Annotated in this window: 87 protein-coding genes and 1 pseudogene (1 of these 88 running past the window's edge); 59 read left to right on the top strand and 29 right to left on the bottom strand. The window is 38.6% G+C overall.

The window, feature by feature from the left end:
• On the bottom strand, nt 1–2,156 hold a 2,156-nt coding region (locus ACSQ6I_RS25645; RefSeq protein WP_438893056.1), incomplete at its 3' end, for an amino acid permease.
• Between the two features lie 53 nt (nt 2,157–2,209).
• On the opposite strand from ACSQ6I_RS25645, the gene tmk reads away from it, so the two are divergent.
• The 10 genes from tmk (at nt 2,210) to ACSQ6I_RS25695 (ending at nt 12,098) form a co-directional block, all read left to right on the top strand.
• Complete coding sequence (tmk, locus tag ACSQ6I_RS25650; protein WP_438893057.1) at nt 2,210–2,842, top strand: dTMP kinase; 633 nt, start codon at nt 2,210–2,212, stop codon at nt 2,840–2,842.
• Nucleotides 2,842–3,795, top strand: a complete 954-nt coding sequence (holB, locus tag ACSQ6I_RS25655) for a DNA polymerase III subunit delta' (RefSeq protein ID WP_438893058.1) — start codon at nt 2,842–2,844, stop codon at nt 3,793–3,795. The genes tmk and holB overlap by 1 nt, the downstream gene beginning before the upstream one ends.
• Before the next feature lie 67 nt (nt 3,796–3,862).
• Nucleotides 3,863–4,264, top strand: a complete 402-nt coding sequence (locus tag ACSQ6I_RS25660; protein ID WP_438893059.1) for an MAPEG family protein — start codon at nt 3,863–3,865, stop codon at nt 4,262–4,264.
• A gap of 916 nt (nt 4,265–5,180) precedes the next feature.
• A complete protein-coding gene (locus ACSQ6I_RS25665; protein ID WP_438893060.1) occupies nt 5,181–5,681 on the top strand; it encodes a DUF2231 domain-containing protein in 501 nt (166 codons plus the stop codon).
• Nucleotides 5,678–6,286 (top strand): DUF2231 domain-containing protein, encoded by a 609-nt coding sequence (locus ACSQ6I_RS25670; RefSeq protein WP_438893061.1) that lies wholly within the window; start codon nt 5,678–5,680, stop codon nt 6,284–6,286. The genes ACSQ6I_RS25665 and ACSQ6I_RS25670 overlap by 4 nt, the downstream gene beginning before the upstream one ends.
• Nucleotides 6,287–6,365: 79 nt before the next feature.
• Entirely contained in the window at nt 6,366–7,292 is a 927-nt protein-coding gene (locus ACSQ6I_RS25675; protein WP_438893062.1) for a cytochrome c oxidase subunit II, read from the top strand.
• 53 nt (nt 7,293–7,345) lie between these two features.
• Complete coding sequence (ctaD, locus tag ACSQ6I_RS25680) at nt 7,346–9,022, top strand: cytochrome c oxidase subunit I (RefSeq protein WP_438893063.1); 1,677 nt, start codon at nt 7,346–7,348, stop codon at nt 9,020–9,022.
• Between the two features lie 170 nt (nt 9,023–9,192).
• On the top strand, nt 9,193–9,789 hold the full coding sequence (locus ACSQ6I_RS25685; protein WP_438893064.1) for a cytochrome c oxidase subunit 3: 597 nt from the start codon (nt 9,193–9,195) through the stop codon (nt 9,787–9,789).
• Nucleotides 9,790–9,870: 81 nt separating this feature from the next.
• Entirely contained in the window at nt 9,871–11,244 is a 1,374-nt protein-coding gene (locus tag ACSQ6I_RS25690; protein ID WP_438893065.1) for a DNA cytosine methyltransferase, read from the top strand.
• Between the two features lie 14 nt (nt 11,245–11,258).
• Complete coding sequence (locus tag ACSQ6I_RS25695) at nt 11,259–12,098, top strand: TdeIII family type II restriction endonuclease (protein WP_438893066.1); 840 nt, start codon at nt 11,259–11,261, stop codon at nt 12,096–12,098.
• An 82-nt stretch (nt 12,099–12,180) separates the two neighbouring features.
• Here ACSQ6I_RS25695 and ACSQ6I_RS25700 read toward each other — a convergent pair whose 3' ends face one another.
• Nucleotides 12,181–14,166, bottom strand: coding sequence for a hypothetical protein (locus ACSQ6I_RS25700; RefSeq protein ID WP_438893067.1), 1,986 nt, complete (start codon nt 14,164–14,166; stop codon nt 12,181–12,183).
• 487 nt (nt 14,167–14,653) lie between these two features.
• On the opposite strand from ACSQ6I_RS25700, the gene ACSQ6I_RS25705 reads away from it, so the two are divergent.
• Together ACSQ6I_RS25705 and ACSQ6I_RS25710 are read left to right on the top strand one after the other, a co-directional pair.
• A complete protein-coding gene (locus ACSQ6I_RS25705; RefSeq protein WP_438893068.1) occupies nt 14,654–15,874 on the top strand; it encodes an ATP-grasp domain-containing protein in 1,221 nt (406 codons plus the stop codon).
• Nucleotides 15,875–16,064: 190 nt separating this feature from the next.
• Nucleotides 16,065–16,952, top strand: a complete 888-nt coding sequence (locus ACSQ6I_RS25710; RefSeq protein ID WP_438893069.1) for a succinate--CoA ligase subunit alpha — start codon at nt 16,065–16,067, stop codon at nt 16,950–16,952.
• Nucleotides 16,953–17,191: 239 nt separating this feature from the next.
• Here ACSQ6I_RS25710 and ACSQ6I_RS25715 read toward each other — a convergent pair whose 3' ends face one another.
• The gene (locus ACSQ6I_RS25715) at nt 17,192–19,033 is read right to left on the bottom strand and encodes a tetratricopeptide repeat protein (RefSeq protein WP_438893070.1); all 1,842 of its coding nucleotides are present in this window, start codon (nt 19,031–19,033) and stop codon (nt 17,192–17,194) included.
• Nucleotides 19,034–19,139: 106 nt separating this feature from the next.
• A complete protein-coding gene (locus tag ACSQ6I_RS25720; protein WP_438893071.1) occupies nt 19,140–19,631 on the bottom strand; it encodes a hypothetical protein in 492 nt (163 codons plus the stop codon).
• 93 nt (nt 19,632–19,724) lie between these two features.
• Between ACSQ6I_RS25720 and ACSQ6I_RS25725 the strand changes: the two genes are divergently transcribed.
• The gene (locus ACSQ6I_RS25725; protein ID WP_438893072.1) at nt 19,725–20,735 is read left to right on the top strand and encodes a metallophosphoesterase family protein; all 1,011 of its coding nucleotides are present in this window, start codon (nt 19,725–19,727) and stop codon (nt 20,733–20,735) included.
• A gap of 32 nt (nt 20,736–20,767) precedes the next feature.
• On the top strand, nt 20,768–21,805 hold the full coding sequence (locus ACSQ6I_RS25730; RefSeq protein WP_438893073.1) for an ATP-binding protein: 1,038 nt from the start codon (nt 20,768–20,770) through the stop codon (nt 21,803–21,805).
• 32 nt (nt 21,806–21,837) lie between these two features.
• Here ACSQ6I_RS25730 and ACSQ6I_RS25735 read toward each other — a convergent pair whose 3' ends face one another.
• Nucleotides 21,838–23,274, bottom strand: coding sequence for a protein kinase domain-containing protein (locus ACSQ6I_RS25735; protein WP_438893074.1), 1,437 nt, complete (start codon nt 23,272–23,274; stop codon nt 21,838–21,840).
• Nucleotides 23,275–23,748: 474 nt separating this feature from the next.
• On the opposite strand from ACSQ6I_RS25735, the gene ACSQ6I_RS25740 reads away from it, so the two are divergent.
• Nucleotides 23,749–25,335, top strand: a complete 1,587-nt coding sequence (locus tag ACSQ6I_RS25740) for an ammonium transporter (protein WP_438893075.1) — start codon at nt 23,749–23,751, stop codon at nt 25,333–25,335.
• Between the two features lie 150 nt (nt 25,336–25,485).
• On the opposite strand, the gene ACSQ6I_RS25745 is transcribed toward ACSQ6I_RS25740, so the two are convergent.
• The 7 genes from ACSQ6I_RS25745 to ACSQ6I_RS25775 all read right to left on the bottom strand — a co-directional run bounded on the left by ACSQ6I_RS25745 (nt 25,486) and on the right by ACSQ6I_RS25775 (nt 32,130).
• Nucleotides 25,486–26,412, bottom strand: a complete 927-nt coding sequence (locus tag ACSQ6I_RS25745; RefSeq protein ID WP_438893076.1) for a phosphodiester glycosidase family protein — start codon at nt 26,410–26,412, stop codon at nt 25,486–25,488.
• A 305-nt stretch (nt 26,413–26,717) separates the two neighbouring features.
• Nucleotides 26,718–27,143: a hypothetical protein gene (locus tag ACSQ6I_RS25750; protein WP_438893077.1), complete on the bottom strand. Its 426-nt coding sequence runs from the start codon at nt 27,141–27,143 to the stop codon at nt 26,718–26,720.
• 265 nt (nt 27,144–27,408) lie between these two features.
• Nucleotides 27,409–27,540, bottom strand: a complete 132-nt coding sequence (locus ACSQ6I_RS25755) for a hypothetical protein (RefSeq protein ID WP_438893078.1) — start codon at nt 27,538–27,540, stop codon at nt 27,409–27,411.
• A 113-nt stretch (nt 27,541–27,653) separates the two neighbouring features.
• Complete coding sequence (locus ACSQ6I_RS25760) at nt 27,654–28,907, bottom strand: DUF4912 domain-containing protein (RefSeq protein ID WP_438893079.1); 1,254 nt, start codon at nt 28,905–28,907, stop codon at nt 27,654–27,656.
• A gap of 750 nt (nt 28,908–29,657) precedes the next feature.
• Entirely contained in the window at nt 29,658–30,662 is a 1,005-nt protein-coding gene (locus tag ACSQ6I_RS25765; RefSeq protein WP_438893080.1) for a glycosyltransferase, read from the bottom strand.
• Between the two features lie 135 nt (nt 30,663–30,797).
• The gene (locus ACSQ6I_RS25770; RefSeq protein WP_438893081.1) at nt 30,798–31,445 is read right to left on the bottom strand and encodes a DUF6391 domain-containing protein; all 648 of its coding nucleotides are present in this window, start codon (nt 31,443–31,445) and stop codon (nt 30,798–30,800) included.
• Nucleotides 31,446–31,854: 409 nt separating this feature from the next.
• Entirely contained in the window at nt 31,855–32,130 is a 276-nt protein-coding gene (locus tag ACSQ6I_RS25775; RefSeq protein WP_438893082.1) for a helix-turn-helix domain-containing protein, read from the bottom strand.
• Between the two features lie 351 nt (nt 32,131–32,481).
• On the opposite strand from ACSQ6I_RS25775, the gene ACSQ6I_RS25780 reads away from it, so the two are divergent.
• Both ACSQ6I_RS25780 and ACSQ6I_RS25785 read left to right on the top strand, forming a co-directional pair.
• Nucleotides 32,482–33,462 (top strand): carbohydrate kinase family protein, encoded by a 981-nt coding sequence (locus tag ACSQ6I_RS25780; RefSeq protein ID WP_438893083.1) that lies wholly within the window; start codon nt 32,482–32,484, stop codon nt 33,460–33,462.
• A gap of 92 nt (nt 33,463–33,554) precedes the next feature.
• A complete protein-coding gene (locus ACSQ6I_RS25785; RefSeq protein ID WP_438893084.1) occupies nt 33,555–35,030 on the top strand; it encodes a catalase in 1,476 nt (491 codons plus the stop codon).
• A 367-nt stretch (nt 35,031–35,397) separates the two neighbouring features.
• Here the strand turns inward: ACSQ6I_RS25785 and sfsA are convergent, their stop codons facing one another.
• The gene (sfsA, locus tag ACSQ6I_RS25790; RefSeq protein WP_438893085.1) at nt 35,398–36,123 is read right to left on the bottom strand and encodes a DNA/RNA nuclease SfsA; all 726 of its coding nucleotides are present in this window, start codon (nt 36,121–36,123) and stop codon (nt 35,398–35,400) included.
• A 142-nt stretch (nt 36,124–36,265) separates the two neighbouring features.
• Here sfsA and ACSQ6I_RS25795 point away from each other — a divergent pair, with 142 nt between their 5' ends.
• Nucleotides 36,266–37,384, top strand: a complete 1,119-nt coding sequence (locus ACSQ6I_RS25795; RefSeq protein WP_438893086.1) for a sensor domain-containing diguanylate cyclase — start codon at nt 36,266–36,268, stop codon at nt 37,382–37,384.
• Between the two features lie 179 nt (nt 37,385–37,563).
• Nucleotides 37,564–38,232, top strand: a complete 669-nt coding sequence (locus tag ACSQ6I_RS25800) for a 2OG-Fe dioxygenase family protein (protein ID WP_438893087.1) — start codon at nt 37,564–37,566, stop codon at nt 38,230–38,232.
• Between the two features lie 35 nt (nt 38,233–38,267).
• Here the strand turns inward: ACSQ6I_RS25800 and ACSQ6I_RS25805 are convergent, their stop codons facing one another.
• Complete coding sequence (locus ACSQ6I_RS25805) at nt 38,268–38,741, bottom strand: TspO/MBR family protein (RefSeq protein ID WP_438893088.1); 474 nt, start codon at nt 38,739–38,741, stop codon at nt 38,268–38,270.
• Between the two features lie 225 nt (nt 38,742–38,966).
• Between ACSQ6I_RS25805 and ACSQ6I_RS25810 the strand changes: the two genes are divergently transcribed.
• Complete coding sequence (locus ACSQ6I_RS25810) at nt 38,967–39,593, top strand: DUF3611 family protein (protein WP_438893180.1); 627 nt, start codon at nt 38,967–38,969, stop codon at nt 39,591–39,593.
• An 83-nt stretch (nt 39,594–39,676) separates the two neighbouring features.
• Here ACSQ6I_RS25810 and era read toward each other — a convergent pair whose 3' ends face one another.
• Both era and ACSQ6I_RS25820 read right to left on the bottom strand, forming a co-directional pair.
• Nucleotides 39,677–40,651, bottom strand: a complete 975-nt coding sequence (gene era, locus ACSQ6I_RS25815; protein WP_438893089.1) for a GTPase Era — start codon at nt 40,649–40,651, stop codon at nt 39,677–39,679.
• 659 nt (nt 40,652–41,310) lie between these two features.
• Nucleotides 41,311–41,949, bottom strand: a complete 639-nt coding sequence (locus ACSQ6I_RS25820; RefSeq protein ID WP_438893090.1) for a histidine phosphatase family protein — start codon at nt 41,947–41,949, stop codon at nt 41,311–41,313.
• Between the two features lie 137 nt (nt 41,950–42,086).
• Between ACSQ6I_RS25820 and ACSQ6I_RS25825 the strand changes: the two genes are divergently transcribed.
• Nucleotides 42,087–43,478, top strand: a complete 1,392-nt coding sequence (locus tag ACSQ6I_RS25825; RefSeq protein ID WP_438893091.1) for a carotenoid oxygenase family protein — start codon at nt 42,087–42,089, stop codon at nt 43,476–43,478.
• 253 nt (nt 43,479–43,731) lie between these two features.
• On the top strand, nt 43,732–44,790 hold the full coding sequence (locus ACSQ6I_RS25830; RefSeq protein WP_438893092.1) for a J domain-containing protein: 1,059 nt from the start codon (nt 43,732–43,734) through the stop codon (nt 44,788–44,790).
• A gap of 41 nt (nt 44,791–44,831) precedes the next feature.
• Here the strand turns inward: ACSQ6I_RS25830 and ACSQ6I_RS25835 are convergent, their stop codons facing one another.
• Nucleotides 44,832–45,653: an alpha/beta hydrolase gene (locus tag ACSQ6I_RS25835; RefSeq protein WP_438893093.1), complete on the bottom strand. Its 822-nt coding sequence runs from the start codon at nt 45,651–45,653 to the stop codon at nt 44,832–44,834.
• Nucleotides 45,654–45,850: 197 nt separating this feature from the next.
• Here ACSQ6I_RS25835 and hpsE (ACSQ6I_RS25840) point away from each other — a divergent pair, with 197 nt between their 5' ends.
• From hpsE (ACSQ6I_RS25840) to ACSQ6I_RS25920, 17 genes are all read left to right on the top strand, one after another.
• Complete coding sequence (gene hpsE, locus ACSQ6I_RS25840) at nt 45,851–46,819, top strand: hormogonium polysaccharide biosynthesis glycosyltransferase HpsE (RefSeq protein WP_438893094.1); 969 nt, start codon at nt 45,851–45,853, stop codon at nt 46,817–46,819.
• Between the two features lie 8 nt (nt 46,820–46,827).
• Nucleotides 46,828–47,814 carry a glycosyltransferase gene (locus ACSQ6I_RS25845; protein WP_438893095.1) on the top strand — a complete coding sequence of 329 codons (987 nt, stop codon included), beginning with the start codon at nt 46,828–46,830 and terminating at the stop codon, nt 47,812–47,814.
• A 33-nt stretch (nt 47,815–47,847) separates the two neighbouring features.
• On the top strand, nt 47,848–48,786 hold the full coding sequence (locus ACSQ6I_RS25850; RefSeq protein WP_438893096.1) for a glycosyltransferase: 939 nt from the start codon (nt 47,848–47,850) through the stop codon (nt 48,784–48,786).
• Between the two features lie 403 nt (nt 48,787–49,189).
• Nucleotides 49,190–49,426 carry a 50S ribosomal protein L28 gene (gene rpmB / locus ACSQ6I_RS25855; protein ID WP_438893097.1) on the top strand — a complete coding sequence of 79 codons (237 nt, stop codon included), beginning with the start codon at nt 49,190–49,192 and terminating at the stop codon, nt 49,424–49,426.
• 874 nt (nt 49,427–50,300) lie between these two features.
• Nucleotides 50,301–54,815, top strand: coding sequence for a hormogonium polysaccharide biosynthesis protein HpsA (gene hpsA, locus ACSQ6I_RS25860; RefSeq protein WP_438893098.1), 4,515 nt, complete (start codon nt 50,301–50,303; stop codon nt 54,813–54,815).
• 20 nt (nt 54,816–54,835) lie between these two features.
• Nucleotides 54,836–55,522 carry a hormogonium polysaccharide secretion pseudopilin HpsB gene (gene hpsB, locus ACSQ6I_RS25865; protein ID WP_438893099.1) on the top strand — a complete coding sequence of 229 codons (687 nt, stop codon included), beginning with the start codon at nt 54,836–54,838 and terminating at the stop codon, nt 55,520–55,522.
• Between the two features lie 117 nt (nt 55,523–55,639).
• A complete protein-coding gene (hpsC, locus tag ACSQ6I_RS25870) occupies nt 55,640–56,623 on the top strand; it encodes a hormogonium polysaccharide secretion pseudopilin HpsC (protein ID WP_438893100.1) in 984 nt (327 codons plus the stop codon).
• A 29-nt stretch (nt 56,624–56,652) separates the two neighbouring features.
• Nucleotides 56,653–57,324, top strand: a complete 672-nt coding sequence (locus tag ACSQ6I_RS25875; protein WP_438893101.1) for a pilus assembly FimT family protein — start codon at nt 56,653–56,655, stop codon at nt 57,322–57,324.
• Nucleotides 57,325–57,469: 145 nt separating this feature from the next.
• On the top strand, nt 57,470–58,423 hold the full coding sequence (gene hpsE, locus ACSQ6I_RS25880; protein ID WP_438893102.1) for a hormogonium polysaccharide biosynthesis glycosyltransferase HpsE: 954 nt from the start codon (nt 57,470–57,472) through the stop codon (nt 58,421–58,423).
• 358 nt (nt 58,424–58,781) lie between these two features.
• On the top strand, nt 58,782–59,321 hold the full coding sequence (locus ACSQ6I_RS25885; RefSeq protein ID WP_438893103.1) for a pilus assembly FimT family protein: 540 nt from the start codon (nt 58,782–58,784) through the stop codon (nt 59,319–59,321).
• Nucleotides 59,322–59,349: 28 nt separating this feature from the next.
• Complete coding sequence (locus tag ACSQ6I_RS25890; RefSeq protein WP_438893104.1) at nt 59,350–59,997, top strand: TIGR04282 family arsenosugar biosynthesis glycosyltransferase; 648 nt, start codon at nt 59,350–59,352, stop codon at nt 59,995–59,997.
• Nucleotides 59,998–60,304: 307 nt separating this feature from the next.
• Nucleotides 60,305–61,138 (top strand): hormogonium polysaccharide biosynthesis protein HpsJ, encoded by an 834-nt coding sequence (gene hpsJ-B, locus ACSQ6I_RS25895; RefSeq protein WP_438893105.1) that lies wholly within the window; start codon nt 60,305–60,307, stop codon nt 61,136–61,138.
• Between the two features lie 183 nt (nt 61,139–61,321).
• On the top strand, nt 61,322–62,152 hold the full coding sequence (locus ACSQ6I_RS25900) for a glycosyltransferase family 2 protein (protein ID WP_438893106.1): 831 nt from the start codon (nt 61,322–61,324) through the stop codon (nt 62,150–62,152).
• 413 nt (nt 62,153–62,565) lie between these two features.
• The gene (locus tag ACSQ6I_RS25905; RefSeq protein ID WP_438893107.1) at nt 62,566–63,327 is read left to right on the top strand and encodes a DUF502 domain-containing protein; all 762 of its coding nucleotides are present in this window, start codon (nt 62,566–62,568) and stop codon (nt 63,325–63,327) included.
• 376 nt (nt 63,328–63,703) lie between these two features.
• A complete protein-coding gene (gene nusB / locus ACSQ6I_RS25910) occupies nt 63,704–64,345 on the top strand; it encodes a transcription antitermination factor NusB (protein ID WP_438893108.1) in 642 nt (213 codons plus the stop codon).
• 128 nt (nt 64,346–64,473) lie between these two features.
• The gene (ftsY, locus tag ACSQ6I_RS25915) at nt 64,474–66,096 is read left to right on the top strand and encodes a signal recognition particle-docking protein FtsY (protein WP_438893109.1); all 1,623 of its coding nucleotides are present in this window, start codon (nt 64,474–64,476) and stop codon (nt 66,094–66,096) included.
• Nucleotides 66,097–67,148: 1,052 nt separating this feature from the next.
• Nucleotides 67,149–68,537, top strand: coding sequence for a PP2C family protein-serine/threonine phosphatase (locus tag ACSQ6I_RS25920; RefSeq protein WP_438893110.1), 1,389 nt, complete (start codon nt 67,149–67,151; stop codon nt 68,535–68,537).
• 4 nt (nt 68,538–68,541) lie between these two features.
• On the opposite strand, the gene ACSQ6I_RS25925 is transcribed toward ACSQ6I_RS25920, so the two are convergent.
• Entirely contained in the window at nt 68,542–68,796 is a 255-nt protein-coding gene (locus ACSQ6I_RS25925; RefSeq protein ID WP_438893111.1) for a DUF29 domain-containing protein, read from the bottom strand.
• A pseudogene (locus ACSQ6I_RS25930) lies at nt 68,717–68,991 on the bottom strand (DUF29 domain-containing protein). Before ACSQ6I_RS25930 ends, ACSQ6I_RS25925 begins: the two are co-directional and overlap by 80 nt.
• 354 nt (nt 68,992–69,345) lie before the next feature.
• On the opposite strand from ACSQ6I_RS25930, the gene ACSQ6I_RS25935 reads away from it, so the two are divergent.
• The 10 genes from ACSQ6I_RS25935 (at nt 69,346) to ACSQ6I_RS25980 (ending at nt 80,604) form a co-directional block, all read left to right on the top strand.
• Nucleotides 69,346–69,894 carry a restriction endonuclease gene (locus ACSQ6I_RS25935; RefSeq protein WP_438893112.1) on the top strand — a complete coding sequence of 183 codons (549 nt, stop codon included), beginning with the start codon at nt 69,346–69,348 and terminating at the stop codon, nt 69,892–69,894.
• The gene (locus ACSQ6I_RS25940) at nt 69,891–70,442 is read left to right on the top strand and encodes a hypothetical protein (protein WP_438893113.1); all 552 of its coding nucleotides are present in this window, start codon (nt 69,891–69,893) and stop codon (nt 70,440–70,442) included. The genes ACSQ6I_RS25935 and ACSQ6I_RS25940 overlap by 4 nt, the downstream gene beginning before the upstream one ends.
• A 434-nt stretch (nt 70,443–70,876) precedes the next feature.
• Nucleotides 70,877–71,551 carry an S-layer homology domain-containing protein gene (locus tag ACSQ6I_RS25945; RefSeq protein WP_438893114.1) on the top strand — a complete coding sequence of 225 codons (675 nt, stop codon included), beginning with the start codon at nt 70,877–70,879 and terminating at the stop codon, nt 71,549–71,551.
• A gap of 256 nt (nt 71,552–71,807) precedes the next feature.
• Nucleotides 71,808–73,715, top strand: coding sequence for a 1-deoxy-D-xylulose-5-phosphate synthase (gene dxs, locus ACSQ6I_RS25950; RefSeq protein WP_438893115.1), 1,908 nt, complete (start codon nt 71,808–71,810; stop codon nt 73,713–73,715).
• Nucleotides 73,716–73,854: 139 nt separating this feature from the next.
• The gene (locus tag ACSQ6I_RS25955) at nt 73,855–75,054 is read left to right on the top strand and encodes a formylglycine-generating enzyme family protein (protein WP_438893116.1); all 1,200 of its coding nucleotides are present in this window, start codon (nt 73,855–73,857) and stop codon (nt 75,052–75,054) included.
• 168 nt (nt 75,055–75,222) lie between these two features.
• Complete coding sequence (locus ACSQ6I_RS25960; RefSeq protein WP_438893117.1) at nt 75,223–75,438, top strand: Sir2 family NAD-dependent protein deacetylase; 216 nt, start codon at nt 75,223–75,225, stop codon at nt 75,436–75,438.
• Between the two features lie 374 nt (nt 75,439–75,812).
• Nucleotides 75,813–77,834 (top strand): cation:proton antiporter domain-containing protein, encoded by a 2,022-nt coding sequence (locus ACSQ6I_RS25965; protein WP_438893118.1) that lies wholly within the window; start codon nt 75,813–75,815, stop codon nt 77,832–77,834.
• An 89-nt stretch (nt 77,835–77,923) separates the two neighbouring features.
• The gene (gene mtnA / locus ACSQ6I_RS25970; protein WP_438893119.1) at nt 77,924–78,964 is read left to right on the top strand and encodes an S-methyl-5-thioribose-1-phosphate isomerase; all 1,041 of its coding nucleotides are present in this window, start codon (nt 77,924–77,926) and stop codon (nt 78,962–78,964) included.
• Between the two features lie 82 nt (nt 78,965–79,046).
• Nucleotides 79,047–79,490, top strand: a complete 444-nt coding sequence (locus ACSQ6I_RS25975; RefSeq protein ID WP_438893120.1) for a GNAT family N-acetyltransferase — start codon at nt 79,047–79,049, stop codon at nt 79,488–79,490.
• Between the two features lie 271 nt (nt 79,491–79,761).
• Nucleotides 79,762–80,604 (top strand): hypothetical protein, encoded by an 843-nt coding sequence (locus tag ACSQ6I_RS25980; RefSeq protein WP_438893121.1) that lies wholly within the window; start codon nt 79,762–79,764, stop codon nt 80,602–80,604.
• Between the two features lie 649 nt (nt 80,605–81,253).
• On the opposite strand, the gene ACSQ6I_RS25985 is transcribed toward ACSQ6I_RS25980, so the two are convergent.
• From ACSQ6I_RS25985 to ACSQ6I_RS26025, 9 genes are all read right to left on the bottom strand, one after another.
• Nucleotides 81,254–83,338 carry a TonB-dependent receptor plug domain-containing protein gene (locus ACSQ6I_RS25985; RefSeq protein WP_438893122.1) on the bottom strand — a complete coding sequence of 695 codons (2,085 nt, stop codon included), beginning with the start codon at nt 83,336–83,338 and terminating at the stop codon, nt 81,254–81,256.
• Nucleotides 83,339–83,496: 158 nt separating this feature from the next.
• Nucleotides 83,497–84,414 (bottom strand): tetratricopeptide repeat protein, encoded by a 918-nt coding sequence (locus tag ACSQ6I_RS25990; RefSeq protein WP_438893181.1) that lies wholly within the window; start codon nt 84,412–84,414, stop codon nt 83,497–83,499.
• A 90-nt stretch (nt 84,415–84,504) separates the two neighbouring features.
• Nucleotides 84,505–84,843 carry a cytochrome c6 PetJ gene (petJ, locus tag ACSQ6I_RS25995; protein WP_438893123.1) on the bottom strand — a complete coding sequence of 113 codons (339 nt, stop codon included), beginning with the start codon at nt 84,841–84,843 and terminating at the stop codon, nt 84,505–84,507.
• Between the two features lie 484 nt (nt 84,844–85,327).
• A complete protein-coding gene (gene petJ / locus ACSQ6I_RS26000) occupies nt 85,328–85,660 on the bottom strand; it encodes a cytochrome c6 PetJ (RefSeq protein WP_438893124.1) in 333 nt (110 codons plus the stop codon).
• Nucleotides 85,661–85,842: 182 nt separating this feature from the next.
• Entirely contained in the window at nt 85,843–91,233 is a 5,391-nt protein-coding gene (locus tag ACSQ6I_RS26005; protein WP_438893125.1) for an ATP-binding sensor histidine kinase, read from the bottom strand.
• A 1,131-nt stretch (nt 91,234–92,364) separates the two neighbouring features.
• On the bottom strand, nt 92,365–94,668 hold the full coding sequence (locus ACSQ6I_RS26010) for an NAD(P)-binding protein (RefSeq protein ID WP_438893126.1): 2,304 nt from the start codon (nt 94,666–94,668) through the stop codon (nt 92,365–92,367).
• Between the two features lie 210 nt (nt 94,669–94,878).
• Nucleotides 94,879–96,129 carry a hypothetical protein gene (locus ACSQ6I_RS26015; RefSeq protein ID WP_438893127.1) on the bottom strand — a complete coding sequence of 417 codons (1,251 nt, stop codon included), beginning with the start codon at nt 96,127–96,129 and terminating at the stop codon, nt 94,879–94,881.
• 142 nt (nt 96,130–96,271) lie between these two features.
• On the bottom strand, nt 96,272–96,766 hold the full coding sequence (locus tag ACSQ6I_RS26020; protein WP_438893128.1) for a GNAT family N-acetyltransferase: 495 nt from the start codon (nt 96,764–96,766) through the stop codon (nt 96,272–96,274).
• Between the two features lie 222 nt (nt 96,767–96,988).
• Complete coding sequence (locus tag ACSQ6I_RS26025; protein WP_438893129.1) at nt 96,989–98,122, bottom strand: RpoD/SigA family RNA polymerase sigma factor; 1,134 nt, start codon at nt 98,120–98,122, stop codon at nt 96,989–96,991.
• Nucleotides 98,123–98,904: 782 nt separating this feature from the next.
• Between ACSQ6I_RS26025 and priA the strand changes: the two genes are divergently transcribed.
• The 10 genes from priA (at nt 98,905) to ACSQ6I_RS26075 (ending at nt 114,817) form a co-directional block, all read left to right on the top strand.
• On the top strand, nt 98,905–101,502 hold the full coding sequence (gene priA / locus ACSQ6I_RS26030) for a primosomal protein N' (protein ID WP_438893182.1): 2,598 nt from the start codon (nt 98,905–98,907) through the stop codon (nt 101,500–101,502).
• A gap of 12 nt (nt 101,503–101,514) precedes the next feature.
• Entirely contained in the window at nt 101,515–102,840 is a 1,326-nt protein-coding gene (locus ACSQ6I_RS26035) for an FAD-dependent oxidoreductase (RefSeq protein WP_438893130.1), read from the top strand.
• Between the two features lie 847 nt (nt 102,841–103,687).
• Nucleotides 103,688–105,373 (top strand): potassium-transporting ATPase subunit KdpA, encoded by a 1,686-nt coding sequence (kdpA, locus tag ACSQ6I_RS26040; RefSeq protein WP_438893131.1) that lies wholly within the window; start codon nt 103,688–103,690, stop codon nt 105,371–105,373.
• A 328-nt stretch (nt 105,374–105,701) separates the two neighbouring features.
• Nucleotides 105,702–106,817 carry an RRXRR domain-containing protein gene (locus tag ACSQ6I_RS26045; protein WP_438893132.1) on the top strand — a complete coding sequence of 372 codons (1,116 nt, stop codon included), beginning with the start codon at nt 105,702–105,704 and terminating at the stop codon, nt 106,815–106,817.
• Nucleotides 106,818–106,845: 28 nt separating this feature from the next.
• Nucleotides 106,846–108,975: a potassium-transporting ATPase subunit KdpB gene (gene kdpB / locus ACSQ6I_RS26050; RefSeq protein WP_438893133.1), complete on the top strand. Its 2,130-nt coding sequence runs from the start codon at nt 106,846–106,848 to the stop codon at nt 108,973–108,975.
• A gap of 84 nt (nt 108,976–109,059) precedes the next feature.
• Nucleotides 109,060–109,659, top strand: a complete 600-nt coding sequence (gene kdpC, locus ACSQ6I_RS26055; RefSeq protein WP_438893134.1) for a K(+)-transporting ATPase subunit C — start codon at nt 109,060–109,062, stop codon at nt 109,657–109,659.
• Between the two features lie 249 nt (nt 109,660–109,908).
• Nucleotides 109,909–111,027 (top strand): universal stress protein, encoded by a 1,119-nt coding sequence (locus tag ACSQ6I_RS26060; protein WP_438893135.1) that lies wholly within the window; start codon nt 109,909–109,911, stop codon nt 111,025–111,027.
• A gap of 77 nt (nt 111,028–111,104) precedes the next feature.
• Nucleotides 111,105–112,280, top strand: coding sequence for an anhydro-N-acetylmuramic acid kinase (locus ACSQ6I_RS26065; RefSeq protein ID WP_438893136.1), 1,176 nt, complete (start codon nt 111,105–111,107; stop codon nt 112,278–112,280).
• A gap of 68 nt (nt 112,281–112,348) precedes the next feature.
• Nucleotides 112,349–112,795, top strand: a complete 447-nt coding sequence (locus ACSQ6I_RS26070) for a hypothetical protein (protein WP_438893137.1) — start codon at nt 112,349–112,351, stop codon at nt 112,793–112,795.
• A 417-nt stretch (nt 112,796–113,212) separates the two neighbouring features.
• Nucleotides 113,213–114,817 carry a serine/threonine-protein kinase gene (locus ACSQ6I_RS26075; RefSeq protein ID WP_438893138.1) on the top strand — a complete coding sequence of 535 codons (1,605 nt, stop codon included), beginning with the start codon at nt 113,213–113,215 and terminating at the stop codon, nt 114,815–114,817.
• Between the two features lie 463 nt (nt 114,818–115,280).
• On the opposite strand, the gene ACSQ6I_RS26080 is transcribed toward ACSQ6I_RS26075, so the two are convergent.
• Nucleotides 115,281–115,343, bottom strand: partial view of an NblA/ycf18 family protein gene (locus tag ACSQ6I_RS26080; protein ID WP_015212684.1) — the 3' portion only. Its footprint extends 135 nt past the window's final position; the window shows 63 of its 198 coding nt (coding positions 136–198); its start codon lies off the right edge, out of view; the stop codon is at nt 115,281–115,283.

Below are 115,343 nucleotides of genomic sequence, written 5' to 3' on the forward strand. Positions count from 1 at the left end.
TTTTGTATTTCTGGGTTGGGATGGGGATAATGCTGCTGATAAAGTTGGATGAGTTTAATTAAATCTTGGATATATTGATTAGCGGGGCTAAGATTGCCATAAATAAAGCTAACTGGGTTATTAATTTCGTGTGCTACACCTGCTACCAATTGACCCAAACTAGACATTTTTTCACTTTGTACTAATTGAGTTGCTAATAGTTGTGCTTCTTCTTTTAATTGGGCTTCAGATTGTCGTAATATTTCCTCTGCTTGTTTGCGCTGGGTGATGTCGTGAACAATGACTACATATTCTTGAAAATCTTGATGAAGTCGGTCTGAGATGGAAACTTCTAGAGTTCTGATTTTATGATGATGATGCAGGGTATGTTCCCCTCGATTTTGCCATTCTTCTGGATATTCAGTTAATTGGGGGAGAAATTTTTGGAGGTGATATCCCAATAATTGGGATGGGTTGAAACCAAAAAAATCTTCTGTTGCGGGGTTTGCTTGACGAATAATACCCTGTTCATCTACGACTAAAATAGCATCTTGGGCAATGGTAAATAGGTGTTCGGCTGATTCCCGTGCTTCTGCTAAGGCTATTACTTCGGGTAAACTTGTCCAACAAGCGATCGCAACTCCTACAAATGCTACTGTAATCAACAAGATGACAATCAGATTCTTTGTAGTAGTGTTGGGAGGTGCATTCAACAGCCAAACAAATACACAACCTGCTAAAACTGCACCGCATAACAGAAACATCAACATCCCCACTTGTATCAATAGGGAATCTTTGACTGGTGTGCGTCGTTGTGATTTATACAGCCTTATCCACCAATAGGAACGGAAAACCGGGAGGGGAAGATAACGGACAAAAGCATCAATCGCTAATACAACAAATGGCGCTAACAACCCGGCTAGAAAATCTTGCCAACCCCACGCATAGGCAGTTACTAACAGAATTACAGCTTCTAAGATATAAACAACTAAAGATAGTTTTGGCCACAATACGTCAGCTTGATTTCGTTTTCTCCATAACCCCAAGTGCATAAGCATGAATGCTACAAACCAGGCTACATTCCCCACGATGACAATTTGAGATATGTCTCCCCACAGAAAGTAAATTATACATATACATAAACTCAAAACCAGTGCTGAACCAAAGACTCCACGAGAGGAAACTAGAGAAAATACCGATGCTAAATGCTTATCTCTAGCTAACTGGTAAATAATTCGGGGGGAATTAGAAACAGCGGTTGCTGAACCGAGTAAACAACATCCAGCGAGTAAAAAAGTGATGGTGATAGGGGCAAAGTCTCCCCAAAATTGGGTAGCAGCGGCAACAAGGTTAAGATAAGCATCATCCCCTAAATCTGGCAGGGTAGATAAACGAATTATTACCCAAGAACCACCAATAAAAATGGGTGGCATTAACCAAGTTGCAATATCTAGAAATTTTAAGGTTTGTTGGGGATGACGACTATCAGCGATAAAAGAGGAAACAGTTTCACAACTATAGGCTGTATAGCTGATAAAAAAGAACCATTTAGCCCAATTTATAAAACTTAATGATGACCAATGTTCAGGAAAAAAGCTGGGACTATGAGGAGAAAAAGCTAAAAAACCGAGTCCTTGCAGACAAAATGATAAGAGTACAAGTAAAGCCGGCAGTGAAAATAATAAATGTAAAATACTTAAGGCACGACTGCCACTAAAGGCAAGAACAAAAGGTAGTATGGTAAAACCGAGTTTGAAAATTAGTTCTGGACAGGTAATACCCAATACATCCAGATTAGATTTAATCATCTCTGTGATGATGACGGCATTGAGTGGGACAACGGAAAGCCAGGAGATGAGATATCCAATTGCAGCATAACGAGCAATAATGGGGTGGCCATTCCATAACCGGGCTATGTAGTTAGGAGTACCACCAGATACATCTAATAAATTTCTACCTAGATGCTTAACTTGATAGTTGATTAACATTCCCACGATGATTGCCGGAACCCAAACAAATATAGCTGCCGTTCCCAAGTCCGCATGAACGGTTGCGACTAGTGTAGGCCAACTGAGATGGTTGGTGATACCGAAAGTCCAGGTTTCCAAAGTAGTCATGCTTCTTGGTAAACTTTGGAATGCAAACTGATGGGAGACTGGACTATAGGAACGTAACATAAGTCTTTTTTTGTCTGAGGTTAAAAAAATTGGTGGGGGAAAAGTTTTAAAACATGAGTGGTAAATTAATTGTATTTGAAGGTGTGGAAGGTTGTGGTAAAACTACCCAGATGCAACTGTGTTATCAGTGGTTACAGAGTTTAAGTATATCCGTAGTGTTGACTCGTGAACCGGGGGGAACGGAGTTAGGTTCACATTTACGAAGGTTATTACTGGAAAAGTCGGAAGATAAGCCAGTGGGGGAAGTAACAGAATTATTGTTGTATGCTGCGGATAGAGCGCAACACATTGCAGAGGAACTGAAACCTAATTTAGCAGCGGGAAAATATATTTTGTGCGATCGCTATACTGACTCTACCATTGCCTATCAAGGTTATGGCAGGGGTTTGAGTATGAGTATCATTAATCAGCTTAATAACATTGCGACTGGTGGGTTAGAAAGCGATTTGACTATTTGGCTAGATGTTGATGTGGAAGTGGGACTAGCGCGGAAACGTGGCAGTGAAGCAGCACTAGATAGAATAGAGCAAGAAGCGATCGCATTTCATCATCGTGTCCAACAAGGCTATACAGAATTAGCCGCAACTTACCCGTCACGAATTTTCCGAATAGATGGAAGTTTAAGTAAAGAATTTGTGCAACAGACTATCAAAGAAATTTTGAGCGATAGATTTTTTAATTCGTAATGTTTTCCCCATTAATAGGACAAAAACAAGCAATAGAATTATTAACCCAAGCTGTTAAACAAAACCGCATTGCCCCAGCTTATATGTTTGTTGGTGCTGAAGGTGTGGGACGAAGTTTAGCAGCTAAATGTTTTATTGAATTGCTGTTTTCTATTTCCGTAGAACCACAGCAAATACCCACCTTACACAATCGTATTCGTCAAGGAAATCACCCTTCCTTATTTTGGGTACAACCAACTTATCAATATCAAGGACAAAGACTCACCGCAGCCGAAGCAGCAGAAAAAGGAGTGAAACGTAAAGCACCTCCTGTAATTCGCTTAGAACAAATTCGAGAAATTACCCAGTTTCTTTCCCGTCCACCTTTAGAAGCACCGAGAAACATAGTAGTTTTAGAACAAGCCGAAACAATGGCCGAAGCAGCTGCAAATGCTTTACTCAAAACCTTAGAAGAACCGGGAAAAGCGACATTAATTTTAATTGCACCTTCTGCTGAGTCTGTTTTACCGACCTTAGTTTCCCGTTGTCAGAAGATTCCTTTTTATCGACTAGATACAGCCTCTGTGGCTCAAGTGCTGACACAGACAGGGAATGAAGAGATTTTACAGCATCCAGAAGTATTGAGTTTAGCAGCGGGTAGTCCTGGAAGTGCGATCGCATCTTATCAACAATTACAAACAATTCCCAATGAACTACTCCAACAGCTAACAAAAACGCCTAAATCTTACCGCAATGCTTTAGAATTAGCCCAGAGAATTGATAAAGAATTAGATACAGAAGCGCAATTATGGTTAATTGATTATCTACAACAATCTTACTGGCAACAAATACATCAACCCAAAATTATTGAACAATTAGAAAAAACTCGCAAAAATTTATTATCTTATGCTCAACCGCGCCTAGTTTGGGAATGTACATTTTTATCCTTATTGCAAATATCGCAATTGCGTTGATTTTGAGCCAAAATTATGATCATTATGCACTATAATTTATTTAGTAATTTTCAATTTTTAATTATCTATGTCTCCTTGGACTAGCCTTGTTACAGTGCTGGCACTTATTGTTTACTTTGTAGTCACAATTAATGTTGGTAGAGCCAGATTTAAATATAAAATTAGTCCTCCTCAAACAGTAGGAAACCCTGATTTTGAAAGAGTGCTGCGCGTTCAACAAAATACCTTAGAACAACTGATTTTATTTTTACCTGCTTTATGGTTGTTCTCAATTTATATCAGTCCAATTTGGGCTTCTGCTTTAGGTACAGCTTGGATAATAGGACGCATTGCTTATGCATGGGGATATTATCAAGCAGCAGAAAAGCGAGGTATAGGCTTTGCTATTAGTTCTTTAAGCAGTATAGGACTAATTTTAGGTTCACTAATTGGGATTATTTTATATTTGGTAAAACTGCCAGGTATCTAGTAGCATTTAGAAAATTTCAACTGTCTGAATCAGGATTTACAGGATTAAAGGATTTACAGGATCAAAAATATCAAGACAATGTATGATTAATCCTGCTAATCATTTAATCTTAGAAATCCTGTATCCCTGACAGGAGATTAAGCCATATTAGATATTTAAATATTTTCAGCATGAAGAAGACAATGTATGATTAATCCTGATAATCCTTTAATCCTGTAAATCCTGATTCAGACATTTACTTAAGAAATTTATAAACAAGCGGTACGTTTCTCTCATCCAGCCTACAGCAAATAATTTACAATAATTCTTAACTAGATAAAAATGAGCAAATAGACAATTTTTATCAGTACCAGAAATAATCTAAATTTCTGTTATTTAGATGACAAAGTAATAATTCTTATATGTACAGCACTAGACATCAAAATATATGCCTTTTATTTCATAATAATTTAAAGAAAGCAAAGGTAGCTAGATTAGCATATTTTCTTTCTTACTCCCTCTTATTCTAAAAGTTCAGCTTTTAGTTTTTTGACAATTTATAAAAATTTACGTAACCTAAAAAATAGGTCTAGTAAATCAAAACCCCAACAGCGATTTAGTTTAGCTATACTCAAAACGGTTCAAAAGTGTCATTCTGAACGAAGTGAAGAATCTCCGAGATACTTCGCTGCACTACGTTACGCTCAGTATGACATAAGTCCAGATTTCACCCGTTTGCAGTATACATCGAGAATTGCTGTTACAGACTGTCGTTATGAGCATAAGACTTGACCCAAAATCATTCGCTATACATTTGGGTATTGGAAGTAGAAAATTTTCTAATGATTAACGTGTGATTTTTGATAGTGACAATAATTGATATCTATCAATTATTTAAATGTGGCAGAGGAGTAGTAAATAAATCCAGGAGAATTCCATGTTCGAGTCCTTAACGTCGCTAAACGAGCATAATTTACCCTATCCAGATCCACTGCATCCCATCGTAGTTCACTTCGTAATTGCGATGATATTGTTTGCATTTTTCTGTGATTTAGTTGGCTTTTTAACTGGAAAAACTGGCTTCTTTGAAGTAGGTTGGTGGAACTTATTTGTAGCTACAGTATCCATTTTCATTGCCATTATCTTTGGTCAATTTGAAGCAGGGTTAGCCAAACCTTACAACCTAGTCAAATCAGTATTAAATTACCACACCTTAATCGGTTGGTCACTGTCAGGAATTCTCGCTGCAATTACAGCTTGGCGTTATGTACTCCGCACTCGTGACCCACAAAGATTACCAATTCATTATTTAGCAGTTGGGTTACTTTTAACCATACTTGTTAGTTTTCAAGTATATCTCGGTGATGAATTAGTGTGGGTTTACGGACTGCACACAGTTCCAGTTGTGGAAGCCGTAAAGGATGGAATCTTACCATGAACTCAGAATTAATTGATCAAGTCAGCGCCCAAATGGGAGCAAATGGATTACCTTACACAATTCCTATTCATCCTAATTTAGTTCATTTAACTTTGGGATTATTCATCATTGGCATTATCTTTGATATAGCTGGTGTCCTTTTTCCCTTAGAAAACTGGCTGTTTAAATATTTGGGTTTAGCTGTTGAACGCGCCCAATTATTTGAAGTTGGTTGGTACAACATGGTAGGTGCAGCTGTGATTACATTTTTCACAGTTGCGGCTGGTTTTTATGAAATGTTGTTAGCAACTCCACCAACAGACTTAAAAAGTGCTTGGGGTTTGCAAGCAATGGAAACCATGATGTGGCATGGTGTAGGCGGAGTTTTCTTATTAGCTTTGATGATTGCCATGACATTTTGGAGAGGATGGCAACGTTATATTTCCTGTAAAGATTCAGATCAACAAGTGCGCTGGACTTATTTATTAGCAGGAATTTCCATCATGTTTGTCATGTATTTACATGGCACATTAGGAGCGCAATTAGCAGGTGAATTTGGTGTCCATAACACTGCTGATAACTTATTGAGAATGGGACAAGACATCAATCAGGTATTGGGTAATTAATTCGTAATTCGTAATTAAGAACCTTTTGTTGCTTATTCCTAATTACCACTGACAACTGACCAATGACTAATGACTAATTATGAACATTCGGCTGATTTTAAATCTTTTGACCTTGATGACTGGGGGGCTGATTGTCACGATTACCAGTATCTTCATTGGTAAACAGGCTTATTCTTGGCTTCCCCCCCAAGGCGCGGCTGAATCTCATCTTGTTGATGATTTATTTAGCTTTTTAGTGACATTAGGTGCTTTCATCTTTTTGGCTGTTATCAGTACCGTTTTGTATTCTGTCACCTTCCACCGCGCCAAAAGCTACGATTTGAATGATGGACCACACATTGAAGGTAACGTCACCCTAGAAGTAGTGTGGACAGTAATACCGATCATGTTGGTATTGTGGATTGGCAGCTACAGTTACCAAGTTTACGAAGAAATGGCCATTCAAGGGCCAACCCAACTGGTACACCTGCATAATCCAATGGGCATACAAACTGCCTATGCAGAAGAAAAAGAAGCAGAAATTGAAATTGCGGGTGAACCATTAGAAAAAATTGACGTACTAGCCAAACAGTGGTCTTGGGTGTTTCATTATCCTGAAAAAGATATTACTAGTACAGAATTGCATTTACCGAGCGATCGCAGAATTCGTTTAGCCCTACAATCAGAAGACGTACTCCACGGCTTTTACATTCCCGCTTTTCGCCTCAAACAAGACATCATTCCCGGCAAAACCATCGACTTTGAATTCACACCCATTCGCCCCGGCAAATATAGCCTCACCGATTCCCAATACAGCGGCACATACTTTGCAACCATGCAAGCCAACGTGATTGTCGAAACTCCAGAAGAGTATCACGAGTGGTTAGAAAAAGCTGCAAACCACATCCCCACACCCGCGAAAAATCAAGCAGCCAGCGAATACGCCCAAACCAGCAACCAAAGCATAAAAACCGGTTGGGAAAGTGTCAAACCTGCTGCACCTCCAGTAGTTAATTTTTCGCGTTAACTAACTCTTCCTTTGCGCCTTTGCGTGAGCCTTCCAAATTTGGAAACCAACCAATGACAAACATACCTATTTACATTGCTGGTGAAACACATCACCACGAACCGCCCAACGACTGGAAAACATATTTTACCTTCAGCACAGATCACAAAGTAATAGGTATTCAATACCTAGTTACCTCCTTTATCTTCTTCCTTGTCGGCGGTATCTTCGCCATGATTTTGCGGGGAGAACTTATCACTCCCGAATCTGATTTAATAGACCGTACCGTTTATAACGGAATGTTCACAATGCACGGAACCGTCATGCTGTTCCTGTGGACATTTCCCTCCCTCGTTGGTCTAGCTAACTACCTCGTACCCATCATGATTGGGGCGCGAGACATGGCATTTCCTCGCCTGAATGCTGTTGCCTTTTGGATGGTTCCAGTAGTGGGAATCCTCCTCATGTCCAGCTTTTTTGTACCTGGTGGTCCCGCCCAAGCAGGTTGGTGGGCTTATCCCCCCGTCAGTTTACAAAACCCCACAGGTCACTTAATTAACGGTCAAGTTCTGTGGTTATTAGCGGTAGCGATTTCCGGCGTTTCCTCCATCATGGGTGCGGTCAACTTTATCACCACCATTGTGAAAATGCGTGCGCCAGGAATGGGTTTCTTCAGAATGCCTTTATTTGTATGGGCAGTATTTAGCGCCCAAATCATCCAATTATTTGGACTTCCTGCGTTAACTGCGGGTGCAGTCATGCTACTGCTAGATTTAACAGTTGGTACTGCCTTTTTTGACCCCAGCAAAGGCGGGAACCCAGTGATGTTCCAGCATTATTTCTGGTTTTACTCCCACCCAGCAGTTTATGTAATCATTCTGCCTGTGTTTGGGATTTTCTCAGAAATATTCCCCGTTTACTCGCGCAAACCGTTATTTGGTTATAAGGTAGTTGCAGTTTCATCCATGTTAATCGCCATAGTTAGTGCGATCGTCTGGGTACACCATATGTATGTCAGTGGTACTCCGGGCTGGATGCGGTTGATTTTCATGATGACAACAATGTTTGTCTCCATCCCTACAGGGATTAAAGTATTTGCTTGGGTAGCAACAATTTGGGGTGGAAAAATTAGATTAACTACACCAATGATGTTTGCTTTGGGTGCTTTAGTAATGTTTGTATTCGCTGGTATTACAGGAATTATGCTTTCTTCTGTACCAGTAGACGTTCACGTTAACAACACCTATTTTGTAGTTGGTCACTTCCATTATGTTCTTTACGGAACAGTGACAATGGGTTTGTATGCAGCCATCTATCACTGGTTCCCCAAAATGACAGGGCGGATGTTTAATGAAGGTTGGGGACAAATTCACTTTTGGTTAGCATTCATTGGTACTAACCTCAACTTTTTACCCATGCACCCATTAGGTTTGCAAGGGATGTTACGCCGAGTCGCTTCCTACGCACCAGAATATACTTTCTGGAATGTTATCGCTAGTCTTGGTGCATTCTTATTAGGAATGTCCACCTTACCCTTCATTTTCAATATGTTAGTTTCTTGGACACAAGGTGAAAAAGCACCTAATAATCCTTGGAGAGCAATTGGTTTAGAATGGATGATTTCTTCTCCTCCTCCTGTAGAAAACTTTGAAGAAATTCCCATCATTATTAGCGGACCTTACGGCTACGGAAAATCAGATCCATTAACAGCCAACCTGGAACGCCAAACAACATTACAAAACGCAGAATAATGCAGAGAAAAAGAAGGACGCAGAAAACCTCTGCGTACCCTCTGCCTTGAAAAGTTTCCTACGCCGGGAAACCCGGCTTTCCTGCGGAACGCTTACGCGAACGATGAACTTTTCGCTGCGTTTCCCTCCGCGTTCCTTTGCGTTTAAAACTAAAAAGGAGAAATTACCCAATGGATAGTTCTATTCATCCTGAAGAATTGCATCATGCCAGCCATGAACACGATGAAGAAGGCAATAAAATGTTTGGTTTTATTGTCTTTCTCTTATCTGAAAGTGTCATTTTCTTAAGTTTCTTCGCTGGCTATATTGTCTACAAAACCACAACTGTAAACTGGCTACCTGCTGGTGTTTCAGGACTGGAAATTACAGCACCAACAATCAACACAGTAATTCTGGTTTCTAGTAGCTTTGTAATTTACTTTGCTGAAAGATGCCTACAACGTGACAATTTACAAGGATTTCGCCTGTTTTTGTTGGCTACAATCGTCATGGGTAGCTACTTTTTATATGGACAAGCTGTGGAATGGAGTGAATTAGAATTTGGGTTTACTTCCGGTACTTTTGGGGGGATGTTTTACCTGTTAACCGGTTTTCACGGTTTGCACGTTTTCACTGGTATTTTGTTGCAGTCCATTATTTTGATTCGTTCTTTCATTCCCGGTAATTACGATACCGGTCACTTTGGAGTTAATTCAACTTCATTGTTTTGGCACTTTGTTGATGTTATCTGGATTATTTTGTTTCTGCTTATCTACGTTTGGCAGTAGATATTTTTCATTTTCGGTTATAATGTTTAGGGTGGGTTTTACCCACCTGATTATTTTTTTGGTAAATTCTGTTTATTTTCAATGAAATCTCTTATTAAGGCTCAACAATTAGAATTATTCCAATTATTTCAACCAATAACAAGCATAAAAACCACAACCAAATTTACCTTTGTTGACCTATTCTCCGGCATCGGTGGCTTTAGAATACCTCTGGAAGAATTAGGAGGAATTTGTTTAGGTTATTCGGAAATTGACAAAGAAGCAATCAAGGTTTATCAAAATAACTTTATTCGTGATACCAACGCTGACGAGCCATATTTAGGAGATGTAACTAATTTAAACCAGCTACCTTTTGAAATAGATGTTATTGTCGGTGGTGTTCCTTGTCAACCTTGGTCTATAGCAGGTAAATTAAAAGGTTTAGAAGATCCCAGAGGTAAATTATGGATTGATGTTTTTAGAGTAGTAAAAGCTAATCAACCAAAAGCATTTATATTGGAAAATGTTAAAGGTTTAACTGAGCCGAGAAACAGATCAAGTTTAGAATACATACTTGATAATTTATCATTATCCGGCTATGTGGTTAAATATCAAGTTCTTAATTCCTACGATTTTGGGTTACCTCAAGATAGAGACAGAATATTTATTGTTGGTATTAGAAACGATATAAGTAATTGTTGGGGTTTTACCTTTCCTCAAGCTGTAAATAAACATTTGAAATTATATGATGTCATACCTGATATTCAACGCGATAATTTTTCTAAAAAGAAATTTATTTCAGAACTTTTATTTACAGATGGTAAAATTCCTGCTTCTAGAGGTAGATTTCAAAAAATAGACGAATTAAATGATTTCTTTTTATTCTCAGATGTCAGAAATGGGCATACTACCATTCATTCTTGGGACTTAATAGAAACAACTGAGAGAGAAAAGCTAATTTGTCAAACCATTTTAAGAAACCGCAGAAAGAAAATTTACGGAGATAAAGATGGGAATCCTTTAAATTTTGAGGTTTTACAATCTTTAATTGCTGGGTTACAAATTGAAAAAATCAATCTTTTGGTAAACAAAGAAATTCTGCGTTTTGTAGAAGACAAAGGATATGAATTTGTTAACTCTAAAATTTCATCAGGAATTAATGGAATTTCTAAAATATATTTACCTCATGCTGATGCTATTGGCACTTTAACCGCGACGGGAACACGAGATTATGTAGCAACTATATCTATAGAATGTGATGAACCAGAAGCATATAAGCAAAAGTTCATTCAAGAAATTTATCTCAAAAATCACTACAAACCTTTAACTGCCAAAGATTACGCAAGATTACAAGGATTTCCAGAAAGTTTCCAAATAGCAGATAATGAAACTAAAGCTAAACATCAATTTGGTAATGCTGTTTCTGTTCCTGTAGTCTACCATCTGGCTAAATCTTTACTCAACATTATTATTTAAACATTGGTTAACAAATGATAGCTATTAATAGTATAACTCGCGCAGCAATAAAAGGATATCTAGAAGGGTTTATTGATGGACTTGTAGATGAATATAAAGGACGTAAAATTTTAAAACCAGAGAATGCAGCCGAGTATTTATCCAGATATTCATCTAATGGGGAATTAAAGCCATTTCAAGCTGCACTTATCCCACCAGAATTAATACGCATTAATCAATTTGAAAGAGGTTTGAGTACAAAGTTAGGTAATTCTTTTGAAGAATGCACTCGTTTAATTGCGCTAGAACATCATCAAGATGTGCGTCGAGGTTATGATATTAAAGCTGAGGTAAGTGTTGCTGCTTTTGCGGAAGCTGAACGTCAAAAAGAAAAATATGAATCTGCTGTAACAAATAAGCAAGGTAAGCCATCTTTAGAGCAGATGATAACAGCAGTTTTGAATGCTAGACGCGGTGATGATTTAGAACTTAAAACTGTTCGCACTGACTTATATATTTTAACTAAAGATGGAACAGAATTATTTTTTGAAATTAAAGCACCAAAACCAAATAAAGGACAATGTTTAGAGGTGACACAAAGATTATTGAGATTTCACTTACTCCGGGGCAAAAATCGGCCTCAAGTTAAAGCTTATTATGCTATGCCTTATAATCCTTATGGAGTAACAAAAGCTGATTACAAGTGGTCATACGCCTTAAATTATATGCCTTTTAATGAGGCTGTTGTTATTGGTAATGATTTTTGGAAAATCATAGGTGGAGAAACTGCTTATGAAGAATTACTAGAAATTTATTTAGAAGTTGGACGCGAGAAAGGTAAATATATGCTTGATGCTTTAGCTTTTGGATTTTAGCTTTTATACAAAATTCTACTTTTATTGTGAAACTATTTGAAGAACAAAAGCTTCTGAGCCGAAGCTAGAAGCCTTGTTTCTTCTATTGCGGCTGCTTCATATATCTTTCCTGTCCTTGGGAATTATAGAGAACTAGACGCAGGTTAGCATTGTCACTAATTACTCCTAGTGCTTCTCGCAAGGTTTGGAAGTGACTTTGTAAATCAGGATTATCACTTTGTAGTGTTTGGTCATATTCTGGGGTTAAGCGGACGCTAATACCTTGATTCTCTATGGTAAAAGTGCAGAAGCGCATTCCATTGACACAGGTGCTGCTCAGATCAGCACGAGTTTGGGTTAAATTACCATAGAGTTGCTGTTTTTGTTGTGCCTCTGCTAGAGCCGTCGAATAGGCTTGAATTAGAGATTGTGCTTGATTGTAGTTGAAGCTATCTTGGCTAATTTGTCGAGCTGTCTGCCCTGCTTGTTGCCAAGATGCTACTGCTGCTTGCCATTGACTTTTTTGCTCAAAGACTTTGGCTTGATTAGCCAGGTTGACAGCTTGTTGATAGAGTGTAGCTGCACGCATTTCTTTTCTAGAGCGATCGCGTGCCAAGATAAATTTGGGTTGATAATCCATTAACAGGTTTTGTGCTTCCTGATATCCTGTACTCGTTGAAGGGATACTTTTCAAGGCATTAATAGCCCCTTGCCAAGCCGATTCTACCCTTTGCCAGTCATTACCAGATTTAGCCTTTGTTTCGCGCTGGGTGGCTGAATCAGCTATGGTTTTAGCTGTGTCTAGTTTTTTCAGCCATGTTTCTTCCTGGAGTAACTGCTGATTTAATGTTTGTAAGTTGCGTTGATAATTTGGCAACTTTGCCTTTACCAGCCCATAGAGTTGATTCTCTGGTTTGATCGGCTCTAATGGTGCGATCGCTTGCCGCCATAAACTTTGTCTGGTGCGTAGTTCTTCTAGGCTATTAGCTGGAGTTTTAGTTTTTTGCTCTGCCACAGATCCTGCCTGTAAAGCTTTTACCACCAGGTTAATTTTTGTTGACTGCTCAGAAAAACTTACACTCAGTTCCTGCGCTTGCTGGTGACGAGGTGACCATTGAGGAATTATTTTTAGATCAGAAATTACTGTATCTAATTGCTGTTGCACCGCTAATAATTCCTGCTCAGATTTAGCACGACGTATCAACTGCTCAGACTCACTTTTAAATTTCTCGGCAGTTTGTAACTCTTGACACTGGCCAATCACGCAAGAACGAGTCAAAAAGAAAGCACCACCACCAAAAACCACTGTCATCCCCAATACCGCACCTAAAAGGACGGGTAAAGATGGAAGAGATAGGTTTCTCTTCTTAGATAAATTTTGTCCATCTGCGAAGGGATCAAACTTTTCTTCGTCTAATGACTCATTCTCACTATCATCCAGAAATGATGTATCTGAGCTAAACGCTGTATCTGAGCTAAATGATGTATCTGAACTAAACGATGTATCTGAGCTAAACGATGTATCTGAGCTAAACGATGTATCTGAACTAAACGATGTATCTAATTTGTAGTTGTCAGCTTCTAAAATATCATCATCCGTTGTAGAAGAGCTAAGTAATGTTTCTGATATATAATCATCCGTTGTAGAAGAGCCAAGTAATGTTTCTGATATATAGTCGTCTTGTACACTAGATGCAGAGTCAGGAAGATTAAGTGGTGGAAAAATTAGATAGCTGCTACCATTCATTTCTTCCTGGCTAAAAGTTTCCTGGTCTTCCAGTCTATCCTTTGCCTTTACCGTTATGGAATGTTTGGCGTAAGGGAGCTTTTCTCCTGAAACTCTGATATAGAATTGTACTCTTTGTGAATCATATTGAGATTGCCAGCGGAGTGCTTCTTCAAGTATCGCCAATACTTTATCTGTATCAACTACTACACTTAAAGGATGTTGAGTTAAAATCATCAGTTCATCATTTTGGACAGCACATTTGACCTGGAAGACTTGGCCAGATGTAAGTTCCAGCAGTAATTGTTCTTGCAAAATACTGGCTAGAAGTTGTAAATCTTCTTTTTGGAATGCTACTTTCATAGGGCGTTATGGCTAATTTTCTATATAGTTTTATAGTTTTTATTATCTTTGAGCGTATGAAATAAAGTACTTGCGTTGGTTACAGATAGATACATAGTTTTACTAACCGATAAAAATTTTACAGACAAAGTTAAATCTGTAACCAGAAACGGCAGAATAGCGATCCTACATTTTTATACGTCTAGATGATCAATAAGCTAATCCAAATGCGAGTATAAATTATCTAAGGAAAAATATACAATAATATTTCAGTAATTTTAGAGATTGGCAAGTTTACCAAGGGGGTGAATCAGCTCTCATCAACCAAATAGCAGCGGTTAGGCTTCTAGAAATGAATGTACCACTCTTGCTGAATTAGATAAAATTAATTCGTGCCAAATAAATTTTTTTAGTCAACCAAAGCTTGCTTATGCAATCAAGGTGCTGTAAAACCTATAAGACAGCACTGCAAACCTGCTTTGGAATTATTAATACAAGGTGTGTGTCAATGGATTTATTGGAATACCAAGTTAAAGAATGGTTTGGAAAGATGGGCATTCCCGTATTACCATCCCAGAGAATTGACCATCCTACAGATTTAAAACGCTTAAAAATTCGCTATCCTATTGTACTAAAATCGCAAGTACACGCAGATGAAAGAGCCAAAGCTGGTGGAGTGAGAATTGTGGAAACCACCATTGATGCGATCGCAGCTGCTCAAAATATCTTTAATTTACCAATTTGGGGAGAACTGCCCGAAGTCTTACTGGCAGAATCCAAGTATGATGCCAAAGAAGAATTGTATCTTGCCGTTGTTTTAGATACAGCCCTGTGTCGTCCAGTGCTTTTAGGTTGCAAAGAACCGGATATTGATTGGGAATCCCCAGGGGACAAAATGCAATATGTGGTTGTAGAACAAGAATTTTCACCATTTTATGCCAGACGACTAGGCTTGAAAATGGGCTTACAGGGTGCGCTGATGCAATCGGTAAGCGATATTGTAGAAAAAATGTACCAGTTATTTGTGCAGAAAGACCTGGATTTAATAGAGATAAATCCTCTAGCAGTCAGCGCTTCTGGGCAAGTTATGGCTCTCAATGGCAAAATCAGAGTCAACGAAAGGGCAATTAAACGTCATCCAGAAATAGTCCAAATGGCAGCAAAAATGGTTGCCCATCATCGAGGTAGCAAGATTAACAGCATCGTCGGTGATTGGGATGGGTTAGAAATACACGGGAAAATCGGTATATTAGGCAATGGTACTGGTTCAGTGTTGACAACCTTAGATGCAGTTGCTAATGCAGGTGGTAAACCTGGTATTTCTTTAAACTTAAGACATTCTTTCCTCACTGATACCTCACTAACTACTTTTTGCGATCGCTTAGAAACAGGTCTGAAAATCTTAGCTGCTGACAACAGCATTAAAGTGATTCTCATTAACTTTTTGGGTACTATTCCCCAAGTGTCCCAAATGGCAGAAATCATTGCCAACTTTATACAATTAGACCCAAAAGAACTCCAATCCCTTCTGTCTAATGGCAGTAAAATTAAGTCCAGAACCTTACCAAGATTAGTTGTACGCCTTGCTGGTTCTGATTTTGAGAATGCCAGACAATATTTAGCTACGCTCAAACCCGAAACCCAAATGCTGATAGTCGTAGAAAATTTAGATGAGGCCGTCTTACAAGCAGTTCGTCTGGCTAAGTTACCTGCACATAAAAAGCAGTAATAGGAGGCAGCCCTTCGACTTCGCTCAGGGGGCAGGGAGCAGGAGGCAGGAGGCAGAAGAAAGAAGAAAGAAGAAAGAAGAAAGAAGAAAGAAGAAAGAATTAATTTTTCTTCTCATCTTCCCAATGACTAATAACTAATGACCAATGACCAATGACTAATAACTAATAACTAATAACTAATAACTAAATATGAACTTAACACCAGACAGTAAAGTTTTAATTCAGGGTTTTTGTGAATTTATATCAGCAACTCATATTGCTCAAATGAAAGCTTATGGCACTAATTTAGTGGCTAGTGTCAATCCGGGATGTGGTGGACAGCAAATGTACGACCTGCCAGTGTTTGACTTAGTAGAAGAGGTGACAGCAAAATTTGGGTCAATTGACACGTCGATTATTTGTGTACACCCTTACCAAGTATTAGATGCTGCATTGGAAGCGATCGCATCTAATATTCGACAGATCATTATTATCTCCGCTGGTGTGCCACCTTTGGATATGGTGACATTACTCCGCAAAACAGAGACTCGTGAAATTTTGATAGTTGGACCCAACAGCCCCGGAATTATTGTTCCTGGCAAAATTCTCTTAGGAACTCAACCTAGCGAATTTTACACCCCTGGATCAGTGGGGATTGTGAGCCGTAGCAGCACTCTTACCTATGAAGTAGCCTGGGAATTAACCAAGGCTGGTTTAGGTCAGTCCATTAGTGTCAGCATCGGTAGTGATGCGATCGTGGGTTCATCGTTCCTGCAATGGTTGCAAATTCTTGATGAGGATGAAACTACAGAAGCGATCGTTTTAGTCGGTCAACCAGGAGGTGGAAGTGAAGAAGCAGCCGCAAGATACATAGCTGAAGCTATTGATAAACCAGTAATTGCCTACATTGCCGGTAGACACGCGCCATTAACTAAACATTGGCGGCCAACAGGAACTTTAGCAACCGTTGTTGGACGTGATTCCACTTTTGGCACAACACAAAATAAATTAGCAGCTTTCCAATCAGCAGACATTCCTATAGCTGAACGTCCTTCTCAAATTCCCGAACTATTGAAAAAGGTAATGGGTAATTCGTAATTCGTAATTCGTAATTGGGGAATGCCCACCAACATTAGACATCTGGTGAAAAGAAAGTAGAAATGTAGAGACGTGACAGGAACTGTCTCTACAAAGGTTTTGAATAACGTATATTTATAGTGACTTGATGTTTATGAAATAGTTCTTCCTTATCAAGGATAATCGTATCAGATTTTAAAGCTGAAGTCAACACCCTCACCTCATATTTATGGCAAACGACGACTGGGTTTAATTACAAATTACGAATCTTGATATCTGGTTAGTAATTGGGGAATATAATCATACCCATCTACACCGATAACAGAAATTATTTTGGGGCGATTTTGTTGAAGTAAAACTTGGAATTGATCTGCCCCAACTTGTCCTTTTATTATGGTCAATAAACCTGCGGCTTGTCGCCACTCATGGGAAGAAATTTGCTCTAGCAGATACATTCCCAAACCACCAGTATAAACAGCCTTTTCAAAATTAAGGAGATGATAATAAGCTTCGGCTAAATAAGCTAAATTACGACCTTGGAGATACAAATCACCAGAAACTTGTGCAGTTTTAAAACCTACCTCTAAATATTTAATTGCTGCTTCGTGTTGTGCTATTACTAAATAGGCAATACCTAAACTGCTAAAACATAAAGCTTGACTTTGAACATCGCCTAATTTTTCTGCTAACTTTAAACCTTGTTCAAGATAATTAATTGCCGATTCATAAACTTCTGGTTCGATATTTTCTAACTGCTGGGCTTGCATAACTTCGCTATAACCTAAATTTACCAGCGCGTTAGTTTCTCCAGTTTTATCACCGGCTTGTCTACTTAAAATTAATGCCCTTTGACTGTAGTTAATCGCTTCGGCATAATTTTTTTCTTGGACATAGGTACGACTGAGATGATTAAGATTAGCAATTTCACAATAGCTATCCTTAGCATTTCTCGCTATTTCTAAAGCTTGCTGATGAAAATTAATTGAGCGCGGATATTTGCCTAAAGCACGTTGAGAATATCCTAAAAGTGTCAAAATTCTGGCTTTTTCTTGAGTTCTCTCCACCGAACGCAGAGGTTCATCTAAATAATCTAAGGCATCCCGCAAAGAACTACCAGAAAACGAAGCAAAAATCCCACCGTAGAGGGGGAAATAAGGACGCTGGGCAAAAGTTCTTAAAATCTGGAGCATAATTTGTGAAGCTCCATTGCTGTAAACTATTCCTTGGGTTTGAAAAGCATTTGCTAATTGACTCCAAATTACTGCAAAGGTCAAAAATGTAGAAATTGATAATTTGGGGCCAGCTTGGATATCATAAGCTTGTTGGTCAAACCAACTAACTAAACCCCGTTGTAAAAATTGTAAAATTATTGCTAATTCTACCCAATCACTGAGGGTAATATTTTGTTGTTTTTGAACAAATTCAATTGCAGATTGTTCAAGTGCTAAGGTGCGGAAAAATGCTGCGGGGAATTCGCTTTTGACTAACTTTGCCCAACTTGCCCAAGGACCACTTTCTCCGGGTACACCACCAAATCCTAGAGAACCTTTTTGTTCATACATCCAACTCAGTAGATTTTCTTGGATACGTTGCCAAGAAGCGACACCACGAGTAATTCCTGTTGATATTTGCGCTAAATCGGAATTAGCTTCACCAAATTGCTGTAAGGATTTGGCTAATTGCTGTAATTGGGATAAATTTAATTGATATTTTAAATTAGGGTCAGTTAAACGCAAGAATACAGCTAAACGCTCATCATTACTGGCAATGGTAATTTCTCGGACTGCGAGAATTATAGCTTCCGTGGCTTTGTTTTGCTCTTGCCAGCGTTGCCATTGTGTTTGAATGGTTTTAATTGCTCTTAAACCACGCGTGGCTTTAGACTTTTTTAGTTCGTCTTTTTCACTATCTACTTGGGTTTGCAGGGTTGTCAAGCGATCGCTCAAAGCTAACTCAAACACTTCTCCTGTGCCGGAAGTAATACCTTTGAGTAGCATTTGATATACCTGCTCTACAGAGCTAATCTTACCCTTGAGAGTAGTTTCAACAATTTCATCAATTAAGGCGAGATAATGCTCGCGCAGAGGTAGGGATTCTGACACTTTAGCTAATAGAGTACATCACAACAATTCTCATTCTATAGCAATCAACAAGATCCCTTACTTGTTTAAGAAGTCGGGGATTTGAGCCTTTTGTATCACTCTGTTGTTATTTTCCGATATGAGGTGCGATCGCTCCCAAAAGGATGAGAAAAAAAATTTCTAGTAGATAGCTAATAAAAACACTAGGATTGAGTAGACCATCCCAGAGATAGCCCCGACGTTTGGGTTTAGTAGTGCGCTTTAAAGAATGAGTCCAACCACCATATATTTGAGGACTACGTAGACCACAATCAGTTGTTAAGATAGACTCTATTTCCACGATACGGGGATAGAAACCGCGCTGAAAGTGTTTCCATTGGCTTTCTAGAATCCAAAAAAACAGGGGAATTGAACAACCAATGAGAGCGATCGCACCTAATTTTTGTTGTAATGTTAAAGCTATCACCGCCCCAGTACCACTGATACCTAGTGCTTTGATAATCCAGATTTGCTTGTTGTAATCTTCAATAGTGGTTTGCAAAAAAAAGTATTCTTTTTCCAGCAAGTTTAGCTCAAATTCGCTCAAGGTTTGGGCTTGATGCTTTGATTGTAATTCCATATACAGTTATTTTTTAGGGAAGCTTACCTAAATACAATGTATAGTATCATGTAATCAAAACTCTAACATTCATATTAACGCTTACTCCAGGGAATGTATATTCTTCACTTGTCTGATCTGCATTTTGGTACTCCCGATGATGCTAGAACTTGGTATAGCCAGTTAGCAGAGGATGTGCCTGGACTAAACTGCTCTCGTCTCGATGCCTTAATCCTTTCAGGTGATATTGCCAACAGATCCACCCCTGAAGAATACGATGCTGCTAAAAAGTTTTTAGACAATCTCTGTGACGCATTTTCGATTAAGCGACAGAATATAGTTCTTGTTCCTGGCAATCATGACCTGAACTGGGAATTGTCGAAAAAAGCTTACATACTGACTGACCGTGAAGACTATCCAGGTGAACTCAAACCTGGTTACTACATAGAAGTAAATCAAGATGTAGTGAGAGTGAGAGATGAGGATAAATACAGAAAGCGATTTAGCCACTTCAGTAAGTTCTATGATGATGTCAAAGGAGAACCTTATCCTGAAAGGGAGGATCAACAAGGCATTCTGTACCCGCTTAAAGACCACAAAATCCTTCTTTTGGGGTTAAATTCTGCGTGGAATCTTGATCATTACTACAAAGAACGTGCCAGCATCAATCCAAATGCCCTCAGTAATGCTCTGAATAGGATTAATCAAAATCAAGAATACAGCAACTGGCGGAAAATAGCCGTTTGGCATCATCCTCTCAACAGCGACTCAGAAGATCGGATTAAAGATCATGGTTTTATGGAACGGTTAGCAAAAGCTGGTTTCTGTCTTGCTTTACATGGTCACATCCATCAAGCTGACAATAGCCTCTATCGTTATGATCGCAGCATTGGAGGTAGGAAAATTGAGTTGATTTCTGCTGGTACATTTGGTGCATCTACCAGAGAGTTGGTAACAGGTAATCCTTGGCAATACCAGCTATTAGAGTTAGAAGATAATAAATTAAAGGTTCGCACTCGCAAACGCGAACAAGCCAACGGTGCGTGGAAGCCTGATGCCCGCTGGATGCAAGATGAAGAAACAGCCTCGTCTTCTTATGAAATTCTGTTACCCCCAAACCCTTAGACGGCTCATCGCCAGATAATAGCACCAACACGGTGAGCCAAAATCAGGTGCGAAAATTTGATTTAGGAGATTTGGAAACAACATCTCCATTTTATGGACGCGAAAAAGAACTTGAGGATCTGCAACAATCCATTTCTAGTGGCTGTCGATTAATAGCATTGCTAGGAATGGAGGGTATTGGTAAGACTTCTTTAGCTGTGAAGTTGGCAAATAATATTCAGGGTGAGTTTGATTATGTGATTGGGCGATCGTTAAAAGATGCCCCACCGCTTACAGAACTTCTAGAATCTTTGCTTCTTCAATTACTCTCAAATCAGGCAAAAATAAATACATCAAATAGCATCGATATCGGAATAGCAAGACTCAAAGATCGTTTAAATAATAATCGTTGCTTATTATTATTAGATGATGCTGAAGCAATCTTGCAAAATAGGGAATTAGTAGGAAAATATAGAAAAGGATATGAAGACTATGATAAGCTATTAAACGCTTTTGCATATGCTCCTCATCTAAGTTGTTTGTTGATAATCAGTAGTGAGAAACCTAAATTTATAGAACTCCTGAAACAAAAAACAAAAAGGGTTCAAAGTTTTAAATTACTGAATCTAGATGATGCAGCAGCTAAAAAACTTTTTAAAGAAAAAGGCTTTTCGGATTCAGAAGAATTGACTACATTAATTAATCTTTATCAAGGTAATCCATTATATTTGAAACTCGTATTAACCATAATTCAGGAAGTTTTTGGGGGTAATGTTTCTGATTTTCTATTTCAAGAAGCAACATTAGATTTTGATAATATCTATGATATTTTAGAGAATCAATTTCAACGTTTATCAGATTTAGAAAAACAGATAATGTACTTTCTAGGCTCTAAGGATCATCCAGTTTCGTTTCATGAATTGCGAAATAATAGCTGTTTTATAGGAAAAAAATTTACAGATGCTATTAAATCTTTAGATGGGCGTGGGCTAATTAAAAATATCGAAAGTAAAGCAAGCTATACTCTCCAGAGTATGGTGGTAATAAAATACATTAAAAGAAAATTAAGGAATTATAATAAATTAATTTAAGGTTATAAAAATTTATTCCACTATTCATTGTGTTATTGGGGTTTTACAACTTCAATATTACCAACATAATCAAAATTATTTTTTATTAGTTGCTTAATCTTATTTTTCATGTCGTCATCAAGTTCATTATTATTCTTTAATGTTAATACAATAATTACATCACAGTTTGTCTGTCGAACATCACGTAAATTCACTTGTTGAATTTTTGAATCTTGTGTGGCTGCAAGAATTACCAGTAAAAAACTTTTTATATCCTTGGCTAGATTGTTATCATCCTTTACTGTTTCTCCCTGAGAAAATTTACAGCGTGAATCTGATGTAGGAGTTGGTGTAGGATTGATCTGTGTATTACCTAGATCAGGTCTTGGTGGAACAATACCTTTATAGACAACAAACAAAACTATTAACATCACTATCAAACCAAAAATATTCTTAAAAGTTAGCCACTGTTTTAACTGATTAAAAGTTAAAAATTGCTTGACTTGTTTTTGGACTTTTAAAATTTGCTTTATTTCGTCTAAACGTTGCACAATTTCTTGTGCATTTCTAGGTCTGTCATCTGGAGACCAAGCTACCAATTTATCAATAAAGCTTGCAAAAGGTCCGAATACTTGTAGTTTTTTAGCATATTGTTTCCAATTTAATTTCCCAGCGGACTTTTTTGGCAAGTCTTTAGGATGCTTACCTGTTAAAAGATGTACAAATGTATGACCTAATGCATAAAAATCCGATTGTGGTACAGCTTTGCCATCTTCTTGTTCTGGTGCTTGGTAGCCAGGAGTACCGATCCGTGTTACATCTATTCCTTTTTGAGATGCCTCTGTGATTGCTTTGACCGTATCTAAATCGATCAAAACCAATTCATTAAGGTTATTGCGAAGCATTATATTTGATGGTTTTATATCCCGATGATAAAAATCTTCTTTATGGAGTTTGGATAAAATTTTCGCCAGTTGTTGCAGCCAATCAATTGCTTTCTCCTCATCAATAGGAGAATGATTCCGACTTACCAGCCATTGTTGTAAGTTCATTCCTTCTATTTTCTCCATTACCAAGCAATATGCTGGAATTGGATTATGGGGAAATTCAATTGGGAAGTAGCCACCTTTATCTACTTTAGGAATCCCTTCAAACCAATGTTTCATCAAAACATCTGCGCTTAGGTCAAACCGAATGATTGCTTCTTCATTGTCTGTATATAAAACTTTTATAACTTTCGATTTTTTATTATCAGTAATATCAATAGCATCATAAAGTCGAGAGTTTCCTATTTGATGTTTTTCTCTTGGAATTAGTACATCAATTACCCGATACCGATTCTTCAATATCAAATTAGAGCCACAAGCTTGGCAAAATGCTTCACTGTTAGGTCTTTTGGGCTGAGTGCAGTTTGGGTTGATGCAAAGGCAATATTGTATACTGTTACATTCTTCTGGTTCTGGGTGTCCTAGCGCGTATAAGTTGACCATTGTTCTAGTAGGGAATTAGTAGGAATGAATGATAAAAGTACTCTGCAAATAGCTCGTTAAAGATGATTCCCTGACAAATTTCATAGTTGTGACTAAAATCTGCCGAGAAGTTCAAAAAATTTATAACCAACTTAAAAGCCCAGATTCAGTTAAAAATGCCTGAAAATCCTGTCTCGATTCAATTGCGAGAAAATATAGCTGCTGATTAGTTAATATGGGCTGACCAGTGCTAAAACAAGCTGGTAGTGAATTTGTAATGTTTTATTAGTGCGCTAAGAGTAGTATATTAGGAAATGTACATACAGTTTTATATTAATAAACACATCAAATCTTTACTATTCCGTAATATTAACTGGAACAATCTCCGTTAAATCGAAAAATACTGTTAAATATTTTACTTGTAAGTTTATCTCAAAACTAGTATAAATTATACATAAATCTGTATTTTTTTGCATCCCAATATTGGAATTATCTATGTTTAAGTCAAAAAACTGGAAAAACAGTAAATTTTTAATGTACGCCTGCTTACCTATAGTAATTCTCATTATACTGGGCTGTATCTCTAATGCTACTGCTGCTGACCTGCCTTCGCTAGATAGTCTACAAGTTGCTCAAAATACTCAGTGGGTACTATTAACGGGGTGCTTAGTGTTCTTTATGAATGCGGGCTTTGCTATGTTAGAGTCTGGCTTCTGTCGCAGCGCCAATGCCATCACCGTCTTAGCCAAAAACCTAATTGTGTTTGCCATTGCTACTTTAGCCTTCTGGACTTTAGGCTTTGGCTTCATGTTTGGCAATGGGAGTGATTTTATAGGCAGTAGTGGTTTTTTTAGCGCCTTGATAGGAAATGACAGGGAAGTTTTCGATTCATTAAACTGGATAGCTATCCCACTTCCTGCTAAGTTTTTCTTCCAGTTAACCTTTGCAGGAACTGCTGCAACCATTGTTTCTGGAGGTGTTGCTGAACGGATCAAGTTCGGTGCATTTATAGCTTTCAGTTTTTTCTTAGTATTGAGTTATTCCATCACAGGTCACTGGATTTGGGGCGATGGTTTTCTCTCGAAAGGTTTTATCTCTCAAGTTGGTTTTAGAGATTTTGCCGGTTCAACGGTGGTTCACTCCGTTGGTGGCTGGGCTGCTTTAATGGGGACTTTAATATTACAGCCACGCTTGGGAAAATATAGAAAATTCAACCCACATGAAAAACGCTCTCCCAGAGAAACTAGTTTTTACGGTAAAAAAATTGTTTCTATGCCAGCCCATAACCTAAGTACTGGGACTCTTGGTTGTTTTATTCTATGGCTTGGTTGGTATGGCTTTAATGCCGGTTCCACACTGACTGCCAATTCCGAAGCCATAGCTCATATTCTTTTGGTAACTCTCATGGCAGGTGCAATGGGTGGAATTGGTGCCACCTTTTGGGCTTGGCAGTTTTACGAAAAACCCAGCCTATCATTCATGATTAATGGCATCCTTGCTGGTTGTGTTAGTATCACTGCTGCTTGTGCTTTCGTTAATATTCCTAGTGCAGTTTTTATCGGTTTTGTTGGTGGGGCGTTGGTTGTTTGGGCAACAATTTTCTTAGACAAGTGTCAGATTGACGATCCTGTGGGTGCTGTTCCTGTTCACCTTGTTTGTGGAATCTGGGGAACACTCGCAGTAGGGCTGTTTAGCCAAAACCCTAATAGTTATGCTTGGTCTGAGGACTTTTTTAAGCTTGAACAAGGTGGGTTGTTTTTTGGCGGTGGATCAAATCTTTTATTTGCTCAACTCATAGGAATTCTGCTAGTTGGTGCATTCACAGTTGTATTTAGCCTTATTGCCTGGATTGGCATTAGCTATTTCATGTATATTATTTCTGATACTTATCGCTCTGAATTTAAGGTTTTCAAATATCTCAGAGTCTCACCTCAAGAAGAAGTTATCGGTCTTGATAGTTTATTCGCTGATAATGATAATGAAGTTGGGCAGCTAAAACGAGATTACACCAAACGTCAGAGAGAAAAACGTTCTTGGCAGCAAAAATCCAAGCGCCGCAAATTAGGTCAGTACCGTAGATAATGAAATTTTCATTTTTGGAAACAGAAGGTTGGCAAGATGTCTATTATGCCAAGGGATTGCCTTTCTGTAGTTTATGGAGTGCAGTTTTATAGAGTTCGTGAAGTGCAATCTTACCTAGATATAGTGTGGCTTCTAAAAACTAGCACACTATCATTTATTATAAATCAAAAACACCGAACCAATTGGACCAAAGTTTTCCAAATAGATTTTATTGTTATAAAACAATCCAGGAGACATTCCCCCATCAAATAACATTCCTTCTTGAATTATTCCTAAACAATTATTTTTAGCAATTCCTTCTAAAACATCATCAAACTGACTTGGTAGCAACTCTTGATTAATTGCAGAAGTTTGAATACTAGAATTAGCTTTCACATCATTAACTAACAAAATCACATAACCTTTACCAGTAACTGCTACCATAGAGCGATTAGTTGCACCTTTACAAGCAAATTCTCCCAAGGCTTGACAAATATCTTTAAACTTACCTTGACGGTAGAATCTACCATTACCTCCCACTAAATTGTAATTAAGAATATTCGCTCCTCTTCTGCCAGTATCAATAGTAGCTCTACGTTCCCCGGAATTTCCCCCTGATATCCCAAATGAAGATCGTTTATTTTTAAATGCACCAGAATACTCTATCCCACGAGAAATATTTAAACCTTGGGGTTTATTCACAGTATCTATATAGTCAGCATTAATGGCTGCAATTGGTGATTTACCATTTAATTTAGAATTCCCATCTGATATTAATTGACTAAAATATTTGGGTATATATTCTTTACGAAAGTTTCCTCTGCCATCTTTAGCATATATTTTATGAGCTAAACCAACATTAACTTTAAAATCTAGTTCTGCTGATTTAGGATTAAAAATAATCACATGATTGATACCTCTAGAATATCTTTCACCTTTATTATTAGTCTTAAAAAATTCAATACTAAACTGAGAATTATTACCAGGACAATTAGTAGATAGTTTTGGCGCTGAATTAGCTACCATATCCTGACAACCTAATAATAAACCGGCGCTAATTATGGGAATAGATATCAAAAATAATTTATTTGCGTTCATCTGTGTTTATCTGCGGTTATGATCACATAAAAAAACCGCTACAGAATTACTATAGCGGGGATTATTACTGGATCTAACAAATTAATCATTTAATTTCTTGCCTTATCATCCTCTGTAATATTTTACTTGCTAAGTACCTGGACAGAATTAATTACACAATGTCATTGCGAATGGAACGAAGTGGAATGACGCAATCGCAGGGGCTGGGATTGCTTCGCTTCGCTCGCAATGACTGTAAATATTTTTGTCCAATTACTTAACTGTCCGATACCAAAAAATGACAGTAAATGAATTCACCGTCTTCTTTAATCTTTTTGCCTCAGCAATTGCTCTAAAATCCTCTCCAGCCTCTCTATAGCAGCATTTGTTGATTGTTGGCTATCTCGTAATTCGAGAACTACATTATTTACTACAGCATTACGCGCTTTGGTTGTATCCACAAAATCGTCAATTTTGTGGCTTAAGCGGTCAAACTGCTCATCTACTTTGACAATAAAGTTGTCAACTTTTTCGCCCATGACTTGAACTGTTACGGATAAACCGTCAAGCTGTCTTTGGGTGATATCTTGTCTTTCTGATAGCCTGTCAATGCGATTATTGGCTGATTCAGCATAGGAAGCGGCTGATATCAAAAGCTGTTTGACAGTCTCAAACTCATCATCTAACTGCTGTAGGTGTGAGTCGATGTTGGTTAGACGGGTGTTGGTGTCTACTGGCTGTGGGTTGGTCATGCCGATTTTTGCTGGCTGTGGGTGCGGCTAACTTGCTTGCTGGTCTTGCGGTTTGTAGCTCTTAACTGCTCGTGTAATCATCCGTTCTACAAGATTGGATAATGTACGATCTTCAACATTTGCAATACTTTCTAACTCTTCCCGTAGTTCATGTGAGCAAGTAAATGTAATTTTTGCCTTTTTAGTTTGACCCATAACTTCAGAAACTATAGATAACTTAAGGTTACATTCTCGCTCAGTCAAAAACCAAATATTTTAGAAGCTATTAGAATTTACAGATAACTTCAGAAGCTATAGATAATATAACAACAGATAAGCCAATCAGACAAGTATCTGTCAGCGATCGCTTACTAATCCCCTCATAACCATTGGTATCAACAGCTGTTGCGGCTCGCAAAGCAGGTTTTTAAGTACATATGATAAAAAAATCCGCTACAGGATGACTATAGCGGGGATGATTAAAAATTGCAGTTATGGCGTAATGTAAAATTCAATGGGTAAATTCAAAATTTACGCAAGCCATTCGAGAACGGCTTCTTCTTTAGTGTTGGTATTGCGAGATGGTGTTTCCCGCTCAAACTTCATGTGAATAGAACGGCTTTGTTCACCATCAGCAGCAACAGCCAAAATTGGGTAATCAATTACACCATCTTGGAAGGACATTTGGAAACGGAATGTACCATCTGAATTGAGTTGAATAGGACGACCACCAATAGTTACAGTTGCATCTGGTTCAGTTGCACCGTAGACAATCAATTCAGCGTCAGCAATTAACCAGAACTGACGAGGACGTACAGGTACTGCGGAAGCGGAGAAGCCAACGCCAGACATACCCACACCAGACATGGTTAAACCAGATACGGTAGGAATTGCCCACATACCTACTCCAGATGGGAAGACGTAGGAACTGATAGTTTGTTCTGGACGTGCAGAACCGGGTACTTGTTGCATGGAACCAAATAGAGAACCTGCAACTCGTTGAGCTTCAACAGATTCTGCTAAACCAAAGATTTGGTCATAAATGGGGTTGCCATTTGCAGTTCCAGCAGCAGCTGTGGTGGTAATTTTCTTAGCTGGGGGAACTAGTTCGTACTTAGTCGTACCGCGCAATTCTTCTTCAAAATCTACGGTGATGAAGACATCTTCAATCCAGTCGGAAGGATAAACGGGAGGAATGTGGACTCTTGCAGAACGAGCTAGTACTAACCAACGACCATCTGCGGTACGATAACCGATATCAATGACGTAATCGCGATCGCTTACCGGAATTGGTAAATACCATTCTCTTGCTAGTTCATCAGCAGGATATTCTTGGATACTGTGGGGGCTTTGATGTTCAATATTAATGTCAGTAACATCATAAATCCGCAACGCTAGTTGCTGTCCACCTTGACGGCGTAGTTCTTCTTTGTGATCATTGGGAATATCCCAGTATGTATAAGCCCATTGGGGATCACGGGGTAACAAAACAATACGGCTATCACCGTAACCCGCTGGTAAATCGGCAAGTGCCTCATCCACATCAGCGAGAGAACCACCAGTACGATCTTCCTGACCTAACTCAAACTTTGCTGCTTCCACGGTCTCCTGTGCCTCCAGTGAACGAGATGGACTAAGCGAAACTTTGTTGCGCTGGACTTCTTGAATCGATGCCAGCAGTTGAGATTTACGCATTCGGCTATAGCGAGAAATGCTGTATTCACTAGCAACTTTACGAAGCTGCCGTAATGTCATCTCCTCTAGCGGGGGGCGTTCTTTTGCCATTTATTTGGCCTCCAGTAGTGGTAAAGGTAAATGATATCCCCGGGTTATAGAATGGTTATTAAAAAGTCATCTATCCCAGATGAATTTCTTATTCCTGACTCCTGGTTTTGCCCAGTTTATAAGTGTTTTAGTTTGTTTTTAAATGGAGATACACAACTTGCTTAATTCCTAGTCTTGCCATCATTAGCATTTCTTCGGGATCAGCAGCGTGCTTTCGTTAAATAGATATTAACCGGTAATCATGCCTAGTGAGCAAGGGGTCTGAAGACGGTTTTTCGTATGTTTGACGTATTTATCAGCCCTTTGGGGATCATTATGTCAGGAAACAATGACATAGATGATTTTTGGGGAGAGTTATATCAAGATTCCATGACATTGATATCCACAAGCTCAAATACCCGACTAATTTGAGAAATCGGGGATCTGCTTACTCAAACAAAATTTAGTGGAAAAGCCTTGCGCTGTCAGGGTTTTACCGACAAATACTGCTGTAATTTTGCCCCTGTGTCAGGCATAAACACCCCACTCCCAGTCAAAATCAGCAAATTATTTGCTCAGTAGTAAATGACGAACGATATAAATTTGATATTTTGTAAGAATTCAGGAGTCAGGAGTCAGGAGTCAGAATGCTTATGAAATGAAGATATAGAGAGAAGCAAGATTTTACCAAAATCATTAAATTTGACTCGAAAAGTCTTTATTCTCCTGACTTGGAGTATTCTCTATCCTGAATACTTACGATATTTTGAATTATGAATATTTACGAAAATACTTCTGTTTTATTTTACCATATACTCTTTTTATAAATAGTTTTGTCAAACGCAATTTTGTTAAATCTTGAATTTTTAAAGAAGAATGAATTTTGTAATCAAAAAATTCATTGATCTCAGTTAAAATCAATGTAAATCTCTTAATGATATTCTCACTCCGGTATTCTGATAAAATTTCTGGTGATAAAGTTAAATAAACTGGATATTCTAGAGATTTAAGAATACGTTGCACATCATATTCTAGAGAATATCCAGCAATTTTATAACAATTAAATCCAGGATCTAAGTAATCAGAAAGTCCGCCATTAATACTAGAAAAAACCTGACATCCACAAGCGAGGGCTTCCATTGGTTGTAAGCCAAAACCTTCACTAACGCCTTGTTGCGCCCAGTATTCGGCAGAATCGTAAAGATAAATTTTAGCTCGGTTGAATAAACCTGGTAAATCTTCGATATAAGAATCTACGACAAAGACATTACATTTTTTCTGCAATGCGGGAATTAATTCTTTGATTAAATATTCAGAAGATTTTCTGGTTTGAACTAAAATATCAATATCTCGCTCAAGATGTAAATTTGTAAATTCATCAGCGATTTGATTAGGTAAATAATAAATTAACGAATTGGGTGATTTTTGTCCCCAATATCCCATCGTATTGCGGCTGACTGTAATAATGGGAATATCTGAAGGTAGATTGAATTTATAACCAGCAGTATGAGCATGATAAACCACATTATATTTTTGCAGTTTGGGCGCTAGTTTAGCGATATCAAATCCCCAGCTAATGACAAAAATAACATCATTTAAATTGTTTTGTTTGAGTAGATCATCAAGAAATAGTTTATCTTTTTCGCGTTGACGATAAGTGACAACATCAGCATGACAAACCTGTTGAGCTAAACTAACTGTTTTCAACTCTGCCCAAAGACCACCACAAGAAAATTTTTTATCTGTACCAGGAACTAAAAAATAAAGTTTTCTCATAATAAAATTAATATAAGCAGTATTCACTTGAAGAAGATACGAAATTTACGGTAAAAACCACACAGAAAAAGACTTTTATTCCTGAATCCTAACTCCTAACTCCTGACTCCTGACTCCTGACTTCTGCCATAGTATTTATTCACACCATTTTACTTTAATAAAATGCGCTTCACGTCCCCAGGAGTCGCGGGTACGGGTAATATTTTCAGTCTCTAGGTTAAATGGGATAGCTGTTGTTAGATAACGTTGGGCTATAAAACCTAAATCGGGTGCAAGTTCAGATGCTGTTGTGGCCGCTAAACCTAAGCCTATCAGTTGTTCAACTGGTCGAAATGGTAACAATAAATGTACACCTATAGCCAGTCCAGCCGTTAAAAGCATTGCTACAGATAAATTTGTACCGCAACGGGGATGCACGGCTAAATCCCATTCTCCGCTGGTGAGACGATGTTGGGCTAGTGTTACCGCACGTCGCAAATGACTTATATTCACATCACCATATAGATAAAATCCATGTTCTGTGGACAAACCGCCCAATAGTTCGTTATCCAATTGCACATTAGTGGGCTTTCCTGGAGGGGAATAAGCGCTTTTAGTTTCACTGAGAATCCAAACAGTAGCGTGTTCTAGGGCGTGAACCTGACGCAGCATAAGAATTTCTTGTAACCCAGGCAGAAAAGATAGCTGTTTGAGTAATTCAGAATCTTGTTGGGAATGTGGTGCTGTAAAGTCCAAAAAATTAAAGGGAGATGAGCCATCTGGAAAATAAGTAGGAGTATTCATTTTCCCCAAGCTGATAAAGCAACATAGATTTCTTTCCAATGTAGCGCTTGCATCGCTGTCTTATTGCTAATTTTTGTGGATAATTTTTTGAAAAAATGAAGGTGTGGGGAAAAGAGTAAATAAAAACTATACCCTTTTCCCCTTACGCCTTCTTTGACTTCTGAAGAAAGTCTATTGATTCCTTGAGCCTTTCCTCAGTTATCTGTTTTGCTGAATTCTAAGAGGAATTCTGATATACAAGTTCCGATAGTGAAAAGAAAGTTGATTCCTTAGCGTCAACTCCCGCTTAAGTGAAAGTTGCGGAACTTGTGGTAGAGGTTCACACTGAAAAATAGGAGTGAGGAGGAGAACAATCAGTAAACCTCAAAATTGACTTTTCAGCATACCAGATGGGAGTTATAGCAATCGACTAACCAATGGTTTCATCGTTATGGGTGGGGAGAATACAGCAATTGACATCGTTTAAACAAACTTTCCCCCACTGTAAAGCCCAGCGAACCAAAGCGACTCGGTTGTCTGTCTTGGTTTTGGTGAGGATGTTGCTGATATGGTTATCTACTGTACGTTTGCTAATCTCCAGTTTTCCTGCAATTTCTTGGTTAGTTAAGCCTGCGGCCACTAAGTCGATAATTTGCAGTTCTCTGTCTGACAGACTAACAGGGGTCTGAGACTCATTAGCAGCCATGACTTATTTATTTCTCCCTTGGTATATGTACTCAATCGCTCTTTCTAATTCTAAAAGATTCTCTCAGAGGTAGGCATTACAAATGTTCCGAGTAATACCAAAGTCCATATTTTCTTTGGATTTGATTTGAAGGTTAATCTAGTCCGTTAAATAGCTTGTATTAAATGGTACATTTTTGCATAAAAATCCCCTAGTCTACTGAGGTAATAAATTTAGGAATTTAAAAGCAGATACACTCTGTTTAGTCATAAAAATTGCTATTGTATTCTATGAATAACAGGAGACAAATGAGTAAAGTTTGTTGTAGATTTTATACATAATTCTAATCCCAAGTCGTAAATCAAAAATGAGATGAGTAATCCCCGTGTTTTGTGCCTTGGCGAAGTTTTGTTTGATTGTTTAGCTGATCAATTGGGGCTAAAGCTGGAAGAAGTGCAGTCTTGGACTCCCTACCCAGGGGGAGCGCCTGCTAATGTGGCCTGTGCTTTAGTGAAGTTGGGAACGCCAGCAGGGTTTATTGGCGCTGTAGGAGAGGATGAGCCAGGTAATATTCTGGTGAAGCTATTACAAGATGTGGGTGTCGATACGACGGGTGTGCAACGTCATCTTACAGCACCAACACGACAAGTTTATGTTATTAGGGATTTGGCGGGCGATCGCACTTTTGCCGGTTTTGGTGAATATGAGACGGCAGAATTTGCCGATACCCGTCTTCAAGCCAAACAACTGCCACATTCGCTGTTTGATGAAGCCGACTTTTTGGTAGTAGGAACTTTAGAACTGGCCTATCCTGAAAGTGAGCAAGCTGTTTTGCGAGCCTTGGAGTTAGCAGAACAATATGACCTGAAAATTATTCTGGATGTAAATTGGCGACCAGTATTTTGGCAAGATGAAAATACAGCCAAGTCCAAAATTCAGGCATTATTAAAGAGATTTGATTTTCTCAAATTGACTAAAGAAGAAGCTCAATGGTTATTTGATACTACCGACCCAGGAGCGATTACTTATCGCTTGAATACATTAGAAGGGGTTTTGGTGACAGATGGTGAAAATGGTTGCGCTTATTGTTTAGGTGAAACCGAGGGCAAATTACCTGCATTTTCTATACCTGTTGTTGATACTACGGGTGCGGGAGATAGCTTTTTGGCTGGGTTTATCCATCAATTACATCAATCTGGAATTCAAAATTTGAGGGATGGAGAAACCGCAAAACGAGTTGTAACCTATGCTAGTGCTGTGGGGGCGCTGACTACTCTTAAACCAGGTGCGATCGCATCCCAACCTACTCCTGCTGAAGTCGAAGCTTTTCTAGCTTCCCATCAACTCGCCTAAATTCCTAAAGCCTTGATAATCTTATCTACGGTCATCACATAATAGAGTCCATTAAATCAATAGTTAGTGAATTAATCAAGAAATAATACACTATGACTGACAAAAAAGCTTTAACAACTGCCGAGGGAATCCCAGTTGCAGATAACCAAAATTCGCTGACTGCTGGCTCTCGTGGCCCTGTACTGATGCAAGACTTTTTCTTAATGGAAAAATTGGCTCACTTCAATCGAGAGCGCATTCCTGAGCGAGTAGTCCACGCTAAAGGAGCAGCAGCTTTTGGTACATTCACCGTCACCCAAGATATTACTCGTTACAGCAAGGCTAAAGTTTTTGCGGAAGTTGGTAAACAAACCCAAGTTCTCGTGCGTTTTTCCACCGTAGGAGGTGAAAAAGGTTCTGCTGATGCCGAACGTGACCCCAGAGGTTTTGCCATCAAGTTTTATACAGAAGAAGGTAATTGGGATTTAGCAGGTAACAATACACCTGTTTTTTTCATTCGTGATCCCCTGAAGTTCCCTGACTTTGTTCACACACAAAAGCGCAATCCGCAAACAAACTGCAAAGATGCTAACGCTGTTTGGGATTACTGGTCATTAAATCCAGAAGCTTTACATCAGGTAACAATTCTCTTTTCAGATCGGGGAGTTCCTAAAAGCTATCGTCATATGCACGGTTTTGGTAGTCATACCTTCAGCTTAATTAATGAGCAAGGACAAAGAGTTTGGTGCAAGTTCCACCTGAAAACCAAACAAGGTATTCAAAATCTGACCTCAGAAGAAGCAGTCAAGGTGAAAGGAGAAGACCCAGATCATGCTACCCGCGATTTGTTTGCAGCCATAGAACAAAAAGATTATCCGCAGTGGGATGTGAGTATTCAGGTAATGACTGAGGAACAAGCAGCCCAACACCCAGATAATCCCTTTGATTTAACCAAGGTTTGGAAATTTTCCGAATATCCCTTAATTGAAGTTGGGATTCTAGAACTCAATCGCAATCCTGAAAACTATTTTGCTGAGGTTGAACAGTCAGCGTTTTCTCCATCTAATGTAGTTACAGGCATCGGCTTTTCTCCCGACAAGGTTTTACAAGCTCGCATCATGTCTTATCCAGATGCTCAACGCTATCGGATTGGTGCTAACTATCAGCAATTGCCAGTTAACCAACCAAAATGCCCAGTAGCGCATCACCAAAGAGATGGGGCGATGGCATTGGGGAATAATGGTGGCAATGCACCCAACTATGAACCGAATAGCCATGAGGGTAGTCCTCAGCAAAATCCAGCTTATGCAGAGCCAGCTTTGGATTTAGGCAATGTGAAATGCGATCGCTACAATCATCGTGAGGGGAATGATGATTACACCCAAGCCGGGGATCTTTACCGGATTATGACACCTGATCAACAAGAGCAACTGATTCAAAATATTTTGGGGAGTTTGAGTCAAGCAGGGACTGATATTCAAAAGCGCCAAATCTGCCATTTCTTTAGGGCAGATGTGAATTATGGTCGTCGTGTGGCTGAAGGATTGGGTATTGTGATTGATCCTGCAATGATACCAATTTCGGTTTAATCAATGAAGGTTTAAATCAATATCTGTGTGGTTTTATGGGGAAGGAAAAAGTTAAAAGTTTTTCCCAAACTATATTTAGATCGAGATCGAGAGAGAGGGCGGGGAAATCCCGCCCCTACAGGCTTTACGATTAAAAACTATATTTCCAAAAGTGTTGATATGCTGTCACGAAGAGGAAAAGGGGCAGGGGGCAGGGGGCAAGGGGGAAGACCGGGACGAAGCTTGGACTCTGCCCCGTATAAGCGTCCTAGAAGGACGGGGCTTGTTCCCATGTTCCGCTCCGCTCCACCCAGAGGGAAAGGGCTTGTTCCCCCCGCTCCCTGCTCCCTTTCCCCCTGCTTCTTCCTGTCAAGTTAAAAAATATGTCTTAAATTTTTAGTTTTGCTAAACCTAAATAACGAATACCTTCTGGGGAAATATCAAAACGACAAGGTAAAACTTCTAAACCGAGAGTTAGGGCTTGTCGTAACAACTGACCATAGATAGGATCTGTGCTATCACCAGGTGCAAATTCTGGACAATCACCCCGATTAATGAAATACAGCATTACTGCACGATTTTGGGGTAAAACTTCCATTAATTCTCGTAAATGCTTTTGTCCTCTTGTGGTTTCTGTATCGGGAAATAATGCTAAATTTCCTTGTGTCCAAGTAGTATTTTTAACTTCTAAATAAATCGGACGTTGTTGATCGCTTCCGGTTAAGTAAAAATCTACACGGCTTTTTTTATCTTTTCCATAAACCACTTCACCCTTAACTTGTGTATATTCACTTAATTCTGGAAAAAGATATTTTTCTAAAGCTAGTTTTATTACTCTATTAGGTAAAGCTGTATTCACACCTACCCAAGTCGGTTCAGGCTCTTGTACTTGAATTAACTCTAAGGTGTAGGCTAATTTGCGGTTAGGATTATCGCTTTTAGAAATTTGTACTGGACTACCAACAGTAGACACTCCAGTCATTGGCCCTGTATTAGGACAGTGGGCTGTCACCATTTCCCCAGAAGTAAGTTGAACATCAGCAAAAAAACGCTTGTAGCGTTTGAGCAAAACACCAGAGTAGAGTACTGGATAGTGATAAAGCCAATTTGTCATTGCCAGAGGTTTATTATTAATTTAAATTATTAGTAAATATACGATTAAACGCGAAACAAATATAATCATATTTTGTGAATATATTTTGATATGCTGACTGACACTAGGTAACTCTAAAAAATACTCGTTTAAAAAAAATGTTATGACCAATGAATATGATTCTGCACTTGCTACTACTGAGTACTATTTACGTTCAATGGAGCATTTACTGGCAGTAGTTCAAGAACTTTGTTCAGCGCATACCTTAGAGGAGATTACAAAAATTGTACTAGTAGCAGTACGAAAACTGACAAGTTCTGATGGAGCTACTTTTGTGCTATCAGATAATGGCTTTTCCTACTACGTTGATGAAGATGCTATTAGTCCGATGTGGAAAGGTCAGCGATTTCCGATGGATACAACCATTAGTGGCTGGGTGATCAGGAACTGTCAGCCAGGGATTATCGCAGATGTATCTGTTGATCCAAGGAGTTCCCATTATTTTTATGAAAACACATTTATTAAAAGTATGGCTATGGTTGCCATTTGTACTAAAGGAGGTATTGCTGCTATTGGTGCTATTGGTACTTATTGGGGACAACACCATCAACCGACTCATGAAGAGGTTAAGTTGCTGCAATTACTTGCAGATAGTACGGCGATCGCTATGGATAATATTGCAATATATGCAGAACTCAACAGACAATTGAGCGATCGCACGACAGCCTTAGAAATCGCTCAAATCACTTTACTACAAGAAACCCAAGAACGCAAAGCTATTGAAGCTGAGATTCGCCGCATCTCTCACACTGATGAACTGACTGGACTGCATAATCGGCGCGGCTTTTACCTGATGGCTGAACAGCAGCTACGATTAGCCAAGCGATCGCAAATCTACACTAGTGTCATGTTTATTGAACTGAGTACACTTGAATACATTAATGAAATTTTTGGTCATGAATTCGCTGAAGACGCTATTGTTATAACTGCAAATTTACTCAAACGGAGTTTACGCAATTCTGATACGCTAGGACGGATAGAAGAAGATCAATTTGTTGTCCTAGTACAGGGATACCAGCTTGCCTGTGAAGTCATAGAACAGCGAATGGAAGCTAATATCCACCAATTCAATCAGACTCAACAGTTACCATTTCCGCTATCTGTAAATATTGGTGTCTATCCCTATGATTCCAGTCAGACTATTTCACTAGATGACCTGGTTGCATTAGCTCATCTTAATATCCATCAAAGAAAATCAGCCAAATCCGAAAACCCTCAATGAATCAACGATAATTGCTTAGGTACAGCTAAGTAGGTGGACTTGATAGCAATATTTCGGTAATTTAACAATTTTTGTAGTCAAATTTACGACAGTTAAATAATAGTTGCATATAATAGATATTACAGACCTTCCGCGTTAAAAAATCGGGAAGGATTTTAAAATGCAAGGAAAAAAGTCCTATGCAAAAAGTCTCATATGCTACGGAATTAGAATATGCTTTTCTGTTTACCCTAAGAAAAGTAAATTCGATTAATACTGAAGGTTTTCAACCATTTTTTCAGAACTTACCTGTTGATCCTTATATTAAAGGTAAATATCGCGCAAGAAGGTTATCACGGGTCATGGTTTCTGAAAATAATTTAATTAAACTTCCACATGGATACCTATTTCAAAGCCGAGATTATAATTCCTTATTGGGTGATATAAAAAGAGAGTTTGCAGAACTAGAAGATGCACTTGTAGAACTAGATATTTTTAAGAACCTGGTTTTAGCTTTTAGCGATGCTTGCAAACTGCACCCAGAAGCCGAAATTGGTATTCATCAAATCAGAACCGCTTGTTCACCAGGTCATTTAGGGAATCCTGCACCTGAAGGTATCCATCAAGATGGAAGTGATTTTATTGGGATCTTTTCTGTTGCTAGAGAAAACATTCAAGGTGGAGAAACACATTTATATACTGCTAAAAAAGAGAAGCCAGTTTTTAACAAGATATTGCAACCAGGAGAACTAGTTGTAGTCAATGACCATGATTTTTTCCACTTTACAACTCCTATTAAATCTCACAATCCAGCACCAGGAACTAGGGATGTGTTCGTACTTACTTCTCCCAGTTTAATCTCTGAATAGTTAGTACATTTTTCATGCTTTTATAACGACAATTTTTACGCATCTTGTTGATTGAGGTGAATCATTTCCCAAGTTGTATATGTACCAATGGGACTCCACAGTAAATAAGGAATTAGTAATAATGCAGCCCAAACAGAAACAGGTAATACTGCTATGGTTACTAAAAGACAGATCATAAAACCTGTACCCCCAAGAATTGTACCCACCGTTAAACTGCGAAACCGAAACATTACAGGTGTGTAAGCAATTGTAAATATTTCCAGAAGTAGGTATAAAATCATCATTAACCAAGTTACACCAGTACCTGGGCTGTGTTCCCAGATAATATAAGCTGACCAAGCACCACAAATAAATATTACTGTCCAGATTAATGGAATTGCGGCCTCAAAAGTAAGCCATTTGGGTCTTTGTAAGTGCCTGAACCACTGGCGATCGCTAGGTGTAATCTGGTTAGCCCCTAAGGCAACTAAAAAAGCCACACCCCCGATTACCATCCAAGATTTAATCATAGCTTCCGATCCTTGGCGCTGATTTTCAAGAGGACTGATACAGTAATATTATCAGTCAATGATGTGGTTAATTGTACATATTGGCGAAGATGAAGGAATATTTATATTCTTCCTACCTTCTGCTTTAATATTTGGCGGTAATTATGTCTGGAGATGGGGGTAGAGAGTTAGCTAATGGAACTAACCTTTACAAATAGAAGATATCCCGTGCAACCAGTAATGAATATGCACACTGATGAAACTGAAGTGCGATCGCACGAAATAGAACCCGAAAAGCGATCGCACAGTCAGCACCAAGCATCGCTTGCACTAAAACCAAAACTAGAAGATATTGCCAAAACTATTCGTCTCACCGGTTGGATTACTTTCTGGATTCAATTGGCTCTGTCGATGGTTTGTGGTTTGGCTTTGTTATTTACTATTACTGGTCGTGATTTTGCTCAACAACCAAATACTGGTATAGGAGTTGGGATATTTTGGTGTGTTTGGGGAATTTTAGTACTACTTTTCAGTATTTTTTGGAATTATCGTTATACACGCTTCGGTAAACGCCTAGCAAATCCTAATCCCACCTTGCATCCTAGTAAGGCACAAACAGTTAGAGCTATCCGACTGGGAATCATAGTAGGTTTGCTAGGGATGTTATTAAGCATCTTTGGTGCAGGAGCTACAGTGAGTGTGCTGGTAGCCAAATCTGTATCCCAACCCCCAGGAGTAGCAATTACCGACCCTTACAGAATTATTCGCGCTATGGATGTGTTTGTCGCAGTGGCAAATGTCAATGCTATTGCGGCTCATTTTGTGGGGACGGTGGGTTCTATCTTCTTGCTAGAGCGAGTACATCAGCATTAATTCGTAATTCGTAATTCGTAATTCGTAATAATAAATTATTCTCCCCCTGCTCCCTGCTCCCTGCCTCCCCAGTCCCCAATCTCTTACTCTTCCACGCGATACCCCAATTCTGCCAACCTGATTCTTGACTGTCGCCATTTTGGTTGGACTTTGACAAATAATTCTAGATAAACTTTGCCAGTAATTAGCTTTTGAATTTGTTGACGAGCTTCACTACCGATCGCTTTAAGCATTGTGCCACCTTTACCAATCAGGATTCCTTTTTGGGAATCTCTTTCAACATTGATGGTAGCGAGTACACGGGTAATAGCTGGGGTTTCTTCAACTAAATCAATTGCGATCGCAACTGAATGAGGTACTTCTTCACGGGTCAACAGCAAAATCTGTTCCCTGATTAATTCCCCCATAATAAACCGTTCGGGTTGGTCTGTAACCAAATCAGGTGGATAGTAGAACGGACCTGTTTCTAAATTACCAATTAATAATTCTTGCAATTCTAGTAATCCTACCCCAGTCTTGGCAGAAAATTTGACCATTTGCCATTGATGTTCAGCAGCTAACTGGGTGTAACTATCATCTAGCTTTTGGAAATCTGATGGTTGTTCGTCGATTTTATTTATACCCAAAATCACAGGGGTTTGACTACGACTGAGTAATTCAGCAATATAGCGATCGCCTCCACCACAAGCCACTGTACCATCAACGACAAACAGCACCACATCAACTGACTCAATTGCCAGCTTGGCATTTTTTACCAATACTTCCCCTAATTGATGATGGGGTTTATGAATTCCTGGAGTATCTACAAAAATTAACTGTGCTGCTTCCGTAGTTAAAATGCCGCGTAACCGATTCCGTGTAGTTTGGGATATTGGTGATGTAATCGCAATTTTTTGACCGACTAAATGATTCATTAAAGTAGATTTACCGACATTAGGACGACCAATAATGCCGATAAAACCTGATTTAAATTCAGGAGGAGCTTGGGGAATTGTGGCTTCTCCTGCAAAAGAGAATGTATAATTATCAATACTACTCACCTTAGAGTCCACCTTCATATTTTACTTTTTAGATAAATGGGTTTCTTGCTGTAATCGAAAATAAACATAAAATCACCTGGCACTTCCAGATATTTTCTTATCTTAAATTTACGCTACTACTTAAATAATATACTTTTGTTTTGCGGCGTTTTTAATAAAAAGCTAGAGAAACAGCTAAAAATATTTCCCTAGCATGAAATTAATTTAGAGAATTGAAAACCTCTATAAGTACTCAGACAGAATTAATTATGCAGATTGTTTTCTTGTTCCCCGTTCAAAGTCTCCAGCAATGAATTTAATTTTGTTGTAAGGATTCAGGATACAGAATGTTTGATATAGCAGGGAACTCCTAACAGAAGAGAAAAATATTCTTCTTTCTCCTGACTCCTGACTCCTGACTCCTGACTCCTGAATTCTTACATTTTGTTCAACTACTGAACTTTTAAGTTTTATCTCGTTATCTCGTTCCCAGTCTTTGACTGGGAATGCTATCACAGAGGCTCTGCCTCTACTTTCATGAAGGCAGAGCCTTCTAAAATTCATTCCCATACAGAGTAGGGGAACAAGAAGACAAAAGGAATGACACCCAGTTTTTACAAGGCTTTTACGTGAAGTTGACACCAATGGGTTTCCCAACCCCCGATTGTATTGCATTCAAGCAAGAATGACTATAACTGTTAAGTTCCTGGTAAATTCCGCAATCTATCATCTAAATGAGTCCGGTCAGCCAAAGCCTGTAACATTGGCCCATGATCTGTAAACTGGACAATACTTAAAGACCCAACTGGACACCCCCAACGATAACGAAAGCGTCCCACATCAATTCCTAATAAACTACAAAGAATGATTCTGATAGTTGCCTTATGAGCAACAACTAAAACATTACCATCGTCGTAAAGATGCTTAATTTCTTCAATTACTTGCATAGCGCGAGAAGCAATTGTTACCGCTAATTCTCCACCAGTGGGAGCATACCAAGCAGGGTCGGCCGACCAACGGATATAATCATCATGATATTCACGGCTGATGATTTCTGGGGTTTTACCTTCCCATTGACCATAGTTAATTTCCTTCAAACCATCTCGCAGTTCAGGTTGCATTCCTATGGCTGTACATAGAGGTTTCGCTGTCGCTATAGTTCGTCGCATAGGACTAGAAAAAACTGCCTTCCAGTGGGTAGAACTGTAAGCAGCTGCAAAAGCATTTGCCATTTCTATACCGTCAGAGGTGAGTTCTGAGTCTATTGCACCGCAATAGGCATTCATACGACTAGATTCTGTTTGTCCATGACGGAGTAGATAGAGAGTTAGGCTCACGGTATGTTCTCACTGAGTTTGAATTTAGCAGTCTCAATATTCAGAGAATAACCGTATTACTGTCCAGGAAAAAGAGCCAACGCTCACTTTGCTCAATTATATTAAAGAAAGTGCCGTAATAAAACTCAATATTAACAATGCTCACCACCGCAGTAAATCCGTATCTTGATGGCAATTTTGCCGCAGTTCGTCAAGAAATCACCACAGACAGCCTAAAAGTTATCGGTGAATTACCCTCCGATCTTTCCGGGATGTTTGTCCGTAATGGCCCTAACCCCCAACATACACCTATAGGACAGTATCACTGGTTTGACGGTGATGGAATGTTACATGGCGTGCAAATCAGCAACGGTAAAGCCACCTATCGCAATCGCTACGTCCGCACGAGAGGATGGAATGTTGAACATGAAGCGGGTAAAGCTGTCTGGAGTGGAATGTTAGAACCACCTCAAATGGATAACCCCCACGGACCGGGGAAAAATACAGCTAATACTGCGTTAGTATGGCACGCCGGACAATTTTTAGCAGTGTGGGAAGGAGGTGCGCCGCATAATATCCAACTTCCTCAATTAGAAACCATTAGTGAATATACTTACAATAATCAACTCGTTTCTCCTTTTACTGCTCACCCCAAAGTAGACCCAGTGACAGGAGAAATGATGTTCTTTGGCTACTCATTTGCCCCACCATACCTGCAATATAGCGTAGTTTCAGCCCAAGGAGAGTTATTGCGAACCGTCCCCATTGACATACCAATGGGAGTAATGATGCATGATTTTGCCATAACTGAAAATTACACGATCTTCATGGATTTACCTTTGACATTCAGCCCAGAACGAATGCAAAAGGGAGAACCGATGATGATGTTTGAGAGCGATCGCCCCAGTCGTTTTGGCATTGTCCCACGTCACGGAGATAACAGCAACATCCGCTGGTTTGAAACTCCCTCCTGCTTTATCTTTCACATCCTCAACGCCTACGAAAACCAAGACGAAGTAGTACTTATCGCTTGTCGCATGAGTTCCACAAACGTCTTAATGAGTCAATCAACAGATCCCACAGCAGACATACCCCTACTACACCGTTGGCGCTTTAACCTCAGCACAGGTGTAGTCAAAGAAGAAATGCTAGACGATGTACCAGCCGAATTTCCTCGCATTAACGAAAATGCTTTAGGAAGAAAAACCCAATATGGCTACGCTGGAAAAATGGCCAACAGTCCTGTACCTTTATTTGAAGGGGTAATTAAGTACAATTTCAGTAATGGCAAATCCCAAACCCATGAATTTGGACAAGGACGCTATGGCGGTGAAGCAGTATTTGCACCCCGTCTTCATGCCACTACAGAAGATGATGGCTGGCTTATAACCTTTGTTTATGATCAAAATTCAGAAACTTCCGAATTAATAGTAATAAATGCTCAAGATGTCACCAGCGAACCTGTCGCACGAGTCATCATTCCTCAACGAGTACCCTATGGTTTCCACGGTGCTTGGATATCAGAATCACAGTTGAGAAATTCTATCTAATTCGTAAGAATTCTCCTATACCCCACATTCTCGTTCCCATACTCTGTATGGGAATGAATTCTAGAAGGCTCTGCCTTCCTTTGCTAAAATAGTAGCTCAGGAGATGAAATAGTCCATTAGATAGATTAAATTTCATTCACACAATTACCCATTCAAAAAATAGTAAAGTAAAAATATCAATTCACTAAATAATTATAATTTCTCCTGTCCACTCACAGCAATCTTGTAAACCTTAAACTTACTGACATTTCTCATGGCTAGAAAAACCAAGTCTGCATCTCCTACCAACCAAGTACCTCTACTTGCACTTTCTGAACTACATATCCATTTAGAAGGATTAGAAAAAGAACACCAATCACTACTCAAACAGATTAAGAGAAAGCGAACAGAACTAAATAACTTTGTAGAACAAATGCGTTCTTTAGCCACAGAGGTATTTCATCAAGCCACCCCCTGCTTCAAAAAAATGGCAGACCTCGATCAGGAAATTCATGCACTTTTCAAGGAAATTTTTACTACTAGAAAATTTGGTAAACAAACCCAGAAACATATAGAAGGACTTTATTTAAATCTCCAAATGTCCGGGATAATCAGCCCCAAATCTGCCAAACAAGAAGACGACGATACAGAACTAGATCAACTGTTTGAAAACCCAGAAGAAAATGACGAAAATAAAAATAATCAAGGTCGTCATCACTATTGGGAATCACAACATGAAGCAGAGTCTACTTCCGCAAGCAGAACAGAAGAATCCAGAAAAATTCGGCAGACATTTTTGAAGTTAGCAGAAATCTTTCACCCAGATAAAGTACAAGACAGTGAAACTCATAAGTCTCATACAGAAATCATGAAAGAAATCAATAAAGCCTACCAAGAAGGAGACTTAGCAAGACTTTTAGAAATTGAACGTCAGCATCAATTAGGAGAATCTATTGATAGCAATAGTGAAGATGATTTAACTCGTAGATGTAACAATCTAGAACAACAGAATGAAATTCTTAAAACTCAATATGAGAAATTAAAACAAGAACTACGTCTAGCTAAAAATACCCCTGAAGGAACAATGGTTTCTGATTCTCGCAAAGCCGCAAAACAAGGAATTAATTCTGTTGATTTAATGTTAGAAACTTTAGAATCTCAGATTAATATCATTGTTGATATTCGTGATTTTATCAAAGATTTTAGAGAACAGAAAATTACTATTAAAGAATTTCTTGCAGGTCCCCCAAGTTTGCGCTCATCGAGAGAGGATATGATAGAAGAACTGCTAGAAGAGATGATGCAAGAATTAGGGGGAGTAATTATTTTTTAAAATAAGATTTTTTAGCTTTAGTCTGTAATTGGAAATAAAGTCTAATGTTTCAAAAGTAAATCATTAAACTCGCGCAAAATCTTTCCATAATTATCTCCTGCAACCAAAAATAAATCATTATGATTTGCTGTTTCTACCCACAAATAAAGTTTAGGTGAATTGACAGCAGCAAATAATTTTTTACCATGAGCAAAAGGAATAATTTCATCTGATTTACCATGTATCACCAACACAGGAGATTTTACTTTTTTGATTTTATCCAAATTGGTAAACTTATCAAAAGGTAAAATTGGGAAAGGTACAACAACCCGAAAAGCTGAAGTAAAAGCACTTTCAAGAATTAAACCCGCTACAGGTTTTCGTACCGCTAAATCTACTGCTGAACCACCCCCAACTGAACGCCCAAAAACAATAATTTTCTCTGGTTTAATCTTTAAATCTTCAATTAAATAATTGTAAGCAGTTTCAATATCTTGATAAGCATGATTTTCTGTAGGTGTTCCTTCACTCGTACCATAGCCGCGATAGTCATAAGCAAAGACACTAAAACCTAAATCGCGTAATTTTTTTAATATTTCTTTGATATCTCCCAAATCTTCCGCATTCCCGTGGACATAAAGAATTGTGTATTTAGCTTGATTGTTTGGTAAATATACTGCTGAAATTTGCTGTTTTCCCCTCGTCTTCAGCTTGATAATGTCTTTTGTATCTTCATAGCTAGACGGTTGAGGCAGAAAGATCATACTATCTGCCCGAAAATATACATAGACGGCAAACAAAGTGTAGATGAAAATTAAAGATTTGAGCATCCGTTTCCAGGTAAAATCACCAATTAGCAGTTTTTTTAGTCGCTGTTTATCCATGTCTAAGTGTAAAATTGATGTATATTGTAATGATTATAAGTATGATATGCTGGTGTACATCTACTAATTTGCCAGAGCGTGAATATTCTAGCTTGTATGTACTTATGTACAAGTAAATTATTACCCTTCCGTTGGCGCACGTCTCCTAAAAGGGTCAATTAAGCAAAAGATACAAATTTTAAAAATTACCTATTACCATGTCTATAGATTTTACTGTGGTTATTCCCACATACAACGGAGCAATTCGTTTACCCGAAGTTCTGGAAAAATTGCGAAATCAAAGAGAAGTAGAAAATATTAGCTGGGAAATTGTAGTTGTCAATAATAACAGCACAGATGCTACAGAAAAAGTAATTCAAGAATATCAAGCGAACTGGAATCATCCTGTACCCTTGCGCTACTGTTTTGAAACTCAACAAGGATGTTCTTTCGCCCGACAAAAAGGTGTAGAAGAAGCTAAAGGAGAACTAATTAGCTTTTTAGATGATGATAATCTACCAGCGCTAAACTGGGTAAAATCTGCATACACATTTGCACAAGAACATCCAAAAGCAGGTGCATTCGGTAGCAGAATTTATGGTGCATTTGAAACCAAGCCACCAGCAGAAATTCAATCAATCATTTTTTATTTGGCTCTTGTCGATAGAGGCTCAGAACCTCTGATATATGAACCACGCAAAACAGGACTTCCTCCTGGTGCTGGATTAGTTGTTCGTCGGGACGTTTGGAATCAATGTGTTCCTTCTCAGCTAGTTTTACTTGGTAGAGCGGGAACATCTTGGATGGCAACTGGTCAAGATTCAGAAGCATTATTGTATATTCATAATGGCGGCTGGGAAATTTGGTATAACCCAGCAATGGAGATTGAACACGTCATCCCATCATCACGATTAGAGAAAACTTATCTGATGCGGTTGATGAAAATTATTGGTTTAGGCAGATTTTATTTAAGGATGTTATCACTATCATGGTGGCAAAGACCTTTTGCTTTTTTAATTTATTTAGTAAGTGATTTATGCAAGGTAATATTACATTATTTTCGTTATCGAGAAGTTTTAAATAGCCATGTTGCTGCTGCTTATCAGATGGAACGTCTAAAGGCAACTCTAATTAGTCCTTTCTATTTATTTCGTTTAAAAATTAGCAATTACCTAAAATTACTGTGAGATAATTTATGTCCAATATAATATCTGTAATAATTCCTGTTTTTAATGGACAAACTACAATAAAAGAGACAATTCATAGTATTTTAGAACAAACTTTTACTGATTTTGAGTTAATCATTATTAATGGTGATTCAAGTGATTCAACACTAGAAATTGTTTCTCATATCCAAGACCCCCGAATCAAAATATTTTCTTACCCAAGAGCTAATGTTGCAGTTAATCGTAATCGGGGTTTTCATCATTCCTGTGGTGAATTTATTACTTTTTTAGATGCAGATGACCTATGGACTCGTGATAAACTGGAATCACAATACACTGCATTTCAAGAAAATCCTCAAGCTGGAGTTGTTTATAGTTGGAGTCATCGTATAGATGAGAATGGAAAATTTTTACGCAAATGTTCCTCTGTCTATTGGATGGGTGATGTTTATGAGAAGCTATTGTTAGATGATTTTATTGGTAGTGGGTCCAATGTCATGATTCGCAGAGATATCTTTACTTTAGTAGGTGGTTTTGATGAATCTTTAACAAATGCTCAAGATACTGATATGTGGTTACGCTTATCAGCAATCACAGATTTTATTTGCGTACCAAAAGCTCAAATTTTATATCGTATGGTGCCAAATTCTATGTCCTCTAACATTTTAGGACTGGAGAAATCAAACCTACAGGTTATTCACCGTGCTTTCACTCATCAGAAAGCTGAATCTTATCAAAATCTCAAACCACAAGCAATAGCTAATCTCTACAAATATCTCTGTTACAAGGCTTTAGATGCATCTCCTGGAAAACAAAATACCTTAGTTACAACCAGGTTTATATTGATAGCTGTCATTACAGATCCTAGCCTTTTAATAAAACCTATAATTTGGAAAGCAACTTTGAAACTTTTGGTAATGACTTTACTTCCTCCTATTTGGGTAAATGTATTGTTTACTAAATTTCCTCGTTTCTCAAATACCAGTACTTTCTTAGGATATGAAAAAACTGTTTAGTTAAATTGCTAAGTAAATTAGCAAAATATAATCATGATCTCTGTAGTTATTCCCGTTTATAATGGTGAGAAAACAATTAGAGAAACTATTGAATCAGTCCTCACCCAGAACTTTAAAGATATAGAAATTATAGTAATAAATGATGGTTCAAATGATTCAACACTAGAAATTATTAAAAGTATTGCGGATTCACGAATACAGATATTTACATACACTAATGCAGGTTTAGCCGCTAGTCGGAATCGGGGAATTTACCACGCTAGTGGCGAATATATTTCCTTTATTGATGCAGATGATTTATGGACACCTGATAAATTAGAGTCTCAATGGCAAGTTTTACGAGAAAACCCTGCTTCTGCTGTAGCTTATAGCTGGACTGATTATATAAATGAATCAGGAAAAATATGCAAATCAGGTCGTAGAATAATAGCTAATGGAGAAGTTTTTGAGCAGCTTTTACTATTTAATTTTTTAGAGAATGGTTCTAATCCTTTAATTCGTACTCAGGTTTTCAAAGAGATTGGTGATTTTGATGAATCACTTTTAGCTTCAGAAGATAGAGATATGTGGTTGCGTTTAGCAGTTAACTATGAATTTGCTTGCGTCGAGAAAGTACAAATATTATATCGAATATCTCCAAATTCAATGTCTGCTAACTTGAAAAAACAAGAAGTAGAAACATTGAAAGTTATTGAAAGATTTTTTGCTCACCCAAAGGCTGCATCTTTACAACACCTAAAAAAATATAGTCTTTCTTATCTATATAAATACCTTTTATTTAAAGCTCTAGAAACACCAGTGGAACTACAGCAAAGTTGGAAAGCTACACAATTCTGGTGGAAATGTGTTAAGAACGACCCATCTGTACTCAAACAGAGACGAGTCATGTTGATAGCACTAGTAAAAATTGCTTTTCCTGAAATAATTAACGTAGTCAAAAAAATAGCAGCTACTTCTAGAGAAAGAAACTGAGAAACAATCGCTTCGAGGAATTAGAGGATGTCTGAGAAGTGTGAGATGTCATGCTGTAGCTTGCTTCCTGTCAGATATGCAGTACCAATGAAGTGTACGGATAATGCCAACACAGAGCCTGCTAGAGGCTATAGCATCTCACAAATTAACGGACAATAGAGGAGATTCGTTGCTTTCCTTCGGAACCTCTGCTCCACTCAGAATGACAAAATATACCTTTTTCTTACTTTTTCAAACATCCTCTTAGACTGTTGGTTGAGTGTTCACGCCTTAGCACAACTACAAATCAGGCTGAGTTTTACAAAGAAGGAGAGGATCTAGCAAATCACAAACCCTAATTTTTGCTGTAAAGCGCCTAAAATAAAAAGGTTGTACTCAAATAATAATCTGGAGATATTTTGTTATGTCCCGTCGTTGTGAACTCACTGGTAAAAAAGCTAATAATGCAATGGCAGTTTCCCACTCCCATCGTCGCACAAAGCGTCTGCAACAGGCCAACCTGCAAAATAAGCGGGTATGGTGGGCAGGTGGCAATCGTTGGGTGAAACTGAAATTGTCTACCAAAGCTATCAAAACCCTGGATACAAAAGGTTTAGAAGCTATGGCAAAAGAAGCCGGTATCAACCTCAACCAACACTAAAATATTAGCCCTATCGTAGGGTGGGTTAGGTACAGCCGTAACCCACCATTAACAACCAACAATATAACTAAACCGCGTCTAATTTGAAACCCATAGTTTTTTCTTAATCGGGTTTTATTCCTAAATCCTATACTGTTCACTAGTCTTCAATATAAGTTTTGGCGTTATTATACTGCAAACTGGTAAAATCTGGACTTATGTCATACTGAGCGTAGCGTGACGACGCAGGAGTCATACGCCACGCTGCGCTATCAGAATGACACTTGTGAACTGTTTTTAGTATAATAGAAATTAATTTGCTTAACTGAAACGTCAAACTTTTCAAATGCAGACTTAACTGAAGCATTGCATCTATCTAAAATAGAAATCTCCGAAAAAAATGTAGAGAAGTTCCATAGAAAGTCTCTGCAAGGGTTTTGGATGACGTAATATTTTAATTTTAAAATTCAGTATATAGAAACTGTGTATACGCTTTTACTGTACCAATTATGATGTATCACAATAAAAATTTCTACAGTGATATCTTTTCTTGACAATCTGGGTATTCTATACTTGTCATGTTAATAATAACTTTATGAACCTAACTTAAATTCTTTTTTTTACGTGAAATTACCGGGAAGATGCTACAATTTGATAGATATGAATTTCAAAATTCAGTATTTCCCAGATGAATGCCAAGATTTCAACAATGTTATAACTTAAACTAGTGTTCTCAGTGACTCTCTACTAGACTCGCAAGTCAGCACATAACAAACACAGTTGGCATAAAAATAAACCTGAATTGTGTCTGTAAGACAATGTTAATAGACACAACTATCAATATCGAAAAAGCTAAAAATACGCGCCCAATAATTACTTGACAGGGGAAGCAGCTATGTCTCGAAAACGTCAGCCAGTCAAGGCTATCACTAGAATATCTAAAAGATTTATTCGTAAATTCTTATACAAAGCTAAAAAACAAATTATTTGGCTACTCAGAGCTATTTTTAGCTTCAACAGAAAACGAGAATCTGCCAATGCTGGTTTCGTGTTGCCAACAGTAGCAATGGTATCTATAGTAGTGGTGCTACTGACTACTGCTATTATGTTCCGGTCATTTGAACGAGCAAAAAACGCCAGCAATGTCCGTGTCAATGAAGCAGTCGTGAGCGCTTCATCACCTGCACTAGATAGAGCCAGAGCCAAAATTAGTAAGCTATTTGCAGATAAATCTTTACCAAGAGCTACACCGGCTGACGATGCACTTTATAACACTCTAATAGATAAGATTCCACAATTTACTTTTGGTGATGAAACAAAACTAAAGTTGACTTATGGTACGGAGACATTAGAAACTGCATGGAAATTTCCTGTTGATACAGATAATAATGGGAAATTTGACAGCTATACACTTTATGGGATCTACTTTAAAAATCCCCCTGTAGATGGTGGTCAATACAGCCGTGCCAGGACTCCTTTAGAAGCCAGAACCCCACCAATGGTAGAAGGAACTTTGGATGATGCCTGTGGTGTTAATACAAGTGCAAATTTGATTGGCAATACAGGTTGGGTTAAACAAAATGGTCGGTTGAAAAAATCGCTTTTTGTTTATACTGCCACTGTTCCGATTACCAGTTCACAGACAGGCGATTTCGAGAAAAATAAAGGTAATAAAGGCTTTTCTGCCTTAGAGTATCAACAAGATCGGGTGCAAGATACGCCTAATAATAAAGCAGTTGTTTATGAAGATGACCTAGAAATAACTCCTGGTGACAGCTTTAATCTTAATGGCAGTATCTTCACTAACAGTAATTTAATTACTGGTTATAGTTCAGGTGGGATCAGATTATTTCAAATCAGCAGTCCAGCTTCCTGCTTTTACGAAGCTAAAAACGCTAAAATTACTGTTGGTGGGAACTTAGGTGATAACAGATTTATAAATGATGGTGCAACTAAGGACACAAAAGTTGATTTATTTAATGGCAAGGGAACGAACCCCATAGAGAATACAACTATTTCATCAAAATCAGTAAATGAAACGGATAATGCTAAATTGTTTTACAACAATTTAGCTTATGAACAACGGATTAATAAATTAGTAACTACCCAAATGGGTAATGGTAAAACTGACCCAGAAGAAGTTATTAATGGAATTGCAAAAGAAAAGTTGAAGCAGGGTTATGTTGACACCGACTTCGATATAGTTAGACAAAAACAACTGAGACTCTATTTTAAAAAACGTACCCGTCGAGTACCTTATAAGGAAGTTAAATTTGGCAGCGAGAATGCTGATATTACTGCTGCTCCCACTCCACTGCTAGAAAATATTGGTACTGATAATCTACGCCCCAATGATAAATGGATTTATCCCACTGACCCTGCTGATGGCATAACTGTTGGTAGTAATTACACTAAATTACCATTAAAGACTACTGGTACATCACTTGAACCAAAGGCAACAGAACCAAAAAAAGTCAAAGAGGATGGTGGGAAAGAGGGAAATTTAGGTGACAGGATTCTTGTTGGTAATAACTTACCAGAACTCTGGTGGGATGACAATAAAAAGACTTTTGTAGGCCCTGGTGTGGAAGAAACTCAGGACATTAAAGGTATTAAATGGAATGCAGGAGATACCACTAAAACTCGGACTCGGCACACCTATGTAGAGACATTGGTTGATGTTGGCTCTACAGAACGTGATGGAGAGTGGGAATCCGCAGCAGCGCAGATACCTAAAGATGTGACTGAACCATTAGGTGGGTTGCGAGTTGTAACTGGTGCAGGTATTTATTTGAACAAGGGTGGTACTCCTAGCAGCTTCACTTCAACTGATAAAGAAATTTGGCCGGATACAAAGCCAGTACCGCAAGCGCCAGAACCCACGAATAAGACGATCAAACCTTACTGGATGTATGACTATCTCTCTACAGATGCTTCTCAATACGCTAGTGTCACGTTCACTTGGCCAGGCCTTGCTACCGCCGATGACAAAAAGCCGTACTTGCAGATGCGGGCTACAGCTGTTTATCACTATAAGCAAACTGGTTACAGTCCAACCAATCCAAAACCTATAGCTTGTGTTAGTAGCTTTTATGTTCCTACTAACAGCACTACAGCAAAAAATCAACCTACATACAACAGTAAGACATTATCTTGGAATTCTGCTACTGATGGTTTATCCAATAACGGTATAGTTTATGGAGCGCCAAGCAAGGCTTCAAGTGATTATACAAGCGTACTAACATACCAGTCTCAGTTAAAATATCCCAATGGACGTTTGATAGATGATGGCATACTAGCCACAGCTATAAAAAAATCAAAAGATAGTAAGCCTTTAAAGCTGTCAGAACAATCTGCACTGGATGCTCAGATTTGCGCTCTCCAGATTTTAGACGGTAGTATTGGTGATCCTACAGAAACTGTGATTCCTCACGGTGCAATTAGAGAAATTGCCTTTTTAGATGCAAGACAGATTAAGCAAATTAGTTTAGATACAACAACCACAAATTATGATCTGCCAATCAAAGACAGACAACCTTTAGAAATTAGATCAACTGTATTAGACCTGGATCTATTAAGAGGTAAAAAGATTGGTACGGCTACACCAGCGCAGGAATACTTACTACCCAATAGTGGTATTATATATGCTACTCGTGATGATGCTCTGCCAGATGCAAGTGCAGGTGATCCATCATTAAGTCCTGTAGACTACAAGCTTGATACTACACGCCGTCCGAATGGGATTATGCTCGTTAATGGTTCTAAACTTGGGCGTGAATCAAATTACCGGGATGCAGAAAAGGGTTTAATTTTAGCTACCAATTTGCCTGCATATATTAAGGGTGACTTTAATAAACATCAAAACCCTAGTGGTGTTGTCCAAGAAGAGTTTACAGATATAATAAATGACAAGTCTTGGACAACTACTACTTTTTACACCAATCGAACTAAAGCGAAACTCAATTCCAACTTTGCCTGTCGTGAAAAAGATCCTCGTTTGAAGGACTGCACTGTGGGTGATGAATGGCGACCTGCTACTGTGTTATCAGATGCTATTACCTTACTATCTGGCAATTTTAAAGAAGGTTTCCGTGATGAAGGAGACTATGACTGGAACGATAGCTATACTGCACCAGTAACACTACCTACTGGTTTATCAAAAACTAATAGCTACGTACCACTTGCTAAATGGCCTGATAGTACGGGTAAACCGAGGTACTTTAGTTCCTATCTGAACAACTTTGTTACACCAATTGTTCTCAGGACTGTACCCGGTTCATATTTGACGGAAGTTTGCACTGCAATAAATAAAGCAGATTGTAGCGATCCTACAAAAGTAAAAGATGTATGGACAGTCCAAACAGCTTGTGGTGGAGGTGGAGGAAATACTTATTGGAATGGTAAAATTTTAGGTAAGAATGGAGGACTTAAATTAGTTGATGGAGTTGTAACGAAGGTTGCTAATTCTCGAATCAAAACAGGATATGTGTTTGAAAATCCGTCAGAATTTGGGGTAGAAAATAAGAAAGATAGCCCAAAATGTTTTGCTGATGATGCTCCTCGCCGATTAGCTTTAGTGAGAAATCAAACTGATGGCAAACTGGTATCACCACTTAAGGTTTTAGGTGTTAATAAAAGTGGCGATGTGCAAATATTTAATTTTCCCAATCCTGGTAGTGATATTATGCCACCATTTGGAGATATATCCATACCTTGGTTAAACCCGACTACTTTCAAAGCAAACGGTGAAATTGACAAACTAGAACCCATCTTACAGCTTAGACAGCCGATGGCTGTTGATCCTCTAGACGCGACTAATAACGATAATTTATCGCCCAGTAACGGAAACAAAAACTGGTTGCAAGTACCTGCGGCAGACACCACGTTTAATTTAATAGTAGTAACTGGAGATAACCCAGATCGCTATGATGAAGATAAAAACTTAAGAGAGAGCAATGGTGGCTTGCATAATCTAGTTCGCTTTTTAGAAAACTGGAATCCTAGTGGAACGTCTTTCAAGGTAAATATTAGTGGTTCTTTCATGCAGGTGAAAAAGAGTGCCTATGCTACTGGCACCTTCTCTACAGCTTTATCCACAAGTGATAGTAATTTACTGTATAACAACAATATTAGTGATGGGACAGGTACTGGTTATAATCCTCCTGCAAGACAATGGGGTTATGATGTAGCGTTGCTGTCTCAGTCTCCTGACCTCTTTGCCCAAAAATTGGTGTTAACACCACCAGATTTACCAGATGAGTATTACCGCGAAGTTGGTCGAGATGATAAGTGGGTGCAAACCTTGTTATGTGCCAAATCCAAAGATGACAAAGGAACAGCAGATACCAGTGATGATGTTTTTGTCAATGCTGTTGACTCAGATCAACTTCCCTCTGGTTGTGCATCTTAGACTCTGGTAATGAGGTAATTATGAAAAGCAAAAAACAGAAAATTAGTTTGCCTAAAGACAATTCTGGTTTTACGATTATTGAGTCTTTGATGGGAATAGTGGTTGTCTCTATTCTCATGGCAGCTATAGCTCCTGTTCTGGTCATGTCCACAGCTACCCGTGTACAGTCTAAACGGGTAGAACTGGCAGTTAACGCAGCAAAAACTTTCGTTGATGGTGTCAGAACAGGCTCAATTTCAGCACCAACAAAAGCAATTTCTCTTGATCCTTTAGATGACACTAAAACATTAAGACCTCTCAGCGAGAATCTAGTTACTGCTCTAACTATGCCAGTTCCTACAGCTAGTTCTACAGATTTATACTGCTTTAAGGAAGGTAACATCGCTGCGACTACTACAACAGCTTGTAAAGAAAATCCTTATCGGCAGTTTTACATCCAAGCTGCTCAGATTAAGGTCAAAGATGCTGATGCGGATAATGGTTATCGTTTAGCGATTCGGGTTTATAGAACCGACATTAATTTTAGCAAAACCGTAAAAGCTAGCAATAATGCGACAAAAAGCACGGCTTCAACTGTAACTGCTTCGATGGGCGATGCACAAGTGCCACTAGTAGAAATGACTACGGACATTGCCAATAGAAATACATCATTTAAGGCTTTGTGCGATCGCCTGGGTCCTGCATCTGGTACAACCTGTAGTGAATAACAGTTACTCAGTCCATTGTTATTGTTGAACACAAAAGACGTGTGTATCTCTATAGGAATCCTATTTGAATTTTGAAAAACTCTTTCTAATATGCAGTCAAGGAGAGTCTAAATAATAATGCTGAAAACTTTAAAATTCTTACTCAAAAATCAACTTAAAATCTCTAGTATCCCTACAACCAATGATGGGTTTACCATGATTGAATTGTTAGTAGCGATGGTGATAGCCTTTTTGATTCTCACACCATTGCTGGGTTTCATGGTTAATATCTTGAATACAGACAGACAAGAGCAAGTAAAGGCAAATTCTGAGCAAGAAATTCAATCAGCACTCAACTATATTGCTCGTGACTTACAACAGGCAATATATATTTATGATGCAGAAGGCATTAAGACCATTAAAAGCCAGTTGCGTTATCCCAGTGATGCAGATAAAGTTCCATTGTTGGTTTTTTGGAAAAGAGAAGCTGTGAACCAAGCTGTAGAAGCTAAAGATGGGACTAAAGATGATACTTTTGTATATTCCTTGGTGTCATACTACTTAATTAAAGATAATAGCTCTACATGGTCAAAAGCTGCCCGCATCGCTAGATGGCAAATTAAAAATGGTGTAATAACTGCTGATGGTGTTGCCTGTACAGGCTATACTGCCAAATATTTCAGTGCTGAAACCTGTCCCAGTGCAGGTTTTGCCTCATTTCAGTTTGCTGAAGGTGAAAAAATAGATTCAGGGATGACAAATTGGAAAAAAGCTACAGGTGTAAATTATACAGCTAATGCTGATGCACTGATTGACTATATTGATTCAAGCGCAGATACAGCACCAACGGCAAATTGTCCCCCTGACTCAGTAACGCCTAGTATTACATGGTCGAAAATCACACCAGCTACTTTAGAAGCAACAGGAAATATTGCCAAAATGACTGGCTTTTATGCTTGTGTTGATAAAGTTAATACCACCGCTCAGGTATTTATTCGAGGCAATGCACTGGCTCGGCTTGATGATAACAACACAAACAATCTGAATTATAGTAACAGTAAAAAGACTTACTTCCCTACAGCAAATATTAGAGTTGCCGGAAGAGGGTATCTGTATCGCTAAATACTAACCGTAACTGGAGAGGATTAATAATGACTACTAATTATCTAAGAACAAGGTCTAAATATACTCCTCAGCAAGATACAGGTTTTACCCTGATAGAAATGCTTGTAGTGGTAGTTATGATAGGTATTCTTTCCGCAATTGTAGCTCCTAGCTGGTTGGGATTTGTCAATCGGCAACGTTTAAATAAAGCTCATGAAGAGGTAGTAACAGCGATAAAACAGGTGCAGGAAGAAGCGAAAAAGAAAAAAGTTAGCTACAGCATCAGCTTGCGAAAAAATACTACCACACAGGCTTTTGAGTTTGCTATTTATCCTACTAAAAAGTCTAATGGTACGGTTTTACCTACTTCAGAAATAACGACTTGGCAAAAATTGGGGGCAGATACAGGACTTAATGCCAAGCAATTTTTGTTGGGTTCAAATATTACCGACGCTGCAAAAGAAAACACTGCTGCTTCTACTTCTCTATCCTACAGTTTGACTGCACCAGCAAAAATAACATTTGATTACATGGGGAATTTACCAAATGCCAACTTTGGAACAGTACCAACAGGCTCTACAGAAGCACCAGGCTTAAAAGTTGTGGTGGCTTTACCTAGTCCTAGTAATTCTGCATTACCTAGTAGTATGAAGCGATGTGTGATTATCAAAACTCTTCTTGGTTCTATGATCACCCAGAAGGATGACAAGTGTAGTTAGATGGTTTTGTAATAGAAATTTATAAAATTACAGTATAATTACGGTATATAACAAGTTACCATAAGTAGGATGATGAAGCTAATAGTGGTAGTTTTTGTGTAAATTTTAAAAAAACTGCGCTACTTCAATTTATTGTTTGAAAACAATGAATAATTGTGTTGATTTTACTGTGGCGATTCCCACCTACAACGGTGAAAAGCGGTTGTCGGAACTGCTAGACAGGTTAAGAAGTCAAATTAATACTGAGAATATATCTTGGGAAATTGTTGTTATTGATAATAATAGTACAGATAACACGGCTAAACTTGTTCATACTTATCAAAAAAATTGGCAATGTCCCTATCCTTTAAAGTATTGCTTTGAAGCCAAGCAAGGGGCAGCTTACGCTAGGAAAAAGGCAGTTGTAGAAGCTAAAAGCGAGTTAATAGGATTTCTAGATGATGATAATTACCCCAATGCTGATTGGGTGGCAAAAGCTTATAGTTTTGCTCAAAAGTATCCCCAAGCTGGGGCATATGGTAGCCAAATTCATGCTGATTGGGAAGTAGACCCACCTGAGAATTTTCAAAGAATTTCTCCATTTTTAGCAATTACCGAGCGAGGTAATTTACCTCTGCTGTATGAATCTAGAAAAAAGATATTACCACCTTCTGCGGGGTTAGTTGTTCGTAAACAAGCGTGGCTAGAAAGTGTACCAGAACAACCTATTTTAACTGGTAGAGTTGATGGTAAAATGCTGACAAGTGAAGATTTAGAAATGTTGGCTTATATCCAAAAATCTGGTTGGGAAGTTTGGTATAACCCGGAAATGGAAATTTATCATAAAATACCTAGTTTTCGTTTAAAAAGAGAATATTTAATTCCATTTTTCAGGGGTATTGGACTAAGCCGTTATGTGACTCGGATGGTGAATGTACAACCTTGGAAGAAACCAATTTTTTCATTAGTCTATATGCTTAATGATTTGCGTAAAGTCTGTTTACACTTAATTAAATATGGGACTAGATTAGAAAGTGATTTAGTTGCATCTTGTGAAATGCAACTATTTTTAAGTAGTTTGGTGAGTCCTTTATATCTTTGGAAGCATGGTTATTTGTAGTGATTAGGACTGGCATTTTAACGATTTTGCAAAACATTCACTCAATTTGATTATGCAAAGTATATGGCGGTTCTCTGTTGGATACAATGCAATCGAGCAATCGAGGGCGGGGAGACCCCGCCCCTACAGCCCTTTCAAGGTGACTAACGGAAATACATTGTTTCGGCGCTATCATCTTGAATCCTCCGCTCATATTTTGGTTTTTTGAAGGTTGAAACAACCAAGACATAGTTGTAAATTTTTTCAACCACCTACTTAATCTGTTGTTGAGACTAATGCTTTCTTTATGAAGATTTCATATTTAAATTAACTTAAGCAAGTGAATATATTAGGTATGAAAAATATATAGCTATGACGAATGAATACAAGGTGCAAATACTCTTTTGACAAATCTATTAGCGGATTTACTTTGCTAGAAAATTTAGTTGTTGTGTTTGTAATTGGCATATTATCAGCGATCGCAGCTCCTAGTTGGTTAGGTTTTGTGAATATTCGGCGTTTGAACGTTGCACAAGGTCAAGTTTACCAAGCAATGCGCGAAGCTCAAAACCAAGCTAAAAAGGAGAAATTGACATGGCAAGCTAGTTTTAGGGAACAAAATAGTATTGTCCAATGGGCTATTCATCCTGCAACAGTTAGCCCCAGTAATGCTGTATGGAATAGTTTAGATTCTAGTGTCCGCTTAGATAATGAAACAAATTTGGATCTTGTCAATAATGTTCGGCAGATTCAATTTGATTATATGGGTAGTGTAAAACTTCAACAATTAGGGAGAGTGACTTTATTTAGTCAGTCTGGTGGAACAGCAAAGCGTTGTGTGATAGCTTCTACTATTTTAGGGGCAATGCGAACGGCCAAAGATCGTCCTACTGCTCAAGATGGTAAATTTTGTTATTAAAATAATATCTAAATAAACTCAGTATATTGTGTTGAAATCACCAACTAACGATAAACAGCACCTGATTATTTTTACCCGCTATCCAGAACCAGGGAAGACAAAAACCCGGATGATACCTGCTTTGGGTGATGTTGGTGCGGCTAATCTGCAAAGACAGATGACAGAATATACTATCAAGCAGGTAAAAGAATTACAAAAAACATCGGCTGTAACTGTGGAAGTGCGGTTTGCGGGTGGTAACTTGCAACTGATGCAAGATTGGTTGGGGTTAGATTTGATTTACAATTCTCAAGGAGAGGGTGATTTAGGTGAACGAATGGCGCGATCGCTTGCCGATGCTTTTGACAAGCGTGCAGAATATGTCATTATCATTGGGACAGACTGTCCTGGAGTGAATTCACAGATTTTAGCCACAGCTTTTGAGCAACTCAAGTCTTTTGAACTTGTACTTGGCCCTGCAATTGATGGTGGTTATTATTTAATAGGGTTGCAGCAACCAATCCCAGAGCTATTTTTTCAAATCGAGTGGGGAACGGCTCAAGTATGCCAACAAACTATAGAAATTGCCGAGAAACTTAATTTATATTCTGTATACTTACCTACACTGGCTGATGTAGACCGTCCAGAAGATTTACCCGTTTGGGAACAAACCCTGATGGGAAATGTCGAAAGATGAGACTCAGTATTTTTTAGCGACAACACCCATAACAGCTACTATTGTGGTATAGTTTGAAACCGAATATCGCAGTAGATAAAGTGAAAAATTCATGCACCAACAGGGTTTTACTGCTTTACGGGCTGATAACAATAAGCCCATTTTGACTACTGCGGTATAATCTTTCTTAGCTTTTTATAGTTGGATACTCACATAGAAAGGATGGTGAAGCCCACAGTGAGGCAGATAAGTCTGCTCGGTTTTATGCTCCAAGAGTTGTAACTTTATATATAGCCAACAATTTTATTCACAACAAATTTACAAAAATATGGTTAACCGCGCTGCTGCCTCAAATACTTCACTCACACTCAAAGTTGTGGGAATAATCTGCATTTTGTCTTTTTTCGTTGATTTTCTGATCCTGTTGTTAGGCTTCAGTCCCACTAATAAGCAATCACAAATTGGCTTGGCAACAGCCCTAGTTGACCGAGGAATTGTGCCGCTAGTTGGATTAGGAATGCTATTTGCTGCATATTGGTTTGATGGGGCTGAAGATCGCCCACGAGGTATAGATTTAAGACTTCCATCCTTAATACTCTCAAGCATCTTAGGATTGATGTTTTTGCTGATTTTTCCTCTGCACCTTAATAACGTGCGGCAAGCCAGCACACAAACTGTAAAAGACATCTCCCAACAAGCCCAACAAGCTGAAAACCAACTTAACAGCCAGTTATCCCAATTTGAAGCCCAACTCAACAACGATCAGGCCAAAGCTCAATTAGAGCAAGCGAGAATCCAAGCTAAAGCTAGGTTTGGTGAACTAATTAAAGATGAGCAGAGATATAAGCAAGCACTTGAAAACCCCCAACTTCCCGCAGAACAAAAAGAATTACTCAAGAAATTTAAAGCCAATCCCCAAGAGCTTGATAAATTTATTGCTCAACAAACAGATCCTAAAGAAGTTGCTAATCAAAGACTGAGCGAAATTCGCCAACGCAAAGAAACAGCAGAAAAAGAAGCTAAAGATAATGCTTGGAAATCTGGACTGCGGATTGGTTTGAGCAGTTTGTTGTTGTCTATTGGTTATATCATCATTGGTTGGACAGGATTAAAAGGTATGGGTACTTTACAAGGTAGTAAACGTAAGGTTCCAGTGCGTTAATCTATGGCGCATTCAGCAGTATATTAGCGGTTGTCTGTTGGATGTAATACAATTGAGGGCGGGGAAACCCCGCCCCTACAGGTTTGGTGATGACAAACTGTACCTCACTGATATGAAAACTGCTATAAGAATCATTGCTACAAGCTAATTAATAGGTTTAGTAAAATCTCTATAAAATCAGAAATGTTCTCAATTTACATACTTACATATAACGAAGAGTTAGATATTGCTGCTTGTATAGAATCAGCTATGTTATCTGATGACATCATAGTTGTAGATTCTTGTAGTAGCGATCGCACTATAGAAATTGCCAGTGGTTATCCTATTCGAGTCATTCAACACCCTTTTGAAAGTCACGGGAAACAACGCACCTGGATGCTAGAGTCAGTTCTTCCCAAACATGAATGGGTGTACATTCTCGAAGCCGATGAGCGCATGACACCAGAACTTTTTGCTGAATGTGTCGCCGCAACTCAAAACCCAGATTACATCGCTTACTACGTTGCGGAAAGAGTGATGTTTATGAATCGTTGGATTCGTTATAGCACCCAATATCCTCGCTATCAATTGCGTCTTTTCCGTCATGGTAAAGTTTGGTTTACAGACTACGGTCATACGGAACGGGAAGTTTGTGATGGTGCAACCAGCTTTTTAAAAGAAACCTATCCCCATTACACTTCTAGCAAAGGTTTGAGCCGCTGGCTGGATAAGCATAACCGTTATTCTACAGATGAAGCTACAGAAACTTTGTATCAATTAGAAAATGGGGATGTGAAATGGCGAGATTTGTTTTTTGGCAAATCGGAAGTAGAAAGACGACGCGCCCTTAAAGATTTATCATTGCGTGTACCAGCTAGACCAGTGATACGCTTCTTGTATATGTATTTTTTCCTGGGTGGCTGCTTAGACGGACACCCTGGGTTAGCTTGGTGTACTTTGCAAGCATTCTATGAATACTTGATTTTGCTGAAAGTTTGGGAAATGAAATATAACAGGAGTCAGGCTTCGCCGTGAGCGTCAGCGGCTCGAGTGAGCCTTCGCCGAACTCCGAACGGAGTCAGGAGTCAGCCCTATGGCTAACGCCACGCTACGCTATCGGCTTGTCTTCGACACACTACGTGAACGCTCAGGGCAAGGAGTCAGCCCTTCGGCTTCGCTCAGGGCAAGGAATCAGGAGTAGAACCCTTTTTTGGTCGGAGTTGCAGCATTTTTTTTATAATTGTGAGCATCTGGTGATATGGCGCGTTAGGATTAGTAATACCTAAGAAACTTGCAACAATCATTTACAGGTTTTATAAAGAAAAGTAACACTATTAAAGATTAACCAACCAATATTATGGTTGGTATACGTCTATTTGCAGGTTAATAGGGACTGATTATTAAGGACTTGCTAACAACTCTTAACTTAATACCCAGAAATCAATGGTGTGGATAACAATCACAACAATTTGACTAACCGAAAAAAGGAGAATAGGGGCTTGGTAATTGAACGCCTAAAACAGGACTTCAAAAATGACCTGATTGCTGGTTTGTTAGTGGTAATTCCCCTAGCGACTACAATCTGGCTGACCATTACTATTGCCAGTTGGGTAGTTAATTTTCTCACCAAAATCCCCAAACAGGTGAATCCCTTTGATGGTCTGCATCCTATATTAGTCAATGTACTTAATTTAGTAGTTGGACTAGCTGTACCACTACTAAGTATCCTGATCATTGGCTTAATGGCTCGGAATATAGCTGGTAGGTGGCTGCTAGATTTTGGTGAGCGGTTATTGCAAGCAATTCCTTTGGCAGGTCAGGTATATAAAACCCTCAAACAATTACTGGAAACTTTACTCAAAGATTCCAATGGTAAATTTCGGCGTGTAGTTTTATTAGAATATCCTAGACGGGGAATTTGGGCGATCGCATTTGTCACTGGTGCAATTAGCAATGACATCCAAGCACAGATGAATCGTCCCATGTTGAGCGTCTTCATCCCCACAACCCCCAACCCTACCACCGGATGGTATGCAGTAGTTCCAGAAGACGAAGTAGTCAACCTCTCACTATCTGTAGAAGAGGCTTTCAAAATAGTTGTCTCTGGTGGGATTGTTGCCTCTAATGCACCCATAGCCCCCTTAGTTTTACCAAAATCAATATCACCCCTTGAAACTAAACAGCAGGTGATGCCTGTGGAAGAAAAGTAAAATCATCCGGGTAAACTCATATTGAGTACCAAGTACTGAGTACCGAGTACCGAGTACTGAGTGGTTGAATCTCGTTCCTAATTATTACTTGTTTGTTACTCATCGCTCTGTACTGGCTTTGTGTCTGGCTTTGAATTTAGATCCTGTACCGTATGGCTACGCCACGCAAGCTATCGGAGTTCGGCGAAGGCTCACTCGAGCCGCTGACGCGGTAGTTGAGCGTTCACGTAGTGTGTCGAAGACAAGTCGAAACTCACGGCGAAGTCTCATTTATCTGCTATTTTCTGTAAAATTATTCTTTGAATGTGCAGAAATTGATATGATTATGAGTTTGCCCCTTTTAGTTCATTAATTTTCCTACCAATACCCCACCATCATGCAACCTCGTAAACCCCAACAGATAGCACGCGAATTAGCTTTATTAAGCCTCAGTCAGTTGCCAGTTAACCCCAAGAAATTGGATAAACTGCCAGATGAACAATTAGTAGCCAAATTAGTACTCGGCGCAGTACGCACTCTCACCACAGAAGTGCAAGATACCCTCGATAACGCTGCGGGTGAACTCCAACGCAGTAACGATCGCCTTTTAACTAGCCAAACACGGGCTTCCGACCTGAATACAGCGAGAACCATGCTTCAAGAAGCGATCGCTTGTACCCAAACAGCCATCAATCAATTAGGCACAGCCATTGACTTCCCAGAATTAATTCAGTTAGCCAATCAAGACAAAGAAGTCCGCAATTACGCCAAAGAAATCATCATCACCGTCAACGACAACCGCACTATCATCGATCAATTCATTTCTGAAGCTTTAGTCGATTGGCAAGTCTCTCGTTTAGCGCAAATTGACCGGGATATTTTGCAAATCGCTGTGGCAGAAATGCGATTTATGAGAGTTCCCGCCAGTATAGCCATCAACGAAGCTGTAGAATTAGCGAAACGCTACAGTGGAGATGAAGGACATCGCTTTATTAATGGTGTTCTGCGCCGTGTCACAGAGCAAAAACAAACAGCATAGGATAACATCCTCACTTCACCTGTCCTGAATTTTTTCCAAGTGAGGATAACCCGAAAACCTGCATCCCTAGAAAACGTGGCGAATTAAATTAAACTGAAAATTAATAAGTTACTAAAAATACTGCTGCAATGGTTTTTAATTGGTTCCGCCGTCAACATAACGATACCCCCGATACCCCTGAACAACAGCCACAGGGGGAAACTCCGCCCGCGCCAGAAACGCAGCCAGAACCAGCCGCAGAAACTACACCAGAGACAGAGGACTTGCTGGCGTTTGCTAAAGCGGCTTACAAAAATATTCAGCAAAAACAACAGTCCCAGATCCAAGCACCTGCACCTGTTTCGGAAGATACACCAGAAGTAATTCCTGAAGAAACAGCAACACCTATTATTGAAGAAACTACAGAAATAACTGCAATAGAAGAAATACCTGTTACTGAAGAATTAACTCCAGTAGCTGTTATTGAAGAAACTACAGAAATAGCCGCAATAGAAGAAATACCTGTTACTGAAGAATTAACTCCAGTAGCTGCAATTGAAGGATCAGAAACTTCTGGCACAGAAACGCCAGTCAGTGAAACACAACCAGCCGCCTTATCCTTTTTAGAACGGGCAGCAGCCGAAAGACAAGCCAAGCAAGAAAGATTAATTGCCAACGCCATTGAACTGGAGGAACCAGAGACAACATCAACTCCTTCATCAACTACAACCACAGCAAATGTAGAAGTAGAAATTCCTGAATTAGAATTTGATGATGGCTTTGTGTGGTCAGTTGAAGTGTTGGCAGCCCAAGGAAGAAAGGCTGAAGATGTTTCCATAGAAGAAATTACCTGGCTGAAAAAGTTACGCCAAAGCTTAGATAAAACTCGGCGGAATATCCTCAACCAACTCAAATCAATTGTTGGACAAGGGCCTCTCAATCAAGCTGCTGTAGCAGAAATTGAAGCATTACTCCTGCAAGCAGATGTGGGTGTAGAGGCAACAGATTTTATTATTGATGCCTTACAGAAAAAACTTCTGGATGAAGTGACTCCACCGGAAGAAGCGATCGCATTTCTGAAAAAAATTCTCCGGGATATGCTAGATGCACCAAATCAAGTCGCAGAAAGACCCAGTTTTGCCCCGGATAAAGAAAACCTGACCATTTGGTTAATTACCGGAGTTAATGGGGCTGGTAAAACTACCACAATCGGAAAAATTGCCCATTTAGCCCAAAAATCTGGTTATAAATGCTTAATTGGCGCTGCTGATACCTTCCGGGCTGCCGCTGTAGAACAAGTCAAAGTTTGGGGAAGCAGAAGCGGTGTAGAGGTTATAGCCAATCCAGGCAAGAATACAGATCCTGCCGCAGTGGTATTTGATGCGATCGCCGCAGCCCAATCACGAGGAACCGAATTACTCTTAATAGATACCGCCGGGCGACTGCAAAACAAGAAAAACTTAATGGACGAATTAAGTAAAATTCGGAAAATTATTGACAAAAAAGCCCCAAATGCCCATATAGAATCACTCTTAGTTTTAGATTCTACCTTGGGACAAAACGGACTGCGCCAAGCCGAAGTTTTTTCCCAAGCAGCCCAACTGAGTGGCGTTGTCTTAACAAAGCTAGATGGTACAGCCAAAGGAGGAGTTGCCCTAGCAGTTGTACAGCAACTAGGTTTACCCATTCGCTTTATTGGTGCTGGGGAAGGCATTGAAGACTTGCGCCCATTTTCTAGCTATGAGTTTGTTGAAGCACTATTAAATGGCTAGTGCAGGAAGGCCAGAAGCAGGGGGGAGAAAAAAGTCGTTTTGATTCAGTGAAATTGGATAATTTATTTTGTGGGATGGGCATCCTGCCCGTCCTTGATAATTTGCGGGCAAGATGCCCGCACCACAAGAAACTTTAAGAAACTTTTGGGTATTTTTTTAATTGGAAGTCCCTAAAGTTGGTTTAATCTACCTTTTCACCTTTTTTGATTGATAGTTATTATCGCTATGTTGCGCTAAATACCTACGCAAAAAGATTTAGCCATTTTTCAACACGAATGAAATCGCTGTATTATTTCACTGTTCCCCATTCCCTATACCCTGCCATATTCAAACTCAACCCAAATTTGTAGAAATTACTGTTCAAATTGGGATCGTAGCTAATGGCTGAAAGCTTTTTGCTCCCTTGCATTCAGCAAAAATTAAATACTGAAAACAATATATTTGCTAAAATAATTATTTTTTTTACAATAAATGGCTAACTTCTGCTAAAATTGCACACTAAAGCCATTTTGCCAATTATCGAAGTAGTTTATCTAATGCAGCAGCAGGTTTACTTGATTACTGCAAAAGGTATCCACAAGAAAGGGTGAAATGTTTGCAATCTATAAAGTTACATTTTTTCTTTTACAGGCAGGATGGTAAATCTTTTTTTCCTCACTCCTAAAAAAACGCACTCATCAAGAAACAACCTTGCAAATTCATTGCTTCAAGATTCCTAAGGCTTACTCTGTAAGTGTAATATATGGCTTTTTTTGCTAACAAAGTTTTATTTCTCAAGGTATATGAATTACCAATTAAGTCATGAAAAAATTATAAGCCGTCTATAACGTAATCCTAGTTACAGTTTTTTACTGCCCAATCTTCAAATAAATATAGAGGTGACTGTAAATTCCTAACAATATAATACTCATAAAAATCACATCCTCAGCTTTTTTACTCTTGCTAAAATGACTAATTTTGTCCAATATGATTGAACAATGCCGAAGACAAAGGATTTGTAAAAAATCATAAATCTGCAATCTGTTAATATCAAGTGCAATAATTATTTACCTGTGTCTCAAGTGCCTTCTCACCCCACCGAAAGTAATAGTAGTGCCACGACAGATGTCACTCCAGTCGTGGCACTGAAAGAACTTGTGGCCAGGCTGCATCGTGAACAGAACAAAATTCAAGATTTGCTAAGTTCTTTAGGATTCGCCCTCAGAAGCTTCAATAATTTGAATCAGTTCTTAGAATTGATTCCACTTATGGCAACCAGAGTAACTGATGCCGAAGGTAGCGCCCTTTTTCTCTACAAACCCAATGGTCAAATTAGGCTAGAACAACTGCATTGGCAGGATAGTCAGCAAAGAAAAAATATCCGCAAAGCCTTAGAAAATGCCAGTAGTCAAATTACACTTGTACCTAATTCAGTTCCTTTAGCAACAACTACAGGTATTTTAGATGCTCAGATGCATCACTATTTGGGGCCAGATGTACAAATTTTTGGCACTGCAATTTTAGTTAAGCATACAGAACGCGGTTGGCTTTACGTTTTAAGCCGTGATCCTGATTATAGTTGGACAGAAACCAGACAAAAATTAGTGAGATTAGTTGCAGATCAAACGGCTGTAGCGATTGAAAACGATGAATTAGCGGTAGAACTGAGGAAAAAAGAACGCTTAGATCAAGAATTAGAAATTGGTGCAGAAATTCAACGCCGACTTTTACCGCGTCAATGTCCTAGTATTCCTGGTGTCGTTTTGGCTGCACGTTGTAAACCGGCTAATCGAGTCGGTGGAGATTACTACGATTTTATTCCTACAAATCATCATCAGTTGCCCTCCAATAATCATAAAGGCAGTGCAGAAGATGCCTGTTGGGGTTTGGTAATTGGGGATGTTATGGGTAAAGGTGTTCCCGCTGGGTTGATTATGACAATGATGCGAGGAATGCTTAGAGGTGAAGTATTGCATGGTAATTCCGCAGCCGGAATTTTGCAAAATTTGAATCGAGTTATGTACGCGGATTTGGAAAATTCTCACCGTTTTGTGACTTTGTTTTACTCAGAATATAATCCTCGCACACGGATTTTGTCTTATAGTAATGCCGCACATAATCCTCCTTTCTGGTGGCACGCGGCTACAAAAAATGTGACTCGTTTGGATACTTTAGGGATGCTGATTGGCTTAGATGCTAATAGCCAATATGAAGATGCCCATGTCCAGTTAGAATCTGGGGATACGATTATTTATTATACAGATGGTTTGACGGATGCAGCTGCGGCTGGGGGCGATCGCTTTGATGAAGAAAATTTTATCACTTCTTTTAACTTCGCTTGTCGTTATTGCAACGGCCCACAGGAAATTGTTGATTATTTATTTGATAAGGTTGAGGAATTCATCGGGCCAGATAAGCAAAATACCGATGATATGACCTTGGTAGTTTTACAGATTTTGTGATGGATTATGGTAAAAATTCTATATCCAGTATTTGAGTCACTGTGTAAGGTAAATCTTCTGGAAAGGTATTTTGGGGAATTCCAGTTTCGTTGCTGGCTAGGTTTTTTCCTCTGCGGTAGCAATCAGCTAAAACTTCTTCTAGATAAGGATTAAGACTGGGACTATCTTGGAGTAAATCTTCAATGCGGTTTCGTTGTTCTGCGATCGTATTTTGCCAAGAGCCACTTCGCAAACTGGGCTGATATTGCCATTTTAGCAAATGCTGTAACAATGTTCTGCGATCGGCTTTTCAACTCTCGTCGGTCTGACCTTCCCAAGCTTTCAATCTCCTCAACCACCGCTTCCCAATCACTCCATCCCATTTTCCTGCACGAATTAATTCAGCCGTTTGCTGTGTCCATGCGACAAAATCAGTATCATACAACCGGATTGCTGTCTTGGAAATAGAAACCATGATATTTTTGCAATCTTATTTGGATGGGTTATTAATCTACTATTTTAACTCTGAGTCAGTAGAAAAATTTTTATTCATCTCCCTTGATTTCACTCTTCCTTGCACGATACGGGCTATATTATCTATGTCTTTATTCATAGTTTTTACCGCAGGCGACTGTTCGAGTTCTGTCATGGAGATTTTTGTAGTGACCCTTGCTACTTAACGGTCTTTTTTGACCCAGGTTGGGACGGTCTACTACTTCCTCTAAGATACAAGGTTGGGTTGACGCAAGGAAACCCAACAATAATCAATAATAGCTTTAGGTATAATTAATGATAATAGGTTACAACATACGACACATCAGATAGAATCATGACCACAGAAGCAGAGTATCAGGCAAAAATTATTACTTATAACTGGGATGATTTAATCAAATTATGGTCAGAAATTGAATCAGGTAATACACCAAATTGGGATGCAGGTAAAGCATTAGAATATCTCGTTTTACGAGCATTTCAACTCAACAATGCCGAAGTAACCTGGCCTTACAGCGTGTATTTAGATGGAGAAGAAATAGAACAAATTGACGGAGTAGTTTATGCAGATGGCTTATCTTGTGTAATAGAATGTAAAGACACAGCAAAACCTGTTAAAATTGAACCTATAGCCAAGCTAAGAAATCAACTATTACGCAGACCAGCAGCAACTATTGGGAGTATATTTAGTCGTAGTGGATTTACAGAAGCATCGGAAACCTTAGCTGGATTTGTTGCACCTCAAACTATTCTATTGTGGGGAGGAGAAGAAATTAAATATTCTTTAGAAAATGAGTGTATATGTAGAGCATTAATCAAAAAATATCGTATTTGTGTTGAACAAGGACTAGCTAATTACAACATTAAAACTGAGGCTGTATCATGACTTTAGCTTATATAGTGCTAGAAGGTAATAGATATCAAGAAATCATACAGAAATTACTTCCTAAACATCTTTTGCAAGATGTTAAATTCGTTGTGGGAAACGGACAGTATCAAGTCAGATCATTAGCAAGTTCATTACTTGCTACCAGAAATACTCCTGTTATATTAATCCTAGATGCAGATACAGATAACGAATCTCAAATATTTGAAAAGCAAGATTTAATTAATTATTTATTGCGTCGAGCATCTGCCGGTATTCCTTTTCAAGTTTCTCTAGCTGTTCCACAAATAGAAATTATTTTAATACAAGATAAATCATTAATTGAAAAAATAGCACAACGTCAATTTAATGATTTAGAATGGAAATTTGCTCAAAGTAAACCTAAAGAATTTTTAGAAACAGTTTTAGCAAAAAAACAATCAATTAATGAGAGAATATTTAGCAATATTAATGATGAAGAAATTAAGATATTGCAACAACATCCATTAATACAAGAAATAATGATTTTCTTATCATCCCTTACCGTATCTTCTGTTGCAATTAACTAATTCATCTATTGACGAAAAACAGAGTCAGAATTTGTTAACGTTTTAAATTAGAGAGAAACTACCATAAGAGGATGTTTGAAAAGTATTAGAATTGATTGAAATCCCCTTTTTAAGAGGGGCTAAATTTCTCAAAATCCACCTTTTTAAGGGGGATTTATGGGGATCTACAAGTGTTAGATCCCACACGACAGAGTTTTCAAACATCCTCTAAGTTTGATGTCATACGCTCGTGAAAACAACTGGCAGAAAGAGTTATGACTGTTCCCGGTTTATTACCCTTTACTGTGCTGAGTCAGAGAAATAATTCTACAATGGTATTAGCCTAACTAATATAAGTAATTAAAATAATTACGAATTAATAGCAACAAATCAACATAACTGCTCGTCTAGTGTAATTGTTCTCCAAAATAAGCAGATTTGAAAGGGTGATAACTATGAAGTATTTGCTAGGGACAATTTCTTTGATTGTATTAATACAAAGTTTTCCATTAATTGAACTGACACAAGCACAAGAAAATATTCCTGTAATCAAATCAGATTATATTCAGAAAGTGCTGGAAACAAAATTAATGGATAACTTTCCTGACGGAGAATTTTATCCAGAAAGATTAATTAGTCGTGCAGAATTAGCTGGAGTTTTAGTTAAAGCTTTTTATTTAGATAAACGACAAGCTGCAAAACAAGAAAAACCCATATTTGTACCAGATGTACCCAGTTCTTATTGGGCATATAAAGATATTCAGACAGTGCTGAAAACTGATATTATGAAAGGTTATCGGGGCAATATGTTTTTCCCAAACCAAAGGGTAACAAGAGCAGAAGGTTTAGCGATTTTTGCCCAAGCTTATGGAGTTTTTCAGTTTTCTGAGCCAACCGTCAATGAAATTTTGACACCATACCCAGATGCAGCATCTATACCTAATTGGGCTAGAAGAGCGATCGCAACTGTCATCACTGAAGATTTAATTAATATAGATCCCCAAGGTAAGATTAACCCATTAAGTCCCATGACCCGTGGCGATCTGGCTTACGTCTTAAGTAAATATTTGCAACGTCAACAAAAACAACCAGAAACTCCAGTAGTACCCGGTATTCCCCAACAGCCATAATTTTTGTCAAGGTAGAAAATACCATAAAATACAGGTATGTTTAGTTACTTTTCGACACAAGTAACTATGAAAGTACAACATCAAAAATCTTGTATTCAAACAAAAATATGAATCTATGCCTGGTTCCAGCAATGTATTGTTAACAAAAGTTATACTACAACAACAACATTGGTAACAGTAGGATTCTTGTCGCCACTTGAGGTGAGAAAATCAAAAGAATGCCAAAAATAGAGTTTAGAGAGGAAAATCCTATAATATGCATCTGAGTGAAATCACCCATCCTAACCAGTTGCACGGTTTGTCGATTCGACAATTACAACAAATTGCCCATCAAATTCGAGATAAGCACTTACAAACCGTTGCAGCAACAGGAGGGCATTTAGGTCCCGGTTTGGGAGTTGTAGAATTAACCCTAGCGCTTTACCAGACCCTGGATTTAGATCGGGATAAAGTCATTTGGGATGTAGGCCACCAAGCTTATCCCCACAAACTACTCACAGGTCGTTACAGTGACTTCCACACCCTCAGACAAAAAGACGGAGTTGCTGGTTATCTCAAGCGTTGCGAAAACAAATTTGACCACTTTGGGGCAGGACACGCTTCAACCAGTATTTCAGCTGCCTTAGGCATGGCTTTAGCCCGTGACTTAAAAGGGGAAAAATTTAAAGCTGTAGCTGTAATTGGAGATGGTGCTTTAACCGGTGGTATGGCTTTAGAAGCTATCAACCATGCTGGACACCTACCCAAAACGAACTTGCTGGTAGTTCTCAACGACAATGAGATGTCTATCTCTCCCAATGTCGGTGCAATTCCCCGTTATCTCAACAAAATGCGCCTTAGCCCACCGGTGCAATTTATCAAAGATAATTTTGAGGAACAAGTTAAACACATTCCCTTTGTTGGTGAGTCGCTTTCACCAGAACTAGATCGCATCAAAGAAGGGATGAAGCGTTTGGCGGTTCCTAAAGTAGGTGCAGTTTTTGAAGAACTGGGCTTTACTTACATGGGGCCAGTTGATGGACATAATTTAGAAGAATTAATTGCTACTTTCCAACAGGCACATCAAATGACAGGCCCTGTTTTGGTTCATGTAGTGACAACTAAAGGGAAAGGCTATGAAATTGCTGAAAAAGACCAAGTAGGCTATCACGCCCAAAACCCCTTCAATGTATCCACTGGTAAGGCTATTCCTTCTAATAAACCCAAACCCCCTGCTTATGCTAAGGTCTTTTCTCACACTTTAGTCAAACTTGCTGAACAAAACCCGAAAATCGTCGGTATTACAGCAGCAATGGCTACAGGTACGGGTTTAGACAAACTACAAGCTAAATTGCCTAATCAATATATTGATGTTGGTATTGCCGAACAACACGCTATCACCTTAGCTGCGGGTTTAGCCTGTGAAGGAATGCGTCCTGTTGCTGCCATCTATTCCACCTTCTTACAACGCGCTTACGACCAAATCATTCACGATGTTTGCATTCAAAACCTACCCGTATTTTTCTGTTTAGATAGGGCTGGAATTGTTGGTGCTGATGGACCGACTCACCAAGGTATGTATGACATTGCTTATCTGCGATGTATTCCAAATATGGTGATTATGGCTCCTAAGGACGAAGCGGAATTACAACGGATGGTTGTTACTGGTATTAATCATACTAGTAGTCCTATTTCCATGCGCTTCCCTCGTGGTAATGGTCACGGTGTGCCTTTGATGGAAGAAGGTTGGGAACCTTTGGAAATCGGAAAAGGGGAAATTCTCCGTCAAGGCGATGATGTGTTAATCGTCGGTTACGGCACAATGGTTTATCCCGGTATGCAAGCGGCGGAAATTCTCAGTGAACACGGTATTGAAGCAACTGTGATTAATGCCCGTTTTGTTAAGCCTTTGGATACTGAGTTGATTTTACCTTTGGCTAAACAAATCGGCCGGGTTGTCACTTTGGAAGAAGGTTGTTTAATGGGTGGCTTTGGTTCTGCTGTAGCTGAAGCTTTAATGGATGCTGATGTTTTGGTTCCTGTGAAGCGGATTGGTGTACCAGATATTTTGGTAGATCATGCGACACCCGATCAATCTTTTGCGGCGTTAGGTTTAAGCAGTCGGCAAATTGCCGAAACTGTTTTAGAAGCTTTCTTTAAGAAGGAATTAGCTGTTATGAAATAGTTTTCTTTTTTCTCTCGTTCCCATACTTTGTATGGGAATGAATTCTTGAAGGTTTTGCTTTCCTTGATATTAGAGTCAGAGATTCTATGATAGTATTTCCAGTCTCCAAACTGGTAACAAAGCAAATAACTATTAAGAAATGAGGAATAATCCACAACAACCAGGTGAATATGATGCTGTACTTGGTGGTAATAATAGTTTATCAATAGAAAATGCAGCAGTTTTAGGTGGTATTGAAGGCGTAAGATTACGGTTAAAAAATATAGATGAAAATGTGAGAGTCTCTGCGATTAATGAAGCATTAAATTATGGAAATCAGGGTTTAGATTTAGTAATTAAATGCTTAAAAGATAAGTCTGTACAAGTTCAAATACAAGCTTATTATTTATTAACTGCTAGAACTGAAATAAAAGCAAAACGAGCCTTATTAAAATTTAATCCAGAAGGTTTAAAGCTAGAACAAATTGAAATAGTTACAGTCAACAGGTTTGGAAAAATTATTCAGCGTCAGCAACGGTTAGTTAGATATTTTATTGAAGATTTGGGCAATGGTGTTACCTTGAAAATGGCTGCAATTCCTGGTGGTAGTTTCATGATGGGTTCACCGGAAAATGAAGTGGGCAGAAACTTTGATGAAAGTCCCCAACATGAGGTTAATGTTCGTAGTTTCTTTATGGGAAGATATCAAGTAACACAATCACAATATCAAGCCATCATAGGAAACAACCCTTCTAATTTTAAATTCAAAGGTTATAACTGCCCAGTTGAAACAGTAAGTTTGGGGGATGCAGTTACATTTTGTAAACGGTTAACCCAGAAAACAGGTAAACACTATCAGTTGCCCAGTGAGGAACAATGGGAATATGCTTGTAGAGCAGGAACGACTACACCTTTTTATTTTGGTGAAAGTATTACGACGAAATTGGTAAACTATAACTATAGCAACGGACAGGGAGGTTATCATAAAGATTATTATCACCCAACCAAAAATGTAGGAACTTTTCCCCCTAATGCTTTTGGTTTGTATGATATGCACGGAAATGTATCGGAATGGTGTCGTAGTATTTATGGTTTTTATACAGATGCACCTATAAAGGAGGATAATTGGATTAGTCAAAACGGTGAAGATTATAAATCTTATGTAAGTGAGTTTAAACAACGAAGAGATTGGGCTAGTGAAAATAGAAGAGTAGTGGTACGTGGTGGTTCATATGGCGTAATTCCTGCGGGTTGCCGTTCTGCTTTTCGTTCACACGCTTCAATGAATTTTGGCTACGCCAGCGGGCATATTGGTTTTCGGATTGTGTGTAGTGATTTTGTGAAGATGAAGATTTGGTAGCTCTTTGTACTCTTGTGGTTTGCAATCTTTTCTTTTCCGTTTTTAACCTTCTGCTGGCAAGATTGTTGTTGTCTGAATCAGAAAATTCCTATATATATGGATACAATATTTTTCTATTATCATTCAATGATGATTGAACCTAAAAATTAGTCAATAGGTTTGTGAATTATGATTGTAGTGTTTAGTGGTGCAGGACTATCAGCAGAAAGTGGAATTCCCACCTTCAGAGGTGCTGGTGGACTGTGGGAAGGATACAAAATAGAAGAAGTAGCGACTCCTTTGGGTTGGATGCAAAATCAAAAATTAGTCTTAGATTTTTATGCCCAAGGATTTATCAAAATGCAAGAATGTCAGCCAAATGCCGCGCATTTTACGATCGCATAATGTGCAAATAATTTTGATAGTTTTTTCAAGATGTCACTGTAAAATATTTTATAAATCCTCATCCTGAGGTATTGACTGAGTTTACAGTGCTTGAGGGCAAAACAACTAGGACTTACGCACTCAGCCAAGTTGAGAACGGTAGAATAGGCGTTTCAACTTCTGGAGAGATTCTTCGCTGCGCTCAGAATGACAGTTTTCCGTTTCAATGCGTGAGTCCTGACAACAGAATATCTACCAGCCGTAATAGAGTCTTTGAAGGGAGAATTCGCTTAATTCCCGAAAATATATCTAAAAATAGTTACCATAGGCATTTGTGTTTTGAGAAGCTAGTAGATATTTTAGTGGAGTGCCAACGTACTAGCTAAGAAATATCTATGAACATAGATGCGATCGCTCTTTTGGTTCCTGCTATGGTAGCTACGCCCATTAAAGAACCCGTACCAGTATTTTTGACGATTTTGGGCATTATGCTCATTGCCCCGCTGCTGTTTGAAAAAATGCGGCTACCGGGGATTGTGGGGTTAATTTTAGCGGGGGTGATTGTTGGGCCTAATGGTTTGGGACTTTTGGCACGAGATAACACTATTGTCCTTTTAGGTACAGTCGGGTTGCTATTCCTCATGTTTATGGCAGGTTTGGAAACCAGCCTTGATGACATGAAATATAACGCCGATAAGGCATTAATCTTTGGATTAGCCACCTTTGCTGTACCTATGGTTTTGGGAACAGGGGCAATGTTGGCAATAGGTTACGGTTTTTTACCTGCCATTCTGGTTGCTTCTTGTTTTGCTTCCCATACTCTGCTGGCTTTACCTGTGGTAGGTAAACTGGGAATTATGCGATCGCCTGTTTTAACTGCTACTCTCGGTGGTACTCTGATCACTAATGTTTTGGCATTGTTAGTATTAGCCGTGGTAGTCAGGGCGCATCAAGGTAATTTAACTTTACAGTTTTGGTTATTTCTCATCCCTTCACTCATCATCTATACTTTTTTGACACTCTGGGGTGTTCCCCGTTTAGGAAAATGGTTTTTTCGCAAGTTTGGACATGATGAAGGTGCAGAGTTTACCTTCGTTCTCGCTACCCTGTTTGTGGTGTCCTATGGGGCAGAAGTAGTCAAAATCGAACCGATTATTGGTGCTTTTTTGGCAGGAGTTGCCATTACCCAATTGATTCCCCAACTTAGTCCCTTGATGAATCGGATTCAATTTATTGGTAATACTCTGTTTGTGCCATTTTTCCTGATTTCTGTGGGAATGTTGGTGAATCCAGGGATTTTGATTCAAGAACCGCGATCGCTTATCGTCTCCGGTGTCATGGTGACAGTGGCTATAGTCGCTAAATATATCCCTGCGTGGGGTGCGGGTAAGTTATTTGGATACAACTTCGACAATATTATGGTCATGTTTGGGCTATCTGTAGCACAAGCAGCTTCTACTCTGGCAGCAATTACCGTTGCTTACAATATCAAATTGGTTGATCAATTAACAGTGAATGGTACGATCGCTATGATTTTAGTTACCTGCATTGCTTCCCCTTGGGTGACAGCAAAGTGGGGACAAAAAATGAGGACACAAAATATTACTCCCCAAAAGCAGGAAGGTGGGAGTTTAGGCGATCGCGTTTTAGTTCCTGTTGCTAACCCAAATACTGAAGATAACTTGTTAAAGTTAGCCATCCTCTTAGCTAAATCAGCCGCAGGTACGCTTCTACCTCTACATATCATCATCGAGGAAGGTGAACCAATTTCTCCAGATGCTAAAGCTAGACAAAATCAGTTACTTTCCACCGCAGAAATGATTGCCCATGCATCAGTCGCCAAAGTTACAACTATTGGCAGAATTGATGAATCAATTGACAAAGGCATTGCAAGGGTAGCAGTAGAAAAACAAGCAAGTGTCATAGTTTGCGGTTGGAAAGGCTACTCTACCTACCAAGAAAACTTATTTGGCGGCGTAATTGATAAAATCGTGCAACGCAGTTCTATACCTGTTTTAGTAACTCGCTTTCCCTTACCTATTGAGCATACATCAAGAGTATTCCTGGCTTTCACCAGCCAACAAGCCAATGCTAGTTCCTTTAGGGAAAGTATCAAATTAGCCCAAAATCTGGCCGTAGAACTCAAAGCATCTTTACAACTATTAGAAGTCGTCACCACAAAAGGAGTAGATATTGATTTTAATGATGCCGGACTACCAGCAGATACACCAATTAAAAAAGTCAGGGGTAATTTTGTTAAAGAAGTGTCACGGTTACTAAAAACAAATGATTTATTGTTGTTAAATGGTTCTGTGTCCCAAAAAACCCAGATATTTTCACTACTTGGTCATGTTCCCGAAGCGATCGCCCGCAATCACCCTCAAGTTGCTATGATGATTGCCTATTTACCGCAGTAGTAGAGATTGGGGACTGGGAATAAGGGAAATTTATTATTATTCTTCCTCCTGACTCCTTTTTCATTCTTCCTCCTGACTCCTTTTGAATTATGCTTTATCCCGTTGTTTGGAAAAATAACTCAGTTTTACTAATCGACCAAACCCGCTTACCAAATGAGTATGCTGTGGTGGAAATTCATCGCAGTGAAGACATGGCTGAGGCGATTAGAACTATGATTGTTAGGGGTGCGCCAGCAATTGGTGTCGCTGCGGCTTATGGGATGTATTTGGGTGCGAGGGAAATTGAAACAAGCGATCGCACCGAATTTTTGCAACAATTAGAAAAAGTCGCCCAATTATTACGTTCTACCCGTCCCACCGCAGTAAACTTATTTTGGGCAATTGGGAGAATGATGCAAACTGCTTATGAAACTATAGGCACAGTCACCGAAATTAAACAAACTCTCCTAGAAACTGCCCAAACTATCAACACCGAAGATATCCAAACCTGTCAAGCCATAGGTGATCACGGTTTAGCAGCTTTACCCCAAACCCCAGACAAGCTAATTATACTTACTCACTGTAACGCCGGTGCTTTAGCAACCGCCGGTTATGGTACCGCATTAGGTGTAGTGCGTTCCGCTTGGAGAGAAGGACGACTAACACGGGTATTTGCAGACGAAACCCGTCCCCGCTTACAAGGTGCAAAACTCACCGCTTGGGAATGTGTGCAAGAAGGAATTCCCGTAACAGTGATTACTGACAACATGGCCGCACATTGCATGAAACAAGGTTTAATTGATGCTGTAGTTGTCGGTGCTGATAGAATTGCCGCTAATGGTGATACTGCTAATAAAATCGGGACTTACAGTTTAGCTATAGTAGCTCAAAAACATCATATTCCCTTCTTCGTTGCCGCACCTCTTTCTACCATTGATTTTACCTTAGTAGACGGTAGCCAAATCCCCATTGAAGAACGTCACCCAGCCGAAATATATCAAATTGGTGATACTATCCTGACACCTTCAGGAGTCGAATTTTATAATCCTGCCTTTGATGTCACTCCCGCAGAATTAATCACAGCAATTATTACAGAAAAAGGTGTCTTTGCACCTGATGAGTTAGTCAAGCTTCAGACTATATCTCAGTAAATATTCAATAATTGCTGGACGTTTTTTACTCGTGGAATCTAGGCTATAGGTGTAAACTGTATGGAAGCGATGAGGACATTCAATGGAAGTTTTTTTGGCTAATATTGATCATCTTGAAAGTGTTTCAGTACTATTTGATCGCTATCGTATTTTTTACAATCAAGCATCAAACCTTGAAGCTGCCAAGGAATTCCTCAAAGAACGTTTCCAGAATCATGACTCGGTAGTATTTGCAGCTAATAACAATGGTGAATTAGTTGGATTTACTCAGCTTTATCCCAGTTTTTCTTCAGTGTCGATGAAACGAATATGGATATTGAACGATTTATATGTCGAAGAGTCATATCGTCGCAGGGGAATTGCAAAGTTACTAATGAATACGGCAGAAGAATACGCAAAAAAGAGTGGAGCAATTCGAGTAATTTTAGCTACTCAAATTGCTAATACAACCGCACAAAAACTTTACGAAACGCGAGATTATATTAAAAATGAAGATTTTTACCATTACGCTTTACAGTTGCAGTAATGGCAAAATACTCGCTGCTAAATGTCGTCATACAATTAGAAAATGTCTTAGAGGATGTTTTAAAAGGGTTTTTCTATGTCATATTGAACGCAGCGGAGTGAAATATCTCTGTATGCAGATGAAAACCTAGATTCTAGAGCCTACGGCACGCTTAATCCTGCTCAATAACAAATGTAAAATAGTCAGTATTTTGGAGTATATAATACAAACGGTAATATCGCATCCTCTTAAATAAGTGAATCTAGTTTTTATAAAATAGTAAAAAATATCCATGAGAAAATTAATTCCCACAATATCCTTAATTCTTTCCTGTATCTCTCTGGTCAGTTGTAGTAATTCACCAACTAATACAACCACAGAAACATCAACTAATACTACTGCACAATCTCAACCAAAAATAGATACTCAAGCTAAAACAAAATCTACCACTAAAAGCGTTAGCAATAGCACCAATAAAACTCAACAACCACAAATTGGTACAGTCAAAGAATTAGTCAATGGTGATTTACTATGTTATGCCACATTAGTAGATGAAAAAGGCATTGAACACCAAGTTGGTGCAAGCTTTGAAATTTGTGCAGAAGAAGCAAAATTCTTAAATAAAAAAGTCCGTGCTGTTTACACAATAGAATCAGTTAGTGATTGTGAAAGTGCTGAACCCTGCGGTAAAAGTCGTCAGGAATCTATAATTACCAAGATGGAAGTTTTAGGTGATCAAAGATCATCTAATTCTGAAAATATATCAGGAAGTATTATTACAGGAAATCAAGTTATAAGTGGAGAAATATCAAAAGAAAAATATCCACTTGTAAATAGTAAATCACATACTATTAGTAATGGTGATTGGACAATTTCAACTAGTAATCATGACTCTTGGACAGGAATTAATAATACAGGCAATATTAGTTATAAAGGATGTGACGCTAAAGGTAAATGTATTGAATTAACAGGTGGTAAAATTTCTTGTCGGGATGGAAAATGTGTTACAGGTTGGAAAAATGGAGATTATATTTACATATTAGAACAACCGATTACAGAAGATGGAAATGCTTCTTCCACCCTGATTGTTAAGAAAGGTACTAGCGAAATTCTCAAAGCCACAGAATTGAAATAAGAATGCAGCATTCCCCTGTAGCGTCAAAATGATTCGTAATTGATAATAATGCCTCCGGCAAGCTACGCCAACGTAATTCGTAATTGCAATCCGTGGAGGCTTGTACCCTCTTTAATTAGGGCTTGCTGAATAAACCAAAAACCTAGATATATCAACAGTTTCAGGCTGAAAAAGTAGGAGAAGGTGCAAGAAATAAGCGATGAAATCATCAAAAACCGTTCATTTACCCAGATTTGAGAATATTCTGATCTACTTCTAATTCTTCCTCCTGACTCCTGACTCCTGACTTCTGACTCCTAGCTCTAACGGAAAGACTTTTTCAGCAAGCCCTAATTACGAATTACGAATTAGTAATTATTTGGTCAATCTAACATCCTCATACCAATTTTATATGAGACTGCACAGAATAATGACATCAATTGAATTATCCGTCTTTAATCTGTGTTTATCTGCGTTTATCTGCGGTCAATTATTCGTGATATAGCGTTTCCTAATCACATGAGGTATATCATAGCCCCCTCCTCGCTTGCAGTTGGGGGTGGGGTTTTTGTACCTCACTCAACCGATAACCGCCATATCTTAGAACCCTTGTAGAGACGTGACCTGGGTAGTGATTTTCGTCTCTACATTCTTTTCCACCAGATATCTACTATATATTGGCAGTTAAACCCAAACGAAACGTAAACCCAGGACTATAAATGCGATTAACACGTTCATATTGTTCACCCAGTAAATTTTCTAAATAAACAGTCACTCCTAAATTTTTACTCACAGGAATGCGTCCACTCAAATCTAAATTCACAAAAGATGGAGAGAAATCTGTATTTTTATCACCAGCAGCAGTATTAGTAAAAACGGAACGACGAGTACCACTATTATAAGTCAAATACAAATTAGCTTGCCATCCATCTTTTTGATAACCAATACCAGTTTGCAGCAAAGAGTAAGGAATTAAACCTAATTGTAACCCTTTATCTGTGCCTGTTTTAATTTGGGCATCTGTATAAGTATAATTGACAAAAGTAGACCACTCACGAGCAATTTTTAATTGCAAAGCAGCTTCTAAACCATTCGTATCGACTAAGCCAATATTTTCCCACCTGCCACTAATTACTCCTAAACGATTATCTAAACTGCTGCCAAAATATGTAAACTGTGCCAGCAAATTACTAGATAAATTAATATCCACTCCCGCAGTCCAGGTAGAACCAGTTTCTGGTTTTAAATCCGGGTTGGGGTCCCAACCATGTACCGTATCATAAACATATAATTGATCTAAGCCAGGATTGCGTTGCGCCCCCGCCCAACTGCCACGAACTGCAACTACTGGATTAATGGCATAACGTAAGCCAGCACTGGGATTAAGATAACTACCAAATTGTCCGTCAAAGCTTTGTCTTAACCCTAAATCAACTAGCAAAGCATCACTAATTTGCCAAGTATTTACAGCAAATAAAGCCGTATGAAAGAGATTTATATTTTCGGTTTCATTCTGATTAATTCGATTTGGGGCTGTGCTGAAAACATCACCATTTAAATCGGTATTTTTTAAATCTATACCCCAACGTAATTGATTATTAGGGCTAAGTTTCCAATCATGATCAACCCTGGCTGTAATTTGTTGGGTATCTAAAACTCCTGTGCGATAAAATGTTGCTCCCGTTGGGCCATAGGTACTAAAGTAATCTTGGTTATAACCGATAGTAGTTGTTAGATTTGAGTCGTTGTTCTTACCAAGTCGAGTTTTCCAAGATAACCCAATGTTCAAACCATCATGATCTAATCTATCTTTTTGTAAAGGGAACCCAAAATAGATTAAGCCCCGACGACTACTAAGCGCAGTTACATCTAAGTTCAAAGAATTTTTAGAGTCTAAATCTAAACCAATGCTGCCAAAATAGCTACTAGTTGCAGTATCAGCATTTGATAAAAATCCTTCAGAGTCACGGTTTGCTGCACCAACAGGAACACGGTAACGGTTATCTATAAAGTATCTTTCAAAGCTAAAATTGTATTTTACTTGATTAGTGGAACCAGCATAAGTTATTTGTTGGTTATTTAAATTTAATGAGCCAAATTCTACACTACCAGTTAATTTTGGCTGACTATAGCCTGCTTTGGTAATGATATTCACAATTCCCCCAAAAGCTGATGAACCATACAAAGAGGAAGCTGCTCCGCTATATAATTCGACTTTTTCAATAGCTTCTATGGGAATGCTATTTAAATCAGTTCCTCCATGATAAGTATTGATGTTGGTGTTAATTGGTCTACCATTAATCAGAAATACAGATTGATTAATTGATGCCCCACGGTAGTATGTGCCTGTGTGAATATCTGCGCCATGACCGACATCATTGATAGCAAAACCAGGCATTCTTTTTAAAACGTCAGCGACGCTCGTAGCTCCCTGTTTTTGAATTTCTTCTTTTTCAATTACATAAGTTGGGGTAGATTCAGGTAATGCATCTTTTTCTCCAACTACTTCTATGGAGATATCTGCATCATCTGTGGGAGTTAGATCAGCTTCTATTTCAGGTTCTTGTTCAACTTCGTTTGATCCAGGTTGTTGAGTTAATAATTTAGCATTAGTAGCAGGTAATTCAATTTCACTTATATTAGGAATATCAGAATTTACTATATTCTGTTCAGTTTTATTATCATTAGCTACAGCAGGAAATGCTACCAGTAAACTCAGTAAAGAGACTGGCAGGAAGACAAAACTCTTATTCATATTTCTGAACTCACACCCGGTAAAAACAATCACTATGTGGAATTGTCTCTATTAATAAAAAAACTGTCAAAAGACAAGCTGTCATAGTTAAATTAAGAGGAAGGAAGTTGATTTTTCAATTCCTTCCCAGCTGGGTAATTAATTACTGGAGAGGAGAGTTAAGCAATTTCCTGTATGAATGAGATTTCTTGTTGCACAATTTTCAGCATATCTAAGGTTTTTTGGTGGGCAATTTTCTGCCCTTGCTTTCCAAAGTATGCTGATGCTTGTTGTAAATCAGCGATCGCACTTTGGTAGTATCCTAAATTATAGTTAGCTAATCCTCGGTTAATATAAGCCAGCGCATGACTAGGTTTCAGCCTGATAACTTGCGAAAAATCTCGCATTGCGCCCAAGTTATCACCAATGCGTCCACTAATACAACCCCGGTTAAAGTAAGCTCTATCATCGTTAGCGTTGAGACGAATTGCTAGATTAAAGTCGTTTATAGCTGCTGCTAAATTTTGCGACTCAAAATAAGCTAAACCTCTGTCGTTGTATATATCTGCAAGCAGTAGGGTAGTAGTAGAATCGATTTGAGTTAATGCCCGGTTGTAAGCAATTATCGCTTCAGAGTGATTACCTTCTCCAGCAAAAGCTATACCTTGGTTGTAGTGAGCGCGGAAATTATCAGGTTTGAGCGCAATGGCTTGATTATAATCAGCAATCGCATGGAGATAATTCCCTTGTCGGTATTGTGCTAGTCCCCGGTTGAGATAAGCCTCTGAGTCATCAGGTGCTAAGTTTAGTGCTTGGGTGCAATCTGCGATCGCTTGATGGTAATCTTGTAGCTGTAAATATGCCAAACAGCGATTTTTGTAGGCTGCTATAAACTCTTCTTGCGTTTCAATTGCCAAATTCAAATACTTAATCGCAGCTTGGTAATTATCTTGCTGCATTTGATTCACACCTAATTTAAACAAGTCACTAGCTGTAATTTCGCTGTTAGTAACAGGTAATGAATTGGCACTAGGAGTAAAAAATATCAAAGAAAAAGCTATAATCATCACACTGAAAATTAATCGCCAGAAATTCATCATCACCATCTCCTTTGATAATTTCAGCCATCAACAATCAGCGGGACAAAAAGCCCCGCAAATTATGAGTTGATCACCTCAGAAGTGAACTTATTTCTGCCAATTGTTATCTGCTTGTTCCATTACGTAGGCAGCTACATCTTCAATCTGGTTAGCTTTCAAACGCTTACCGAAAGCAGGCATAGCAGCTTTACCATTAGTAACTTGAGCAATGATAGCTTCGGCTGAGTACATATCGTACTTTTCCAAATCTGCTTTCTTCAGGCTTTTCGCAGCATTAACTAAATTTTTACCACCCGCATGACAAGAAGCGCAATTAGCTGTAAATACTGCTTTTCCAGCAGCTGCATCAGCCGCTAAAGCGGGACTACTGAAGGCAAAGGTGAATATAGCGATGCCTAACAGTAATACGGAAATAATCTTTTTCATTTTGTGTTCTCCCTACAACAATCACTGAGTTAAGTGACATATCTTCTTTAATTCTCTTTTGATGAAGTTGCATTAGTCAAACGACAGGCTGTCAAACTTGGTTCTCAAATTTGAGAATTATAGATTGATTGATGGTTAGCTTCGGGTTTGAGAGTAAATGTAAATTTCTATAAACTAAAATTTAAGACTATCAATAATAAAACCAACATTCCATCATCCTCTCGGTCATACCATTTTACGACAACTCTGGTACTTATAACTTCTCTTAGCCACCCTTTTGAAGGGGGATTGAGGGGGTCTCTTAATGTATCAAATTTAAAGTAAAACGGTAAGCGATTTCTTTGTGTTTGATCTCTATTAAAGGTATTTTGTATACAAAAATGGAGAAGTCTTACATAGTGATGCCTTTAGTGAGAGTAAAACAATTAGCGGGACAAAAAGCCCCGCAAATTATTAATTGATCAACTCAGATGTCAACTAATTTCTACCAGCCAGCTTCTGCTTGTTCAAGTACATAAGCAGCTACGTTTTCAATTTGATCTGACTTTAAATTATCCTTGAAGGCTGGCATAGCGTTTTTACCATTTGTAACTTGAGCAACAATACCTGCTGCTGAATAAATACCATACTTTTCCAAATCTTCCTTTTTCAAGGATTTGTCAGCTTGAACTAGATTTTTACCACCCGCATGACAAGAAGCACAATTAGCTGTAAATACTGCTTTTCCAGCAGCTGCATCTGCCGCTAAAGCGGGATTACTGAAGGCAAAAGTGAAGATGGTGATGCCTAACAGTAATATAGAAATAATCTTTTTCATTTCGTGTTCTCTCTACGACAATTGCTGAATTAGGTGCAATATCCTTATATAATTCTCATCCGAGCCATCATCTGAGTCAAAAGACAAGCTGTCAAACTTCACTCTCAAAATTAGTAAATTTGAATCTATTAATTTAATATCTTAATATTAATTAAAGTTTCTGACTAAAGGTTAAATATTGTTTAAATAACTTGATTGATAGCATTTACCGACTGCTTTTGTTGTAGTAGAGGAATTTCAATTACAAACTCTGCTCCTTCTCCAGGCGCAGAAATGCACTCAATCTTACCATGATGTTTATCTACAATGATTTGATAACTGATAGATAATCCTAAACCAGTACCTTCTCCTACTGGTTTTGTAGTAAAAAATGGATCAAATATCTTTTGTTTAACAGTTGCACTCATCCCTTTCCCATTATCTTTAATAGATATACTTACCCAATTAGGAATTACTATTTTGGTGGAGATTATAATAGTTTTCTGATGATAATTACCGGCTGCTCTCTGTTCCTGATTAAAATTATCTAAAGCATCAATAGCATTAACTAGAATATTCATAAATACCTGATTTAATTGCCCTGCATAACATTCAATTTTAGGCAAATCAGCATAATTTTTAATAATTTCAATAGCAGAACTCTTCCCATTAGCTTGGAGACGACTTTTCAAAATTACCAAAGTACTATCAATTCCCTCATGAATATTTACAAGCTTCATATCAGATTCATCAAGTCGGGAAAAGTTACGTAATGTCAGCACAATTTCACTAATGCGCTGCGTACCGTTTTTCATAGAAGACAGAGTTTTAGGTATGTCTTCTTTCAGAAAATCAAGTTGAATCTTTTCCATATAGTCATTAATTTTTGGTACAGCGTGAGGATATACTTCCTCATAAAGTTTAATTAAAGCAAGTAGATCATGTACATACTCATCAACGTAAGTTAAATTACCAGAAATAAAGCTAATAGGGTTATTGATTTCATGGGCAACACCTGCAACCATTTGCCCTAAACTAGACATCTTTTCAGTTTGAATAAGTTGGGCTTGTGTAAATTTAAGCTCACTTAGCGTTTCTTGCAATCTGCGATTATTTTCATTTAATTCCTGAGTTCTTTCAATAACTTTTTCCTCTAAATTTGCATATAATCTGGCATTTTCTAGGGAAATGGCAGCTTGAGAAGACAATATTTTTAAGACTAAAAACCTATTAGGAGTAAATGCTCCTACAATCAAAGTATTTTCTAGGTAAAGAATACCAATAAGTTTACCTTGATGAACAATAGGCATACATAGAACAGATTTAATTTTATTTTTAATAATATAAGGATCAGTTGTAAATATTCCTTCAGAAGTAGCATTACTAATCACTATATCTTCTCTAGTTCTTTCCACATATCTAATTAAAGATATAGGTAGATATTGGTTATCGTCATCGCCAACTATTTGATGAGATTTAAATTCGTTTTTATCAACGCCTTTTTTAGCTTCTATAAATAAATTGCCTTCTTTTTCTAAAATCATATAACCAGTTTCAGCACCAGCATTTTCAATCACAATCTGCATTAAACTTTCTAGTAACTCATCCAGAAGAATTTCTTCAGATAATGCTTGTGATGCTTTAATAACAGTAGTGAAATCCAGGTTATTTGTTTTAGAACTAGTAGCGGTTACAGTAATCGTCGTCTCCGTTGTATGTGCTTTATTTTTTGTCGATGACTGGGAAATTAACTCTCGATATCTTGACTCTAAATCTTTAACTTTAGCGATCGCACCCCAGCGCGTATAACCATAGTGAGCCTTCTTCATGTATAATGAAGCAAACTCGTTTCTTCCCAAAGCTAGATAAAATTCTGCTGCGCGTTCATAAGCTAAAGCCTCTTCTTGAATATATCCATTATTATTTGCACCCCGAATAGCCTGATCGTAATATTCCATTGCTACTAGAGTTTGCCCCAAAACTCTGGCTTTTTCGGCCTCTACAAGGTCATACTTGTGCTGGTTATTAACTGGAGCATGAGAAGCCCATTCCTGCAATTGCTCTTGATTCGCTGCTACTTTTTCTAAAACTTCTTTTAATTCATCTTCATGTTCTAACCCTAACTCAGAACTGCGCTCCAGATAGAGAGCAAGAAGTGCCAAAGAATAGTAAAAATTATACTGTACTACGTAAACGGTTCCATTTATACCAACTTCATATTGTTTGGCTAAATCAGCATTACTAATAGCTTTTTTATAGTTTTTAAAGAAATAACAAAGAATGGTTTTTCCGAAATATACATAAAAATTTGCAGTATTATTTTCCGTCAAATTCGGTATCATTGACGTATTAAAAATTTCACCTTCTAGATAAGATTCATTTATTTCTTTTCTAATAAAATCATATACTGTCTGCCTGAATATTTTTAGAGCAAAAGTAAAATAATGTTGTTTTATTTTTTGTGAAATAATTATATAGTTATCCTGGATTCTCTCAAGTGATTCTAAATTTTCTCCGGCAAAAAAATGATGTGCGAAAGACAAGAGAGCATTATAGCTTGCATATTCAAAATCTCCTATCTCTAAAGCAAGTTTAAATCCTTCTTCTAGAGGTTTTATTGATGTGTTAATATGCTCTTTCCAATGTTTAATAAACATATTAAATACTGCATAAAACTTAGGCTTTATCTCTCTAGTATCGAACTGGTCTAAAAGTTTTAAAGACAATAGACCAAATTGATATCCTAATTCAATATCTCGCAGAGGCTTCGGTATAATTATTAATATTAATCCGTAGGAAACATAAGCGTGTACGGCTAAAGATGAATTTCCATACTTGAGACAAAGCTCAATCATTGTAAAAACAATCAATGGATGAAGTGTAGGTTTTGTAAAATAAGCAGGAGGTATTGCTGTAATCAGCATTCTCATAGCAGCGAGTTTACTAGGATCAGTCATTTCTGGCAGATTAGCTAACTCCTCAATGCTCAATTCTGTCGGTGGTTTCTCAGATAAGGTAACTCCGAGCATTTCCAGAGTTTGTAAATCTATATCTAATGCTTCTCGCATCCTATTTTGAGAAACATAAGATTGAATCTTTTTCTCATATACTTTAAATGTATCAAGAATATTTTTACTATTTTGTATAACAATCTCAAAAAGCTTTTCTGCCTGCTCAAAATTTGTATTTAAATACTCCGCCTCTATTGTTTCTACATAAAGATTTAGTGTCAATTGATAATGAGTATGCCAACTATCATCTGCCAGCATTTCTAAGCCCATTTTAAAAAATTTAACAGCAGATTCATAAGCAGTAGAATCCTTAGCTTTGCTTCCAGCTATCAGATTCAATTGAGCCAGATTATATCTTTCTACTTGGGAATAAATTAATTCAGCACCGATATTGAGGTGGTTAACAATATCAAATATTTTTTCTTCTCTTGCGATTTGGTCTAAATTACTTAAAAGTAATTGACCAATTTTTAAGTGAACTTCCTTCTTCTTTCCATCTGGAATCAACGCATAAGCTGCTTGTTGTACTCGGTCATGGAGAAATTTATAGTCAATGATAAAATCATTAACCTGCTCTAAAAATTGAGGTAATTTATAAATATGATCTAGAGGCAAAATTAGACTAACCTCAAGAGCCTCCCACAATTCTTCTGCTGTATCTTTCTGAGATTTTTCATTAATAACAGAGAGGATATCTAAATTAAATCGGTTGCCAATACAAGCAGCAAGTTTAAGGGTATTTTGAGTAAAATACTGTAATTTTTGAATTTTGCCGAGCATTAACTCGACAACATTATCGGTAATACCTATTTCTTGAATTTGCTCAATTTTCCATTGCCAATTACCTGTACTAAAATCGAATAAAAGTAGATTTTCTTGATAAATAAACTTAATTACCTGAGTTAAGAAAAAGGGATTACCACCAGTTTTATTAAAAATTAACTCCGCCAAAGGCTTGACTTTTTCTAATTCACATTTAAGAGTATCAATAATTAATTGGTATATGTCAGTGATTTTTAAAGGTTGACAGTTAATTGTCCTGATAATTACATCAGTTTTTCCAATCTCCTGCAAAGTCAAAGTTAATGGATGAGTGCTATCTACCTCATTATCTCGGTAAGCTCCAATTATTAGTAAATTTTGAATTTCTATATCTGTAGATAATAGTTGAATTAATTTGAGAGAAGCTATATCTGCCCATTGTAAATCGTCTAAAAATAGAACTAAAGGGTTTTCTTTTTTGGCTAAGATACTTATAAACTTTTGAAAAAACAAATTGAAGCGATTTTGAGCTTCATTTGGGGCTAGTTGCGGTACTGCTGGTTGTTTACCTATAATTAGTTCTACTTCTGGAATTACATCAATAATAATCTGAGCATTAGGAGCTAATGCTTTTAATAACTTTTCTTTCCAAGCTGCTAACTGTGTCTCATTTTCTGTCAGTAATTGTCTAATCAATTCTTGCAAAGCTTGAATGAGGGACGCATAAGGAATATTGCGTTTAAATTGCTCAAATTTACCTGTAATGAAATAGCCTTTCTTTTGGATAATAGGCTTATGAATTTCATTGACTAGAGCCGACTTACCAATTCCTGAATAACCAGCAACTAATATCAACTCCTTTTGTCCTTGATTGACTTGCTCAAAGGCTGTTAATAAAGTTGCTATTTCTACTTCTCGACCATACAGTTTTTCTGGAATTTGTAATTGGCTAGATTGATCATGTTGTCCAATTGGAAAGCTATATATCTGAGTAATATTTTCTAGCTGATTCAAACAATTTTCTAGGTCAAATTGGAGTCCAAAAGCACTTTGATATCTTTCTTCAGCCGTCTTACTAAGTAACTTCATAACAATAGCAGAAATCACCTGGGGAATTTCTGGTTTTAACTGATCTACAGGTATTGGCTGTCTGGCAATATGACAGTGTATTAATTCCATTGGATCAGTAACATCAAAGGGTAATGTCCCAGTTAGCATTTCATAAAAAGTAACTCCCAAAGAATATAAATCGGTACGATAATCAAGCGAGCGATTCATCCTTCCTGTTTGCTCTGGGGATATATAAGCGAGGGTTCCCTCTAGCGAATCAGGATTACTAAATTTAGGTTTTTCTTTGGGGAGAAGAGATGAAATAGAAAAATCAATAATTTTAATTTGATGTGTTTGCCTGTTAACAAGAATATTTGCTGGTTTAATATCTTTATGAATAATATGATGTTGATGGACTTCGCCTATTGCTTGGGTAATTTCGATTGCTATTTTTAGAAAATCCAGCAATTCAATTTGCTGCTCTTTAATTAGACTATCAATAGATATGCTATCAAAATTTTCTAAAATTAACGCAAAACTATTATTATATTTTTCTAGACTGTAAGCTTTGATGACTCCTCCTATATCTAAATTTTTCAGGAGATCATATTCATATGATAATTTGGCAATATCTTTTAGGCTAGGATAATCTATATTTAAGATTTTAATGACTACTAATTTACCATCCTCACTGCTTTTGGCTTGATAAACAGTAGTTTTGTCTCCATTATAAATTAACTTTAAAATTTCGTAATTAGATAAATTAATCATGGCTTATCATTACACTCTTCTGGAAATTTTTCAGTACTTCTGAACGACTTATACCAATTTTATGTAAGGCTGCACAGAATAGTCAGAGAAGGTATTATTTTGTCATTCTGATAGCGCAGCATGGCGTTAGCCAGCCATAGTAGAGAGAAGAATCTAGGGTTTCAGCCACATTATAGAGATATTTCACTCCGCTGCGTTCAACATGAATATAGAAAGACTCTTTTCAAACAACCTTTAAAGCTACGTAATCTACTCGATTTTAATCAACATCAAGTTAGGTAGTTTTATAAGTACAGTTTGTCATTAATACGAGTAGCAAATTAAAACGCTGCTAACTCAGTATAACAATTTATCCTTCAGAGTAACTCCGAACCTCTTTTTTTTAGTAATGTATACTAAGTAATGTAACATCATATCAGCTTCTTGGTTTCATCTCGGCTCGGACAATGAGTCAGTTATTTCATCAAATTTATTCTTGATTACCGAATGGAGAGTAATAATGCTAACGTTTTATATTTTACAAGAGCAGAAAAAGTATATAGAAGAATACATGAATAAGGTTTCTCGCTCTTTTGCTTTAGAGTAAGCCACAAAATAAATGATCCTGTTTTGTCATGCTGAGTATAGCAAAGCGAAACGAAGCATCTCAAAGGATTCTTCACTACACTTCGTTCCGTATGGCTAACGCCACACTTTGTGAACAGAATGACATTGGGCATTTCTTTTTGTGGAGTTCTCTAATAGACTTTTAAAACATTCTTTTAAAAAACTTATAGCAATTGTGTGACAAATAATTTTTCGATGTCACTTATTCTCAATAAAATCAAAAAATTAAACCGCCTGTTCCACAAAAGTTTCAGATCACAGGAATTATGTTTTAGGGACTTCCAAATAAAAAAATCCCTGATTTGTAGGGTAGGTTAGGACGGTAGTCCGTAACCTACCATAAGTTTGAGGATAATGGTGGGTTACGCTGCGCTAACCCACCCTACAATTTTTGGGTAATTTATTTTTTGGTGTTCCCTTACAATACCAATTCTATGTGAAGCTGCGCTTTATTTATGTAGGGGAAATACCCTTCGGGAAGCAAGCTACATCTAAGATGGCTTTCTTCCCTCCTACACCCTTGAGCTAGTAGATCCAACAATCCCACTCACCAATAATTTTCTTTGTATATTTGATTTGAAAGCATTGCTGTAGAATTGCTCGCGTTGCTTGCATTCCTGACATTACCGTAGCTTCTACACAACCGGAATTGTAACCGTTATTGATCCAATCACCTGCTAGGTAAAGATTATTGAATCCAGATTCATCAGCTTTGAGGCGATACTTAGTACTTTGAGGAACAGAAAGTACATAACGCTCTGTAGGATTGATGTTAATTCGCCAATATTGAGCTTTAAACCGTTCTACACCCTGACGGTTTTGGTAATCTATCAGCAAATCCCAGTTTAATCCTTGAGGATTGTTAGGGAGAGTTGCATTAGGCCAAAGATGTCCAATGTGATTGGTGAGGAAATTCACGGCTTTTTCGTCGCCTTTGATCTGTTCTTGGGCAGGGAAACTATACTCACTCCTGGGGGGAATTCCTGGATCTGCAATCACGCCAGTAAAATAGGCAGTGTTATAAGGATAATGTTCCGAAGGCCAGTTTTCTCGTGGCAATAAATCACTCATATCCGCGTAGACATCAATAGGCTCAACATAAGCACCGAGAACGGGGCTGGACATTTTCCAGCCTAATTGCGGCAGGGTTGACTTGAGCCATAGCTGTCCACCTTGAGTGGTGACTGTTTTGACTCGATTCAACATATTGTTCCATTTTTGATGAGCAGGATTTTTCTCAGCTTGGAGTATTTCTTGACAGATAGAAGGTAAAGCCGCGATGGAAATACCAAGGAGTACGATATCAAAGTCTTTACCTTTGGTGAGTTTAAATGTTTCTACATCTTGCCAAGGTGTCCAATATGACTCTAGGTTAATTTCCTTGTCTTGGAGCTTTTTGGCTTCTTCGTCCACAATCTGATCGTAGAGAGGCTCACTAGGCCAACAAAGCAGGTCTTTGACGGGGATGAGAGGTTGATATTCCTGCTGTGGATGTTTTAAATTAACCTGACGTGCGATCGCAATTTCAGCTATAGATTCCTGATTCTGATCAAGGTGCAACTCCTTGACGACATGGAAGAATTTAAATTTCACACCCCGACGTTTGAGGACTTCATAGAGGGGCGTAATCACCGTATCACCCATGCCGGCTTGCATCTTCCACATGATTGCCCCGTTGTACTGGAACAAGATGGTCATGAGGATACGAATAGCTGTTCCTGCGGCTAATTGAGGGTTGTTGGTGTTCCCTTCTGGAAAGCCATAAACGAGATCATACAAAACTCGGATAAATGCTGAATTAACACTTGATTCCCGCGCTCCGTGTTTCCTCAACCAGTCTTTATAGTTATATTCATCTAGGTGGTCTAAACAACGATAATTAAGAACTCCATCAACAAATAAACCCTGAATGTTAGCTAGTGCTAAATCAATCAGAGTTAACCGCCACTGAATTTCAAAATTTTCTTCATCAGTATCCAAATAATTGCTAAAATGCTTTGTAAAGCGATTGATCAATTTCAGAATAAATTGATGCTGTTCTCGTTTATGATTTTTGGTGTTCTGAGGCAGAAATTGAGCAAAATTATAAGCAAGATTCAGAAACATTCCTTCTGAAGTAAAGTCAAGGTCTTTGACAGCTTTCCCCAAATTATTGTTGATATTTTCTAACCATTCTCCCCAATGGCTAGGTTCCTGTAGCAACAGTTGTATTAACTGGCTAGGAACTTGAATGAGACTCTCTTCTAAGAGAAATTCGATGATTTCTTTACCAAGGGATATTTGTTGATTAAGAGTTTCTAAACAGTTTTTAGATTGCGATTGTTTAGCATTGATTTCTGTATAAGTCTGAAAAACGAATTTAATAGTTGTGCAAATGTGTTGCCAAATCGAAGATTTACCACCACCTTCCCAGGGAACTAGAGAATTTGTGGGAAAGTCAAAGGGCAAGTTGATCCATTGCTGATTGATGTATTCTTCTAACACAATCAGGCTGTGAGGTTTGAAGGCATCTTCTATAGTACTGAAAGGGCCGTTTCCTCCTAATTCTTCATAACATTGATTGAGTAGACTAAAGGCATTTTCATAGAATCCAAAGAAGATGTGTAATCCATGCTCTTCAATGCGGTAATCAGGTTCATGATAAGGTTTGTGGGGCTGAAGATTTCGACCACTAGCACACTTTCCACCTAAACGCCAACCTGTTTGATAAATAGTAATCTCATAGAGGTTATTCCATCCTGGTTGGCTGGTTAATTCATAGGCTGTGGTTAAGGATGCTATTCCTCCGCCTAGGATGACAATCTTTTTCGGTTGATATGTTTCTGACATGATGATTTTTCCTGATTAAGATAGATATGCGTATGCCAATTAATTCCGTTCATGGAGAGTGCCGAAGAACCCCACCCCTAGCCCCTCCCCCTTCGGGTTCACCAGTCGCCTACGGTGGGAAACCCGCCTACAGCGCTGGTTCACCGCAAGCGAGGAGGGGAACTGGATTTATTAAGGATTTACTACAAATTACGAATTACGAATTACGAATTATTTTTGTTGTGCTTGCCACACGGTAGTACCATTTTGAAAACTAAAATCGAAATTAAGTAAAAAAGCAAGTTTGATAGGGATTTGTATAGATTCGCTACCTGGGGAATATCCTGTATGTAAGCCCAACTCTTGAACGATGGGTTGGCTGGCGAATTTATTGATTGTCAACTCAAATTTATCACCGAAATCATCGAAGCCAAGGAGTTCTCCGCCATGAAAAGTTTGTAGTTGCATGGGGGATTCAATGAGGGCTTGATAACAAGCTCGCCGACTATCTTCGGCATCGCGGAATTGTTTGAGGTTAACCAGTGGGACAATTTTTTCAATTAGGTAGTTAAGGAGATTGAATGGTAATCCTAAGCCGGGGATAAGTATTTCGTTGTCTTTGTCAAATAGTAAATTAGCGATCGCACTAATTCCTTCTTCAAAATTCTCCCAAGTCTTCACAGAGGGGTGTTTCTCTCCTTGGGAGACACGTCGGACTTCCAATAAACGAGCCTCTATAGCCTTGGTTTCTGGGGTAAACTCCTTAAATACCAAGGTGTCTAAAGTAAATAAATCTGGTGGTTGATCAATTTTGGGCATCTGCACCGTCCCAAATTGTTTAAAGAAGCCGTACACTTCCCTCCCTGATACTAGAGGAGTGGCATTATTGACATAGATGTATGGTATGAACCAAGCCAGACGTTCAGCGACAAACACAGGCCCGACTTTTTTCCCAACCACTGTTAACATCCAAAAAACAACTTCCTGTTCTTGGACTGTTCCTTTGTCATAATCGGGAGGATTAACGGATCTTAAACTGTCTAAATTGTTGATAGTCAGAATGACGTGAGACATAACCGGACGATATTCAATCTCCCCATTGCTGGGATGATTGAGATATTTGTCACACACATCCTGAAGCTTTGACATTGAAGCTTCAATCGCAAAGCCATACATTGTCGTCCCTTTAATTTCATAGGGTTGATTGAAAGCCTGGCCATCTGCTTGTTCAACATACTGAGGATAGGAAGATTTTTGTTTGCATCCACAACAATGAGACTTGACGAAACTTGCCATATCTTCCTCCATGTTTTTGCCTTTTGCGGCTAAATCTTGGAGTAGTTGATCTGGCGTTTGTTGGATTTGGTTCAGGTAATTAGTTAGATTTTGTGGTTCTTGAAAAAGTTCTGTAAATGCACTCATAGCACCGAGTGCTGTATGAAAACTAGTCTGCATTGCTTGGGAGGGGCAATTTGTATTCATATACCTTTGGGAAAGCAGTTAGTTATTTCTACGGTGATGTGCCGTTATTTCTTACTATGACTATAAACGAAACAACTAGGTTTATACTCAACAGCTAATATCAAGGTACTACAAAAAAGAGATTACATAATTTAAGAAGTGATTAACCTTGTCCTGCTAAATGTGACAGTGCCTCTGCTGTAACACGACAAATTCGCCAATCATCTAAAATATCTGCCCCCATACGACGATAAAACGCCTGTGCTGATACATTCCAATCTAAGACACTCCACTCTAAGCGCCCACAATCCCGTTCTATAGCTATCTTGGCTAGTTTAGTGAGTAAAGCTTTACCAATACCTTGTCGTCGAAATTCAGGTACAACAAACAAATCTTCCAGATAAATTCCTGGCTTAGTCAAAAAAGTAGAATAATTTTGAAAAAATAGGGCAAACCCTACAGCTTGCCCCGCCGATTCTGCTAATATTGCCTCTATATATTTTGGTGAACCAAATAAATGCTCCTTTAGTGCCAGAGCATCACCCGTTACAGCATGAGATAACTTCTCATATTCTGCCAGACACTGAATTAACGCAAATAGAGTATGACAATCATTTGGTTCAGCAAAACGTACAATCAAATCACTACGCAAAGTCATTAGTCTTTAATCTATAGTCCACAGTCCATAGTTTATACTGAAGCCCATAAATTTTCTTAACTAATAAGTAGTCGGACAAAATTAAATTCACTCGTTGAGAGAGGGAACTCTTAACAGGGAACTCTGAACAGAGAAATCAGTTGTGTAACTAAATTCTGTCTCATTACTAATCTCCTTCTGACTCCTGACTCCTGACTCCTGACTCCTGACTCCTGACTCCTGCTATATCAACCACCCCTTTAAACGTTTAGCAATATGGGGGCGACGTAACTTCCGCATAGCTTTACTTTGAATTTGACGCACTCGCTCACGGGAAAGATTAAACATATTCCCAACCTCCTCTAAAGTGCAGGGTTCACTCGTCGTCAGCCCATAGCGCAGAGAAATCACATCCTTCTCCCGTGGAGTGAGGACATCACCTAAAACTTCCCAAATCTCCTGACGCATCATGTTTTCATTCATTTTTGCTTCTGGAGACTGGTTATCCTCATCTTCCAGCAAATCCATCAATTCAGTATCTTCTTCCTTACCAACACGGTGATTGAGAGATAACGCTTGACGACGGAGTTGTTGAAGTTGTCGCAGTTGCTGAACGCTAATTTCCAAAGATTCAGCCATTTCAGCTTCCGAGGGGTTACGAGCTAATTTTTGCTTGAGTTCCCTTTGGGCTTTTTTAAGCTTGTTAAGTTTTTCAACAATATGGATTGGTAAACGGATAGTTCGCGCATCATTAGCGATCGCTCTGGTAATAGCCTGTCTAATCCACCAGTAAGCGTAGGTTGAAAACTTATATCCTTTATCAGGGTCAAACTTTTCTGTAGCGCGGTTTAAGCCCATTGCACCTTCTTGGATCAAATCCAGAAAAGGAACTCCCCGGTTTAGATAACGTTTAGCGATAGATACCACCAACCGCAGGTTAGAACGAATCATTTTCCGCTTCGCAACCCGTCCTTGATACAAGCGGCTTTCCAATTGTTTTTCTGTCATCTCAAACTTGGAAGCCACTTCGTTTTTACTCGGTTGCTGTCCCAGTTCCAATTCCAAAGCTGCTTGTAAGTCTTTTACCTCTTCGAGAAACCTAACTCGCCTCGCTAACTCCACCTCTTCATCGGCTTTTAGGAGCGGGTAACGCGCCATTTCTTTAAAAAACGCGCCTACAGCATCGTCATGTTCGGTTTTATTGTATCCCGAAGGGCGAGCGGCTGCCATGTCATCCCCATTCCGTTCCTCTGACTCCAAATTTTCTACAATTGCAGAGTCATCAAATACTACTGCATCCAAACTATCAAGTGATGGTTCTTCATGATCAGTAGCGTTCTCCAGTATTTCCATTGTTCCCAATTCAGCAATATTCATAAGTTTTTTTTCGGGATTGTTGCTTTGTTTGGTACATAATTTAGTGACAGCCGCTCATTTGAGGCTTGGTAGTTTTCCTTTAAGGATGAATACACTCATTAACGAGAGCAAAATACAATTTTCTTGAAAATTCCTCAGTCGGAATGAAAATCTGTATCCATCCGTCATCCTTTTGGTTACTTTTAGATACAATTTATATTGTCTTTGCACCCAAAATACCATCTTTTTCCACTACCAGCAGACATATTCCTCATTTTTTTATTGATCACCAAATATGTCAAACCCCCTCAAACATTCTCAACCTTAACAAATATAAAAATTCCATCTCAGGAATGCTACGTCTTAAATTTTCATGTATTTTCCTAGATTTTTGTTGGTTTTAGAGGATAGAAGTGGAAGCTTCCCAAATGATACAAATTACAAAAATGGTAGCTTAAAATCCGGACAATCTTAATTGTATAAAAGCATCTCACATAGAAAAAGTATTTAATATCTATCGTTAGGTGGAAAAAGCATACTCCATATTTAGTAGATAAAAAAACGTTTTATTTACATATCAGATACGTTCATTTGTATAGTCAATATCAAACATTTATTGCACGTACCGTAGAAATTAATTTGTCTAGTAGATTACACAAGTTAAAACTTATCAAGTATGATTGGTAATAAAAGTATTGCGAAATACAGTTTGCTTGTAGTAATGTCAGCAGTTAAAGTTAAGTGAGCTTAGTCAATTTCCTCCAAGTATATGGCGATAATATCTATCTAAAAACTTAGGAATGATGTATACTAATACCGTAAAATTGTCTTCTGTAGTCGTAGCTGAACCTGGAGAGTCATACCAGTCAAAAACAACTGTTTATAGATGGATTGAAGTACTCGTAGATTGTCCAGGAAGCTCAGAGCTATTTACATACGAAATACCGCCTCAGTTAGAAATCAAACCAGGGGATATTTTGACTGTTCCCTTTGGGGCGCAACAAGTGGGTGCGATCGCTATTCGCTTCTTGTCTCAACCGCCAGCAGATTTAGCACCAGAGAAAATTCGGGAAGTAGAAGATGTAGTCAGCAGAAAATTTTTCCCTAGCACCTATTGGGAATTGCTCAATCGCATCGCCGCTTATTACTATACGCCGCTGATTCAGGTAATTCGGGTGGCTTTACCACCAGGATTATTAGGGCGATCGCAACGTCGTCTACGTTTGACATCCTTGGGAAGAGATCAAGATGTCTCTAGCAATACTTCAGTGTTCATGTCACCCACAGCGCAACAAGTTTTATCACTGCTGCAAAAAACTCCTACAGGTGACTACAGTTATTACTATATTCAACAAAAAGTTAAATCTTCCTATCGAGGAATTCGTGAACTAACCCGTTTGGGATTAGCAGAAAACTATTTAGAACCGCCCCGACAAAATCAACCCAAACTCCAAAAAGCAGTAACACTAATAGATAATAATGACCGAGATTTAACCACCCGTCAAAGAGAAATTATTGAAGTATTGCGGCGACAAGGTGGAGAATTATGGCAAAGTGAATTATTACAAATTTGTAGTGCCAGTACTTCTATCCTCAAAACTTTGGTAGAAAAGGGATATATAGTAATTGAAGAACGGGAAATATTACGCAGAGAACAAAGTCCCCTCATGGCTGGGGATCAGGCAAAATCTTTAACAAATGCTCAAACTAACGCCCTAGAATTAATACAATCTTTAAATGGATTTGCTCAAGTTTTATTACATGGGGTAACAGGTTCAGGAAAAACAGAAGTATATTTACAAGCGATCGCACCTCTCCTCAATCAAGGTAAATCTGCTTTAGTCTTAGTTCCCGAAATTGGACTCACACCCCAACTCACAGACAGATTCCGCGCCCGATTTGGAAACCGAGTCCAGGTTTATCACAGCGCCCTCTCCGACGGTGAACGCTACGACACATGGCGACAAATGTTCACCGGAGAACCTCAAGTAGTAATTGGGACTCGCAGCGCCATTTTCGCTCCTTTACCCAATTTGGGTTTAATCATCTTAGATGAAGAACACGACAGTAGCTTTAAACAAGATTCTCCCATTCCCACCTACCACGCCCGTACAGTCGCCCAATGGCGGGCAGAATTAGAACATTGTCCGTTAATTTTGGGTTCCGCTACTCCTTCTTTGGAGAGTTGGGTGAGTGTTGGTAGTCCCGGAACCCCACCCCCTAGCCCCCTCCCCGCAAGCGAGGAGGGGGGACAGGATATTTCAACCTTTATTCCCGCAAGCGAGGAGGGGGGACAGGAGATTATTCGGGACTCAACAGTTTACCTTTCACTCCCGGAACGGATTAACTCGCGTCCCTTACCACCTGTGGAAATCGTGGATATGCGTCGGGAGTTACAGGAGGGAAATCGGTCTATATTTAGTAGATCCCTACAAGAAGCGTTGGAACAGCTACAGGAAAAGAAACAGCAGGGAATTTTATTTATTCATCGTCGGGGACATAGCACTTTTGTTTCTTGTCGGAGTTGTGGTTATGTGCTGGAATGTCCACATTGTGATGTTTCTTTGGCTTATCACCATGTAGAAGAGGGTGCGCCGCAATTATTAAGGTGTCATTATTGTAATTATGGGCGATCGCATCCTCCACACTGTCCAGAATGCAGTTCTCCCTATTTAAAGTTCTTCGGCAGCGGAACTCAACGCGTAGCACAGGAATTAAATCGCCAATTTCCTAACCTCAAATTAATTCGCTTTGATAGCGATACCACCCGCAACAAAGGCGCACACCGCAACTTACTCACCCAATTTGCGAACGGTGAAGCAGATTTATTAGTGGGAACACAAATGCTTACCAAAGGTTTAGACTTACCCCAAGTTACCCTTGTTGGTGTTGTCGCTGCTGATGGGTTACTACATTTATCAGACTATCGCGCCAATGAAAGAACATTTCAAACCCTCACCCAAGTAGCCGGACGTGCAGGAAGAGGAGAAGATCCAGGCAGGGTAATTGTGCAAACTTATACCCCAGAACATCCAGTCATTGAAGCAGTACAAAAACATGATTATCACTCTTTCTCTAATGCAGAATTAGAACAAAGAGAAGCTCTGAATTATCCCCCTTATGGTAGGTTAATTTTATTGCGGTTGAGTAGTCTTGACCCCATTCAAGTCCAAAATACAGCCCAAATCATTGCTACAACTTTCAGTGATCAAGAAGGCTTTGAGATATTGGGGCCAGCACCAGCTAGTATTTTACGTGTAGCTAATCGTTATCGCTGGCAAATATTGCTCAAATTTGACCATGAGGCATTACCTAATTTACCTGATTGGCAAGAAATTAGAGCGCTTTGTCCCCCCTCAATCAGCTTAACAATAGATGTAGACCCCATTAATATTATGTAATAGTTCAAAGTTATGGTTAAAAAAGTTGCAATTATCGGTGCAGGCCCTAGTGGTGTTCTTCTTGCTCATTACTTATTGCGTCGGGATGAAAAATATCAAATTGATATTTATGAACGTCGGAGCGATCCCCGGACTGTAAATTTCTCCAAAATACGCACCTTTCCGATTTCCCTCTGTGAACGAGGGACAAATGCTTTACGTCAGATTCCTGGTCTGGAAGAAGCAGTTAAAGCAGTGAGTGTGGAAATGACAGGAACAATTTTCCACGGGAAAAAAGGCAAAACTCAGGTAACTAGTAGAAAAAAACCGCTAGTAACTTTAGACCGTACTAACTTGGCAAATGTACTGTTAGAAAAATTACTAGAAAACTACGATCATACTCGGCTCAATGTTCACTTCAAGCATCAATGTTTACAAGTAGATTTTGCTGCTAAAAAACTGAAATTGCAAAAACTAAAACCAGAAACTACTTCTCAAGAAATAGAATCTGAATTTACCATTAATTATGATTTATTGATTGGTGCAGATGGTGCGCGTTCTGTGGTGAGAGAGCATTTAGTCAACACAGAAGTCTTTGAATGTCAACAGAATTATGTTCCCAATGCTTACAAATCAATTTTTTTACCTAATCCAGATCAAACTCCAGGAATCGATCTGCAAAAAAACAAGATTCACACTTGGCGATTAAGTAATGGTGTAGCTATGTTAATGCTACATCAGCCAGATGAAACAATTAGTGGTGTAATTCATTTCCCCTATGCTAAAAATCCGATAGCAGAACTTAAAAACGCCGAAAAAGTAACTGAATTTTTTCACGAAAATTTCCCAGAAATTGCTCAGATAATGCCAGAATATGAAGCTGAAGCATTTTCACAAAGACCAATATCACAAGTTTTAACAGTTCGCTGCAATCGCTATCATTACGGTGATAGTGTCTTATTAATTGGTGATGCTGCTCATGCGGTTTCCCCTTCTATTGGTCAAGGGTGTAATTCAGCATTAGAAGATGTGGTGGTATTGGATAAATTGTTAGATGAATATGCTGATAATTTAGCATTAACCCTAGAAAATTATAGTATTATTCGTCAACCAGATGCTTTTGCATTACGGGAATTAAGTGACTATTGTTTTCCTACTTCTAAAAAGTTATTTACTGAATTTATTATTCGCAATAGTTTAGGAAAAATTCTCCATCAAATATTTCCAAAAACTTTCTTTCCACCTATATTTGATGCGGTATTCGCAGCCGATATTTCCTATAAAGAAATTTTGCATAAAAACCAAAATTGGATATCCAGAGTCAAGAAATCGAATGATCAGTTTTTCGCTAATAATTAATACATTCATCCCCATGTAATATTTAGTAGGACTTATGCAAAAACTCTGCCCAACTCCTATTCCTCTGTGTCCTCTGCGGTTCATTTCTTCATGATTTTGCGTCAGTCCTGATTAGTTATCTTTTTCCTTGCCTACGCGAACGCGTTCTTTGCAGTACCATGCGGGAAGCTTCTCCATGTCTACATTTCAACCGTATTCTTTTCGTAGAACGGGAGTATACTGCAAAAGGGTAAAACCTGAACTTATGTCATACTGTATCCCTGACGGGAGCGTTAGCCATACGTAACGTAGTGCAGCGTTCAGAATGACACTTTTAACCCGTTTTTAGTATAACAACTAAATTAATCAAAAATTATGTAACTATGAATACCTTTAACGTGCAAATCTGGGAGTAAGGATTTAGCTTGAATTTATACAGATAAACTTGATATGCTGAACTGATCAGAATTTTTACCAAAATTCAGCGATTATAGAATATAATCATCTGCTAACCTCACTCTGGTTAATATATGGCAGATATGGCAGAGTAAATGGTATTAACTTATACGATTAAGACGTGAATGATGTAATAAAAGTATCATATATTTTAATTTTATTGAAAGTATATTTTGGTGAATGTATTGTATAAACAGATAATAATAACTAGCCAAATAGGTGAGTAATAGTAGAATTGAAATATTCTTAACAACAACTTCCACAAGTATTGAGAATATAGTAAATCAAGATTGATACATTGAGGTGATATATAGAAATCATTCAATCACTAGCAATCAAATTTCCCCGTAATTTAAGTATTATTTTTCAGCATTGACAGGCTATAACTTCAGTTTAATTGAGTACAAACTACATGGGACAAGGTTTTTTACAAATTGCGTTAACGCTCCTTATTGTCATATTCATTACTCCTAAATTGGGAAGATACATAGCTAAGGTCTTTTTGGGAGAAAGCACAATTCTGGATGTGATCATGAACCCGATAGAGAAAATTCTCTATATATTAGCGGGTGTTCGCGGAAAAGATGAGATGACAGGTTGGCAATATATCCGTGCAGTATTATGCAGCAACCTGGCTATGGGTATTTTTGTATATGCAGTAATCCATTATCAAAGACTTTTACCCTGGAATCCCAACGGTTTTGGGGCGATGAGATGGGATACATTGCTACACACGACAATTTCTTTTTTGACTAATACAGATCAACAACACTACATCGGGGAAACTACTTTAAGCTACTTTAGCCAAATAGCGGCTTTAGGCTTTTTAATGTTCACGTCAGCTGCAACTGGGTTAGCGGTAGGAATTGCTTTTATTCGGGGGTTAACGGGGAGAAAGTTAGGGAATTTTTATGTTGATCTCACCCGTGCCATCACCAGGATATTACTACCTCTATCTATTATCGGTGCGATCGCTCTCATTGCCTTAGGTGTACCACAAACATTAGATCAAACATTGGTGATCCAAACCTTAGAAGGAGGAACCCAATATATTGCTAGAGGACCAGTTGCTTCCTTTGAAAGCATCAAGATGTTAGGGGAAAACGGTGGTGGTTTTTTTGCTGCTAACTCTGCCCATCCCTTTGAAAATCCCAATGGCGCTTCTAATTTATTAGAAATGATCGCCATGCTTTCTATTCCCACATCCTTAATTTACACCTACGGCGTATTTGCCAACAACCTCAAACAAACTTGGTTACTGTTTTGGATGGTATTTGTCATTTTTGTGATTCTAATCTGGATTACAGCCGTTGGTGAAATGCAAGGGAATCCCCTAATTAACAAAATTGTTAGTGCCGAAATACCAAACTTAGAAGGCAAAGAACTGCGATTTGGCTGGGCAGAAACTGCATTATGGGCAGTCACAACTACCGCTACCATGTGCGGTGCAGTCAACGGGATGCATGATTCACTCATGCCTCAAGGAGTATTTGCTACCTTATTCAATTTATTTTTGCAAATCATTTGGGGAGGACAGGGAATAGGAACAGCCTATCTATTCATTTACCTAATTCTGACCGTGTTTTTGACCGGCTTAATGGTAGGACGCACCCCAGAATTTTTTGGCCGCAAAATTGAACAAAAGGAAATCGTGCTGGCCAGCGTCGTGCTGCTGATTCATCCGATTTTGGTTTTGATTCCTAGTGCGATCGCTCTAGCATATCCCATATCTCTATCAGGAATCAGCAACCCCAGCTTTCACGGTATCTCTCAAGTAGTTTATGAATACGCCTCAGCCGCTGCAAATAATGGTTCTGGCTTAGAAGGTTTGAAAGATAATACTCTGTGGTGGAACTTAAGTTCCAGCTTCAGTATTTTAGCAGGGCGCTACATCCCCATTATTGCTATCCTCCTTTTGGCTGATAGTATGTCCCACAAACCAAAAGTACCAGAAACCCGTGCTACTCTCAAAACCGATTCTCTCATGTTTACCAGCATCACCGCTGGCGTAACCATCATCTTAGGAATACTAACTTTCTTCCCAGTTTTAGCTTTAGGCCCCATAGCCGAAGCTTTTAAACTAGCTTCTGGAAATTAGGAAACTGGGGACTGGGTAAAAGTTTTCCCAATTACCAATCACCCATGACCAATTACCAATGACCTAATATGTCAATAACTCAGGGCTGAAGCCACTGAGCTTGTAAGAAACAAGTCTTACGTGTTTGACTAGCTCATTGAGACGCAGTTTGGTACGAACTTCCGAATACTTCCCCAGTTCGGATTATCTTCAAACTATCTTGTTAATAGTGTTGCTTTGGGCAAGACATCTTAACTGCGTTGAGCGAGGGGACTTAAACTTGACACCTCGACTACGCTCGGTGTAAGCCTGAGCGAAGCCGAAGGCTTACTCCAAGGATTATCTCTTGATGCGAGTACCTGTAATTTCATTAGACAATATTCCATTAATGCCAGCCAAACCTAGTCGCGCTAGACGTTGGATTAAAGAAGGTAAAGCAATTGGTAAATTCAACAAGTTAGGTATTTTCTATGTCCAGTTAATAGCTGAACCATCTGGCATGAAAACTCAAGAAATAGTAATTGGATTAGACCCAGGCAAAATGTTTTCTGGTGTAGCGGTTCAATCTCAAAAATACACCTTACAAATGTTGCACTTAGTTTTACCATTCAAAACTGTTAAAGACAGAATGGAACAACGGTCTATGTTACGACGCGGTAGACGAGGTAGACGAGTTAACCGAAATTTGTCTTTCAATAAACGTAGTCACCGTCAAGCTAGGTTTGATAATCGTCGGGGGTCTAAACTTCCTCCAAGTATTCGAGCAAACAAAGATTTAGAATATCGGATAATCACACTTCTTTGTGATATTTACCCAGTAAAAACAATTGTCGCTGAAGAGGTAGAAGCAAGAGGAGATAAGAGTTTTAGTCCAGTAATGGTAGGTCAAAGATATCAAATTAACCGATTATCTGAACTAGCAAAAGTAGAATTAAGAAAAGGATGGGAAACATCGAATCTTCGTAAACACTTGGGTTTACACAAAGCAAAGTCTGATAAGTCTCTACAAATCCCAGAGACTCACGCAGTTGACGCTGTGACACTAGCGTGTTCCGAATTTGTTAAATATAAGTCGTGGGAAGGTGCTAAAACTCATGGTGCTAGTTGGGTGGGAAATGCAATTATTACCAATTCTCAATTTACGATTTTACGCCGTCCTCCAATCAGTCGCAGACAGCTACACTTAATGGTTTTTTCAAAAGGTGGAAATAGACGAAAATACGGAGGTACTGTGACCAGACATGGCTATAGGAAAGGTGATTATGTTGAAGCTACTCAAGGCAATAAAACATATAGAGGCTGGGTAAGTGGAGACACAAAAACTCAAGTTTCAGTTAGTGATTTTAACTGGAAACGGTTAGGGCAATTCAGTAAAAACAAAGTCCGACTAATTAGGCGCTCTATTGGAATAATCATCACTGCGGTTAAAACCGCTCGCGTCGCTTCCCTCTCAGCACTAAAGTGACTGAGTTTCCCACTTACCAGGTATTCTTATGAATTTTGCCGCAACAACCCCAAGACCCAAATCTTCCCGGAGTCGTCCTAGCGATCGCCGTCCAAAACGCAAAAAAGCTCTAGTCAGTACCAAAGGACTCTACACTAGAGCCATCAGGGATACCTTTCTCAAACTCAACCCCAAATATGCCATCAAAAATCCCGTCATGTTTGTGGTCTGGTTAGGAACAATAATCACCCTAGCCCTCACAATTTATCCCCCACTATTTGGACCCGTCAACCAAAAAAACCCCCAACTTTTCAACGGCTTGTTAACAGGAATTTTGTTTTCCACCGTTATGTTTGCTAACTTCGCCGAAGCATTGGCAGAAGGACGCGGTAAAGCCCAAGCCGACGCATTGCGATCTACTCGTTCAGAAACCACAGCCAAAAGAATCGTCGTTGATGGCACAATCACAGAAGTTTCTTCCACCAGCCTCAAACAAGGTGATACTGTTTACGTCGTTGCAGGTGATATCATCCCCGCTGACGGTGAAGTAATTCTGGGTGTCGCTTCCGTAGATGAATCAGCAATTACCGGCGAATCTGCACCAGTCCTCAAAGAACCAAGTTCAGATGTTGCTAGTTCCGTTACTGGTGGTACGCGCATCATCTCCGATGAACTAATTATCCGCATCACCGCTGACCCCGGCAAAGGATTTATTGACCGGATGATCAACTTAGTAGAAGGGGCAGAACGCAGTAAAACACCTAATGAAATTGCCTTAACAGCACTACTAACAGTTTTTACACTTGTATTTTTCTTTGTAGTCGTAACTCTGCCAGCCTTTGCCTATTATGTAAACAGTCCAATCAGCGTACCCATACTCATTGCCCTCTTAGTTGCACTTATCCCTACCACCATCGGCGGACTACTCAGTGCAGTAGGCATCGCAGGTATGGATAGAGTAGCTCAATTTAACGTCATAGCCACCTCAGGCAGGGCAGTTGAAGCCTGTGGAGATATAAATACCCTCGTTCTCGATAAAACAGGAACAATCACTCTCGGCAACCGTTTAGCAGAACAATTTATACCCATCAACGGTCACTCAATGGCAGAAATTGCTAATGTTGCTCTAGCCGCTAGTATCTTTGATGATACTCCAGAGGGAAAATCTATTATCCGACTAGCAGAAAAATTTGGGGCAAAATTTGATATAGACCGTAAAAAATCCCAAGGAGTAGAATTTTCTGCCAAAACCCGCATGAGTGGGACTAATCTGCCTAGTGGACATGAAGCCCGCAAAGGTTCAGTAGCTGCAATTAAAGGATTTGTGCGATCGCGAAGTGGTTCCGAAGGAACATCACGGAATGGACGCGAAAACCTAGAACTAGATACTGCTTACGAAGAAGTTTCTCACCAAGGAGGTACACCTCTGGCCGTTTGTCTAGATAACGAAATCTACGGTGTTATCTATCTCAAAGACATTATTAAACCCGGTATCCGCGAACGTTTTGACCAGTTGCGGCGCATGGGAGTTCGTACCATCATGCTAACCGGAGACAACCGCATCACAGCATCTGTCATTGCCAAAGAAGCGGGAGTAGATGAATTCATTGCCGAAGCCACTCCCGAAGATAAAATCAGCGTCATTCAACGGGAACAAGCAGAAGGTAAACTGGTGGCAATGACAGGAGATGGCACGAATGATGCCCCCGCTTTAGCCCAGGCAAATGTCGGTGTGGCAATGAATACAGGCACTCAAGCAGCAAAAGAAGCGGCTAATATGGTGGATTTGGATTCTGACCCCACAAAACTAATTGATATTGTCAGTATTGGTAAACAATTGCTGATTACTCGTGGGGCATTGACAACATTTTCAATTGCCAATGATATTGCTAAATATTTTGCTATTATCCCGGTAATCTTTACCGCCGCTAATCTAGAAAGCTTGAATATTATGAAGTTAACCAGTGCTAATTCGGCGGTACTGTCGGCACTGATTTACAATGCTTTGATTATTCCAATTTTGATTCCTTTAGCCTTAAAGGGTGTCCAGTTTCGACCTTTGACAGCTAATCAACTTCTACAACGCAATATTTTAATTTATGGCTTAGGTGGGGTGATTGCTCCATTTATTGCCATTAAATTTATAGATATGATCATCACTGTTGTAGGTTTAGCTTAAGGAGGCAGAAAGAAGGCAAGATATCTATTAAAAGTTACGAAAAATAAAATCCAAAATCCAAAATCCAAAATCTAAAATTAAATTATGGTGTTTATTCAAGAAACTATCCGCGCAATTCGGATAACTATTTTACTTTGGTTGTTGACCGCAATTATCTATCCTCTAGCTATTCTACAATTTGGTCAGTTTGCTTTCCCTTCTTCAGCCAATGGCAGCATTGTTTTAAATATAGATGCTAAACCCATTGGTTCAGCTTTAATTGGTCAATTTTTTACATCAGATAAATATTTTCATGGTCGTCCCAGTGTTGTAAGATATAGCCAAGGCAGAAGAGCTTATCTCACAGGTATCTCTGGTGCTAGTAATCTTGCTCCTAGTAATCCAGAGCTAACTAACAGAATTCTAGAACAAACTAATCAACTTCAAGATGAAAATATACAACCCTTGCCTGATTTAATTTACACGTCTGCTTCGGGTTTAGATCCCCATATTTCTTTGAAGGCAATACGACAGCAGTTAGCAAGGGTAGCACGGGCAAGAAATATTAAAGAAGATGAAATAATACCCTTAATCAATAAGTATACTGACCAAAGATTTTTAGGGATATTTGGTGAACCAGGTATCAATGTTTTACGTTTAAATTATGCTCTTGATTTGCAAGAACTGAACCGTCAACAAAATTAATAATTAAATTAATAATTGTCTATAGGGGCATATTGTAATACTATTTTTCAATACTGTTCCCTATTACCTATAGCGATCCTAAATAAGATGTGTACGTGTAACGTGCCGCAGGCATACACCCCTTTTTTATCTGCCTCTGCGTTCTCTGCGTCTCTGCGGTTAGTTTTCAAAATTCCGTTTATAAATCCAATAGGACTGATATATATCCCAACTGGATAATTGATTTTCTACAATTACGAATTATAAATTATGCTAACTGATGCAAATTCTTCTCTATATTTAAAACGCCGGGGAAAACACAAAATATTTATCGGTATGGCTCCCGGTGTAGGTAAAACCTACAAAATGTTAGAAGAGGGACAGTTACTTAAACAGGAAGGAATTGATGTTGTTATCGGATTATTGGAAACTCATGGACGTAAGGAGACGATCCAAAAATCTGAGGGGCTGGAAATTATACCTCCACAGTTAATGCCTCTAGGTGATTTGATGTTTCCTGAAATGGATACGGAGGCAATTATTAATCGTTTTCCTCAACTGGTTTTAATTGATGAACTCGCCCATACTAATATTCCTGGTTCTCTGAGAGAAAAACGCTATGAAGATGTGGAAGTAATTTTGGCCGCAGGTGTTGATGTCTACTCGACGATGAATGTTCAACATTTGGAAAGTCTCAATGATTTAGTTGCCAGAATTACAGGTATAGTTGTGCGTGAGCGTCTCCCTGATCGTATTCTTGAGGAAGCTGATGAGGTTGTATTAGTTGATATCACACCAGAAACTCTACAAGAAAGGTTACTAGAAGGGAAAATTTATGCCCCTCAAAAAATCCAACAAGCTCTAGATAATTTCTTCCAACGACGTAACTTGATTGCTTTGCGAGAATTGGCTTTACGGGAAGTTGCAGATAATGTGGAGGAAAATGCATTAGCTTCTATACCCACAGGACAATTCTGTAATATTCACGAACGGGTTTTAGTTTGTGTATCTACTTACCCTAATTCAGTGCAATTATTACGTCGGGGTGCTAGATTGGCTGGTTATATGAACGCTCCTATGTATGTTTTATTTGTGGCTGATCCTCAGCGCTTTCTCTCGAAAGCAGAAAGTCTACACGTTGATACTTGTGAGAAGTTATGTAAAGAATTCACAGGCACTTTTATCAGAGTTAACAGTAATAATATTGCCGATGCGATCGCAGAAGTTGCTGAAAAATACCACATTACCCAGATAGTTATTGGGGAAAGTCAGCGATCGCGCTGGGAAATCCTCTTTAAAGGTTCTTTAACCCAAAAATTGGTGCGTTTGTTGAAAAATGTTGATTTACATATTATTGCTACTGAAAAAACATCATTGTCTAAAAATTAATAGTGGCCACTTCTGGCTTTGATCTGTGTAACATTTGAGTTAAACTACCTGTTGAACTCACACCAGAAGCTCTGTAAATGCATCCGACTCGCGTTATAGGTTTAATGAGTGGCACTTCTGTAGATGGTATAGATGCCGCCTTAGTAGAGATTGTCGGTACAGATTTTGATCTAAAAGTTGAATTACTAGCAGGGGAAACATATTCTTACCCCGCTGAACTTCGAGACCGAATTTTGGCTATTTGTGGCGGTGCGCCTATCTCAATGGCAGAATTAGCAGAAATTGATGATGCGATCGCTCTAGTTTTTGCTCAAGCCGCCCAAAATATTCAAATAGGTCATCCACCAGCCACTTTAATCGGCTCCCACGGTCAAACTGTTTTTCATAGACCACCCCAGGGGAGTAGAAGGGAGAATCAGCAATCACTCGGCTATAGCCTCCAACTCGGTCGGGGGGCTATCATTGCTTGCGCTACAGGTATTACTACTGTCAGTAATTTCCGAGTGGGTGATATTGCTGTCGGTGGTCATGGTGCGCCTCTTGTCCCCAGAATTGATGCTTTTTTACTCAGCCATCCCCAAGAAAGGCGTTGTATTCAAAATATTGGTGGTATTGGTAATGTAGCTTATATACCTCCTCGCCGTGATGACTGGCTTGACAAAATTTGTGGCTGGGACACAGGCCCAGGAAATAGTCTTTTGGATTTGGCGGTACATCATTTTAGTAATGGTGCTAAAACCTACGATGAACATGGCGATTGGGCAGCTAGTGGTACTCCCTGTGTTCCATTGGTAGAAAGTTGGCTAAATCAAGATTATTTTCATTTACCACCACCTAAATCTACAGGTCGGGAATTATTTGGTGTGAGTTATTTACACGATTGTTTAAAAGATTCCCAAAGCTATGAACTCAGCCCCGCAGATGTGTTGGCGACAATTACAGAACTTACCGCAACTTCTATAGTTCACAGTTACCGGACTTTTTTACCGCAAATGCCAGACAGGGTATTTTTATGTGGTGGTGGTAGTCGGAATCTTTATTTGAAACATCGGTTAGAATTATTGTTGGAATCAGTGCCAGTCTTAACTACAGATGAAGTAGGCTTAAGTGCAAATTTTAAGGAAGCGATCGCATTCGCGGTCTTAGCCTACTGGAGACAGCTAGGCATTCCCGGTAACTTACCCACTGCAACTGGAGCAGCTCAAGAAGTGCTTTTAGGAGAAATGCACCAGAATGGTTCTGTGTGCATTTGATAACGCCAACTGATTTTATGGAATCGCTCTAATTGCAAGGTGTTGGATTAAAACAAGGAATGTAAAAGGTGACTCACAGTTTTTTATTAGAACCAGGGCGCTGGATCATGCAAGGAAGTTGGCTGGAACGAAATAGTATGCCAATCTGTTTTAAGGGCATGACTGTAGTCGTTTGGGATCGTGATGACTGGTTTTCTATGGCCACAAAGTTGGTATTTCCTGGTAGCGATCGCGCAGAAATATCTTGCCAATATAAAGGCAGACTTCATGATAGCGATCGTCAATATACTTTTTTACTGCAACACAATCTTTTAGGCCAGGTGGAAGGTGAAGGCTGGATTTGCCCCGACACCATTGTCCAGCGTTTCTGGGTACTAGGCGATCGCGAACGTCGCAGCGGTTTTGAAACCCTACATCAGGTTTCTGATGATAATTACTACCTCACTAGCGGTATCCTTGCAGGTCATTTTTTGACTAGTACAATGGAAGCAAGTTTGGAGCGTCAACCAAACTAGTACAAGGAAAAGAGGCAAGTTTGATCACCTTTTTTAACTTTTTGCACCAGCTAGTTATTTTCACGGTTATGCACTAGGTAATCTAATTATAAAAAAGTGAATCTTGCCAATCTTTTAGTTACCCAAAATTACTTAAAAGGGATTGATAATTTCCGGTTTCCTCTTCTCCATTCAGTAAATGTAACAACCAATTTGTATCCCAGTAAAAAAAAACTTACATTGCACGCAAGTATCCTCTAGATAAACAAAAAAATATTGGCAAAATTCCCATTTTTTTTCCGTAAATATACACAAAAAAACTGATAACTTGATTAATACCCTACTGTTTGTTCACTCAGTCCTAAAAACTGAAAAAATTACAACTCTACAAATGGCAGGTTTGATTCACGATTTTGGAACATGGGAGCCGAATTTTCTATGCCAGACCCCAATACTGGTCGCTTACTTAGCAAACGCTACCAGCTTCAAGAGTTAATTGGTATTGGAGCAATGGGGCGGGTTTATCGTGCTAAGGATAATTTGTTGGGAGGTGTACCCGTAGCCATCAAGTTTCTTGCTATATCTATTCAAAACGAAAAAATGCGTTTGCAAGAACGTTTTGAGCGAGAAGCAAAAACCTGTGCCTTACTAGGTCAAAAAAGCCTGCATATCGTCCGTGTGATGGACTATGGCGTAGATGAAAATAATACTCCATACTACGTGATGGAATATTTACAAGGAAAAAGCCTCAGCGATGTTATCCGTGACCAAAATCTTTCTTTATCTAGATTTTTGAGTATGTCCAGGCAGATTTGTCTGGGTTTACAGTGCGCGCATAATGGTATCCCAGTAGATGGAGCTATCTACTCAATTATTCATCGTGATATTAAGCCTAGCAATATGCTGGTGGTTCAAGATGCTAGTTTTGGCGAACTAGTCAAGGTTTTAGACTTCGGAATTGCCAAGTTAATTATGTCGGATAGTGATCAGACCAAATTTTATTTGGGTACTTTGGCCTATTCTTCTCCTGAACAAATTGAGGGTAAGGAACTAGACAACCGCTCTGATATTTATAGCTTGGGTGTGATGATGTTTGAAATGCTCACAGCTAAGTTGCCATTAGTCCCATCTAATCATTCTTTTGGAGCATGGTATCAAATCCATAAATCTCAAAAGCCAAAGTCTTTTGCTGAGGTTAATCCTACATTGAGGATACCAAAGCAAGTCGAAGATTTGGTAATGAGTTGTTTAGAAAAAAAACCAAGCGATCGCCCTCAAAGTATTAACGAAATTCTCAGTATTTTAGTATCCGTAGAACAGCAGGACAAAATACGTAAAAAAGCTAGTGAAAATACTCCTGCACTCAATCCTAACTTCACAGCTAAACAGCAAACTGAGCCTGAAAAGAAGCCAACAATTAGCCCATTGGTATCCCCAGTAGCAGAAAAAATAATCAAAACTGAACTACGGGTATCCCCAATCAGCGATAATATGTCTCGCACCACTTCTTGGCCGTTAAATAAACCAATTGCTGATATTGTTTTTCCCCAACCCATTTATAACAATGGTGAAGTTTTACCAGCTTTGTGGATCATGCTACCTGAACAGGAAATTCAAAAGCGTTTAGTTTGTACTCGATATAATCAATTTCTTTTCATTTCTGTTCCCCATCCCATGCTGTTGTGGATTACGGTTATCTACAATCGCCAACATGGAGCTAAATGGTTACCTTATTATGTTGATCTCAAAACCAATTTTGGTCAGGAGATTGTGCGCTTACTTCAACATACAGGTTATTATCGCTTGCTGTTCTTTGCGCGAGAAACACCAGGTCGCTGCACCCATATCCTACCTTCCAGTATTGCCCCTGTACAATGTAAGCGACTAAAAGAGTGGTTGGAAGCAAGCAAGATATCGACATCATCTGCTGATGCTCAAATTAGTAAAACTTTCCTGAAACAAGAGTACGAAAAAATTAAACCGCAGATTTTAGCTAGACTGGAAACAATGGATACAGATTCACCGTTTGACCTATCTGGCTAAATTTAAGCTGAATATATTACAAGTATTATAAGTAATAAGAAAGTATTTAATCAGATAAAGTAAACTTTTGTAAACAAAAGCTTTCTACTTTGGCAAATTATAGTTAGATGAATAAAGTGTCAAGCCTAATGATACTATATGTTTGGACTGATATTATTGTCAGTGCGAATTAGGGTCAAACTCTAGCAACAATCTCTCTACAGATGAAAGTAATTTAAGGTAGACAAAATGTAGAAGTTTGTCTTATTTTAACTAATGGTATCATTTTAGGGAAATTTTGAGTTAAGCGATATACGTTTACACCTATGACTTAACTGTGAATTTACTTCCTGATTCAAGGTTGTTAATTCTAGAATGTAGGTTTGAGCGATCGAAGTTGACGCCCCGGCATCCCCAGCTCTTTTCCTCTGGTGGAAACCAGCAAGAGAAGGAGGTCGTCCACTGCGACAAAAGAAGATTTACTCTATGCCATAGTGGAGCCTGAATCTAATCCCCACTGATGCTTGAGAAGCTCCTTATAGGTTTC

The organism is Anabaena sp. WFMT, assembly GCF_051781005.1.
Taxonomy (GTDB): Bacteria; Cyanobacteriota; Cyanobacteriia; order Cyanobacteriales; family Nostocaceae; genus Anabaena.

Excerpts from the sequence above, each read along its gene's own strand:
- tmk (WP_438893057.1), top strand. The coding sequence starts at position 2,210 with ATGAGTGGTAAATTAATTGTATTTGAAGGTGTGGAAGGTTGTGGTAAA.
- holB (WP_438893058.1), top strand. The coding sequence starts at position 2,842 with ATGTTTTCCCCATTAATAGGACAAAAACAAGCAATAGAATTATTAACC.
- ACSQ6I_RS25660 (WP_438893059.1), top strand. The coding sequence starts at position 3,863 with ATGTCTCCTTGGACTAGCCTTGTTACAGTGCTGGCACTTATTGTTTAC.
- ACSQ6I_RS25665 (WP_438893060.1), top strand. The coding sequence starts at position 5,181 with ATGTTCGAGTCCTTAACGTCGCTAAACGAGCATAATTTACCCTATCCA.
- ACSQ6I_RS25670 (WP_438893061.1), top strand. The coding sequence starts at position 5,678 with ATGAACTCAGAATTAATTGATCAAGTCAGCGCCCAAATGGGAGCAAAT.
- ACSQ6I_RS25675 (WP_438893062.1), top strand. The coding sequence starts at position 6,366 with ATGAACATTCGGCTGATTTTAAATCTTTTGACCTTGATGACTGGGGGG.
- ctaD (WP_438893063.1), top strand. The coding sequence starts at position 7,346 with ATGACAAACATACCTATTTACATTGCTGGTGAAACACATCACCACGAA.
- ACSQ6I_RS25685 (WP_438893064.1), top strand. The coding sequence starts at position 9,193 with ATGGATAGTTCTATTCATCCTGAAGAATTGCATCATGCCAGCCATGAA.
- ACSQ6I_RS25690 (WP_438893065.1), top strand. The coding sequence starts at position 9,871 with ATGAAATCTCTTATTAAGGCTCAACAATTAGAATTATTCCAATTATTT.
- ACSQ6I_RS25695 (WP_438893066.1), top strand. The coding sequence starts at position 11,259 with ATGATAGCTATTAATAGTATAACTCGCGCAGCAATAAAAGGATATCTA.
- ACSQ6I_RS25700 (WP_438893067.1), bottom strand. The coding sequence starts at position 14,166 with ATGAAAGTAGCATTCCAAAAAGAAGATTTACAACTTCTAGCCAGTATT.
- ACSQ6I_RS25705 (WP_438893068.1), top strand. The coding sequence starts at position 14,654 with ATGGATTTATTGGAATACCAAGTTAAAGAATGGTTTGGAAAGATGGGC.
- ACSQ6I_RS25710 (WP_438893069.1), top strand. The coding sequence starts at position 16,065 with ATGAACTTAACACCAGACAGTAAAGTTTTAATTCAGGGTTTTTGTGAA.
- ACSQ6I_RS25720 (WP_438893071.1), bottom strand. The coding sequence starts at position 19,631 with ATGGAATTACAATCAAAGCATCAAGCCCAAACCTTGAGCGAATTTGAG.
- ACSQ6I_RS25725 (WP_438893072.1), top strand. The coding sequence starts at position 19,725 with ATGTATATTCTTCACTTGTCTGATCTGCATTTTGGTACTCCCGATGAT.
- ACSQ6I_RS25735 (WP_438893074.1), bottom strand. The coding sequence starts at position 23,274 with ATGGTCAACTTATACGCGCTAGGACACCCAGAACCAGAAGAATGTAAC.
- ACSQ6I_RS25740 (WP_438893075.1), top strand. The coding sequence starts at position 23,749 with ATGTTTAAGTCAAAAAACTGGAAAAACAGTAAATTTTTAATGTACGCC.
- ACSQ6I_RS25745 (WP_438893076.1), bottom strand. The coding sequence starts at position 26,412 with ATGAACGCAAATAAATTATTTTTGATATCTATTCCCATAATTAGCGCC.
- ACSQ6I_RS25750 (WP_438893077.1), bottom strand. The coding sequence starts at position 27,143 with ATGACCAACCCACAGCCAGTAGACACCAACACCCGTCTAACCAACATC.
- ACSQ6I_RS25760 (WP_438893079.1), bottom strand. The coding sequence starts at position 28,907 with ATGGCAAAAGAACGCCCCCCGCTAGAGGAGATGACATTACGGCAGCTT.
- ACSQ6I_RS25765 (WP_438893080.1), bottom strand. The coding sequence starts at position 30,662 with ATGAGAAAACTTTATTTTTTAGTTCCTGGTACAGATAAAAAATTTTCT.
- ACSQ6I_RS25770 (WP_438893081.1), bottom strand. The coding sequence starts at position 31,445 with ATGAATACTCCTACTTATTTTCCAGATGGCTCATCTCCCTTTAATTTT.
- ACSQ6I_RS25775 (WP_438893082.1), bottom strand. The coding sequence starts at position 32,130 with ATGGCTGCTAATGAGTCTCAGACCCCTGTTAGTCTGTCAGACAGAGAA.
- ACSQ6I_RS25780 (WP_438893083.1), top strand. The coding sequence starts at position 32,482 with ATGAGTAATCCCCGTGTTTTGTGCCTTGGCGAAGTTTTGTTTGATTGT.
- ACSQ6I_RS25785 (WP_438893084.1), top strand. The coding sequence starts at position 33,555 with ATGACTGACAAAAAAGCTTTAACAACTGCCGAGGGAATCCCAGTTGCA.
- sfsA (WP_438893085.1), bottom strand. The coding sequence starts at position 36,123 with ATGACAAATTGGCTTTATCACTATCCAGTACTCTACTCTGGTGTTTTG.
- ACSQ6I_RS25795 (WP_438893086.1), top strand. The coding sequence starts at position 36,266 with ATGACCAATGAATATGATTCTGCACTTGCTACTACTGAGTACTATTTA.
- ACSQ6I_RS25800 (WP_438893087.1), top strand. The coding sequence starts at position 37,564 with ATGCAAAAAGTCTCATATGCTACGGAATTAGAATATGCTTTTCTGTTT.
- ACSQ6I_RS25805 (WP_438893088.1), bottom strand. The coding sequence starts at position 38,741 with ATGATTAAATCTTGGATGGTAATCGGGGGTGTGGCTTTTTTAGTTGCC.
- ACSQ6I_RS25810 (WP_438893180.1), top strand. The coding sequence starts at position 38,967 with ATGCACACTGATGAAACTGAAGTGCGATCGCACGAAATAGAACCCGAA.
- era (WP_438893089.1), bottom strand. The coding sequence starts at position 40,651 with ATGAAGGTGGACTCTAAGGTGAGTAGTATTGATAATTATACATTCTCT.
- ACSQ6I_RS25825 (WP_438893091.1), top strand. The coding sequence starts at position 42,087 with ATGCTCACCACCGCAGTAAATCCGTATCTTGATGGCAATTTTGCCGCA.
- ACSQ6I_RS25830 (WP_438893092.1), top strand. The coding sequence starts at position 43,732 with ATGGCTAGAAAAACCAAGTCTGCATCTCCTACCAACCAAGTACCTCTA.
- ACSQ6I_RS25835 (WP_438893093.1), bottom strand. The coding sequence starts at position 45,653 with ATGGATAAACAGCGACTAAAAAAACTGCTAATTGGTGATTTTACCTGG.
- hpsE (WP_438893094.1), top strand. The coding sequence starts at position 45,851 with ATGTCTATAGATTTTACTGTGGTTATTCCCACATACAACGGAGCAATT.
- ACSQ6I_RS25845 (WP_438893095.1), top strand. The coding sequence starts at position 46,828 with ATGTCCAATATAATATCTGTAATAATTCCTGTTTTTAATGGACAAACT.
- ACSQ6I_RS25850 (WP_438893096.1), top strand. The coding sequence starts at position 47,848 with ATGATCTCTGTAGTTATTCCCGTTTATAATGGTGAGAAAACAATTAGA.
- rpmB (WP_438893097.1), top strand. The coding sequence starts at position 49,190 with ATGTCCCGTCGTTGTGAACTCACTGGTAAAAAAGCTAATAATGCAATG.
- hpsA (WP_438893098.1), top strand. The coding sequence starts at position 50,301 with ATGTCTCGAAAACGTCAGCCAGTCAAGGCTATCACTAGAATATCTAAA.
- hpsB (WP_438893099.1), top strand. The coding sequence starts at position 54,836 with ATGAAAAGCAAAAAACAGAAAATTAGTTTGCCTAAAGACAATTCTGGT.
- hpsC (WP_438893100.1), top strand. The coding sequence starts at position 55,640 with ATGCTGAAAACTTTAAAATTCTTACTCAAAAATCAACTTAAAATCTCT.
- ACSQ6I_RS25875 (WP_438893101.1), top strand. The coding sequence starts at position 56,653 with ATGACTACTAATTATCTAAGAACAAGGTCTAAATATACTCCTCAGCAA.
- hpsE (WP_438893102.1), top strand. The coding sequence starts at position 57,470 with ATGAATAATTGTGTTGATTTTACTGTGGCGATTCCCACCTACAACGGT.
- ACSQ6I_RS25885 (WP_438893103.1), top strand. The coding sequence starts at position 58,782 with ATGAATACAAGGTGCAAATACTCTTTTGACAAATCTATTAGCGGATTT.
- hpsJ-B (WP_438893105.1), top strand. The coding sequence starts at position 60,305 with ATGGTTAACCGCGCTGCTGCCTCAAATACTTCACTCACACTCAAAGTT.
- ACSQ6I_RS25900 (WP_438893106.1), top strand. The coding sequence starts at position 61,322 with ATGTTCTCAATTTACATACTTACATATAACGAAGAGTTAGATATTGCT.
- nusB (WP_438893108.1), top strand. The coding sequence starts at position 63,704 with ATGCAACCTCGTAAACCCCAACAGATAGCACGCGAATTAGCTTTATTA.
- ftsY (WP_438893109.1), top strand. The coding sequence starts at position 64,474 with ATGGTTTTTAATTGGTTCCGCCGTCAACATAACGATACCCCCGATACC.
- ACSQ6I_RS25935 (WP_438893112.1), top strand. The coding sequence starts at position 69,346 with ATGACCACAGAAGCAGAGTATCAGGCAAAAATTATTACTTATAACTGG.
- ACSQ6I_RS25940 (WP_438893113.1), top strand. The coding sequence starts at position 69,891 with ATGACTTTAGCTTATATAGTGCTAGAAGGTAATAGATATCAAGAAATC.
- ACSQ6I_RS25945 (WP_438893114.1), top strand. The coding sequence starts at position 70,877 with ATGAAGTATTTGCTAGGGACAATTTCTTTGATTGTATTAATACAAAGT.
- dxs (WP_438893115.1), top strand. The coding sequence starts at position 71,808 with ATGCATCTGAGTGAAATCACCCATCCTAACCAGTTGCACGGTTTGTCG.
- ACSQ6I_RS25955 (WP_438893116.1), top strand. The coding sequence starts at position 73,855 with ATGAGGAATAATCCACAACAACCAGGTGAATATGATGCTGTACTTGGT.
- ACSQ6I_RS25960 (WP_438893117.1), top strand. The coding sequence starts at position 75,223 with ATGATTGTAGTGTTTAGTGGTGCAGGACTATCAGCAGAAAGTGGAATT.
- ACSQ6I_RS25965 (WP_438893118.1), top strand. The coding sequence starts at position 75,813 with ATGAACATAGATGCGATCGCTCTTTTGGTTCCTGCTATGGTAGCTACG.
- mtnA (WP_438893119.1), top strand. The coding sequence starts at position 77,924 with ATGCTTTATCCCGTTGTTTGGAAAAATAACTCAGTTTTACTAATCGAC.
- ACSQ6I_RS25975 (WP_438893120.1), top strand. The coding sequence starts at position 79,047 with ATGGAAGTTTTTTTGGCTAATATTGATCATCTTGAAAGTGTTTCAGTA.
- ACSQ6I_RS25980 (WP_438893121.1), top strand. The coding sequence starts at position 79,762 with ATGAGAAAATTAATTCCCACAATATCCTTAATTCTTTCCTGTATCTCT.
- ACSQ6I_RS25985 (WP_438893122.1), bottom strand. The coding sequence starts at position 83,338 with ATGAATAAGAGTTTTGTCTTCCTGCCAGTCTCTTTACTGAGTTTACTG.
- ACSQ6I_RS25990 (WP_438893181.1), bottom strand. The coding sequence starts at position 84,414 with ATGAATTTCTGGCGATTAATTTTCAGTGTGATGATTATAGCTTTTTCT.
- petJ (WP_438893123.1), bottom strand. The coding sequence starts at position 84,843 with ATGAAAAAGATTATTTCCGTATTACTGTTAGGCATCGCTATATTCACC.
- petJ (WP_438893124.1), bottom strand. The coding sequence starts at position 85,660 with ATGAAAAAGATTATTTCTATATTACTGTTAGGCATCACCATCTTCACT.
- ACSQ6I_RS26005 (WP_438893125.1), bottom strand. The coding sequence starts at position 91,233 with ATGATTAATTTATCTAATTACGAAATTTTAAAGTTAATTTATAATGGA.
- ACSQ6I_RS26010 (WP_438893126.1), bottom strand. The coding sequence starts at position 94,668 with ATGTCAGAAACATATCAACCGAAAAAGATTGTCATCCTAGGCGGAGGA.
- ACSQ6I_RS26015 (WP_438893127.1), bottom strand. The coding sequence starts at position 96,129 with ATGAATACAAATTGCCCCTCCCAAGCAATGCAGACTAGTTTTCATACA.
- ACSQ6I_RS26020 (WP_438893128.1), bottom strand. The coding sequence starts at position 96,766 with ATGACTTTGCGTAGTGATTTGATTGTACGTTTTGCTGAACCAAATGAT.
- ACSQ6I_RS26025 (WP_438893129.1), bottom strand. The coding sequence starts at position 98,122 with ATGAATATTGCTGAATTGGGAACAATGGAAATACTGGAGAACGCTACT.
- priA (WP_438893182.1), top strand. The coding sequence starts at position 98,905 with ATGTATACTAATACCGTAAAATTGTCTTCTGTAGTCGTAGCTGAACCT.
- ACSQ6I_RS26035 (WP_438893130.1), top strand. The coding sequence starts at position 101,515 with ATGGTTAAAAAAGTTGCAATTATCGGTGCAGGCCCTAGTGGTGTTCTT.
- kdpA (WP_438893131.1), top strand. The coding sequence starts at position 103,688 with ATGGGACAAGGTTTTTTACAAATTGCGTTAACGCTCCTTATTGTCATA.
- ACSQ6I_RS26045 (WP_438893132.1), top strand. The coding sequence starts at position 105,702 with ATGCGAGTACCTGTAATTTCATTAGACAATATTCCATTAATGCCAGCC.
- kdpB (WP_438893133.1), top strand. The coding sequence starts at position 106,846 with ATGAATTTTGCCGCAACAACCCCAAGACCCAAATCTTCCCGGAGTCGT.
- kdpC (WP_438893134.1), top strand. The coding sequence starts at position 109,060 with ATGGTGTTTATTCAAGAAACTATCCGCGCAATTCGGATAACTATTTTA.
- ACSQ6I_RS26060 (WP_438893135.1), top strand. The coding sequence starts at position 109,909 with ATGCTAACTGATGCAAATTCTTCTCTATATTTAAAACGCCGGGGAAAA.
- ACSQ6I_RS26065 (WP_438893136.1), top strand. The coding sequence starts at position 111,105 with ATGCATCCGACTCGCGTTATAGGTTTAATGAGTGGCACTTCTGTAGAT.
- ACSQ6I_RS26075 (WP_438893138.1), top strand. The coding sequence starts at position 113,213 with ATGCCAGACCCCAATACTGGTCGCTTACTTAGCAAACGCTACCAGCTT.